Consider the following 115343-nt stretch of genomic DNA (forward strand, 5'->3'; position numbering starts at 1 on the left):
CGGGCTGCGGCGAGCACCGACGGGGAGAGCTGGTGGTAGATGTTGTGCAGGTGCAGCACGTCCGGCCGAAAGTCGTCGATCACCCGGGCCAGCCCGCGGCGGCTCGTCGGTGACCACAGCATCCGGCCGACGGCCACCGCGCGGGGCCGTAGCCCGCTCGGCGCCGGCTCCAACTCCACTTCGGATGGGAACCGCGCGGCGTACGGCAGCGGTGACTCGTTCTCCGGGTGGCTCATGCCGAAGTAGGCGACAGTGTCACCCGCGGCCCTTTGCAGGTCGGCGAGATCGAGCAGATACCCCTCGGCGCCGCCACGGCGGTAGAGGAACTTGTTCACATGCAGCACGCGCATCGACTCGGCCTGCTCACGTCGATCGGGCGAACCGGGCCCGGAGGTGGTGACCGGGGTCTGCCCGCCCCGGCCAGGGCCCACGGTATGCAGGGCGGGTCGGCGAGTCCAGCTCACGTTTGGCATGTGGCTGAACGGGTGATCTTCGTCTGCCCGTGCGGTCCGCAGCCTGGCCTCCCGCCATGATCTCCCGATAGCCTGGCTGCCGCCGGTCGCACCCGCTGTGGTGTCGGGCCGGGCCGGTGCCCGACGAGGAGGACCCGTGGCAGCCGACGACGAGGTCTCCGCGCTCGCGTACACCGCCCGGCGGGTCCGGCGGCATCTGCGCTGGGCGCGTACCGAGGGGATCGGACGGCTGATCGAGGAGGACCGCCTCAACCCGGTCGACCGGATCGGCACGGCAGTGGCGAAGCGACGCTGGCGACGACGGGCCGGGCGCCCACCCGGCTCGGCGATGCCCGTCTACCTTGTCGGCCTGCAACGCTCCGGCACGAACATGCTGGTCCGGGGCCTGGACGCCGCCCCCGAGGTCGAGGTCCGCAACGAGAACGACAGCACCCTCTTCCACCGCTTCCAACTCCGCCCGGACCCGGTGCTGACCGCCACCCTGCACCGCAGCCGACACGCGTACGTCCTGGTCAAGCCGCTCTGCGAGAGCCACCGCGTGGACCAGTTGCTGGCCCTGCCGGGGCCGACACCCGGGCGCGCGCTCTGGGTCTACCGCGACGTCGACGACCGGGCCCGTTCCGAGGTCGCCAAGTTCGGTGACGCCAACCTGCGGGCCCTGCGGGCGATCGCCGACGGCAGCATCGGCCGCCGGTGGCAGGGGCAGCGGCTCGACGCCGACACCGTCGAGCTGATCCGGGCCCACGACCCGCAACGGTTGGACCCGCACAGCGGCGCGGCGCTGTTCTGGTACGTCCGCAACTCGCTCGTCTTCCAGCTCGGCCTCGACCAGCGGGCCGACGTACTGCTCTGCCGCTACGACAGCCTGGTCGCGGAGCCCGCCGCGCAGGTGCGGCGGCTCTGCGCGTTCCTCGACTTCCCCTACCACCCCCGGCTGCACGCGCACATCGCCCCGCGCGGGTCGCACGGCGCGACGGGTGAGCGACGGCTACCTGTCGACCCGCGCGTCCGGGCCCTCTGCGACGAGCTGACCGACCGGCTCGACCGCGCCGCGGCCGACGCCCGATCCGAGACGACGAAGGCGGTCGACAGTGGCTGACACCGGAACCCGTACCGCGCCGATCTTCCTGGTCGGGTGCCAACGGTCGGGCACCACGATGGTGCGCCTCGTCCTCGACTCGCACTCGCGGATCAGCTGCGGCCCGGAGACCCGGTTCCTGCCGGACCTACGACGGATCGTCGGCCGGGACTGGGAACGACTGGCCCGCTTCGGTTTTCCGCGCGAGGACTGGCTGCGCCGGATCCGGGACTTCTTCGGCGGCGTGCACGCCGACTACGCCGCCGCGCGGGGCAAGACCCGGTGGGCCGACAAGACCCCGCTGTACGCGATGTCGCTCGATTTCGTCACCGAGGTCTTCCCGGACGCCCAGATCGTGCACCTCATCCGGGACGGACGCGACGTGGTGGTCTCGCACCGCAAACGCTTCGGCTACTGGTCCGCTGTGAAGTGCGTGGTGAAGTGGCCGCGCTACATCCGCACCGCGCGGGCGGTCGGTGCCACCCTGCCGGCGGACCGCTACTACGAGCTGCGGTACGAGCAGGCGGTCAGCGAACCGGAGAAGACGATGCGGGGCCTCTTCGAGTTCCTCGGCGAGCCCTGGGAGGACGGCATCCTCGACTACGACAGCAAGCAGCACGACGTGGCCCAGAAGTACACCACCGAGGCGGAGCGGCGGCGGGCGGCGGCGAGCGTCACCGCGCCGATCTACGGCTCCCGGGTGGGCAGCTACCGTCGCGAGCTCGACCCGTTCCTCCGCCTGCTGGTCTGGGTCTTCTCCGGTCCGACCCTGCGCGCTCTGGGCTACCGATGACCCGCCCGGGCCGGCTGCGTGCGATCGCCGCCGCCGTCGCCGCCACGCTCCTGTTCACCGCCGGCTGCACCGCTGGCGACGACGATCCGCCACCGGCCGCCACCCCCTCCGCGACGGCGGCACCCGAGGCCACCAGCACCGTCGGCGGGGTGAGCAACCCGTTCGGCGCGCACTGGGACTGGTCGCGGTACCAGCAGTTCGGGCCGTACCTGCGCCGGCTTGCCGGTTCCGCCACGTACGAGGAGATCTCCTGGTGCGAGATCGAACGAACCTCGGGGCAGGTGGACTGGGCCGGGCTGGACGAGATCGCCTCGCGCAGCAGGGAGCTGGGCATCACAGTGCACCTGAAGATCCGCACCGGCGTGTGCTGGGCGACCGGTGGCACCGCCCGCTTCACCCGGGGCGCGGCGAACAAGACCGAGTCGGCGATGCCCACCGACCTCGGGGCGTACCAGCGGTTCGTCCGCTCGGTGGTGCAGCGCTACGGTCCGTACGGGGTGCGGGAGTACGCCATCGAGAACGAGGTAAACGCGCCGAGCTACTGGGCCGGCAGCCCCGAGGATTACGCGCGGCTGGTCCGGGCCGCCGCCGAGACGATCCGCGCGACCGACCCGAAGGCGCGGGTGGTCGACTCCGGCATCAGCAGCGTGGCGTACGGCATGGGTGTCGCCGACCGGCTGCTACGCGCCGGTCGGGTGCCCGATGCCGTCGCCGCCTACCAGGCGTACTTCCAACGCCGCGTCGGCACCCGTGGGCAGCAGATCCCGGCGGTGACCGGGGAGGCGCAGCTGCGCCGGGCGCTCGGCACCGAAACCAACAGCCGCAGCCTACGTTTCCTGGCGGTGACCGAGTCGCTGCTGACCGATCGCACAGTCGACGTCCGGCAGGTGCACTTCTACGAGCACTTCAGCGGGGTGGCCCCACTGCTGGACTACCTGCGCGCCACCACACCGCCGGGTACCCCGATCCAGGCGTGGGAGGTCGGGCAGTTCTGGCGCGACGGCGACGGTGACCCGGCCAGCCGGGCGGCCGAGATGGTCAAGACGGTCACCCTGCTGGCCGCCGGTGGGATCGGCGAGATCAGTTGGTTGCCGTTGGCGTACAACCCGAACAACGCGGCCGGCAGTGAGGTCCGCTACGGCCTGCTCGACCCGGACGGCACCGAACGGGAGGCCGGCCGGATGTTGGCGGCACTGGCCGACGCGGCCCGGGGCGCCACAGTCACGCCGCTGCCCGCATCGGTGGCCGGCCGGCTGAACGGGGTCGCGTTCGTCAGGGGTGGATCGAGCACGCTGGTGCTCTGGTCGGCGGTGGACACGCCGGTGACCGTGCCCGCGGCGCCGGGCGGGCGGACCGGGGCGGTGGGTTCCCCGCTGGGCGCGGCCGGTGGCGGCACCACAGTGACCGACGTCCCCGTCCTGCTCCGCGCCGACCAACCGGTGGAGCGGATCCTCGCCGCCGTCCGGTAGGGCCTGACCGCCCACGCGACCACCAGCGTGCGCTAGCCGGGCCAGGGTTCGGGCCAGTCGAGCAGGGCGGCCAGGCGCTCGTTGTGCGGCGCGAAGTGCTCGCCCAGCCGGTCGCGCAGGGCCGGGGTCAGCTCGGAGACGCCCGGGTCGACGCGACGGGTGTGCCGGGTGAACACCTCCGGGGTGAAGGCCGGCAGGCCGAGGAAGCGCAGAATGCCGCCGTACGTGCCCGCCGGGTCGGCGTGCAGGTCCTCGGTCCGTGCGACGTGGATCCGCTCACGCGGGACCGCCGCGAACCACAGGTGCAGCTGCTCGGCGTAGCGGCCCCGGGCCGCGTACGAATAGTTGCGCAACGCCCGGTGCGCGCCGGGGTTGTCCGGGCCGCCCCGCGTCGCCCGCGCCAGCCGCTCCTCCTCGGCATCGAGCGCGTCGGCGAAGGACAGCGGCTCGACGCCGTACGAGCGGGTGTGCAGGTAGTGCGAGTAGGCCCGCTGCACCGGATCGCGCAGCAGTGCGACGAAGCGGCCCTCCGGCAGGGTCGCCGCGACCCGGGCCGGCACGCTCGGGTGGAACAGGTAGTAGGGGCTCGCCTCGAACGTGCGCTCGCCCGGGGCGAGGTGCGGGAAGTGTCCCCGGTACCACCGCTCCCCCCGACCGTGGTGGACGCTGAAGTACTGCAACTCCTTGCCGCTGGCCACCCGGACCCGGGGATGCGCAGCGAGGTGGTGGTACAGCGACGTGGTGCCGCAGCGCTGCCCCCCGATCACCAGGAAGTCGGGCAACGGACCGGGCTCTCCCGGTCGCGCCGCGCGCCCCCAGGCCCGCGCCGCGCGTACCCCCCGGCGCAGCCGGTCGGTGACCTGACGCCGCGCGCCGCCGGTCACGAGCGGACCTCGGCGGGGGTGGGGTTGGCGGCGCGACGTCGACCGCCTCGGCGGGTCACCGAGCGCAACACCATGACGTCCTCCCGACTGAGCCCGAGGGCGAGCACCGCGGCGAGGTACGCCACCCCGATCGCGGCCAGGCCGACCGCGAGCTGCGCGGTCCAGCCCTCGACCAGCCAGCGCACACCGAACCCGACGCCCATCGCGACCAGCGCGGCGACCAGGCCCTTGACCATGCCCGCCGTCACCGGCACGGTGTGCACCTGCGCGCGCACCTGCCAGACCCGGGCGATGTTCACCGCCGCCAGCGAGACCGCCCAGGCCACCGCCGCGCCGAGGATGCCGTACGCCGGGATGAGCCAGAGGTTGAGCAGGACGTTGAGCAGCAGGGCGGCGAGGTTGTCCACCATGTTCACCGAGACCCGGCCGGACATGTTCAGCAGCGTTCCGCAGGGCCCGGTGGCGGCGTTGACGAGCTGGCCGAGCGCCAGCACGACAGTCACCGCCGCGCCGCCGGCCAGACCCGGCCCGCCGACCAGCCGCAACAGCTGCTCCGGGAAGACCAGCAACGCCACGAAGGCCGGCAGCGACAGTCGGAGCACCCAGCCGGTGGCGACCCGGTAGATCCGGCGTACCTCGTCCAGTCGGCCCTGGTGGTAGAGGTGCGCCAGGTGCGGACCGAACGAGGCGTTGACCGGTGCCAGCACGAACACGGCGATCGTGACCAGCCGGGTCGCCACGTGGTAGACGCCGATCGCGTCGGGACCGTAGTCGAAGAAGCCGAGCAGCAACGCGTCCACCCAGATCAGCCCGGTGGACGACAACGAGGAGACCCAACTGACCGTGGAGAACCGGAACAGCTCGCCGGGCCGGTACGCGGGCCGGGCGGCGGGCACCTGGCGCACCATCCGGGCGAGCGCCACGAGGGCGAGCCCGGCCGCGCTCCAACTCGCCACCACCAGCGCCCAGAACGCGCCGGTCAGGCCCGCCCCGAGGGCGAGCGCCAGCGCGGTGAGCACCAGCCGGGCGGCCGGCTCGTAGACCTGGCCGATGAGCGCGTAGGCCCGTTGCGTGCGCCATCCCCGGGTGGCCGCGAGCGCTGCCTCGCAGACGGTCGAGGCGGGCAGGCAGAGCGCCACCAGCCGCAGGCCGGTGGTGAGCTGCCTGTCGTGCAGGGCGTCGGCGAGCCACGGCGCGCCGACCGCCAGACCGAGGGCGATCACAGTGGACGCCACTGCCGAGATGCCGATCCCGAGCCGGATCGCGCCCCGGAGGGCGGCCGGCTCGTCGTCGGCGAGATGCACCGCCACGAACCGGGTCAGCCCGGCCCGGAAGCCGGAGAGCGAGAGCAGTCCCAGCAGCGACAGCACGGCGTACACCTGGGCGTACCGGCCGAGTTCGCGTACCCCCAGGGTCCGGGCCAGCAACAGCATGACCAGGAAGAGCGCCACCTGGCTGAGCACGGCGCTGCCCAGGTTCAGCACACCACCGCGGGCCATGCCGCGTACCTGCTGGTCGCCGGCCTCCGGCGTGGCCGGCGGTCGGCCGGTCACCGCACCCATCCGGCGGCCCGTTCTCCGACGGTCACGGTCGTGCCGCGGTCACGGTCTCCGCCGGCACCGAGGGGGCCGCGGTGGTCGCCGCCGCCGGGCGGGCCGCGGCACGACCCCGGGAGAGCAGTTCGAGTACGCCCACCAGCAGCACGCCGAGCAGCAGACCGGCGCCGCCCACCGGCAGGGCGGTGCGCACCAGCTCCGTCATCCGGCTCACCTCGTGCGCCTCGCCGATGCTTGTCACCTGCTTCGGGTCGGCGGCCTGGGCCTGCGCCCGCGCCGCCTGCAACCCCTCCCGCGCCTGGGACAGGGCGTTTGTCGCCGCGTCCCGTTGGGCGAGCAGGGCCTGGTAGTCGGGGAGCTTCGGCCCCAACTGGTCGAGCTTTCTCTGCGCGGCGGTGATCGCGGCGGTCGCCGCGTCGACACCTCGGCTGTTGCCGACCGCCTGCATGGAGAGCTGCTGCTGGCGCAGGCTGGTCAACTCGCCCAGCGTCGCCTGGTAGATCCGGTCCGGCTGGGAAACCTTGTTGGTCTTCTCCCACTCGCCGATCGCCCTGGTCGCCGCTGTGACGTCGGCGTTTGCCGCCTCGACCTCGCCGGTGGCGATGCCGACCTGGGAGGAGAAGAGGAAGGCCAGCGCCCGGGTGGTGGTCGCGGTCAGCACCGGTGCGACGGTCGCCCGGTCACCGGCGGTGTACGTCACCTCCAGCTGGCTGCTCGCGCCGACCTGGGTGACGGCGAGCCCGTCGCGCAGCCGCTCCGGCGGCACCCCGGTGTCATCTGCCACGTCGGCGAGGACGCGGGGTGAGGTCACCGCCGCGCCGAACGCCGCGACGAACTGGTTCGCTGCCTGCGTACCGGTGTACTGCGTTCCGGCCGCACCGCCCACCAGCGCCGGCGCCGCCACGTACGCGGTCCCGCTGAACTGCTGTGGCGCGGACAGGACGATGGCTGCCGCGGCGCCGGTGGCGAGCACCGGCACGCCCACGAGTACCCAGAGGCGCCGCCGGGCGACCCGCAGGTAGTCGACGATCTCCACTTTTTCCCCAATGCTGTCGTTCAGTCAAACCGGGACGGACGTGCCTCGTGGCTGCTCGCCGGTCAGGTTCGGAGCCGGTTGGCGGGCGATCACGCTGGCCGCCGCGGCGAACGCGACGAAGTACCAGAGGGTGACCACGTTGGAAATGACGTTGGAGGCGGCGCTGACGGCCACGAACGCGGCGGCGCAGCCGGTGAACCCGACGGCGACGCCACGCTCGAAGCTGCCCGGAGGCGCGCGCCGCAGCGCGTTCCGCGCGGTGTGTAGGAAGGCGAACAGCATCAGCAGGTACGCCCCGAGGCCGAGCAGCCCGGTCTCCACGTACGCCCGCAGAAAGTCGTTGTGCGGCTTCTTCGCCTCGTCGGTCTCGCGCTGGGTCATGTTCGGTCCGATGCCGGTCACCGGGTTCCGGTCGGCGAGCGTGACGATCTCGGTCCAGTAGCCGACCCGCCATGCCAGGGTGTTTCCGGTCGGGTCTCCGCCGACCGCGCGCGACGTGCCGAGTTGGGCGAAGCGTTCGCCGACGGCGGGCACCAGTGCCACCCCGGCGACCGCCACCACGCAGAGGGTGACCAGCATCCGCTTGCTGCGGTGCAGCGCCGCTACCACCACCAGGCCGATGGCCGCGCCGAGCAGGGCGCTGCGGGTGTTGGTGAGCAGCAGGAACAGCAGCGAGAGTGCGAGCAGCACCCCGAGGGACACCCGCAGGCGACGATCCAGGAAGCGGTACACCGCGAACCCGAAGATCACCATGAACATCAGGTAGCGGCCGAACGTGGTGGACTGGCTGAACGTGCCGCTGATGCGGGTGAAGTCGCCCTTCACCTCGGCCGGCGGGTTGCCGAGCAGCGACAGGACGACGGTGTAGCCCAGCGCCAGCACCAGCGAGGCGTAGCAGGCGAGCAGGACCCGACGGATCGCCGCGGTGTCCGGCATGAGCTGTTCGAGCACCACGAACATCACCACCACGGTGAGGATCCGTAATGCCTCCAACAGGCTGTTCGCCGGCCGACTGGCACCGAGGGCGCTGACCACGCTGCTGGCCCCGACGAGCAGCATGGCCCAGCTGAGCGGGGAACCGCGCAGCCGCCCGTGCCGGCGCAGCTGTGCGGCCAGCCAGAGCCCGGCGGCGAGGAGGAACAGCACCGCGAGCAGTGTGGAGGGGTCCACCGCCCGGGCCGTTCCGGCGGAGTCGGCCTGGCCGGCGCTCGGGCCGGTCAGCTTGAACAGGTCGACGCAGGAACGCACCGCGAGCATCAGCAGCACGTACCCGGCGAACCGGGTCAGCGCGAGGACGGCCACCGCGATCCCCGCGACCGCCGCGAGCGGCAGCACCATGCCGCGACGGTCACCGGCCGCCATGGAGACACCGGCGATCACCGCCACGACCGCGGCGGCCAGCGCCGCGCCGCCGGTGAGGAGGCGGGTCGGGTCGAGCCGCCTGGTCAGGAGCGGAGTGACCTGCTGCGTGTGTTGTTCCACTGATCCCACTGAACTGAATCGGCGCTGCTCGGCCGCTGCCGGGCGCGGCCCACCGATGTCTTCCCGGCACAAGATCGGTTCAATCTAGCCCTGTCACCCCGACGGCAGAAGGGGCCGTTGCACCGACGGCTCCGTCCTCCTGAGGGCTGATCCGGGGTCTTCCCGGCGAACGTCGCCCGGTCAGTGGGCGGCTCCCACGGGTCGTGCCCTGGCCCGCCTGCCCGGCTCCGGGGCCAGCCGGAGATAGAGCCGCTCCAACTCGCGGGCGGCCGTGTCCCAGCTGTACCTGCCGGTGATCCGCTCGCCCAGCGCCACGGCGCCGGCCCGTTCAGCCGGCAGGTCGGCGAGCAGCGATGTCAGCACCCGGACCAGGTCGTCCTCGTCGCCGTCGCGGAACAGCCGCCCTCCGGCGGCGTCGGACTTCAGCACCTCGACGTGCGGCGCAATGTCGCTCGCGACCACCGGCAGCCCGTACGCGGACGCCTCCAGCAACGTCAACGGCAGACCCTCCAACCGGGACGGTTGCACGAAGCCGGCGGCCCCGCCGTACAACTCGGCGAGCAGGTCGCCGTACGCGAACCCGGTGAAGACGATCCGGTCGTCAGTCCCGGCTTCCCGGCGCAACCGGTCCACGAAGTCGTCGGTGAACGACGACCCGCCGACGATCGCCAGGCGCATCGGGGTCTCGGTACGGCGGAAGGCCCGGATCAGCAGGTCGGCCGCCTTTTCCGGGACCAACCGACCGACCAGCAGCAGGTAGCCGCCGGGGGTCAGCCCGAACCGGTCCTGGATCTGACGGGTCCGCGTCGGTCGGGCCGGGTTCACGCCGTTGGGAATGTAGGTCGTCGGACGGCCGAACCGGGCGCCGTAGTGGGCGGCGAGCCCCTGGGAGACCGCCACCCGCTGGTGCGGGACGTACCCGCTGAACCAGTGGGCGCTGCCCAGCACCGCCCGCGCGGCGAGCCCCCACTTGCCTCGCTGGTTGTCCAGCCCGTGCACGGTCAGCACCACGCGCGCCCGGGACAGGGCACGGGGAAGCGGGGCGACCAGGGCCGGCCCGAGCCCGTGGTAGTGCACGATGTCGGGCCGCGCGGTCATGGCCGCCACAGTCGAGGTCGCCGCGTGCACGATGGCGTCGAGGTGCTTGCTCGCGATCGTGTGGGTCTGGCGCAGTCGTACGCCCCGGTAGCCGTCGGCGGGTGTCTCGCCGTAGCTCCGGCGGCAGTAGACGGTGACCTCGTGCCCGTAGCTGGCGAGCCGGCTGGCCATCTCCTCCACGTGCCGTTCGATCCCGCCGTAGGTCGCCGGCATCCCCTTCTGGCCGATCATTGCGATCCGCAGCGGACGCCAGGCGATGCCGGTGTCGGCGGCGCTCGCTCCGGGCGCCCGGGTGGGGGCCGCCCGCTGCCGGGGAATCGCAGGGCTTCCGGCGTGCTGGTCGACATCCTCGGCCTGCAGGTTGGGATGGCCCACGTTGACTCCCGCGTGACTAGGTCCGCGCCCGCCGCCCGGGCAGATCAACACCTTGCCATGAACGGGCCCGTTCGCCAGCTGATCAACTGGATAAAAAATTCATCCATGGGATTCGTTGGACAGGAAATGTCATCCCGATGACATCGGGGTGGACCGTGATGGCACCGGGCGAGACCTCAGCGGGAGGCCTGCTCACCCTGCGTCCGCACCTTGCTCCGGCCCCTCAGCACGGTCAGCGCGACGGAGATCGCTGCGGCGACACCGATGCCGGTCCACAACAGCGGGTCGGTCCGCAGTTCCGTGGGCAGTTGCTGGACGAGGACGAGGACGCCCATCACCACGACGAACCAGCCGAACGACTTGCGCAGGACGTCTGCGGGGATCCGACCGGCGAGCCGCCCGCCGGCAACGCTGCCAGCGACGGCGGCGAGGGTGACCGCTGCCGCGAGGTTCCAGTCGATGTTTACGCTGGACAGGTAGCCGGCGAGGCCGGCGAACGACTTCATCGCGATGACCACCAGCGAGGTTCCGACCGCGACCGGCATCGGCAGTCCACCGAGCAGGGCCAGGGCGGGCACCACCAGGAAGCCGCCGCCGGCACCGACCAGGCCGGTCACCAGTCCGACCACCAGACCGTCGAGGATCACCCGCAGCATCGGCAGTTCGTGCGGCACTGCCCTGCCCTTGGTGTCGCGCCGACCGCGAATCATCGTGACCGCGGTGGCCAGCATCATCACGGCGAACCCGCTGAGCAGGAACGCCGCCGGGATGAACCCGGCCAGGCGTCCGCCGATGTAGGCACCGACCATGCCGGCGAAACCGAAGATCAGGCCGGTACGCCAGCGCACCCGGTTGGCCCGAGCGTGCGGCAGGACGCCCACCACGCTGGTGGCGCCGACAACGAGCAGCGAGGTCGCGATGGCCTCTTTCGTGGGTAGGTCGGCGACGTAGACCAGCAACGGCACGGCGAGGATCGATCCGCCGCCGCCGAGCAGCCCGAGGCTGACGCCGATCAGCACGGCCAGCCCGATGGTCAGCGCCAGGGTCGGTGTCATGCGCGTTCACCGGTGCTGTCACGCAACTGGCCGACGATGGTGTCCAGGTCACAGGTGGCGCCCCGGTTGTACGGCAGTTTGCCGAGCACCATGCCCATGGCGCAGGTGTTGGTGACAGCGGCGACGGTGAGGCCGGCGCCGATGAGTCCGGCCACCCACTTCAGCTGCGGCACGAACACCGAGCCGAGGATGCTGACCAGCACGATCGAGCCGGCGACGAGGCGGACCTGGCGTTCCAGGTCCCACCGGGGGGTGCCCTGCCTGATCGGCGCGTTGGCCGCCTGCCAGGCGAGGATGCCGCCGTCGAGGACCTTCAGTTTCGGCAGACCGACGCCGGCCAGGGTCTGCTCGGCCTGGGTGGCGCGGGCACCGGAGCGACAGATCAGCACGACGTCCTCGTCCAGGTGGCGGCGCAGCTCTTCGCGGTGCTCCTTGAGCAGGTCGAGCGGCACGTTGTAGGAGCCGGGGATGTGCGATGTCTCGAACTCCGCCGGGGTACGCACGTCCAGCAGGCGCGGCGCGTGGCCGGAGTCGATCAGCTCCCGCAGCCCGGTGGCATCGACGGTGGCGGGGCGGTCGGTCTCGGAAGGGCTCATTTCTCCTCTTTCACGGGCAAGTCGCAACACACATGGCAGGGGGTATCCGACCGACACCTGCGCGGCGCCGGCCGGGGTCCGTCCTGTTCGGCTCAGGCGTCGGTGGCCATCGCCACGCCGGCGCGCTCGGCCCGGTCGAACGTGTCGTCGATGACGACCACCTCGCGGCCGGCGTTCGCCAGCAGCGACGCCGCCGCAGTGGCCCGGTAGCCGGAGCCGCAGTGCACCCAGACGGCGCCGACCGGCACCTCGGCCAGCCGCATGGGCAGTTCAGGCAGCGGGATGTGCAGGGCGCCTTCGATGTGGCTGGCCCGCCACTCGTTGGTCATTCGCACGTCGAGGACCACGTCCGCGGCAGGGAGGCCGGCCGGGACATGCCCGGCGCGGGCCGCCGCGAGAGCCACGAAGTCGGACATCCGTAGCTCCCGTAGCTGACCGGGCTCGGCCGCCCAACGCTCCACCTCGCCGGTGACCTGCGCGGCCGGGCGGTCGATGCCGATCCGGACCAGCTCACGCTGGGCCTCGGCGACCTGTCCCGGAGTCTCCGCGAGCAGGGTGATCGGCACCCCCCAGTCGATCAGCCAACCGAGCCAGGTGGCCATCGGGCCGTCCAGGCCGAGGCTGACCGTGCCGGCCAGGTGCAGGGCGGCGTACGCCTTGCGGTGCCGCAGGTCCACCACCCACTGCCCGTCAGCCATCCGCTCGCGCAGCTCGGCGGCGTCGGCGCGGCTCACCGGGGTGAGGTCGACAGGGGCCGGTCCGGCCAGGTTCTCCACGCCCATGTGGGCGTAGTACGCCGGGTAGGCGTCCAGACCGGCGAGGGTCTCCGTGACGAAGTCGTCCGCGGCAACCCGCAGGACCTGGTTCTTCGCCTTCTCCCGGCCGATCGTCGACTCCGGGGCATCCGATTGACTGGCTGAGCAGAAGCTGCCGAAACCGTGCGTCGGCCACACCTCGGCCCCGTCGGGCAGTAGATCCGCCAGCCGCCTCGCCGAGGCGTGCTGGTGGTGGGCCAACTCGTGGGCGTACTGCTTGCCGAGCAGGTCGGTGCGGCCCGTCGTGCCGAACAGCAGTGATCCGCCGGTGAAGACACCGGCCGGCCGCCAATCGCCGTCGATGGCCTCATCCAGCACGTACGACAGGTGGTGGAAGGTGTGACCGGGCGTACCGATCACCCGCAGTCGGAGCGAGTCGGAGATGGCCACCTGGTCGCCGTCGGAGACGCGCGTCCGCTCGAAGCCGACCTCGTCGGCTGCGGCCACCAGATACTGGGCGCCGGTGATCCGAGCGAGTTCCAGCCCTCCGGAGACGTAGTCGTTGTGGATGTGCGTTTCCACGACATGGGTGATGCGGACGCCCAAGGTCCCGGCGAGGTACATCACGCGGTCGATGTCCCGCTGGGGGTCGACCACGATCGCCACCTGACCGTCGGAGGCGAGGTAGCTGCGATCGCCGAGGGAAGACGTCCCGACGACGGAAACCTCAACTGTCATGTCCACTCCTTCAAGTTCGACAAAGCACTCATACCCCGGGGGGTATGCAAATGGCACACTGCTGCCGCGTTTTCACTTGCACGCCGCCACCCACCCGGGCCGGGGCTACGGCGTGGGTGGGTGGCAGCCTCAGGCGAGGGCCAGGAAGAGCTTCTCCAGCTCCTCTTCGGTCATCTCCGGCTCCTCGCCACGCTCGCGCGCGGCCCCACAGTGCCGCATTCCCGAAGCAATGATCTTGAAGCCTGCTCGGTCGATCGCCTTGGACACTGCGGCGAGCTGGGTCAGCGCCTCCCGGCAGTCCTGACCGCTCTCCATCATTTCGATAACCGCGTTGAGCTGCCCACGGGCCCGCTTGAGCCTGGTCAGCGCATCCGACGTCATCTCCGGTCGAAGCTTCATCGGCACCTCCTACAACCGACGATACCCCCAGGGGTATCAGTTCGCCAACCATACCCCGATCGGCCAGCGTGCAACGGGACACAGCCGTGCAAGGCCGACGAGCCCCGGCCAATCCCTCAAAGGATCAGCCGGGGCTCGTCGGTGGTGCCTGTCAGACGAGATCGAACCGGTCGAGCTCCATGACCTTGGTCCAGGCGGCCACGAAGTCGGTCACGAACTTGTCGCGGGCGTCCTGGCTGGCGTAGACCTCCGCGAGGGCGCGCAGCTGCGAGTTGGACCCGAAGATGAGGTCGACCGCGGTGGCGGTCCACTTCACCTCGTCGGTGGCCAGGTCGCGGATCTCGTACACGTGCTCGTCGGACTTCGACGCGCTCCACCGGGTGCCCGGGGAGAGCAGGTTGGCGAAGAAGTCGTTGGTGAGCACGCCCGGCCGGTCGGTGAGGACACCGTGCTGGCTGCCACCGACGTTGGCGCCGAGGGAGCGCAGACCGCCGATGAGGACGGTCATCTCGGGCGCGGTCAGGTTGAGCATGTAGGCACGGTCGACGAGCAGCACCTCCGGCTGGGTCTTCTCGCCGGCACGCAGGTAGTTGCGGAACCCGTCGGCGCGCGGCTCCATGACCCGGAAGGAGTCGGTGTCGGTCTGCTCCTGGGTCGCGTCGGTGCGGCCCGGCCGGAACGGCACTGTCACCTCGACGCCGGCGTCCCGCGCCGCCTTCTCCACGGCGGCCGAACCGGCCAGCACGATCAGGTCGGCGAGCGAGATGGTCGCCCCGCCAGCGGAGTTGAACTCCTGCTGGATGCCCTCAAGGGTGGTCAGCACGGTTGCCAGCTGCTCGGGCTGGTTGACCTCCCAGTTGCGCTGCGGCTCAAGGCGAATGCGCGCCCCGTTGGCGCCGCCGCGCTTGTCGGTGTGCCGGAAGCTCGCGGCAGAGGCCCAGGCAGTGGAGACCAGCTGGTCGATCGTGAGACCGGACTCCAGGACCTTCGCCTGGAGGGCGGCGATGTCGGCGTCGCCCACCAGCTCGTGGTCGACGGCCGGCACCGGGTCCTGCCACAGCTGCGGCTCGGCGACCCACGGCCCGAGGAAGCGCTCGACCGGGCCCATGTCGCGGTGCAGCAGCTTGTACCACGCCTTGGCGAAGGCCAGCGCGAACTGGTCGGGGTTCTCCAGGAAGCGGCGGGAGATCTTCTCGTACGCCGGGTCGACGCGCAGCGACAGGTCGGTCGTGAGCATCGTCGGCCGGTGCTTCTTCGCCGGATCGAACGGGTCCGGGATGATCGCCTCGGCGTCCTTGGCGACCCACTGCTTCGCGCCGCCGGGGCTGGTGGTGAGCTCCCACTCGTAGCCGAAAAGGATCTCGAAGAAGCGGTTGCTCCACTGCGTCGGTACGTCGGTCCACGTCACCTCGAGACCACTGGTGATCGTGTCGGCGCCCTTGCCGCTGCCGTGGGTGCTCAGCCAGCCCAGGCCCTGCGCCTCCAGCGGGGCGCCCTCGGGCTCCGGACCCACGTGGTTGTCGGCGACGCCGGCACCGTGGGTCTTACCGAAGGTGTGACCACCGGCGATGAGGGCGACGGTCTCCTCGTCGTTCATCGCCATCCGGCCGAAGGTCTCGCGGATGAAGTGCGCCGCCGCGGCCGGGTCCGCGTTACCGCGCGGGCCCTCCGGGTTGACGTAGATGAGCCCCATCTCGGTCGAGCCGACGCCGGCCGCCATCTCCTTCTCGGAGGCGTAGCGCTCGTCGCCCAGCCAGGTGTCCTCCGGACCCCAGAAGATCTCCTCGGGCTCCCAGACGTCCTCGCGACCGAAGCCGAAGCCGAAGGTCTTGAAGCCCATCGACTCCAGGGCGACGTTGCCGGCGAGCACGAGCAGGTCGGCCCAGGAGATCTTCTGGCCGTACTTCTGCTTCACCGGCCAGAGCAGCCGGCGAGCCTTGTCCAGGTTGGCGTTGTCCGGCCAGCTGTTCAGCGGCGCGAACCGCTGCCCACCGTCGCCGGCGCCGCCCCGACCGTCCTCGATGCGGTACGTGCCGGCGGCGTGCCAGCTCATCCGGATCATCAGGCCGCCGTAGTGGCCGAAGTCGGCCGGCCACCAGTCCTGCGAGGTGGTGAGTACCTCGACGATGTCGCGCTTGAGGGCCTCGACGTCGAGCTTCGCGAACTCCTTGGCGTAGCTGAAGTTCTCGCCCAGCGGGTTGCCCTTGGACGAGTGGGCGTGCAGCACCGAGAGGTCGAGCTGGTTCGGCCACCAGTCCCGGTTGGTGCGCGGACGACCGCCGGTCTTCGGGGTCGGCGAGTCGATCGCCGGGTTCTCACTCTCGCTGCCGTGCGCGGTGACCGAGTCGTGCGCGACCGGGCAGCCGGCCGCTGCCTTCTGGTCCACGCCCTGCGCACTGGTGGGGCCGTTGTCCTGGGTGTCGCTCATGTGCTTCCTTCCGAGCTTGCGGATCTCTGGGGCGTGCGTTCGGTCGCACAGTCGGGGCAGGTGCCCCAGTAGACGACCTCCGCCTCGTCGACCGTGAAACCGTGGTCGCCGGAGGCGGTGAGACAGGGGGCGTGACCGACGGCGCAGTCGACGTCGGCGATGGCGCCGCAGGAACGGCACACGACATGGTGGTGGTTGTCCGCGATCCGGGACTCGTAGCGGGCGGTCGCCCCGGCCGGCTGGATGCGCCGCACCAGACCGGCGTCGGTGAGCACGCGCAGCACGTCGTACACCGCCTGGTGGGAGACCGTGGGATGGTCCGCCCGGACCAGCTCGATCACCGCGTCGGTGCCGACGTGCGGGTGGTCGCGCAGCGCCGCGAGCACCGCCAATCGGGGCCGGGTCACGCGCAACGAGGCAGCCCGCAGTTGCGCCTCGAAGTCGGACATCACGGGTACGAACACTAGCTCACTTTTTTGGAACGAATCAAGTTTTGCGCCGCTCGTGATGCCCCAACGGCGGACGATTCACCCGAGGTTAACCTGCGGGAGGAAAAAAATCGGACAGCCATGTCGAGAAGTGCCGACCGGCTTCGTCCCCGGAGTGAACGTGACCACGATGGGTCACCACCAGCACCCGAGGAGCATCACGATGGCGAAGTACCTACTGCTCAAGCACTACCGGGGCGGCCCGGCCGCCGCGGTGAACGACGTGCCGATGGACCAGTGGACCCCGGCGGAGATCTCGGCCCACATGCAGTACATGCGCGACTTCGCGGCCCGACTCGAGGGCACCGGCGAGTTCGTCGACGGTCAGGCACTCGCCCCCGAAGGGACATTCGTCCGGTACGACGGCGAGGGCCGCCCGCCGGTCACCGACGGCCCCTTCGCCGAGACCAAGGACCTCATCGCCGGCTGGATGGTGATCGACGTCGACAGCTACGACCGGGCCGTCGAGCTGGCCGGTGAGCTGTCAGCCGCTCCCGGGGCAGGCGGGAAGCCGATCCACGAGTGGCTGGAGCTGCGCCCGTTCCTGAGCGAGCCGCCCACCATCACGGAGTGACGGCTCCGATGGACGAGACGCTGCTGCGGAGCCTCACGCCGAGCGTCCTCGGGATCCTCGTCCGCCGCGGAATCGACTTCGCGGCGGCCGAGGACGCCGTGCAGGACGCCCTGGTCGAGGCGGTCCGCGTCTGGCCGAGCGACCCGCCGCGCGACCCGAAGGGCTGGCTGACCACTGTGGCGTGGCGACGGTTCCTCGACGCGGCCCGCGCCGACGCCGCTCGCCGTCGGCGCGAGGACCTGGTCGACGAGGAGCCGGCGCCCGGGCCGGCCCGCACGGTGGACGACACGCTTCAGCTCTACTTCCTGTGCGCCCACCCGTCGCTGACGCCGTCGTCAGCTGTCGCTCTCACGCTGCGCGCTGTCGGCGGGCTGACCACCCGGCAGATCGCCCACGCCTACCTGGTGCCCGAGGCGACAATGGCGCAGCGCATCAGCCGGGCGAAGCGCACCGTCTCCGGGCTGCGCTTCGACCGACCCGGTGACGTCGCCACCGTGCTGCGCGTCCTCTACCTGGTCTTCAACGAGGGCTACTCCGGTGACGTGGACCTCGCCGCCGAGGCCATCCGGCTCACCCGGCAGCTCGCGGCCGCGATCGACCACCCCGAGGTGGCGGGGCTGCTCGCCCTCATGCTGTTGCACCACGCCCGGCGCGCCGCCCGGACCGCGCCCGATGGCAGCCTGGTGCCGCTCGCCGAGCAGGACCGCAGCCGCTGGGACACCCGCTCCATCGCCGAGGGCGTCGAGATCCTGCAGGCGGCCCTGGCCCGCGACCAACTGGGTGAGTTCCAGGCCCAGGCCGCCATCGCGGCGCTGCACGCGGACGCGCCGACCGCCGAGGAGACCGACTGGGTGCAGATCGTGGAGTGGTACGACGAACTCGCGCGCCTGACCGACAACCCGGTCGTCCGACTCAACCGCGCGGTGGCGGTCGGGGCGGCCGACGGTCCCCGGGCCGGCCTGGCGGCGCTCGCGGCGGTGGACGACGCGCTGCCCCGGTACACGGCGGTGGCGGCGTACCTGCACGAGCGCGACGGCGATCTGGCAAGGGCGGCGCGGCTGTACACCGAGGCCGCCCAGCAGGCCCCCAACCTCGCCGAACGCGACCACCTGACCCGCCAGGCCGCCCGGCTCAACGCCCGCGGGCGTCGCTGACCGGCATGCGGTCCGGAAAGTCTCCGGAAGTTTCGGCGGCCTCCACTCGGACCGGCGCTCCGCCATCACGACTCCGTGACGACGGCCCTGAGCTCTGATCGACTACTGACCTGGATGGATGCCGCTCGGCGACGACAGCGGTGTTGCCACCCTGTTTCCGAAAATTGTTGACAAGTAGACGGCTGGGTTAATACGGTCGCCATCGACGGCGCTCGATTGTCGTCAGCACCAGCCACCACGACCCACTTTCTCCGGTCGTCGTGCAGGACGACCGGCCCACCACCACCGAGCGGTACGACGCCGTGGCCGTCACCCGACCACCGGCAGCCTGCCGAGGCGTACCGCGCCGCTGGCCCCCGCCAGCCGTCAGAGGAGGCAACAGTTCCATGACCGACACCAGCCACACCAAACCGAGAGGCCGCGGCCGCATGCGGTTGCTCCTGGGCGCTGCGTGCGCCGCCGTCGTGGCCGTCGCCGGCACGATGACGGCCACCAACGCGTACGCCGAGGCCGACCGGACCCTCACCTCGAACCTCACCGGCACGCACAACGGGTACTACTTCTCGTTCTGGAAGGACAGCGGCAACGCCAGCATGACGCTGCGCGCGGACGGCCGATACACCAGCAGTTGGGACCGGAGCACCAACAACTGGGTCGGCGGCAAGGGTTGGGCCACCGGTAACCGACGGACGGTCACCTACTCGGGCAGCTACAACCCGGGCAACAACAACACCTACCTGGCCCTGTACGGGTGGACGCGCAACCCGCTCATCGAGTACTACGTGGTGGAGAACTTCGGCACCTACAACCCGAGCAGCGGCGCGCAGCGGATGGGCACGGTCACCACCGACGGCGGCACGTACGACATCCTCCGCAGCCAGCGGGTCAACGCCCCGTCGATCGACGGCAACCAGACGTTCTACCAGTTCTGGAGCGTCCGCCAGCAGAAGCGCTCGAGTGGCACCATCACCACCGCCAACCACTTCGACGCCTGGGCCCGCGCCGGCCTGAACCTCGGCACCAACCACAGTTACCAGGTGATGGCCACCGAGGGTTACCAGAGCAGCGGAAGCTCCGACATCACCGTCCGGGAGGGCAGCGGCGGCGGCAACCCGACCACCCCGCCCACCACCGGCAACCCGGGGACCGGAAACTGCACCGCGACGCTCTCCGCCGGCCAGCAGTGGGGTGACCGGTTCAACCTCAATGTCGCGGTCAGCGGCACCAACAACTGGGTCGTCAGCCTCGGCCTCGGTGGCGGCCAGAGCATCCAGAACAGCTGGAACGCCGCCGTCAACGGCAACAGTGGCACCGTCACCGCGACGCCGAACGGCAACGGCAACAACTTCGGCGTAACAATCATGGCCAACGGCAACTGGAACTGGCCCACGGTCACCTGTCGCACCAGTTGATCTCGACCGGTTCCTGACATCGCACCACTGGCGTGGCGGCCTCGGCCGCCACGCCAGACTGCGTTCGGCAGGCAATCCCCCGTCCGCCTCGGCGTCCAGGGACGGCCTTGGGCCGACCCCGCTCGACGTGCCCCTTTGCTCTGCACCCGCCGAGGCACCACCGGCCTGCCGCTGAATGGCGCCTCCGCGGGTGCAGAGCAAAGGGCGGAGTCTGCGGGCACGGTCCCGTCGCGAGACGTGGTCGTCGCCACCGTCGGTCACACCTGCGGCACCGCGGTCCCTCCTCCGGCCGTCGATTCGTCCGCCGACGGTGCCGAGGTCGGGTCCGTCGCCGGGTTCTCCGTCGTTTCCGCGGTCGGTGCCGCCGTCGTTCCGCCCGTCGGGGCTGCCGTCGGGCCTTCCGTCGGCTCCGCAGGCGCGCTCTCGGACGCGGTGGGACTCGGCGCGTCCGCAGTGCTACCACCGGACGGCGTCGACGGGTCCACCGTCCCCTCGCCCCCGGTCCGGGTGGGCGTCGGGGTCGGGGTCGCGGAGCCGGGCGCTCGGACCGGCATGCCCGCGGAACTGCGGGTGGCTGGTTCACCACCGCCGACGCCGGGGCCTGGGTCCCGCTGCGGCGGCACCGTTGGCGACACCGTGGGCGGCACCACGGGAGGCGTCGACGGTCGCCCGGTCGGGCCGGGCATGAACCCGACGGGATCGGCGAGCACCAGGACGGCAGCCGCGGCGGCCAACGATCCGAGAAGCACCGCGAGCGCTCGCGGCCCACGAGTGGCCGCCCCGCTCACCGAGCCGCCGAGGGCCGACCGGCGGGCAGCCGTGACCTCGGTCCGCACCCCGATCCCGGTCGCCCCGGTCGCAGTGGACAGCGCGTGGTCGGACGGGCCCGCGAGTGTCTGCGCCGCACTGGCCATGGCCGCTGCCGTCGGAAATCGCTGGGAGGGATCCTTGGCCATCGCGGTGGCGACGAGACGTCGCACCTCCGCCGGAACGTCTCCGGGCAGCGGCGACGGTTCCTCCTCGAGATGCCGCAGCGCCACCGCGACGGCATTCTCGCCCTGGTGCGGCGGCCGACCGGCCAGGCAGTGGTAGACGACAGCCCCCAGCGCGTAGATGTCGATCGCCGGCGTGATCTCGTTCTTCGCCACCTGCTCCGGTGCCATGTACAGGGCGGTGCCGACGATCTGGTTCGCTCCGGTCAGGCTCACCGCTTCCTGCGTCACCGCAACACCGAAATCGACGAGTACGACGTGCCCGTCCGGCTCGATGATCAGGTTGCTGGGTTTGACGTCACGGTGGACGACACCGGCGTCATGCGCGGCCTGCAGGGCACTGGCGGTCTGCGCGGCGATCGACATCGTCTCGGCCACGTCCAGCGGGCCGACCTCGGCGATCCGCTCCGACAAGGGCTGCCCCTGCACGCATTCCATCACGATGTAGGCGAGGACGGGCGCTCCGGACCGGGACACCTCACCGTAGTCGTAGACCTGGGCGACACCTGGGTGACGCAGGGCTGCCATGGCCCGCGCCTCGCGCCGGAACCGCTCACCGAAGCCGCCGTCGGTGACCAACCGAGGTTGCAGCATCTTGACCGCCACGCAGCGGTCGAGGGTTTCGTCGACCGCCCGCCACACGTCACCCATTCCGCCGCTGGCGATGCTTTCGACCAGGCGGTAACGGTCTCCGATGACTTGCCCCACGTTCGGCATATCTTTCGGTACCCCGGACTCCTCGATCTCAAGCACACCGGCACCTCTCGGTCCGGGTGACCGGTGATCGTGTGCCGAGAGGTGCCGGGCACCGCAGGGGGTGACCCGCCCCGCCGCTGGGCGGCGGGGCGGGCTCGGCCGTTTACGGCCTGATCAGCTGTTCAGGCGGGCCAGCAGGGCGGTGGCCATGCCCTGCTCACCTCGGGCGTTGGGGTGGAACGGCGCGGCCGAGTTCTGCGGCACCAGACCCTCGACCCAGCGGGTGCCGCTGCCCTTGCACGCGTCGCGGCCGATGGACGGGGTGTAGACATCGGCGTAGGTGGCACCGTTGGCGCTCGCGGCGCTGGCCAGCATCGCGTTGAGCGACTTCTCGATGCCACGCAGGTACGGCACGTCCTGGTAGGCGATCGGGACGACCGGCCAGCAGCCGTAACCGCTGTCCGGCAGGATCGCCGGGTATCCGAGCACCACGACCCGCGCGCCCGGTGCGGCCTGCCGGACCGCCTGGAGCACGGCGGTGACCTTCGGCGTGGCGGCGACGATCCGCGCCTGCAACTGGTCGACACCTCCGGCGGTGTACCGGTTCTTGCACGGAGATCCGAGCGGGCTGCTGACGCTCGCCTCCGCGCAGTCTCCGATGATCCCGGAGAAGCCGATGTCGTTGCCGCCGATCTGCACCGTCACCAGCGAGGTGTTCGACGTGACCGCGTTGAGCTGCGGCGGCAGCGTGATGCCCAGTTGGCCGCTACCGCCGTAGAGGATGTCGTCCGTGGTGGCGCCGGAGCAGCTCACGTCGGCGAACGACGACGAGCCGGCGGACGCCGCCACCAGCGACGGGTAGTTGCGGTTGGACCGGAGGCAGTTGAGGTCGACCTGAGTGGGGATGAGCGGGCCGGCGGTGTACGAGTCGCCCAGCGCGACGTAGCGGCCGGTGGGCACGGCGGCGCTGGCGGGGGTGGCGACGGTGAGCAGCACGCCGGCGGTGGCGAGGGCGAGTGCGGCCAACCGGCTGGCTGCCCGCAGGCGGGGCAGGCGGGGACGGGTCATGGCGCCTCCCAGGAGGGATCACGGGGGTGGTGGTGCCCGAGATCCTGTCGCCACCGACGTCACCCGTCAATATCGATGACCCTCACTAAATACCGGTCCAAAGTGTGGGACGCATCGGTGGCGGTCACTCCGGCGGCGTATCACCACCGCCCTCAAGGCAGCGCACTAACCCGCATTTCGGTAGCCGTCCGGCGCCGGCGCCTGGCTCGGCGCGTAGATCACGCGAAGGACGCCCGTCGGGAACGCCTCCGACGTCACCAGCCGCAGGTGGTACGCCGCGTCGCCCTCGTCGAACAGCTTGCGGCCCTTACGGGCGGCCACCGGGTGCACCAGCAGGCGCAGCTCGTCGACCAGGCCTGCGGCGAGCAGTTGCTGGACCACGGAGATCGACCCGGGGATGAGGATTCCCCGGACGCCGGCGTCGGCCTTGAGCGCGGCGACGGCGTCGAGGAGGCCACCGTTGATCAGCTCCGAGTTGCGCCAGGAGAACTCCAGCGGCTGGCGCGAGACGACGACCTTGCGCATGTCGCCGAGTTGCGTGGCGAACGGTGCGTCCTCGCCACCCGCGGCCTCCCGGCCGGGCCAGGCCCCGGCGAAGCTGTCGTACGTCTCGCGGCCGATGAGCAGCACGTCGGCGGTGTCATAGTCCTCGGTGACGGCGCGGCCCATGTTTTCGTCGAAGTACGGGAAGTGCCAGTCCGGGTCGATCTCGGCCACACCGTCGGCCGAGATGAACAGCGTGGAGATGACCTTTGCCATCGCGGGGGATCCCTTCGAGTGGGGTGACGTCGGTAGGTCGACCGGCGCATCGTCCCAAACTCGTCAGTCACCGGCCGCCCCCGATGACGCGTGTCGTATCCCCTCTTTGTCAGCCGGACGTCACGGGAGCGATCCAATGCCACGTTTCGAGCGGCTTCAACTGCCCCAACCCATTCGTCCTCTCGATGACCTCATCGTCGCTTCGGACGTATCCGGCGGACTCAGCGACCCGCTGCGAGGGCACATTGCCCTGCACGATGCTCAGCCGCACTCGGGTGAAGCCGAGTTCTTCGTGGCAGAACCTCGTCATCAACCGCAGAGAACGCGACGCCATACCGCGGCGGCGGTGCGTCGGGCCGATGGCGTACCCCAGCACCCCGATCGCCGCGTGGAGTGCGACGAGGCCAAGCGGCTCCCTGCCGTCGCGCGTCACGGCCAGATCGACAATGCCCTGGGCACGGCGCCGCCGGATTCTGACCAGAAAGGCGTCCGCGTCGAATGGGAAAGGGATATCGGTGTTCGCAGCCATGTCTGGCGCGTCGAAGAGGCCCGGCATGTGCGGCAGATCGGTGTCGAGCCAGTCTCGCAGCACGATCCCCTCAGCTTTCAGTACGAGAGGGGAGGCGGTTGGATCGACCGCTGGCGAAATTGTTGATTCACAACTCACACAACATCCTTACACGGACGTCGCCGCCGGCCTGAGCGCCGGAACCGACCGGCCCTTGGTCGCGAGACGAGGGGCACCGGAGGGGTGGGCTCAACGCGGACTCGACGGAGGCCGATCCGCGCTTTTGTCCAGTTTCGGGACCGCTGATGCGATCGGCCGTTGATTGATCGACTCGCCTTCAAGGAAGTCGCGGCGTCAGACCGACCGAGATACCGCGACTTCCATGAACCCGAGTGGATCAAGCGCCGGACCGGGCGAGGCCGGCCCAACCGCGCGCCGGGGGCCGGGGCCGGTGTGGTGCGGGCGGGCTCGGCGTGACGCCGAGCCCGCCCGTTTTGGGACCGTCGTGCTGATCGAATCGGGTCAGCGCTGCAGGGTCAGCAGACCCGGCCGGTACGGCAGGAGGCCGTAGTCGCCGCCGGAGCTGGGGGAACGGCCCTGGTAGAGCAGTTGCAGGTTGCAGGGGTCGACGGTCATGGTCTGGTCGGCGTTGGTGCGCAGCAGCTCACCGTGGCTGATGTCGTTGGTCCAGGTGGCGCCGCTGTTGGCCTTGCCGGCGAACGGGTTGCTCTCGCTGGTGGCCTGCGGCGTCCAGGAACCACCCAGGCTGGTGGCGGTGAACGAGCGGAAGTAGCGGCCCTGCGAGCCGATTGCCTCGACGATCATCAGGTAGCGACTCTGGCCCTGGAGTTTGTAGACCTGAACGGCCTCGAAGAGGTTGTTCGTGGTGTCGCTCATGATGGTCGTGTAGTTGGAGCCGAAGCTGCCCGGGAAGTTCCCGATCGGCATGCTGGCCCGGTAGATCTTGCCGTTGTCACCGGCGAAGAACAGGTACATGTTCTGGTCGTCACCGATGACCGCCTGGTCGATCGGGCCGGTGCCCGAACCGGTGATGCTTCCGCTGAACAGGGTCTGTGCGGCCGACCAGCCGTTCGGGTTGGTGGGGTTGGTCGAGGTCCGGTAGGAGAACGCCGGCCCACCCCACTGGTAGGCGAGCACCCAGATGTTCTTCGGCGCGAAGTAGAACAGCGACGGCGCGACTGTCGCGTTGTTCATCGCGTTCTGGCTGGCCGAGGCCATCTGCGAGTAGTTCGTGAAGAGGCCGAAGTTCATCGAGCCCCACCTGGTCCCGGTGTCGTGGGTGGTGGCGTAGACGAGTTGCTGGCCGTTGTAGGGGGCGACGGTGAAGTCCTTGAGCGACACCCAGCCCGACCTCGGGGTCGCCAGCTGGCCCGTCGACGACCAGCGGTACGTGGACGGGAGGTTGCACGTGGTCGGCGGCGGGGTGGTCGGCGGCGGATCGGTCGGCGGTGGGGTCGTCGGCGGGGTCGTCGTGCCGCCGGTGCAGGCGACACCGTTCAGGGCGAAGCTCGTCGGGTCGGGGTTGCTGCCCGTCCAGGACCCGTTGAACCCGAACGACACAGTGCCGTTGGTCGGGACCGCCCCGTTGTAGCCCACGTTCTTCGCCGTCACCGCCGACCCGCTCTGTGTCAGCGACGTGTTCCAGGACTGCGTCACCGTCTGTCCGGCGCCGTAGGACCAGGTCAACGTCCAGCTGCTCAAGGGATCACCGAGGTTCGTGATCGCCACGTTGGCGCCGAAGCCGCCCTGCCACTGCGACGACACGGCGTAGTTCACCGAACAACCCTCGGCCGCGGCGACAGCCGGCAGCGCCGCGACGACTGTCGACGACACCAGTAGACCGACGCCGGCAGCAACCAGACCGACATTGGTGGCTCTGGATCTGGCCATATAGCACCCTCCTCGCGGGACGGCGGCCTATACATTGGTGGCGGTCGCTGTGCGGTGACCGATTGTGAGCGTTAACAGGCCGCGTCACGCATGTTACGGGAGCGCTCCCATACCCTCAAGCTCATCTATCCCTCATTTTTCACGTCGACTTTTCCGGTGCGGCTGGCCCGGTGACGACGCTCCTCAGACGACCGTCACTGTGAGCACGCCAAACTGATCTCCCCGTTGCACGTAGTGCGGCAGGTAGAACTTCCACGTCACCGTCAGCTCGCGCCCGGCCCGCATCGAGGCCGGCACCTCGGCGACCATTTCGAACACGGCGCTGCCGCCGGCGGGGATCTGCGGGAGCGGGCCGCAGTTCAGCCGGTACAGCTGGGCCGAGTTCACCGCGTCGTTCGTCGCGTCGCCGAGCGAGAACCGTTCGACGAGGTAGCCCGGGCAGGGGTCCAGCGCGAGAGGGCCGTCGGTCGGGTTGCCGAGCGTCACCCGGAAGGTGAGCCGCGACCCGGCCGCAGCGGTCGCCGGCCCCTGGACAGCGACGGTGAGCCGGTCCAGCGGCGAGGACGGGGGCCTCGACACCGCCACCGGCTCGGTGAACCCACTCGCGGACAGCGTCGCTCGCGCCCGGGGGTTCACCCCCTCCCCCTGCGGACAACCCGGACGCTCGTCGGCGGTGACCGGCGCGCGCACCGTGCCGCCGTCGTGCGGTAGCTCGATCGCGAGCTCCACCGGCACGACGGTCGGCTGACAGAACGGCCCGGACCAGTCCAGACGTAGGCTGGCGTGGCCACCGGCCGGCACGGCGACCACCCGGGTGCGGCCCTCCTCGTTGATGCCGTGGGTGTAGAGCATCGGGATCTCGCGGCCGCCGGCGAGCATGGTCGTGGGCACCTCGCCCTGCAATGTGCACTCGACAGTCGACGAGTTCCGCACGTCCACTTCGCCGATGAGCTTGCCGATGGCCGCGTCGAAGCCCCGGGGGGTCTCACCGCCGGTGCCGGGCCGCGTCCAGCTGGTGAGCCGGCCGGTCAGCTGCTCCGCCCGGCACGGCTCGCTGCCGGCGGCCGGCGTCCTCGGGGCGGCGGGCCGCCCGTTGAGGTCCTCGTCGGTGATCTTCAGGTCGGCCCACGGGACGCTGCCGTCGGCGAGCAGTGCGGTGGGCGCCGGCGCCGCGGCCGTCGGGTCCGAGCGACCCGGCTGGGCGTTCGGCTCGGCGCACGCCGCCACCGCGGCGAGGACGATCAGCAGTGGCACCAGTAGTCGACGCATGCCGTCATCCTCACCCGAACGGACCGCACGAACCTGAGTAGCCGGGCTCAGCGACGATCAGTCTCCGCTGGGCCCGGGTGCCTCGGCGATCACCACGGGAGTGCCGAGCTCGACGGTACGGGAGACCGTGCACAACCGGTCGTGCGACTGCTGCAGCGACCGGGGCAGCGCCGTACGGGCCGCGTCGCCGTCCGCGCCGTCGGGGAACGTCACTGTGAACTCGACCCGCAGGTTCCGCATCCGGTTTCCGCCGGCCTCGTCCCGGATCTTGTCACCGGTGACGGCGACGGTGAACTCGGTCGGCTCGGCGCGACGGCTGGTGATGTGGTCCACGTCCACGGCGGTGCAACCGCCGATGGCGGCCAGCAGCAACTCCACAGGGGTGAAACTGCCGTCCTCGCCCGTGCCCAACGACACCGACCCGCCACGGGAGTTCCGCACGACGTAGTTGCCCAGGCTGGTGCGCTCGATCGCCACCGAACGGAAGGTGTCCTCAGTCATGACAGAAAACTACCGGTAACCGCGATCACGAGTACATGAGATGCAAGGTCATCCCGGCATCGGCATGGGCCAGGTTGTGACAGTGGTTGGCCCACACCCCCGGGTTGTCGGCCCGGAACGCCACCTTCCACACCTCGCCCGGACGGACGTCGAACGAGTCGAGCCACAACGGGCTTCCGGCCGCCGGCTCGCCATCGCGGGCCAGCACCAGGACGTGGTGGCCGTGCAGGTGCCACGGGTGCACGATCTGCGACCGGTTGACGATCGTGAACAGGACGACGTCGCCCCGGCGTACGACCTGCGGTGGGATGTCCGGGTCGGCCGCGCCGTTGACGGTGTGGGCGTACCGCGGCAGCAGTTTGCGCAGGTCGAGGCCGCGATCGAGGACCAGGGTGAACGTCTTGTCGAACCGGGACCAGGGCGCCGCGGCGGTCGCGCCGTAGCCGAGCGGGTCGAGCACCGGCCAGGCGCTGGTCGCCGTCGACACCGGTCCGGTCGAGTAGACCGCGCGTCCGTCGACGAACAGCGCCACAGGGGTCGCCGGCGCGGTGAAGACCAGGTCGTAGCGGCCCCCGGCCGGGATCAGCACTGCGGTGTCCTCCAGCGGCGTCGAACCCCGCAGGTCGACGCCGTCGATCGCGGCCACCCGGAACGCGGTACCGGCCACTGCGTAGCGGTGCGTCGTGCTGTCGGTGTTGATCAGTCGCAACCGCACCGGCACGCCGGCCTCGACCTGCTCCACTCTCGGCGCGGGCAACGGACGGCCTGCCAGGGTGTGTACCGGCACTGTGACGTCGAGGCCGGTCACCGGCCCTGGTCGCACCACCAGCACACCGTAGAGACCCATCCGCACGCCGACGTCGGAGGCAGAGTGCGTGTGGTACCAGTACGTTCCGGCCTGATCGGCGCGGAACCGGTAGACGAACTCCTGCCCGGGCCGCACCGCCGCCTGCGTCACCCCGGGCACACCGTCCTGATCGTTCGGCACGTCGTACCCGTGCCAGTGCACTGTGACGCCGCGGCCGATGTCCCGGTTGCGCAGCGTCACTTCCACCACGTCGCCGACGGTGGCGGTCAGCTCCGGCCCGGGTACCTGCCCGTTGAACGCCCAGGCCGCGACGTTCCGGCCGTCCGCGTCCACGGTGGCGGTCCCGGCGGTCAGGGTGAACCGCCGGGTAGGTTCGTCGGCGATCCGGGTCGCCGGATGGGCGTGGTCGTGCGGGACGGCGGGCGCGGCGCCCGGGGCGACGGTGAGCCCCACTCCGGTCAGCAGCGCCGCGACGGCCACCGCGAGGGCCACCCGGGACACCGTCCGGGATGGGCGCGCGCCGAGGGCACGTCCCGAGACCACTGTCGCCGCGACGACCCCGGCGACCGCGAGCAGCCCCGCCCCGGCCGGCGGCGGATAGCCGTGCAGGACTGTCACGAGCAGGGCGCTGCTCGTGGCGTACCCGGCGAAGAGCAGCGGAAGCGCGACGGCCCGGATGTCGCCCGGGGCCTGCAGCAACCGCGGACCGGCGACGCCCACCGCCGCGAGCGACAGCGGGCCCGCGATCAAGATCTTCTCCGCGGCGAACCACCAGCCGGCGCGCGCGAGGGCGGTGATCGTGATCGCGCGGGCGAGCGTGGCGAGCAGCGCGACGGCAGCCAGTCCCAGTGCGAGCGGGCGGCGGCGGGCGGCGGACGCGGCGCCACCCCCCAGCCAGCCGGCGGTCGCGATGACCGCGATCACGAGGTCGGCCACGAGCAGCGACCCGGTGCTCATGCCGGCTCCGCTTCCCGGGCGGGCACCCGAGTGGTGTCGGCCCGTTCCATGCCGGCCAGCTTGCGCGCCGCCCGGTGCACGCCGACCACGACGTGCACCGCGATGATTCCGTTGAGCGCGTGCAACCCGCCGATGGTCAGGCCGAGTGGAGTGCTGACACCCGACGCGTCAGTGGACGCCTCGGCCAGCATGGCGATGAGCGGCTGAAGGAGGACGAGGCCGATCGGCAGGATCGCCAGTCCGATGAGCTTTCCCGGCGCCTTCGCCAGCGCGGCGAACACTGCGGTGAGCACTGTGAGAATCGGGATGACCGCCATGCCGTTGACGCTGTGCAGCGCGTACGCGTCCTCACCGGCGGGTCTGGTGAAGCCGCCCACGGCGGCGAGAACGAACTGCACCGCGAACGCGACGAGCAACAGCAAGCTGATGACGACGAGTGCCTTGCGCATGGGTTACCTCCTAGAGGTGCGCCGAGGCGAGGGCCTGGGCGACGTGATCGGTGGCCGTGATCGCCCCGTACGCGACCAACCGCACGAGGTCGGCGTCGGCGGGGTGGGAGAGCCGCCACAGCGCGACGTCCCCTGGGCTGATCGCGCTGGGCGCGAACGCCGCCAGCAACGCGATCCGCGTCCCGATGCGGTCCGTGCCCGGCACATCCCGGACCAGGTCGACGGCCCAGTCCGCGGGCCGGGCCGGGAACCGCCCGTCCTCCCAGCGCACTGTCGCGGTGACGGTCTCGCGCGCCACGTCGCCCAGCAGATCTCCGCCCCGGGTGGCGGCGTTGCGCAACGACGCGTAGGCGACGCCCACCGGGCTGTCCCCCGCCCAGGCTGGCGCTGCCGTCGCATCGGCGTCGAGGAGCTGGAGGCTCCGGCCGGGCTCCTTCGACTCCCGGGCCGCCTTGGCGTAGAGCCGACCCCCGACCGAACGCACCAGTGGGGACCGTTGCAGGCCACCGGGGAGCAGATCGGGGTCGAGCAACGCCGAGACGACCCGGTTGATGAAGTGGAAGGCGAGCAGGGTGCCGGTGATCTCCGGGCGGTACGGGCTGGTCCAGTCGGCGGCCCTGGGGCTGCGGCTCGCCTGCGCCCAGCGGACGAGTTGGGCGTGCCCCGGCTCGGATGGCGTCTCGCCCCGGGCGACGGCCTCGGCCAGCCTCGGTTCACCCAGCGCGTGCAGCAGCAGCACGTGGGCGTCGACGCAGAATTGACAGCGGTTGGCCCTGGACACCGCAGCCGCGACGAGTTCGCGGTCGACCCGGGGGGCGTTCCCGGCGAGTAGCGCCTCCCGCATCAGTGCCCAGGTCGCGGCCAGCACCTTCGGCACGGCCGAGAGCGCCTGGAAGGTCGGCAACGGCCCGAGGAAGTCGTCGCGCGACTGTTGGTAGACCGCTGCGGTGAGGCCGGTGGCCGCCCGTGTCGGGGTGGGAGTGAAGAAGCGGTATGTCATGGGCTCGATGCTTGTGCCGGCGGACCGGGAAAGCGTCGTTCCGCCGCAGACACTTGCCGCGCCGTGGATACCGCGCCCGTGGTACGCCGCAGGTACCACGCGCGCGGGATGCTGCACCGACGATTGCCGTTCTACAGTGCGACCATGCGCCGCGACCTCCCGTACGCCCTCGGCGGTCTCGCCCTCGGCGTCCTCCTGCTCGGCAACGCCGTGCTCACCCCGGACGCCGCGCCGGTCGAGGTGCTCGACGTCGCCCTGGTCCTGGCCATGGCGGTGGGCCTGGCGGCGTGCCGGCGCTACCCGGTGGTGGCGCTGGGCGTGGTCACCGTCGCCATGCTGGCCGTTCACGTCCGCGTGCACCCGGGGGTGTCCGCCGCGTTTCCCGTGCTCGGCGCGGTCTACGTCACCGCCTGGCAGGGGCATCGGTGGGCCGCCGCCGTGGCCAGCCTCGCCTTCCTCGGTGGCTTCCTGGCCCGCGACATCTCGATGGCGCCGGCCGGCCGCCCCGGCCAACTCGTCGCCGAGCGGACGGCCCTGCTGCTGGGCTGGTTCGTGGCGGCCAACGTCGCCGGACTCGTCGCACGGCAGCGCCAGGCCTACCTGGAGCAGGTCGAGCAGCGGGCGATCGAGGCCGAACGCACCCGCGAGGAGATGGCGTTGCGGCGCGCCGGGGAGGAGCGCCTGCGCATCGCCCGCGACCTGCACGACTCGCTGACCCACAGCATCTCGGTGATCAAGGTGCAGGCCGGCATCGCCGTGCACCTGGCCCGCAAGCACGGCGAGACACCGTCGCCCACGCTGCTGGCGATCCAGGAGGCCAGCGGCGCCGCGATGCGGGAGCTGCGCACGACCCTCGACGTCCTGCGCGCACCCACCGACGGCGATCGCGTCGGGCTGGCCCGGGTGGACGAGCTGGCCGAGCGGACCCGCGCGGTCGGCGTACCGGTGCAGGTGACCGTCACCGGTCAGCGCGGAAACCTGCCCGACGAGGTCGACCAGGCCGGGTACCGGGTCATCCAGGAGGCCCTCACCAACGTGGCCCGCCACGCCGGCCCCGCGACCGCGCACATCCAGGTGGCGTACGCCCCGGCGCAGCTGACCGTCGCGGTCATCGACGACGGCCAGGCGTCGCCGGCCGAGCCCCCGACGCCCGGCGTGGGCCTGCGCGGCATGCGGGAGCGGGTCAGCGCACTGGGCGGCACGCTGCGGGCCGCCGCGCACGACGACCACGGGTTCACCGTGCGGGCCACCTTCCCGCTCGACGGTGCGCGGTGACCGCCCGCCGCGGGGAGGAGCCGGGATGATCCGGGTGCTGCTCGCCGACGACCAGGCGCTGATGCGCGCCGGCTTCCGGGCACTGCTCGACGCCGAGGACCATCTGGAGGTCGTCGGCGAGGCGACCGACGGCACCTCTGCCGTCCACCTGTCGCGATGTCTGCGCCCCGACGTCGTCCTGATGGACGTGCAGATGCCGGGCCTCGACGGCATCGAGGCCACCCGGCGCATCGCCGCCGATCCCGACCTCGCCGCGGTCCGCGTTCTCATCCTCACCAACTACGGGCTCGACTCCTACGTGTTCGCCGCCCTCCGCGCGGGCGCCAGCGGCTTCCTCCTCAAGGACGCCGACCCCACCGACCTGCTGCACGCCGTCACCGTCGTCGCGCGCGGCGACGCGTTGCTCGCGCCGACCGTCACCCGCACGCTGATCAGTGAGTTCGTGGCCGGCCCACCGCCGGCGGTGCCGACGGCCGGACGCGACGTGCTGACCGCCCGGGAGCAGGAGGTCGTCGAGCTGGTCGCCCGCGGGCTGACCAACGACGAGATCGCCGCGCGCATGGTGATCAGTCCGCTGACCGCCAAGACACACGTCAACCGGGCCATGACGAAGCTGCACTGCCGCGACCGGGCCCAGCTTGTCGTGTGGGCGTACGAATCGGGGCTGATCACGCCACGTCGACGGTGATCGCCGTCTCCGCGAGCGGAGCCGATCAGCCCCCCTTGGGAACATGAGGGACGGTCGACGCACTAGCATTGCCGCCGTCCGCGACGGCTCTGCTGAATCGAGGCGACATGCGTTGGCTCCGTCGACTGCTGGGCGGTAGGAAGGTCCAGCTCGACCCGGGACGCCAGCAGGCGCTGCTGCACGACGTCCAGTCCCGGTACGGCTCCCACGCGCGGATCCGGTTCACCGAGCAGGTCGACGCGCTCACCGGTTCGCTCGACAGCGACGACGGCCTGGTGGTGGCGACCCGGATCGTGAGTCAGGTCGCCGACGAGGCCCATGTGGACCTTCAGGCCCAGGCCCAGGAGATCCACCGGCGGACGGGCCGACGGCTGCTGGTGCACCGCCGTAACTACCGGCCGCTGTGGAAGGAGGCCGGCCCGGCCCTGCGCTGGCCGCTGTTCGCGTTGCCGTGCGGCTTCCACCCGTACGCGCAGGTGGCCGCCGCCGTCACTGTGGTCGGCAACCGGGCGCCCCGGCTCGACCGGGTGACCGACCCGAACCCGCTGGTGACCCGCGTGTTCGAGGTGCTCGACCTCACCACGTCGGGCTGGGAGTACGGCCGGGTGCGGGTGGACACCGACGCCGCCACCCTGGCCGATCGACTGATCGTCAGTGCTGGGCGGGTCCTCGCGGCCATGGACGATCCGCCGCGACTGCCGCCCGCGGTCCGGGAGCTGATGCGTCGTAACAACACCGTCGCCGTGCACGACCCGGCCGGCCCCCGGGCCGTGGGCGGGATCAACCTGGGCGCGCGGATGCGGGAGGAGTTCCTGGTCTGAGCGCCGGCGGACCTACGGTGACGACAACTGCGCGCAACCGCTTGCCGCCCCAGTGAGCACCGCTCGACCATGTGCGGATGGGGCCGGAGCGTCGGGTGATCGTCGGGGTCGACGTGGGCACCAGGGCCGTGCGGGCTGTCGCGTTCGCACTGGACGGCACCGCACGACACGTCGCCACGCGGGAGTACCCGCTGCTGGAGCCGATGCCCGGCTGGCGGGTGCAGGAGCCGGACGTGCTCATGGCGGCCACAGTGGCGGCGCTGTCCGCGTGTGTGGCCGGCACCGCCGGGGCGGAGGTGGTCGCCCTCGCGCTGAGTTCCGCCAGGTACGGCCTGATCGGGCTGGACGCGGCCATGACGCCGGTGACGCCGCTGCTGACCCGGCGTGACATGCGGTCGTCGGAGGCGGCCCGTGAGTTGCGGTTGTCCGGCCAGAGCCGGGAGCTGCACCGGTTGACGGGCACACCTGTGCACCCGATGAACCCGTTCTGCAAGCTCCTGTGGTTCGCCCGGCACGAGCCGTACCTGTGCACGGCGACCCGGTGGTGGATCGGCCTCAAGGACTATGTGGTCCATCGACTCACCGGAATGTTGGTGACCGAGTTGTCCTCGGCGTCCGGCACCGGGATGTTCGACGTGCACCGTCGGGGCTGGAGTACCGCCGTCCTCGATCTCGCCGGGTTGTCCGAGAGTCAGCTGCCCCCGGTCCTGCCCACGACGGCGGTGCTGCGGTTGTCGCCGACGGCCGGGCGCGCGGTGGGCCTGCCCTCCGGCACACCGGTCGTCGTCGGCGCGGGAGACGGTCCCTTGCGGAGCCTGGGCGCGGCGGCGATCGACAACACCGTCGGTGGGCTGACGCTCGGGGCTACCGGGGCTCTGCGGACGGTCGTCGAGGGTCCCCTCTCCGAGCCGGTCGAGACGTTCTCCTGCGCTGCGTTGACCGACGACGCGTGGGTTGTCGGCGGCGCGGTCAGCAACGGCGGCAACGTCGTGCGGTGGGCGGGGCGTGTCCTCGGTGACGACAGTGCCGTGCCTGCGCTCCTGGATCTCGCCGGGCGGATCGCGCCGGGCAGCGACGGTCTCGTGATGTTGCCCTACCTGCTGGCCGACGAGGCCCCGCTGCAGGGCTACGCAGCGCCGGGCGCGTTCCTGGGGCTGCGCAGCGAGCACTCGCGCGGCCACCTGGTCCGGGCCGCCGTCGAGGGCGTCTGCCTGCAACTCGGTGGTGTCCGTGACCGGCTGGCCGAGCTGACGCCGATCGGCAGCATCCGCCTGACCGGTGGGGCCTTCCGGTCTCCGCTGTGGCGCGAGGTGATGGCTGCGGTCCTGGACTGCCCGGTCCGCGTCGCAGGTGTGGCCGACCACGTCCCCCTCGGCGCGGCGGCGCTCGGGCTCTTCGCGATCGGCCACACCTGCGATCTTCGGGAGGCGGTCACGCAGCTCGATCCCGCTGTCGCGGGCGGCGAGCCAGTCGCTGTCGACCCGGCTCTCGCCGCGACCTATCGCGGGCTACGGACGAGGCTGCCCGCGCTCATCACGGTCGCGGGTCGCCTGGGTGAGATCCTCGACGCAAGCGTCGGCCTCAATGCTCCGGCTCGTCCTTGACCTGCGCCACCAGCTGGGTCGGGTTGACGTAGCGCAGTGCGACGACGAGCAGGACCAGCATCATCGAGGTGTAGATGACCGCCATGGCGTCGACAGACTGCTGGGCCCTGATCCCGGACGCGGACATCGAGTAGTAGAGCGCCACCACCAGGGTCTGCGAGTCGGGTCCCGCGGTCAGGAAGGTGAGCTCGAACATGCCCACGGTCCGCACGAGCACGAGGATCGCGGAGGCGAGGATGCCCGGCACGAGCAGCGGCGTGAGGACCCGCAGGAACACCGTCCGCAGGCCGGCGCCGCACATGCGCGCCGCGCTCTCGATCCGAGGGTCGATCTGCTCGATGAACGGGGTCATGGTCAGGATGACGAAGGGCACCGACGGTACGAGGTTGGCGAGCACCACCCCGGACATGTGCCCGGCCAGGCCGAACTTGTACAGGACGGTCGCCAGCGGAATGCCGTACGTGATCGGGGGCATCAGGATGGGCAGCAGGAACACGAGGAAGATCAGTCGTTTGCCGGGGAACGAGCGCCGTGCGAGGGCGTAGGCGGCCGGCACGCCGATCACCAGCGAGAGCCCCACCACGAGTACGGAGACCTCCAGCGTCACGACGATGACCTGGAGGAGCGCGAACTCGTCCCAGGCCCGGGCGTACCAGCTGGTGGTGTAGCCGTCCGGGAGCCAGGTGTCGAACCACCGCTGGCCGAACGAGCTGACCAGCACGGACGCCACGACGCCGAGCAGGTTGAGGAAGAAGAAGATGACGGCGCCCCACACGATCCAGGCGGCCGGCCGGGCGGCGATGCGCCGCCGCCGGTCGGTGCTGGTGGCGGGGGGCCGCGTTGGTGGGGCCTGGGTGGTCGTTGCCATCAGCCCTTGCCTCCGGTGGAGCCGGTGTAGAAGCGGCCGCGAGCGGCCAGCACCACCGCGATGATGACCAGCTCGACGAAGCCCATGATCATGGCAATCGCCGACGCGTACGGGTAGTCGTACTGCTCGTACGCCGCCTGGTAGGCGGCGAGGGAGATGACCCGGGTCTCACCGGCGGGGTTGCCGACCAGGACCGCCGACGGGAACACGCTGAACGCCAGGACGAACGTCAGGCAGAAGGTCGTGGCGAGGCCGGGCATCAGCAGCGGCAGGGTGATCCGGGTGAACCGGCGACGCCAGTCCGCGCCCAGGGTCGCGGCCGCCCGTTCCAGGGTCGGGTCGATGCCGGACAGGTACGAGAGCACCAGCAGGAACGCGAACGGAAAGCCGGTGATCACCAGGGAGAAGAACACCCCCCAGTAGTTGTGGGTCAGCCGCACCGGTTCGTCGACGAGGTGGGTGGCCAGCAGGATCCGGTTGAACCAGCCGGTCGGGCCGAGGAAGTTCAGCAACCCCTGCGCGGTGAGGACCGTGCCGAGCGTGATCGGCACGACCAGCAGCGTGGTGACCAGCCGCTTGCCCCGGAACCGGCCGCGCATCCGGTAGGCGATCGGCACCGCGGCGAGGACGTTCAGGAGCGCGGCGGGCAACGCGATCCGCAGCGTGATCCAGATCGTGCCCCGCTCGTAGGAGTCGGAGAAGAACCGGGCGTAGTCGCTGAACGGCCCGCCAGTGGTCGGCTGGAACGAGAGCGTCAGCCCGTAGAAGAACGGATAGAGGAACAGGGCGACGACGAAGACCAGGGCCGGGACCAGCAACCACAGCTGACGGTCGACGCCCCGCTCGGCGAGGCGGTGCTGCCAGTGCGCCAACGGCCTCCCGGGCCCGGCGCCGCTCACCGCGTCGCCCCCGGCGCGTCAGTGAGGCGGTCGGTCGCCGCCGATTCGTCGGCGGGATAGACGAGCAGCCGCTGCGGGTCGACGGCGAGTTTGATCTGGTCTCCCGGCGCGATCCGTTGCTCGGTCCGCAGGTGCAGCAGCAGCCCGGTGTCGGTGCGGGCCTCGGCCGCCAACTCGCGGCCCTGGTACTCCACCACCTCCACGGTCGCCGACATGGCGTTGCGGGTCTCGCCGGGCCCGTCGACGCGGATGTCCTCGGGGCGTACCGCGACCACCGCCTCCACCCCGGTCCGCAGGGTCCCCACCACCTCACCGAGCAGGCGGTGGCCGGACGATTCGACTGTGGCCCTGCCGCCGTCGGACTGCTCCACCCGCCCCCGCCACAGGTTGCGGTAGCCCATGAAGTCGGCGACGTGCCAGTTCGCCGGCCGGGTGTGCAGTTCGCGCGGCGAGCCGATCTGCTGCACCCGTCCCTCCCGCAGCACCACCAGCCGGTCGGCCAGGGACAGCGCCTCCTCCTGGTCGTGGGTCACGTAGACGGTGGTGAGCCCCAGTGACTGGTGCAGCCGGCGGATCTCGGTCCGCATCTCCAGGCGCAGCTTGGCGTCGAGGTTGCTCAACGGTTCGTCCATCAACACCAGGGACGGCTCGAACACGACGGCGCGGGCGATGGCCACGCGTTGCTGCTGGCCACCAGAGAGCTGACCGGGCAGCTTGTCGACGTGGTCCTCCAGTCGCACCAGCCGCACCGCCTCCTCCGTACGCCGGCGCGTCTCCTCCTTGGGTAGTCGCCGCATGCGCAGCCCGAAGGCGATGTTCGCCCGGACCGTCAGGTGCGGGAAGAGGGCGTAGCTCTGGAACACCATGCCGAAGCCGCGCCGCTCCGGTGGCAGCGTGTCGATGCGGCGCTCGTCCTGCCAGATGCTCCCCGCCGTCAACGGCAGCAGCCCGGCCAGGCAGTTCAACGCCGTCGACTTGCCGCAGCCGGACGGGCCGAGCAGGGCGATGAACTCACCCGCCTCGATCGTCAGGTCCAGCTCGGTGAGCGCGGCCTGGCCACCGAACCGGCGGGACACCCCGTCCAGCCGCAGCTGGGTGAAGGCGCTCATCCCTGCTTGACCTTGCCGCCGCCGATCTCGCGGTCCCAGCGGCTGAACGCGGCCACCAGGCTCTTCGCGTCGAGCGGGACCTCGGTCGGGTTCCCGGCGATCAGCGCGTCGTACTCGGGGCGACCGAACTCCCGGATCGCGTCCTGGCTCTTCTGCGGCGCCGACGAGAGCTGGACCTCCTTGATCGCCGGGCCCGGGTAGAAGTAGCCCTCGTCGTACGCCTTCGCCTGCTGTTCGGGGGTGAGCATGAACGCCAGCAGGGCCAGCACCGCGGCCTGGGTGTCGGTCGATACGCCCTTGGGCATGACGGCGTAGTGCGCGTCGGTGACCCAGTGGAAGCCGTCGATTGGGGTGATCCTGGCCTCCTTGGGCACCGTGCCGAGCACCCGCGGGTTGATGTCCCAACCGGTCGTGCTGACGATCAGGTGCGCGGTGCCGTTGGCGAGGTTCTTCATCGTCTCGGTGGTGCCGGACGGGTAGTAGTCGACGTACTGGCCCAGCTCCTTGAGGAAGGCCCACGTCTTGTCCCATCCCGCGGTGGGGTCCTTGGGGTTCGAGTCGCCCAGGATGTAGGGCAGACCCATCAGGAACGTCCGACCCGGGCCGGAGTTGGCCGGGCGGGCGTACTGGAATTTCCTGGGGTTGGCCCTGGCCCAGGCGAGCAGGGCCTCCGCGCTGGTGGGTGGCGAGGCGAGGCGCGCCGGCAGATATTCGAGCAGGGGCCCTGACGGGTAGTAGGTGACGGTGACGCCCGCGTTGCCGGCGAGCTTCTGCATCGCGGCCGCCGGCTCCAGGTAGTTGCTCATCCCGCCGAGGCGGTCCTGGAAGGTCGGCAACACGTCGATCCAGAGCCCCTGCTCGATTCCGGCGGCCAGGCCGTCGACGCCGGTCAGCACGAGACCGATGTCCACCCGGTCCGCCCCCTGCTGGGCCTTGATCTTCCCGGCCAGCTCGGGCGCCGGTGCCTTCGAATAGGTCACCCGGGAGATCACGTCGGGGTTCTTCGAGACGAACTCGTCGATCATCCCCTGGGTCAGCTGGAGGTTGCCCGCCACGTCGAGGACGTTGAGTGTGACGGCCTTGCCGGGCCGCTGTGGCACCTCGCCGGTGGTGTCGCCCTTTGTGTCGCCGGGAGCCTCGGGTGCCCCACACCCGACGGCGCCCACCAGGAGTGACGATGCCGTGACCAGGAGAGCGCCGCGCCGCGAGATACCCATGAGCCGTTCCCTCCGCCAGGTGTCATCCCCGCTGATTGAGGCAGCCGGCGCGCCGCGGCGGCAACGGGTTGCCATGTATTGCCTCGCGCGAATGCGATCGGGCAGCCGGATTGTTGCCGGGGCATTGCCGAGTATTCACCGCGGCCATAGCATGATCACGGCGCGTAGCCGGGAGGAGCATGAAGATGCCCGACCACACCAGGCCGCCGGGAACGAGAGTCACGATCTACGACGTCGCCTCCGAGGCCGACGTCTCACCGTCCACCGTGTCCCGCGCCTTCTCCCGACCGAGTCGGGTCAACTCCGAGACCGCCGAACGGATCCGGCAGGTCGCCGAGCGGTTGGGCTACCGGACCAACCCCCTCGCCCGCGCCCTCACCACCTCCCGTACCCAGATGATTGCGCTGGTCATCGCCGACATCACCAACCCGGTGTACGCCGAGATCGTGCGCGGCGCGCAGGAGGTCGCGGCCGATGGCGAGTACACCACGGTGCTGATCGACGCCCAGGAGTCCGACCGGCTGGAACGGGCGGCGGTCGAACGCACCATGTCGACAGTCGACGGCATCGTGCTGGCCAGCAGCCGGATGTCCGACTCGGCCATCCGGATGGTCGCCAAGCAGCGGCCGGTGGTGGTCCTCAACCGCGCTCTCGCCGACGTGCCGTGCGTCGTCACGGACGACCCGCGTGGGGTGCGGCGGGCCGCCGAGCACCTCGGTGAGCTGGGGCACGACCACATCACCTACGTCGCCGGACCGCAGGCGTCCTGGCCCAACGGCGTGCGCTGGCGCTCGCTGCTCGAGGCGGGCATGGAGCTGGAGATCAAGGTTCGCCAGATCGGGCCGTTCAGCCCCACCATGGCAGGCGGTGAGCGGGCCGCGCAGGAGCTATGCGCCCGTCCCGCGACGGCCGTCCTGGCCTTCAACGACCAGATGGCCATCGGGATCATCCGCGGCCTCACCCGGATGGGCGTCGACGTTCCGGGCGACGTCAGCGTCGTGGGCTTCGACAACATCCTCGCCGGAGACATCGTCACGCCCGGGCTCACCACCGTCGCGGCACCGCTCTTCGCGGAGGGCTCGGCCGCTACCCGGCACCTGCTCACGATGATCGAGGGGGCACCCGGGCACACCGGCCGGCCGATGGTCCTGCCGGTCCGCCTCGTGGTCCGCGACTCGACGGCAGTGCGCAACCCGAGCCCCGGTCGGGCCCGACCACAGTGGGTGCGGCAGCGGCCCGTTCCCGGCCCGGCGGCCCACCTGCCGTGAGGGCCGCACGGCCCCGCGACAAGAAACGACAACTCGTTGCCGAGGCGGAGCCACGCCGGGAAGGATCGACGCACATCCATCCAGCAACGTCGTTGCGCTCGCCGGACGGGCCGAACGGCGTCCCAGCGGACGAACGAGGAGATGGCGATGAACCGAGCTTCGGTGCCCCGGCTACGGCGAACCCTCATCGTGCTGGGCACGGCACTCGCCACCGTCGCGGCCACCCTCACCGTCGCCACCACCACGCCGGTCGCCGCGGCCCCGTCGCCGGACGACTACAACGGCTCCGACCTGTGGCTGCGGTACGTGCCGGTCGACGACGCGAAACTGCTGCGCGACTACCGCCGGGCGGCCACGGCGATCGTGGTCGAGAACGCCGACACCACGAAGGTCCACCGGCACACGACGGACCTCGCCATGGCTCCCGGTTCCACCGAGAAGCTCGTCGAGACCACGCTGGGCGCCGCCCGGGACGAACTGGTCCGCGGCCTGGGTGGGCTGCTCGGTCAGCCGACACCCGTGGTGACTGCCGACGGCGGCTCGGTCCCGGACGGCGCGGTCGTGGTGGGCACTCCGGCGAGTTCGCCGCTGGTGGGCCGCACCATCTCGACCCGCGACCTGACCACCGTGGGCGACGAGGGCTACCTCGTCCGCTCGGTGTCGACGGGCAGGGCCCGGTTCACCGTCATCGCCGGCAACACCGACCTCGGCGCGCTGTACGGCACCTTCGCCTTCCTCCGGCTGCTACAGACCCAGAAACCCATCGACCACCTCCGCGTCGCGGAGTCACCCAAGATCAAGCATCGGTTGCTGAACAACTGGGAGACCGAGCGTCTCTACGCGGGCAACAACGCCTCCGGAATCGGAGGGCTGAACGGGGAGAGCGGGGCGATCTTCAACTTCGCCGCGACCGGGGCCAGCGCCGGCCGGAACCTGCCCGTCATCCTCGACCGCTACCTCGTCATGGCCCGCGCGCTGGCGTCCCTGGGCATCAACGGCATCACCATCAACAACGTCAACGCCGACAACGCGTACCTGACCAGCGCCCGCATCGCGCAGGAGGCTGCCCTCGCCGACGCGCTGCGCCCGTACGGGATCAGGCTGGGCCTGTCGATCCGCTACACCGCGCCCACCGACAGCCGGTTCGCACCGGACACGCTGACCAACAGTCAACTCGACCCGTACGGCGCGGATTTCCGGGGCTGGTGGCACCGCCGGGCCCAGCAGATCCAGGCCGCGATCCCGGACTTCATGGGCCTCACCGTCAAGGCCAACTCCGAGGGCCAGCCGGGGCCACAGGACTTCGGGTACGACCACGGTGACGGCGCCAACGCCATCGCCGCAGCAGTGGCGCCGCTCGGGATGACAGTGCACTGGCGGACGTTCGTCTACAACGCCGAGGTCGACAACGACCGGCTCAAGCGGGCCTACCTGGAGTTCGGGCCGATCGACGACGAGGTCCAGCCGGACGGCAGCCGGGGACGTTTCGCCGACAACGTGTTCCTCCAGACCAAGAACGGGCCACTGGACTTCCAGGCCCGGGAGCCCATCCACCCGATGTTCGGCCGGATGGAGAACACCAACCAGGCCCTGGAACTCCAGATCACGCAGGAGTACACCGGCCAGAACTGGATGCTGGCGTACCTCGGCCCGATGTACGAGGAGATCCTCAAGACCGACACGTACGCGACCGACGCGAACGGGAAGCTGCTGAAGAAGCGCCTGGTCGGCAACATCGTCGACGGCACCGCCCAGCACCACCCGGACACCGCCATCGTGGGTGTCGCCAACCTCGGCAACGCCGACAACCTGACCGGGCACCACTTCGCCCAGGCGAACCTGTTCGCCTTCGGACGCCAGGCGTGGGACTGGACGCTCGACTCGGCGGACATCGCGACCGACTGGACGCGGATGACCTGGAGCAACGACCGGCGCGTCGTCGACACCATCCGCGCGATGATGATGGGGTCGTGGGAGTCGCTGGTCAGCTACCAGACGCCGCTGGGCATCGGCCACCAGTTCGCCGAGGGCGTCCACTACCGTCCCGACCCCGCCGACTGGGCGGGCCGCGACGACTGGAGCCCGATCTACTACAACAAGGCCGACAGCGTCGGTCTGGGCTTCGACCGCTCCCCCACCGGCAGCAACCTGGCCGCCCAGTACTTTCCCCGCTTGCAGCGGCGCTACGGGAACATCGACTCGGTTCCGGAGAACCTGCTGATGTGGTTCCACCACGTGCCGTGGGGCCATCGGATGGACAGCGGCCGGACGTTCTGGGACGAACTGGTCTACCGCTACCAGATGGGCGTGCAGTACGTGACCTGGATGCGGGAGACCTGGGACGCGCTCCGGCCCGACATCGACGCACGCCGGTTCGCTGAGGTACGCGCCAAGCTGGCGGTCCACGAGGCGGACGCCGCCGACTGGCGGGACACGTCGGTGAACTACTGGAAGGAGTTCAGCGGGCGAGACATCCCGGTCGACGACGCACCGCTGTCGGCGACGATCGTCGTGAACGGGAAGACGTTCGGCGGCTTCAACCTGTCGGACGCCTCGTACACCATCCCGGTGCCGGCCGGGGCGTCGCCGACCATCACGAAGGTGCGGACGGCCGACCGGAAAGCCCGCTACGAGATCGTCTCCCAGGCGTCCGCCGTACCCGGTCAGGCGGTCGTCAAGGTCACGACGGAGGGCTTCTTCGGCCCCCTGGTGAAGAACTACGTCTTCAATCTGGTGCCCGACACGACGCTGACGACCCTGCGGGTCGGCGGCAAGCGCCTGACGTCCTTCGCGCCGACGGTGCTGCGCTACAACGCCCTCGTGCCGGCCGGCACCACCACAGTGCCGACGGTCACCGCCACCACCGCCGACCCCGCCGCCTCGGTCACTGTCGAGCAGGCGACCGGCCCCACCGGTCAGGCTCGGGTCACCGTCACGAACGGCGGAGCGTCGTCGGTCTACACGGTGGACCTGAACACCACCCTCACCGGCAGCGACGAGTTCGACTCGACCCAGCTCGGCCCGCAGTGGCAGTGGGTCCGTCCGGACGAGAGCAGCCGGCGTCTGACCGACGGGTCCCTGGTCGTCACCGCGCAGCAGGGCGACCTCCAGGGCAACGCCAACACCGCGCGGAACCTGGCCCTGCAGGACGTCGACGGCGACTGGACGGCCGAGTCCCGGGTCGTCTTCTCCCGCCCACTCGCCGCCAACAACGAGCAGGGCGGTGTGCTCGGGTACGCGGACGACGACAACTACGTGAAGCTCGCCTGGGAGATGGGCAACGCGACAGCGGCCGTCAACAAGACCCGGATCGTCTTCCTGCGCGAACAGAACGGCACGGCGTCCACCCTGGAGATCACCGGTGCCGACGCCCAGCGGATCGTCGGGGCCGACGGCGCCATCTGGCTGCGACTGACCAAGATCGGCGACAGCTACCGCGCCTACTACTCCACCGACGGAAGCGTCTACCGCTACATCGGCTCCCAGACGCTGAACGTGGAGCCGACGAAGGCTGGGCTGCTGGCCTTCAACCGGGCCGGCACGTCCACCGACCTCGCCGTCGCCTTCGACTACTTCCGGATCGAGAGCCGAGGCGAGCGCATCCGCTGAGCATGCGCGATGGTTGGCCCGGCATGTCGATGTGCTGGTGAGCGGCACCGGAAGCCGTGACCGGGCCCGTCCCCAAGTTGGGACGGGCCCGGTCACGCTCCCCCGAGCAGGATCCGTTGCCGTCAGCCCCCGATCGCGATGGCGAAGACGTGCATGGTCGGCACGTTCGTCGCGGGTCGGGCGCTGATGTTCGGCAACACCACCGAGGCCACCGCCTTGCTCTGCAACGCGACGCCCACGTAGTAGATGCAGGCCGCGGTGGCCTGGCGGGTGTTGTTGGGCCGGTTCTGGTAGGCGGACACGATGGCTGCGGTCCCCCCGGAGTGCGGCCCGCCGTACCAGTCGGGCGTGCTCAGCGTGAACGTCTGGCGGGTGCCGTCGGCGTAGACGACCGTGCCGGTCCCGGACACCGCGCCGTAGGTGCCGGTCAGCAGGAAACCGAGCGTGCTGCCAGTGCCGGTCACGCCGATGGTCTGGCCCGAGGCGATGGCGTTGTCGGCGGCCCCGGAGCTGACGTTGGGCCAGCGGAAGTTGACCCCGTTGCGGCTGATCGTGCCGCCCGGGCTGGCGCCGGCCTGCGCCAGGGCCTGCGCGGAGAGCGACGCCCCGCCGCCGTCGAAGTTGCCGACGTTGGTGTTGCTGTCGCTGGTGATGCCGACGTTGCTGAAGCTCTGCTCCAGCGTCGGTGTGGCGACCCCGGAACTGGTGACCCGGTAGGTGCGTCCGCCCGACACTGTGACGTCGATCAGGTCGGACTCGATCCGGGTGGTCCGGGCCGCCGTACCGTCGGCGGTGTCGACCACAGTCACGGTGCCGGTCAGGATCCGGGAGCGCAGGCGGACAGTGCCGGACCGGTCCGGTCGGATGAGGATCTCGGTGGCCACACCGCTCGCCCAGGTGACGCCGACCGTGTGCCCACCCCGACCGCGCAGGCCGGTCACCCGCCCGCTCGGCCAGGCCGGCGGCAGCGCGGGCAGGACGTGCAGCTCGCCGGTGTGACTCTGCAACAGCATCTCGGCGATGCCGGCGGTGGCGCCGAAGTTGCCGTCGATCTGGAACGGTGGGTGCAGGTCGAACATGTTGGGCGCGAGTCGCGCGGTGGTGGCGAGGTAGCGGATCAGGTCGTGCGCCCGCTTGCCCTCCTCCATCCGAGCCCAGAAGTTGATTTTCCAGGCCAGCGACCAGCCGGTTCCGTCGTCGCCGCGCAGCGCCAGGGTCCGCCTGGCCGCCTCGAACAGCTGCGGTGTGCCGCGCTTGGTGATCTGGTTGCTGGGTGCCAGCCCGTACAGGTGCGAGATGTGCCGGTGGTTGGGCTCGGTCTCCACCCAGTCGTAGAGCCACTCCATGATGTTGCCGCGCGAGCCGACCTTCATGGGTGGGAGCCGGTCCCGGGTGGCGCGGACCTGCGCCCGGAAGGTGCTGTCCACGTCGAGGATCTCGCTCGCCCGGGCGCATGCGTCGAACAGGTCCCGCAGGATCTGGTTGTCCATGGTGGGGCCGGCGCAGATGCTGGCGTTCGAATGGTGGCTCAGCTCCGGCGAGTTCGACGGGTTGGTCACCAGGTAACCGAGGGTCGGCTCGGTCACCAGGGTGTTGAGGAAGAACTGCGCCGCGCCCTTCATGGCCGGGTAGTTCGTCCGCAGGAACTCGATGTCGCCGTTGAACAGGTAGTGGTCCCAGATCAACGTGGACAGCCAGGCGCCACCGGTCTGCCACATGCCCCAGAACGCGCCGTCCACCACCGCGGTCGCCCGCCACGCGTCGGTGTTGTGGTGGGTGACCCAGCCACTGGCGGCGCCGTACTGCACCTGGGCGGTCCGCGCTCCGGTGACGGCGAGGTCTCTGACCATGTCGAAGACCGGGTTGTGACACTCGGCCAGGTTGGTGGTGTTGGCCGGCCAGTAGTTCATCGGCAGGTTGGCGTTGATCGTGTACTTCGAGTCCCAGGAGGGGGCCAGCGAGTCGTTCCAGATGCCCTGGAGGTTGGCCGGCTGGGTGCCGGGCCGCGAGGACGAGATCAGCAGGTACCGCCCGAACTGGAACAGCAGCGCCGAGAACTGCGGGTCGTTGACGCTGTTGTGCTGGGCGATCCGGACATCCGTCGTCTGGTCGGCCGCGGAAGTGCGGCCCAGATCGAGAGTGACCCGCCCGAACAACGCCTGGTAGTCGGCCACGTGCCGGCTGCGCAGCTGGTCGTAGCTGCTGGCCCGCGCGGCGGTGAGGCGCTGCCGGGCGATGCCCTGGTAGTCGCCGCCGACGTTGCGGTAGTTGACGTAACTGGAGCCGATGGAGACCAGCAGGGTCACGCTGTTGGCGTTTGTCACCCGCAGGGTGCCGCCGGAGCTGGACACGCTGCCGCCGCTGACTGTCGCGTTGGCCAGGGCGAGGAAGCGGACCGCGCCGGTGACGCCCTCCATGTTTCCGGAGACACCGTCGAGACCGATCGTGGTGCCGTCCGGGCTGGACACCGTGGTGCGCTGCGGGCTGTCGAAGGTGGCGGTGAAACTGATCGAGCCGGTCCGGTCGGCGGTCAAGCGGATCGCGATGACCTGGTCCGGCGCGCTGGCGAACACCTCCCGCTGGTGACGGACGCCGTTCAGCACGTACGTCGTCGTGGCGGTGGCGGTGGTGAGGTCGAGCGTCCGGTTGTGCTGCGAGGCTCCGCTGGCGGATCCGAAGGCGAGGCGGAGGTTGCCGACCGTCTGGTAGGCCAACTGGCCGCCGGGGTTACCCATCATGGTCTGGTTGACCAGATCCTGGGCCTGGGTCCACTGGTTCGCGTTGACCAGCCGGCGAATCTCCGCGAGGGCTCCCGCGCCCCTGGGGTTGCTGGGGTCGTGCGGACCGCCGGCCCAGACGGTGTCCTCGTTGAGCTGAAGTCGCTCGGTGTCGACGTTGCCGAAGACCATGGCGCCGAGCCGGCCGTTGCCAATGGGCAGCGCCCGCAGCCAGTCGGTGCCGGCCCCTTCGTCGTACCACAGGGCCATGTCCCCGGCGGCCAACACCTGCGGCGGCGCCACCGAGTCAGCTCGTGCCACGGCGGTCCACGGCACCGGCAGGAGAGCGCCGCCCGCGCCGGCCGCGCCGATCTTGAGGGCTTGCCGTCGGGTCAGGTCTGACATCGATCCTCCAAACGGTGACCAGTCCGGCCACCCCGAAGCGTGACAACTATGGGACTCGACATGGGGATCCGCTTGGTGGCGCCAACCGGGACCCTGCCTGAGCAGGCCGACGCCGGGCCTTGGCGAGCCAGACATCTGATGTGTTTCGGGAAGGTTACTCCGAGGCCACAGAATAGGCAACGGTCGATCGATAGGTGGACGCGCGGCCCCTCTGGCCGGTCAGCGAGACGAACGGGCGGGTGAACAGCGGCAGACCGAGGCGGCACGGCACTGTGATTCGCCAGATCGACGCCCACGGCCACCCACCCCGATGGCCATACATCAGATGTACGGAGACGAGCGGCCGAATGCCGCTGGCACCAGCTCCGACGTACACCCTCGAAACGGCAGCGCAACCCCGCCGGGCCCACGGACGTGTAGTGGGAAATCCCGATCGATGCGTCACTCGGAGGAGCCATGACACTGACCGCGCTCCGCGCCCTCCTGCCCGTCGCCGCGCTGGCCGGCCTGGCCGCCTGCACCGCCACCGCCCCCACTCCCGCCGCCGAGGCGAGCAACACGCCACCGGCCAGCGCCGCACCCACCTCGCCCGCGACCCCGTCCACCGCCGTCAGCGCGTCACCGACCCGCAGCGCGTCACCCGACACCGCCCGGGCCGTCTGTCCGGTGAGCGCGACGACCCTCCAGCGCGCCTCCGGGTTGGACAGCAGCACCCACCGGATCGACAGGGATCAGATCAGGTGCGCCAGGCAGTGGGCCACTGCCGGTGTGATCGCCGTCGACCCCGGGATGCAGGGCGACGGTGTGCTGTTGTTCAAGCACTCGAACGGTGGGTGGCAGAAGGTGGGCGAGGGCAGCGCACTCGAATGCACCCCGTTCGGCATACCGCCAGAGATCGGCGACGAGGTCGGCTGTAGCGACCACTGAACGGTCGGGTGGCGTCGACGCGGCACGCAGCCTCCCGACCGAGGAGCCCGGACCGGCTGTTGCACCGGTCCGGGCTCCTCTGTCGGTGGAGACGATCAGTCGCAACCCAGTGTCTGCGTCGTGCGGGGCCAGGCCTCTACCCGCTCGGAACCCGGGTAGACCACGTACGCCAGGTTGTCGGAGTCGCTTGCCGCCAACCACAGTTGCTGCCCGTCCGGGCCGGTGTAGTCGGTGGTGCGGGCATCAGCCGGCAACTCGGCGCCCGGGGCGTAGCTGGCGCGGACCTGCGCAGCGAGCCGTCCCGAGGGGTCCCGGACGTACTGCCGGTTCGCCGCCGGGCCGGTCTGACCCGGCAGCGGCCAGGTGATGTGCAGGAAGGTCAGATCCTGCCAACCACAGTGCTCGGACCCCGCGTACGACTCGACGGCCTTGTCCTGACCCGCGCCGTTGCTCCAGTAGGCAACCTCGGCGTCACCCGATCCGCAGGCCGCGACGACGAGAGTGCCGACGATCAACGCCCAGCGGACCGGCCAGCTGGAGCGGAAGCCGGACACCACTGACCCCCTTCGCCGGTGAGCTGCCAGGTGCTGACCCTCGTACCCGCTACTTGTGGGCCAACCTATCAAGCTGCTTGGCGGAGGTGGTGATCTCTGGAGACCGTGACCGTACGAACGGTGACGACCGTGGATCCGCCATGACACCGTGCGTTGGCCGCCGCCCGGCGCGTCGCGTCCGCAATCGGGTTGTCCTCCGCCGGCAGGCGGGTGACCATGGGCGGCATGGCGGGAGGACGGCGGTGAGATCGCCTCTTCAGGGCGGACTACCGCCGGGCGGCGCGGTGGTGGTCGGCGCCGTCGTGGAGATCGCCTGCGACGAGTCGGGTTTCTCGGGTACGAACCTGCTGCACTCGACCGCCCCGGTGATCACGCACGCGAGCGTCGACCTGGTCGTCGACGAGGCGGTCGCGCTCATCACCGCCCTGCGGTCCGGGTTCCGGTTCTCGCCGCACGAACTCAAGTCCGGCCGGTTTCTGCGCGGCTCGGGTGCGCAGGAGGCACTGGAGTGGTTCCTGGCGGCGCTGGCCGGCCGCGCGCACGTCCACCTCATCGACAAGGAGTTCTTCCTCGTCACCCGGATCGTGGACTTCCTGCTGACCGAGCCGTCGTACGCGGCGGGCACCCGCCTGGCTCGCGAGCACCATCCGGCCGCTCTCGCCCTGCACGAGGCCGGACGACCGACCGGAGGCGACTGGGATGCCTTCCTGTCGGCGTTCGTCGACCTGGTCCGGATGAAGCGGAGACTTCCGGTCGTCCAGACGGTGCGGCGGTTCTTCCAGGCCCGGGACGCGCTGCGGCGACACGGCCTCGGCACGGTGGCCGACGCCGTCCTCGACGGGCTCCGCCCGAACCATGTGCGGGCCATGGTGGCCCGGCTCGACGTCGACGATCGCACGGTCCCTCCCCCGCTGGAACCGCTGCTGCCGGCGCTGGCCGAAACGGTCCTGTCCTGGAGCGGCGGCCAACGGCAGGTGCTGGTGACCCACGACGAGCAGAGCGCCCTGACGGCCGACCGGCTGACCCGCCTTCAGCGGGTGCTGGCCGCCAACGGCGACGCGTCGGCGGCCGGCGTCGACCGGGCTGAGGCGTTGCCGGACGGCGTGTCACCCCTGGCGGGGCTGGTGATGGTCGACTCCCGCGACGATCCGCGCGTCCAGGTCGCGGATCTCCTCGCGGGAGTGGCCCGGCGGATGCCCGGCATCATCGACGACGCGCTCCGTCAGCCGCCGCCCGTTCCCACCGGGTGACGACAGCAGCCCTGGTCACGACGCGGCACGGGCTCGGAGGGCTTGCGTGGTCGCCGAGTCAGCGGGAAAGAACGCCTCGACGGCCAGCCCGGCGACTGTGACATCCCGCGGCGTACCGAAGAGGGTCGTGGTGCTGACGAAGGACAGCTCCTGGTCACCGTGCCGGTATCGGAGCGGGATGAGAACACGTGAGAGCACATCGCTGGCCGGTGTCGTGTCGACGTCGCCACCGGGATAGCCGCGCAGCTCCTCATGCAGGTCGTACAGGGTCGGGTCGTTGGTTGACGTCGCCTGCTGGTGCAGCCGTTTCAGCAGGTGGGCACGCCATTCGGGCAGATTGACGATGCGCGGTGCCAGGCCGTCGGGGTGCAGGCTGAGGCGCAGCACGTTGATCGGTGGGGTGAGCAGGTGCGGCTGCGCGTCCATGGTGAACAGGGCGACGGCAGGGTTGGCGTCGACGAGGTGCCAGTGCTGGTCCACGAGCAGCGCGGGGTACGGGCTGTGACCGTCGAGGATCTGCCGTACGGCGGCCCGTACCGGCGCCAACTCGGGGTCCCCCAGTTCGTGGCGGGGGTAGGCCGGCGCGTAACCGCCGGCCAGCAGCATCGTGTTGCGCTCGGCCAGCGGCATCTCCAGGTGCTCGGCCAGCCGCAGGATGAGGTCCGGGCTCGGCCGCGACCGGCCGGTCTCGACGAAGCTCAGATGCCGGGCCGACACTCCCGCCTCGATCGACAGGTCGAGCTGGCTCATCCCGCGAGTCCGCCGCCAGTCGCGCAGCAGCTCCCCCACCGGTCGCTTCGGCCGAGTTGAGATCGTCACTCACCGACCCTAGTTCCGCGCCGGCACCCCGGCCATTACCTGCCAGGTAATCGACAGCCCACCACGACACCGGAAAAATCTGTCCCGGCACGACCGATCCGGTACGGCGGCGACCCACGCCGATCGCCGGCCCCTGCCACCCAGGTCACCGCACCAGACGCAAAGGACGGACCATCATGACCGCGTACGCGCTCGCGCACCTCCGCAAGGCACCCATCCACGACGAGGTGCTGACGTACCTGGAGCGAATCGACGCCACCCTCGCACCCTTCGCTGGCCGGTTCCTCGTCCACGGCGGTGCCGTCGACGTGCTGGAGGGCGACTGGCCCGGCGACGTGATCGTCATCGAGTTTCCGGACCTGAACCAGGCCCGCTCCTGGTACCGGTCCAGCGCCTATCAGGAGATCAAGCCCTTGCGGACGAGGCACCTCACCGGCGACGTGATCCTCGTTGACGGGGTCGAGTCCGGCCACGACTCGTCGCAGATGGCCGCGACCATCCGCCGCGCCACCGGTCGGTAGCGCCCGACGCACGAGCGCCGTCCCGAAGAACCGGATGGCTCGCCGTCCTCAAGGCACCCTGACACCGGCCAGCCGGCCGTAGTCTCATCGGATGCAGGACATCCAGACGCACACCCTGGTCATTCCCGGCGTCGACCTGGTCTACGACGTCCGCGGCCCGCTCCCTCCCACTGGCGCCCATCGTGCGCTGCTCATGATCGGCCAGCCGATGACGGCGGAGGGCTTCACCGCCCTCGCCCCGCACTTCACGGACCGCACGGTCCTCACCTACGACCCGCGTGGCCTGGGCCGCAGCGTCCGCAAGGACGGTCGGTCCGACCACACGCCGCAGCAGCAGGCGGCCGACCTGCACGCGCTCGTCGAGGCGCTCGACGTCGGGCCGGTCGACCTGTTCGCGAGCAGCGGCGGCGCGGTGACCGCACTCGAACTGGTCGCCACCCACCCCGGTGACGTCGCCACCCTGGTGGCGCACGAACCGCCGATCAACGCCGTGCTCCCCGACGCCACGGCCGCCGAGCGCGCCCGAGCCGGCTTCTACGAGGCGTACCAGGCGAAGGGCTCGGGCGCGGGGATGGCCGCGTTCATCGCGATGACCTCCTGGCAGGGCGAGTTCACCGATGCCTACTTCGCCCAGCCCACCCCCGACCCGGCGATGTTCGGCATGACCGCCGACGACGACGGCAGCCGCGATGACCCGCTGCTGTCGCAGAACTCGTGGGCTATCACCGACTACCGCCCCGACGCGGGGCTGCTCACCGCCGCTCCCACCCGGATCGTGGTCGCTGTCGGCGAGGAGTCGGCCGGCACGTACACCGCCCGCACCGCTCTGGGCCTCGCGGCGCTGCTCGGCCAGGAGGCCGTGGTGTTCCCGAGCCACCACGGCGGGTTCCTCGGCGGCGAGTTCGGCTACGCGGGCAAGCCCGAGGAGTTCGCCGCGCGGCTGCGGGAGGTGCTGGACGCGGGCTGACCCCTGCTCAACGGGTTGCGTCGGAGTAGACCTCGACGTCGTAGAGCAACTGCACATCACGGCGGCCGTTGGTGATGCCGACGAAGACCGGGTCACCGGCCGGGGTGCGGCCCTGACGCCACGCCTACTCCCGGGCGGCCTCCCGCGACTCGTGATGGATTCTGCCCTCGTGATGCAGTTGCAGCACCCGACGGGCGGTGGCGCGGTCACTGTCGAGGTGGACTCGCAGGAGAGGCACGTCGGAACCTCCTTGCGCAACCGTCACTCCAACTTTCCTACGAACAACCACCTTACCGCCGTTAAATTGCCTGTCCATCTGTTTAGGATGCCTCCATGCCCCCCGTCGACCCCGGCATGTCCACCTCGCCCTCGACGGCGCGACCGGACAATCACGCCGCGCCGCCGGTATGGCTGCGCGCAGCGCCGTTGCGGGCGCGGAGGAAGCCACCCCTGACCCTCGATCGCATCGTGGACGCGGCAGTGATCGTGCTGGACGAGCTTGGCGCCGAGGGCCTGACGATGCGCTGCCTCGCGCAGCGGCTCGACGTGACGGCGACCGCGTTGTACTGGCACGTGAGGACGAAGGACGACGTCCTGGACCTGGCCGTCGACCGGATCTTCGGCGATGTGCCCGTTCCGGACGCGAGCGACAGCTGGCTGGAGGACATCCGCGTCCTCGTTCGCGCCTGGCGCGGCGCCATTCTGGACCATCCCTGGGCAGCAGGGCTCGTCGGCCGCCCCATGCTCGGTCCGAACGTGCTGGCCCGCACCGAGTTTCTGCAATCGGCGCTGGTACGCGGCGGCCGTAGCGGGCTGCACCTCGCGGTGGCGACGCGCCTGCTGGCCAACTACGTCATCGGCGCCTCGCTCACCGAAGCCACCTGGCGACGAACCACGGAGCCGGAAACCAGGGCCGCGGCCCGCGCCCACGTCGTGGCGAGCGCCAACGCCTATCCGACCCTCGACGCCTCGGGCCACCTCGACGACACGCGATGGGACGACGACCTGCTGTTCGAGGAGGGCCTCGACGCCATTCTCCGCACGGCGGCCCGGCGGTAGCGAGCGAGCCCACCGGCACCGGTGCCAGCCCCGCACCGCCCGGAACGATCAGGAGGCCGGAGCTCGTGCAGTTGGCCCGACCGGCCGTATCGTGGGACGAGGAGGCGACGATCCGCCGCCTTCGATGAAGGGCCTCCCGCGACGGCCGAGGAGTACGAGATGATTGGTCTGGCGACCGTCGGCGCGATCGTGGGCGTCCTGCTAGTCGGTCTCGTGGTCCTGGTCGGCAAGCCGGCCGACGCTCGGTCGGTGCTCAGATGGTCGGCCCTGGCGATCACCGTGCTGGTGGCCGCCGTGCTGACTCCCTTCACTGTGGACGACTCGGGCGCCGCGGCCGGCTATCTGCTCGGCGTTCCCGTCGTCGCGGCGATACTGCCCGTTCTCGCCCAGCGGGTCGGTCGGCTGACCCTGGTCGCCGATCTGGTGGCCGCGCTCGTGATCACCGGCTGGGGCCTGCTGCTCGGGCTGGGCATCGGTGGTGCGTTCCTACCAGCGGTGATACTCCTGGTCGCCAGCGCCGCGGGCACCTGGGCGCCGCGGCCGTCCACCACCGGTTGACCCGGTGACGCGCGGTCAGCCGTCCGGGGTGAACAGCCCCTGGACGCCGACGACGATCGCGATGAGGCCGAAGATCGCGAGCAACAGCCGGACCCCGGTGGCGCCGTCCGACCGATCGTCGCGCGGCGTCGACCGCCCGGTCAGTCGGCCCCACAGCAGGGCGAGCCCCACCCCGATCCCCACCACCTCGAAGTGGAACACCCGGGGCCCGGACACCAGGTGGACGATCAGGTAGTAGCCGCCGGTCACCAGTGCCACGAGGCCGACCACCCACGCGATCGGGGCGGCCCGACCGGCGAGGCGGCCCAGGTCGTCGCCGACTCGTGGCAGCAGCCGCAGCACCGCCACGGCGAGCAGGAAGCCACCGACGATGTTGGCGAGGTCGAGCAGCAGAGCCATAATCACGAGGAGTCTCCGTTGATCGGGTGATCAGCCGGTGGGAGCGTACCCACGGACCCGGTCGGCTGAAACGAGCCGGACGGCACGCCCCCACGGTGGACTCACCACGTCAGCGCGTGCACCGCCACACCAGCGGCCGATACGCCTGCTTCTCGTAGACCGCCCCGACCACCGTCAGACCGTCGTCGCTGATTCCCTCGGCCGTGTACGTGCCGGCCTCGGTCGCCCGGACCTCGGGGTGGCCCGGCAACCGGCGGGAGGTGCCATCCGGGGCGACGACCAGCGGCGCACCGTCGCTGACCAGCAGCTCACCATTACCAGCAACGCCGTTCGCCCCGGGGTAGGGCAACAGGTTCACCGCCCCGGTAGCGAGGTTCCACCGGACCGGCAGCATCTGCACGGCGCCGCTGCGCTTGCCGCCGGGAACCATGCCGATCGCCCATTCGCCCCGCGCCGAGTCGACCGACGCCCGCGGGTAGCCGTCGGGCACCGCCAGCGCCGACCCGACGCCCTGCGGAGTCCACCGGTAGGGCTGATCGCCCATGGTGCCGACCACCGTGCCGTCCTCGGTGATCCCGGTCGCGGACGACCCCCGCTGGCCGACCAGCCGGTACTTCTGGGGTTGGTCCATCGACCACAGCACAGCCTGGTGCGAGTCGTCGGACCTGCGGGCGGTGCCGACGATGTCGCCCCGACCGTTGACGGCGTGCACGAGCACCGCGTCGTAGCCGGGTGGAGTGGCCAGAAAACGCAGCTTCCCGTCCCGGTACAGCCAGCCGGTACCGTCGCCGTCGGTGCCGACCACATCGCCACGGGTGCTGACCGCGGCCGCGTGCCGCGCGGCCGCCGGCAGGACGACCGGCCGGCCGTCGGTCCACAGCACGACCCGTCCGTCCTCCTGCCCGGTGCCGATGTCGCCGACGATGTGCCGCCCGCTGGGGTCGACCCTGTTGGCCACCGCGACCGGACCCCCGATCGGCTGCGACAACCACGACGCCTGGCAGGTGAGTGGCGGGCGCGGGACGGCCGACCCGCTTGCGCCGGGTGACACAGCGAGCGCCGGCGGGGTGGGAACCGGCGGGCCGGCGGTCCCGCCGACCTGGACAGCGCCGACGACGCCGACCCCGGCCAGCACCGTCAGTGCCGCGATCCCGCCGACGCGGCGACGCTGGCGGCGCCGCCGGCCGTCGCGGACCGCCCGGCCCAGGTCGACCCGGGGCTCGGGCACCGGCACCGAGCGCAGCAGCTCGGCGATCCGCTGATCGTCCACCGTGGTCATCTCGGACTCCTCACTGACATCTCGGTGACGTCGAGCACCTGGCGGACGGCCGCCAGCGCCCGAGCCGTCTGCGACTTCACGTTGCCCTCGGAACAGCCCATCGCGGCGGCCGTGTCGGCCAGCGACAGGTCGCACAGGAACCGCAGGACCAGCACGGTGCGCTGCCCGCGCGGGAGGCGAGCGAGCGCGGCGAGCAGGCTGTCCCGCTCGGCCAGATCGTCCTGTGGCGTCACCGGCGAGCGCTCCGGCTCCGGCATCGACCCCAGCAGCCGGACCTTCGCCCAGCTCAACCGCTTCTCGTCGACGAGCTTGTGCACCAGCATCCGATGGACGTACGCGTCGACGTTGTCGGCCCGGCTGACCCGGCGCCAGTTCACGTAGAGCGCGGTAATCGTCTGCTGCACCACGTCGTCGGCCAGATGGGCGTCGCCGCACATCAGGAACGCGGTCCGATGCAGGCTCGGCAGTCGCGCGGAGACGTACTCCACGAACTCACCCTCGGCATCCACCATCGAGGCTCCCTCCTCCGCAAGCTCGACGGGACCGGACGACCATCAGGTTGCGTCCCCGTCAAAGTACGGTCGGAAGCCAGACCATTCGACCGACGCGGCCGGGCCGGTGGTGTCCCGGCCCGGCCGCGGTGCGGGCGGAGCAGCTTTCAGGCGGTCAGTGCGGTGGCGAGTCGGCGAGCCTCGGTCACCAACCGACTCGTGCCGCCGCGCGCCACCACGTCCGCCAGCCCCGGCACCTCGATGAGCACGCCGGTGGACCTGGCCGTCTCGGCCGCCAGGGCCAGCAGGTCGGGCGTGCCGCGAGGCGGGGCCGGCGCCGCCAGCATCGGTGGCAACGCGGCGGCGAGCAACCGCCAGACGCTCAGCCGGGCACCGGCGGCGATCGCGTCGCGCAGCGGTGTGACCACCCTGGTCAGCGTCACCTGGCCGTCGGCCGCCAGTGCGCCCAACTGGCCGCCGACACCCGGAGCATCGAGGTCACCAGCGGCCGCCAGCATCAGCAGGGCGTCGAGGGTCGCCACCCGGTCCACCTCGTGCCGGGCGCACAGCCCGTAGGCCAGCGCCAGGTCGAGCGCCGGACCACCCGCGCCGGCACACTCGGCGAGTACCGGCAGGATCGTGGCGGCATCCTGGGCGTCCTGCTGCGCCGCGCTGGCGAACTCGGGCAGCAGGTGGGCGGCGACCAGCCCCCGGTGCCCTGGTAGCAGCGCCGGCCACAGGTTGCTCGAGTCGCCCGGCCCTCGTCCGATCGGCCGTGCCCGGACGGTGAGCAGCCCGAGCGGATCCGCGACCTCCTCGGGTGGGGCAGTCGTGACGAGGGTGCGCCGCACGGGTAGCCCGTCGTAGCCGAAGTCGTAGGTGTGCCTGCGCTCGCGTCGGTCGACCGTCACCAACTGCTGGACCGTTGCCGGCAGGGCGTCACCGCGCAGCCACCCGGCCAGCTCGTCGCCGGCCGCAGTGCCGAGCGCGGCGGCCCGGCTCGCCAGCGACTCGTCCACGCCGGCGGGCAGTCGCAGCAGGGCCTGGGTGAGATCCCACCGCCACACCGGGCGGTCGCCGAGGGCGGCCACCCGTTCGTAGAGCGCGGTCGGGTCGAGGGCACCGGTGACGCAGGTCGGGGCGGCCAGCAGGCCGGGGTCGTCCCGCCCGTCCAGGCGCTGTCCGATCTCCGCGAGCCGGGCGCAGTAGACAAGCGTGAGCGCGGACTGGAGCGGCGGGTCGGCGGCCGACCGGCGGCGGAACGGGCGCAACGTCCGGGGCAGTAACTGGCTGAGGATGCTGGACCACTGGTCGCGGCGGCTGGTCGCCTCGGACGGCGCGGCGGCGGCCAGCAGGACGCCGTTGAGCTGGACCGACACGTTGAACTGCGACCACATGTTGTCCCAGGCACCCACCTGGCCCCGCCGCAGCACCGGCAGCAGGGCGGTGGACAGCCGGTCCCGGTCGGTGGTGGTCAACCGAACCAGCCCGTCCAGGACCCGTTCCACTGTCAACGCGGACCGGCGTGGGGTGAGCAGCCCGGAGACCTCCTCGACGAGCTCGTCCACCTCGGTGATCGGCGGTGCGGCGAGCGCGGGCGACACCGGCGGGGGGAGCTCGTCGCCGGCCACCCTCACGGTGACAGTGGCGACCGGCCGGTGGCCGTACCGCTGGGCCAACGCCGTCGCGCGGTCGCGCAGGTCGGCGGCCGGGTGTTCGCTGCCCGAGGCGAGGACCTCGGCGATGTCGGCCGCCCGATCGGGGTTGTGCCGGGCCAGTCGGTCCAGCCAGGACAGCTGTGCCCGCACCAAGGTCTTCTCCGGCCGGCCCAGCACGACCCGCGAGGTGTCCAGCAACGACTCGAACTCCACCGGCCCGTCCGCGTCGCGCAGCGCTCGCTGCGCGAGGCTGGCCACCGGCCCGGGCCCGTCGGCGAGCAACCGCAGGTATCCGCTCGCCCGCACGGCCACCTCGTCCGGGCTGGGTCGAAGCTCTTCGTGCAGGGCGAGGAACGGACGCAGCGCGCCCGGCCGGTCACCGCGCAGCAGCCGACCCAGCACCCCGTCCAGGAGCACGGCCCGGTCGAGCCGCCCCTCCGCCGCGAGTGCCGCCAGCGTCGCGGGCACCGCCCGCCCGCCGCCGCCGAACCCCAGGTCGGTGCCGATCCCGTCGACATCGAACAGGCGCGGCAGCAGCACGTCCAGGAACGGGTCGGCGCGCAGCCGGTCGAGCAGCGGTGCCCGCCGTTGCTCGTCGGACGACCGTTGCCACCACATCGACTGCGCCCAGCCGACGACGAACGCGTCGCCGGTCGGCGGCGGCACCTTCTCCGCCAGCAACAGCCCGGCGACGAAGCGCCAACCGTCCCACGCTCGGCTGCGGGGCAGCCGCTCGGCCAGCCGGTACGCCAGGTCGGCCAGCCAGGGCACTCCTCGCTGTCGGGCCGCGGCAACCACCGGCTCGGGGTCGGCATCCGTCAACATGATCGACTGCCTGCCGAGCAGGGCGGCGGCCTTCGTCGCGGTGCTCAGCGTGCCCACCGCGGCGACCGCCAGCGCGGTCGCCTCACTCCCCCACGCCCAGTGGTCGCGCCGTTGTCGGACATGGGCGATCAGTTCGTCACCGAGCGCCCGCCGAGCCGGATCGTCCAGGGTGTGCAGCATCGACCCGACGGTCGTCACATCGCCGCGGCTCAGTGCCCTGAAGAAGTCCGTCACACCGCCACCTCCGCCAGCATGGACACCGCGAGGGCGTGCTTGCACGGGCCGCGCTGTCCCCGGTACTTCCCCCACCACCGGCAGGTGCAGGTGAGGTTCCCGTCGGGAAGTCGGCGGACGCGGTAGTCGTCGTCGCCGCTGCGTACCGTGGCATGATCGCCGTCGCGGCGGACCGCGCCCCGCTCGACAAGCGTGCGCGCGCCGACCAGCCGGGGATTGTCCCGCTCGGCTCGGCCAGCGTCGTGCGGCATGACCCGGTGGAAGTACCCGGCGTCGGCGACGTCGTAGCCGACCCGGCCGGCGGTGCCGAGCTGGGCCAGGGCCGCGCGGACCCGGTCGTCGGACAGGCCGGTCGCCTCAGCCAGCGCGGCGACGTCGATCGTCGGATCCCAGGAGAGCAGGGCACCGACCAGCTCCGCGTCGTCGATCACCTCGTCGCCGGCGAGCGCGAGCAACGCGGCCCCCTCGCCGGAGAAGCCCCGGTACGGCTCGGGCGAGAGGGTCAGCGACAGCCGCAGGGACCCGGTGTCCAGTTCCCACGTGCTCGGCACCGCCGGTGAGCCAGCACGCACCGCTGGCCCGTACACCCGCAGGGTGCGGGCGTGCCGGAGCAGCCCGCGTAGCGCCGCGAGCCGCCCCGCGCCGGCCAGACAGACCGCCCCCGGCGTCGGGCGTGAGGTCAGGCGGAGGGTACGCCCGGCCGGCACCGCCCACAGCACCGAACGGTCGCTGCTCCCGGGCAACCGGCGCAGGAACGCCGTGGCCTCGGCGGCGGGGATCTCCGCGCGCGGCTCGAACCCGGCGGTGAGCACGTGCACCTCGGCGAAACCGCGCATCCAACGCCCCGGCAGCGGGACCTTCCGCTCCACCACCGCACCCTCCATGGTGGAGACGGTGAGGTCGTCCGGGCCGACGGCCAGGTGCAACGGCTCGATGCCACCCACCCGGGCGAGGGCCTCCCGCAGCGGCGGGTTGACGTCCACGTTTGTGGTGCCGTGCCCGGCGATCTCACCGTCGAAGCCGGCCGGGAGCACGTCCATCCGGGCGTACACCCCGCAACAGCCGGAGAAGGACTCGAATCGCAGCCGCTCCCGGCTGCCCGTCACCACCGGGTCGAGGCTCGCCGGGCTGACCGGCTGGTGGTAACGGGTGCGGGCCACCTCGGCCACGGCGAGCAGCCCGCCCGCCGCCGCTGCCGGGGTGGTGAGAAACCCGGAGAAGAAGCGCGGATTGGCCGCCGGGCCGCCGCTGGTCTGAAGGTCGAGGCCAGCGGTACGCAGAGCGGACGGCTGGAGATATCGGTACGTCTGGACGGCGTTCACGGGCACACCGTAGAGCCACCGACCGACACCTGGCCGGTCTCAGCCGACGGCGCTGGTCATCCGGCGTACCGCTTCGGTGATGAGCTCCGGTGCGGTGGCCAGGTTCAGTCGCACGTGCCCCCCACCGCCGGTCCCGAAGGCCGATCCAGGGTTGAGCGCCACCCGGCCACGGTCGAGGAACACGGTGGCCGGGTCGTCGCCGAGGCCCAGGGCGCGGCAGTCGAGCCAGGCCAGGTAGGTGGCCTGACCGGGTTGGTACCGGACGGCCGGCAGGTGCTCGGCGAGCAGCGCGGAGAGCAGCCGACGGTTGTCGTCCAGGCCGGTCAACAGGGTGTCGAGCCACTCGCCGCCGTCGCGGAAGGCAGCGGTGTGGGCGATCACGCCGAGGTGGCTGGTGCTGACGCTGACCCCGAACGGGACGCGGGCGAGGTCTTCGGCCGCGGCCGGACCGGCGACGAGGAGCCCACCGCGCAGGCCGGCCAGGTTCCACCCCTTGGAGGCCGACATCAGCGACAGGCCGTTCTCCGCGCCGGGCACCGAGAGGTACGGCACGAACCGCGCTCCCCCAGCCACCACCGGCGCGTGGATCTCGTCGGCGACCACCCGCACCCCGTGCCGCTGGGCCAGACCGGCGACGGCTGTCAGCTCGGCCGCGCTGTGCACGACGCCGGTCGGGTTGTGCGGGCTGCAGAGCAGGTACGCCGCCGGCCGTCCACCGGCGCGGGCCCGCCGGAACGCGTCCTCCAGCGTGCCGAGGTCGATCCGCAGGTCCTCGCCGAGCGGCGCCTCCACGATCCGGCGGTCGGCGTGCGCCACGGACTCGTAGAACGGCGGGTAGACCGGGCAGTTGACGACCACTACGTCCCCCGGCTCGGTGACCAGCCGCAGTGCCTCGACGACGCCGTGCATGACGTCGGGCACCAGCGCGGTGCGCTCCACGGCCAGCCCGTCCCAACCCCACCGCCGCGCGGCGAACTCGGCCAACGCCTGCGGGTACGCCGTGCCGGCGGTGTAGCCGGTGTCACCGCGCGCGACGGCGTCGGTGATCGCCCGGGCGACCGGCTCGGCCAGGGGCACGTCCATCTCCGCCACCCAGAGGGGCAGCACGTCGTCGGGGTACTCCCTCCACTTGAGGCTCGTCCGTTGCCGGAGCTGGTCGATCGTGAGCTGGCGGAGGGGGTTGACGGCGGTTGGGGCACCACTGAGCAGGCCAGTCATGACCCGAGCCTATTTCCCCGCGTCCGGCCCGACGACCCGGGCCACCGCTGATTTGTCCACTGTGGTCGTACCGGAAGGATTCTCCGGCGCTCTTTGGCATTGACCTGCGTCTTTGTGTGTGGGCCCCGATCCGTTTCGGAGACGACGGCGAAAGATTGCTGCGGGTCGCTGGTCAATGACCTAGGCTCCCGAATATCCACGTCGACGGCCCGCCCTCACGCCGTGCCAGCCACCGACCTCGCACGCCGGCCATCGCAACCCTCGACGCCGATTGGAGTAATCGATGACCTGGCGTCCAACCATTGCCGCACTGGCCGGCCTGTGCCTCGCGGTCAGCGCCACCACACTGCCCGCCGGTGCTGCCGCCAACGCCGAGCAGGTCAGCGCTCACGCCGCGCTCGCTGGTCCGCCCGGCGCACCGCCCGGGGTCTGCCCGACGGGGGCCAGTTACGGCCCACCGCTGCCGGCCAGCACCCTGACGGCCCCACGGATCCGGGGCGGATTCACGTTCCTCGAAGGGCCGGTCTGGGTCGCCGACGGTGGCTACCTGCTGATGTCCGACATGGCCGGCGGCACCGGGCCGTACAACGTCCAGCCGTCGACGATCCGCCGGTTCACCCCGCCGGCGGCCTTCGACACGTTCATCGCCAACGCCGGCAGCAACGGCCTGGCGCTCAGCGCCGACGCCCAGCAGCTCGTCGCGGCCACCCACGACCAGCGGAGCGTGTCCGCGTACCGCCTGAGCGACCGGGCCCGCAGCACCGTCGCGGCCAACTACCAGGGCCGGGCGTTCAATTCGCCGAACGATGTCGCGGTCCGCTCCGACGGCGTCGTCTACTTCACCGACCCCAACTTCCAGCGCGGCAACCGCCCGGACCAGATGAGCGGGCGTACCAGCGTCTTCCGCGTCTCCAACGGTCAGGTGTCGCTTGTCGACGACCGGTTGCGCCAACCCAACGGCATCTCTCTCTCCCCGGACGGGTCCGCGCTGTACGTGGGCGCCTACTCCGAGAACAAGATCTACAAGTACGTGGTCCAGCCCGACGGCAGCATCGGCGCCCGCAGCGTCTTCGTGAACTACATCGGCGGTCCGGACGGCGGCACGATCGACTGCGCCGGCAACGTGTACTGGACCTCGGGCGGGGACTCCCTGGTCCACGTCTACTCCCCCACGGGCACCCAGCTCGGCACGATCCGGCCCGGCAACTCCGGCACCACGAACGTGGCGTTCGGCGGCCCGGACCGGCAGACCCTCTACATCACGTCGGGTCCGTGGGGCGACTCCGGGCTGTACAGCGTGCGGCTCAACATCCCCGGATACCCGTACTGAGCGCGGCTGGCTGGCGCGCCGCTGCCGTCGTAGCCCGACGTGGCGGCGCGCCAGCCAGCGGTGGCGGCGATGAACACCACCGCCCCGACCACCATCAGCGCGGCGGCCAGGAAGGTCTGCCGCCGCGCCTCCGACGTCGCCTGACACGTCCCGGCCACCCGTACACTCGGCCCATGGTGAACCGCCCACGGCACCGGGGAGCCCGGGCGCATCATCGGGGCCGGTCTGCGGATGATCCGTACCCACCTCGCCGCAGGCGACCGGGTCATCGTGGTGACGGCGTGTGAGCACACCCTGGCGCGTACGGTGCTCGACGCGACAGGTCTCGCCGGGGTCGAGCTCGTGGCCTCGCGCATTCACGGGCCGAGGCTGATCGTGCACAACCACGGGGCGACCAAGATGGTTCAGCTCGCCGCCCAGGGGGTGACTCCGCCGTGGCGGGTGGCCTACAGCGACTCGTTGTCGGATCTGCCCATCCTCCGCGCTGCCGAGCAGCCCGTGCTGGTAAACGCGAACCCGCGGCAGGCCGCCAGGGCGCGACGGTTACTCGGCGCCCGGCTGACCACCGTCACCTGGACGGGTGGGCACGGCCCGGCGGAGGAACCTGACACGTGAGCCGGCTCCCGGGTGACGTCCGGCGCCACTGTCGCTGCGCCGCCGGCAGAAGAACGTTCCTCCGCCGGAGCGGCCCAGCGACCCCCACCAACAAGCGGCGACCCGAGAACCCGCCGCTCCGGGCACCCCACATCCCACAGTTGGAGACCCCCGCCGATGAGAGGCCGCTACGACAACCTGGCCCGTACCCGCGCGCTCGACCCGGAGCGCGACTACCTGGACATCTACCAGACGATGCTGCGCTACGAGTTTCCGTGGGACCTGAAGCTCGGGCTCAACCTCGCCTTCAACAGGTCCTTCTCCATCCCCGCCATCGCCGCCGTGCACACCGCCACGGGCGAGCTGACCGAACGCACCCAGCAGCGGATCGACGACACCGGCCTGCTGATGTACGAGATGGTGCTCAACGGCTTCGACCAGCCTCGGGGCCGCGACGCGTTGCGGCGCGTCAACCAGCTCCACCGCCCGTACGACATCAGCAACGACGACTTCCGCTACGTCCTCGGCTGCCTGGTCGTGATCCCCACCCGGTGGTTGCAGGAGTACGGCTGGCGCCCACCCTGCTGCCACGAACGTCACGCCACGTACCTGTTCTACCGGGAACTCGGCCGACGGATGGGCATCACCGACATTCCCGGGTCGTACGACGAGTTCGAGACCTGGTTCGACGCGCACGACGCGGTTCACCTTCAGCCCAACGATGACGCGGCGGCCATCGAACGCGCCACGCGTACGCTGATGCTCACCCGGATCCCGCGGATGCTCGCGCCCCTGGGAAACGCTCTGGTCAGCGCCATGTACGACGCGCCGCTGCGGCGCGCGACGCGGGTCGACAGGCCGGCCTGGCCGGTCCGAGCCGGGTTGCACGTGGCCTTGAAGACGCGCTCGCGGTGGCAACGGTGGTTCGGAGCGCCACGGGCGACCGCGTTGTTCGTCGACGGGATCAAGACCAAGAGCTACCCCGACGGGTACGAGATCAGCCAGCTCGGCCCACGCCACGAGTAACACGTCGGCGCTGCTGGCGTCCATCGCCTCGACGGCGCGGGGGCGCCAGCAGCCGCCTAGCAGGACGACCGGACGTCGAGGACGACCGGGGTGCTCTGGGTGACGGTGCCGTCGCTGACCCGGAGTTGGGGGACGTACCGACCGGGCGCCGACAGACGCGTTTCGGAGGTTTCTGAAACGCGCTTGACATTGATGTCGACCTTTGGCTGCCTGCGGAGAGTCGGCCGGCCGGATTGAGGCCAGGGCGGGCAGTGCGCCGTGCCCCTGAGAATTTCCTCCCTGCTTGTAACGTGGAATCAGCTTCGACGTATGGATGACGCAAGCAGCCACGGAGGCGACATGACCGATGATCGCCAGGGTCGGCCAGAGGACAGCCGCGATCACCGGATCATGTGGGCCGTCACGCTGGTCACCGCCGCCGCCGGGGTTCCCGCTGCACTGCTGGCCGGGAGGCCCGTCTCCACCACGCTGCTCGGCGTGCTGCTCCTGGTGGCACTGCCGGCCCTGACCCTGTGGCACACCATCCGCGGCGGCCTGGCGGGGCACCCCCGTCACCTCGTACTGTCGCTGAGGGTCATCTCCGTAGCTGTTTTGCTGGGCACCGTGATGGCCGTCGCGGTGCCCGCCGGGCGAAATTTCGTCCTGCACAAGGCGTTCGGCTGGCCCGATGACGACTCGGGGATCGAACAGGTCCTCGCGGTGGCGCCGCCACCCACCTCGCCCACCACGCCGGTTGAGCGGAGCTACCGGCGGGCCCGGATCGTGATCGAGAACCCGTCTGCCCGGCCCAGATTGGTAACCCACCTGGAAGTGACGTCACAACGGAGAGTGCGGATTGACTGCCATGGCCAGGGAAAAGAGGGCCGGCACACCTACACCATCACAGGCGCGGTGGATCTGAAGTCGGGCCGGGATCAGCGGTTCATCGGCTCGGCGCAGGAAGAGGTCTCGGCCGAGGAGGTAACCGACGAGGAGGCCGGCGCAGCGAAATCCGCTCGCAGCGGAGGGGCCGCCAGCCTGCCGGTGGATGGCAGGATCCGAGTACCAGGCTGCGGCCCGACGGAAGTCGCGTCGATCTCGGTCTCCTTCGACGTGACAGTCGCGCTCGCTCCCCAGTCCTTCACCACGATCGAGGTGGACTTCGCACCGGAACTCCTGCGCGCCGCCAGACTGAGCGGACTGAACCCACGCGACATGTCCGTGACGGCCACTCTTGGAAAGGGTGGCGAAATCAGGCTGCGGAACTGCACGGAAGACTACTGCTGAGAAGGTCGGCAGTAACGCGCCCGGCGCGGCTGGGACCGGCCCGCCGACTGTCCACTGGGGACAGTCGGCGAACCGGCTCTCAGCGAACGTCGGTGGTGGTCCAGCGTGGGGAGGCGTTGGTGACCGGGACGGTGTCACCGACAAGTGTGGTCACCGCCTGGGTGTCCCGCCGCACGCTGGTGCCGACCCAGAGTTCGACGTCACCGGGTTCCACGACGCGGGTGAACGTGCGGTCGGAGAAGGCCAGGCGGGTGGTGGGCACCGTCAACTCGACAGTGACGGACTGGCCCGGTTCCAGGTGGACCCGCCGGTAGCCGAGCAGCTGCGCGACCGGCCGGGTCACCGAGGCGACCAGGTCGCGACCGTAGAGCTGGACCACGTCGTCGCCGGCGACCGTACCGGTGTTCGTCACCCGCACGGTCACCCCTACCGACCCGTCGGTAGGCACCGTGCTGGGCACGGTGAGATCGCCGTACGCGAACGTCGTGTAGGACAGGCCGTGGCCGAACGGCGCCACGGGCGTCGCCAGCAGGTTCGTCCCCGCGTTCCCCGCGCCGAGGGTGGGGTGCAGGTAGGAGTACGGCTGCGCGCCGGCCGACCCGGGCAGGGTGACCGGCAGCCGGCCCGACGGGTTGACCCGCCCGGAGAGCACTCCCGCGATCGCCCCGGCGCCCTCCTCACCCGGGAAGAACGCCTGCACCACCGCCGCGCAGCGTGAGAGCGCCCAACCAAGGGCGTACGGCCGGCCGGTGAGCAACACGAGGACGACAGGTGTGCCGGTCGCCAGCACCGACTCGACCAGTTCGCGCTGGACGCCGGGCAGTTCCAGGTCGTCCCGGTCGCAGCCTTCGCCGACGGTGCCACGCCCGAAGAGGCCGGCGTGGTCGCCGACGACCAGGACGGCGACGTCCGCATCGGAGGCCGTGGTGACGGCCTCGTCGAAGCCGGACCGGTCGTCGGTGTCCACGTCGCAGCCGCGTGCCCAGGTGACGAGATCGCCGCCGAACTCGGCCCGCACGGCGTCGAGCACTGTCGACACCTCGATGCCGGTCTCCACGCCGGGATGCTGGACGAGGACGTGGTTGAGGAACGAGTAGCACCCGAAGAGCGCACTCTGCCGGTCGGCGTTCGGGCCGATGAGGGCCACCCGTCGCCCCGCCGGCAGCGGCAGCACATCCCGGTTGGCGACCAGCACGACCGATTCCTCGGCGAGCCGGCGGGCGATCGACCGGTGCTCCGGCGAGTCGAGGTCGATCGCCGGGGGCGGCTCGTCGCTGAAGGTCGCGTCGAGCAGACCCAGGTCCAGCTTCTGGCGCAGTACCCGCAGCACCGCGCGGTCGATGAGCGCCTCGTCGAGCGTGCCCGCCCGCACCGACTCCCCCAGGGTCAGATAGGCGTCGCCGGTCGGCAGTTCGACGTCGAGGCCGGCAGTCAGCGCCTGCCCGGCCGCCTCCGCGTGATCGCTCGCCACGTGGTGCAACAGGTTCAGGAACGCGACCCCGTAGTAGTCGGCCACCACAGTGCCGTCGAAGCCCCACTGGTCCCGCAGGACGCCGGTCAGCATGGTCGGGTCGGCGGCGACGGGCATCCCGTCGATCTCGGCGTACGAGTGCATGACACTGCGGGCGTCACCGTCGATGATCGCCATCTCGAACGGGGGGAGCAGTACGTCGGCCAGTTCCCGGCGACCGATGTGCACAGGGCCGAAGTTACGCCCGGCGCGCGAGGCGGAGTAACCGGCGAAGTGCTTGAGGGTGGCGTGCACCCCCTGCGACTGGAGGCCGCGCACGTACGACGTGCCGATGGTGCCGACCAGGTACGGGTCTTCGGCGATGCACTCGTCCACCCGGCCCCAGCGGGGGTCACGGATCACGTCGAGCACCGGAGAGAGCCCCTGGTGGATGCCCAGGGCCCGCATCGAGGCGCCGATCGCCGCGGCCATCTCGGTGACCAGTTCGGGGTCGAACGCGGCGCCCCAGGCCAGCGGGGTGGGGAAGGTGGCGGCCTTCCACGCCGAGAGCCCGGTGAGGCACTCCTCGTGGACGATCGCCGGGATGCCGAGCCGCGTCCCGGTGACCAGGTCGCGCTGGAACTTCCACAACCAGGCCGCGTGTTCGGCCGCGTCCACGGGGCGGGTGCCGTAGGTGCGGGTGAGGTGACCGAGCCCGTGCCGGGAGAACTCCTCGAGCTTGGCGTTCCCGCCGAACTCTCCCTGCATCGGTGCCACCGCCTCGCCGTCTTCCTTCTCCCAGAAGCCGACGAGCTGGGCGATCTTCTCCTCGATCGTCATTCGGCCGAGGAGATCGCGCAGGCGGGCCTCGCCGTCGTGCCCGTCCGGTCGGCCGTGCTCCGGACCTGACTGAGCCGGCGCCGGCCCGCCCACTACCGTGTGGACCTGAGTCATGCTGTGCCTTCCTCTGGTGTGCTCGTACCGCTGCCGCTCAGCCCTTTACCGCGCCCTGCAGACCACCGACGATCTGCTTCTCCGCGAGTGTGAAGAAGAGCAGTGCTGGCAGCATCGCCAGCGAGGTGAAGGCGAGTACGCCTGCCGTGTCGGTCGTGTACTGGCTGGAGAAGTTCTGCACGCCCAGCGGCAGGGTGTGCAGGTTGACATCGCTGAGCACGAGCAGCGGCAGCAGGAACGAGTTCCAGCTCGCCACGAATGCCAGGACGCCAACGGTGACGAGCGCGGGCCGCGACAGTGGCATCGCGATGCGCCAGAGGAAACCGAGCCGACTCGCACCGTCGATCGAGGCGGCGTCCTCCAACTCTCTCGGGATCGCCGAGAGGAAGGGACGCAGGATCACGATCGTCAGTGGCAGTGAGAAGGCGACCTGCGGCAGGATCACCGCGTAGTAGGAGTTGACCAGGTTCAGGTCACGCAGCATGAGGTAGAGCGGCAGGATCGCCGCACCGGCCGGAAACAGCAGGCCGAGGGTGAAGAAGGTGTAGAGCCCTTCCCGCCCGCGGAAGCTGTAGCGGGCGAGCACGAACGCGGCGGCCATCCCGAGGACGACCACTGCCAGCGTGGTGCCCAGGGCGATGACCGCGCTGTTGAACGCCTGTTGCCAGAAGTTGCTCTGGGTCAGCACCCTGGCGTAGTTGTCCCAGACGAACGGGTCGGGTAGGCCGGCCGGGTCCGCGACGATCTGCGGGGTGGTGCGGAAACCGCCGATGACCACGTAGATGACCGGGGCGATCGACACTGCCGCGATCGCGAGGGCGAGCGCGTAGGTGAGCGGCGTGCCCCAGGAGACCTGGCGGCGTCCGGTGGACGGGGGGAGAACCGAGTTCACGGCCATCGTCACTTCGCCCTTCCGGTGATGGCGCCCTCGATGTCGCGGCGGAGCAGGAACCGCTGGAACAGCAGCGCCGCCACGAACGAGATGACGAACAGGATTACCGCCACGGCGTTGCCGTAGCCCCAGAGCCGGGCGAAGAACCCGTTGTCCACCATGTACGTCGCCATGGTGGCCGATGCGCCGAGGGACCGCACCGCGGGCACCGAGGTCACCCAGATCATGTCGAAGATCTGCAGTGAGCCGATCATGGACAGGAACATCCAGATCCGGATCGTCGGGCCGAGCAGCGGGATCGTGACGTGCCGCTGGATCTGCCACCAGCTCGCGCCGTCGATGGCGGCGGCCTCGGTCAGCTCGTCGGGCACATTGGACAGTCCGGCGAGGAGCAGGATGATGGCGAAGCCGACATACTTCCAGGTGAGGACGGCAAGCAGGGTCCAGATGACCACATCCAGGTCCGCCAGCCAGGCCTGCACAAGGCCGCCCATTCCCAGGGACCGCAGCAGCGCGTCGACGGTGCCGTCGCCGGTCAGCAGCAGCTTCCACATGATGCCGACGGTGACCTCGGCCAGCACGTACGGCACGAACACCAGCAGGCGGAACACGGCCCGCCCACGGAAGCGACGGTTGAGCAGCAGGGCGACGCCCAGGGCGATCGGGCCCTGGATCAGCAGCGACCCGAACACGATGATGGCGTTGTTGCGCAACGCGTCGAGGAAGATCGGATCCTGGAAGGCGAGGGTGTAGTTGCGCAGGCCCACGAACTCGGTGGGAGGCCCGACACCGCGCCACCGGAACAGGCTGTAGTAGACCGCGAAGCCCATTGGCACCAGCACGAACATCACGTAGATGACGACGGCCGGCGTGGTGAGCCCGATGATCTCGTACCACTTGCGGCGGTTGTCGGCACGGCGGGCGGAGTCGCGCCCGGCCTCGCGGGGGCCCGCCGGCGACGCGGAAGCGCCGCCGGCGGGCATACGGATCTGGTTGGCGGAGGTCACTTGCTTGCGGCCGCCTTCATCGCCGAGACGACCTTCTCAGGCGTCCCGTTGCCGGCGAAGATGGCGACGATCGCGTCGTTCATCGCGGTGCCGACGGTGCTGCCGTAGGCCGTGTCCAGCCAGAGCTGGACGTAGCTCGCCCCGGAGGTGGCCTCCAGGATGGACTTCAGCGCGGGGTCCTTCACGGCGTCCGCCGCACCCTTGACGACGGGAAGACCGGTGCCGGTATCGGCGTAGCCCTTCTGCACCTCGGGGCTCACGATGTACTTGAGGAACTCGACGCACTCGGCCGGGGCGTTCTTGGCACAGGAGAACCCGTCGCCACCGCCGAGGGCCGCCTTCGGGTCACCCGGGGAACCGGAGATCGCCGGCACCGGGAACCAGCCGAGGAACGAGGCGAGCTTCGTCTTGTCCGTAGCCACGGTGTCCAGCGTGCCGCGGTTCCAGTCACCCATGAGCTCCATCGCGGCCTTGCCGTTGGCGAGCATGCCGTTGGCGCTGGTCGGATCGTTCTGGCCCGGGGTGGCGATGAAGTTCGGCTGGAACGGCTTGGTGTCGATGAAGGCCTTCAGGTCCTGGCCGGCCTTCACGAAGCACGGGTCGTCGAAGTTCTTCTCCGCCGATGCCTTCTTGAGGGTGTCGACAGAGCAGGCGCGCAGCGCCATGTTGTACCACCAGTGCGCGGCCGGCCACTTGTCACCGGCACCCACGGCGATCGGAATGACGTTGATCGCCTTGAGCTTGGTGACCGCGGCGTTGAGCTCCTCGAAGGTGGTCGGCGGCGCCGCGATGCCCGCCCTGGCGAACATCTCCTTGTTGTACCAGACGCCCTCGATGCCCATCCGGAACGGTAGGCCGTACTGCTTGCCCTTGACCTGCCAGATCTCCGCGGCGCTGCCGATGTTGCCGACCTCGGTCTTGGCCTGGTCGGTGATGTCCTTGAGGTAGTCGGCCTCGACCTGCTCGGTCATCTCGCCGCCGCCCCAGGCCTGGAAGATGTCCGGCGGGTCGCTGCTCAGCAGCGCGGCAGGGAGCCGGGTGCGCTGGAGTTGGTTCGTCTCGATCGCCTCGATCTCGATCTTGACGGTGGGGTGGAGTGCGGAGAAGTCCTTGGCGACCTTCTCCCAGTAGGTCTTGCCGGGCCCGTCCTGTGAGGCGTTGTGCCACCAGGTCAGGGTCACCGGGTCCTTGTACAGCTCGCCTTGAGGGGCCGCCTCTTCGCCGCCGCCGCTACACCCGGCGACCACGAGAACACTTGTCATTAACAGTGCCAGGACGGCACTCGCACGCCGCTTAATTGCCATCGATGTCTCCTCGACTAGTCAGTCGCGGTACTCGGCCTGCGGCGAAGTTTTACAGTCATGTAACTTGATGTCAATCGGTATCGATAACGTTTTCGAGTCGCTGACGACGCACCCCCGACGGGGCCCTATCATCATCGACGTGGTGTTTCAGCAGCGCGTCAAGATGTCGGATGTGGCACGTACTGCCGGCGTCTCGGTCGCGACCGTGTCCAAGGTTGTCAACGGCCGCTACGGCGTGGCCCAGGCGACCGTGGAGCGCGTCCAGCAGGTCATCCACGAGCTCGGCTACGAGGCGAGCCTGGGGGCGCAGAGCCTGCGCAGCCACCGCACCAACGTGCTCGGCATCCTGGTCGCCGAGTTCGAGCCGTTCTCGACCGAGCTGCTCAAGGGGGCGTCGCAGGAGGTCGCCGGCAGTGGTTACCAGCTGTTGGCCTACTCCAGCGGTGACGGCGAAGGTGCCGCCGTGGGGTGGGAGCGGCGCTCACTCGCCCGGCTCTCCGGCACTCTCATCGACGGTGCCGTGATCGTCACGCCGACAGTGGTCGAGACCGAACACAGCTTCCACGTGGTGGCCGTGGACCCGCACACCGGGCCGTCCGACCTGCCCACTGTCGATTCGGACAACTTCGCCGGCGCCGTGCTGGCGACAAACTACCTACTGTCCCTCGGCCACACGCGGATCGGGCACATCAGTGGACGCACCGATCTGAAGTCGGCGCAGCTGCGCGAGGCCGGCTTCCGCAGTGCGATGGCCGAAGCCGGCGTGCCGGTGGACGAGCGGCTCGTCCGCGTCGGCGGTTTCCGGATCGAGAGCGCCGCCGGCACGGCCGCGGAGCTTCTCGCCCTCACCGACCGGCCGAGCGCGATCTTCGCGGGTAACGACCTCTCCGCGATCTCCACGATGAACGTGGCCCGCGACATGGGCCTCTCGGTGCCCGACGACCTGTCGGTGATCGGCTTCGACAACGTACCGGAGTCGGCGCTGGTCAACCCGCCGCTGACGACCATCATGCAGCCGCTACAGCGGATGGGCGCCGAGGCGTTGCGCCTGCTGGTCGACCTGATCGCCGGCGTCGAACGCGACACCCACATCCGGCTCCCCACCGAGCTGGTCATCCGTTCCTCCTGCCGCCCGCTGCACTGACGCCCGGGGCCGGGCCCTAGACCGGGTAGGAGTCGTCGATCACCATCTCCCGGATCTCGATGATGCCGGGCCAGTGCCGGGAGACCGGGTCGGTACCGCGGCGCAGCCAGAGGGTCGTGCCGTCGGCGGCCGTCGCGGTCTCGATGACGTGGTCGGCATCCGCCTCGATGCGGCCGGTCTCGACCGGGCCCAGGCCGAGCGTCTCCGACTCGGTCCGCAGGTCGGCGCGGGCGAGGAACAACAGGGCCGCGCGACCCGGGTCGACGCCGACCGCAGCGGGCTCGACGCGGGCCAGCCACGGCTCCAGCGCCTCCACCGTCCCGGCGATCGTGGTCGCCGGGACGGTGACGAAGAGCCGGGCGACGAACTCGGCCTCGGTCGGTCCGATGTCCAAGGTGCGGTCGGGGGTTCGCCCGGTGCCGTGGGTCGCGCCCTCCCAGCCCAGCTCCTGGTCGGCCCGGTTGATCACCAGGTGGGTGGCCGGCGGGTCGGACGGGGCTTCGAGGGTTTCGGCGTAGCGGACGTTCTTCGAGAAGACGAAGTCCTGCTCGCGCCACCCGAAGCGGTGCAGCAGCGGGCGTGCCATGGCGTGCATGGCGCGTTCCTCACTGACCGCGACGAGGCGGCCCGACAGCAGCACGTCAGCGCGTTCGACGTCGACGTCCACCCCGTCGGCGCCGAGCTCGTCGGCGAGCGGGGCGTATCGGCGCAGAGTGGCGGCGGCGTTCCCGGTGCCGCGTTCCAGCCTGAGCATCGCCTTCATCGCGAACGGCGGCTTGTTCCTGGCCACAACTGCCCCCTCATGCCGGTGCGAGCGGTTACCCGACGAGCAGGAACGGGTGACCTGCTCCGATGATCTTCGCGCAGGGACCGTCAGCCCGCACTCCTCGTGCCCGGTCGGATCAGGTAGGTGAGGTGACCCGCCGGCGGTCGAGGTGGGTTGGGCACGCGACAGGGTGGCGAAACGTGAATCTCACCTAAGTCGACAATTCTTCCCCCTAGGTTCGATGCGCAGGACGCCGCCGAACCGGGGAGAGACGTGGACAGCTATCCGGCGATCGAGGATCACGGCCTCATCGGCGACCTGCAGACCGCCGCGCTGGTCACGTGCGACGGGACTGTCGACTGGTTCTGCGCGCCGCGGTTCGACTCGCCGAGCATCTTCGCCGCGCTGCTGGACAAGGAGAAGGGCGGCTACTTCCAGATCGCTCCGCACGACGTGCGGTACGTGACGAAGCAGCTCTACCTTCCCGGCACCCCCATCCTGATCACCCGGTTCATCAGCGCCGACGGGGTGGCCGAGGTGATGGACTTCATGCCGGTCACCGGCGAGCGGGCCACCGACGCGCACCGGCTGGTCCGCATCGTCACCATGGTCCGAGGCAGCATGCGCTTCCGGGTGGAGTGCCGGCCCCGGTTCGACTACGCCCGCGAAGAGCATCGGCTGGAACGCCACCACAACGGTTACGTCTTCCGCAGCCGGTCGGCGACGCTGACGTTCAACCCGGTCGACCCGGTGCGGCGGTTGATCTCCGAACAGGGTGACGTCCACCTTGAGGGCGGCGACCTGGTCGCGTACGGCACGCTGAACGAGGGCGACACCGGCGGGGTGGTCCTGGAGACCGCCGGTGCGGAGCCGCGCGTCATCCCGCCGGAAGAGATCCAGGCCATGTTCGAGTGGACCCGGGACTACTGGCGGCGCTGGCTTGAACGCTCCCGCTACACCGGTCGCTGGCGGGAGATGGTCGAGCGCTCCGCCATCACGCTGAAACTCATGACGTACGCGCCCACCGGCGCGATGATCGCCGCTCCCACCGCCGCGCTGCCGGAGCTGGTCGGCGGGACGCGCAACTGGGACTACCGCTACACCTGGGTCCGCGACACGTCGTTCTCGGTGCACGCGCTGCTCGGCCTCGGCTTCACCGAGGAGGTCAGCCGGTACATGAACTGGCTGGACGAGCGGATCCGCGAGGCCGGCGACCACCAGGATCCACTCAAGATCATGTACCGGGTGGACGGCTCCTCCGACCTGCACGAGGAGGTGCTGGACCACCTGGAGGGCTATCGCGGCTCCCGGCCGGTGCGGATCGGCAACGGCGCCGCCGACCAACTGCAGCTCGACATCCACGGCGAGGCGCTCTACGCCATGCACCTCGCCGACGAGCAGGGCATCCGCGTCTCGCACCAGGTGTGGAAGAGCACCGTCCGGCTGGTCGACTGGCTCTGCCACAACTGGGACCAGCCCGACGCCGGCATCTGGGAGAGCCGCCACCACCCCCGCAACTACACCTTCGGTCGGGTGATGTCCTGGGTCGCGCTGGACCGGGCCATCAGGCTGGCCACCCGCACCGGCCGGCCCGGGGACATGACCTGCTGGACCGAGCAGCGCAACCGCATCTACAACCAGGTCATGGAGCGCGGATACAACCGGGGCCGCGGCACCTTCGTGCAGGCGTACGACGAGACAGTGCTGGACGCGGCGCTGCTCGCCATGCCGGCGGTCGGCTTCGTCACGCCGAGCGACCCACTGTGGCAGTCCACCCTGCAGGCGATCGAGCGCGAACTGGTCTCCGACAGCCTGGTCCACCGGTACGACCCGGTCCACTCCCCCGACGGTCTCCCCGGCCACGAGGGCACCTTCAACATGTGCACCTTCTGGTACGTCGAGGCGCTGGCCCGTTCCGGTCGCCTCGACGACGCCCGACTCACGTTCGAGAAGATGTTCACCTTCAGCAACCACCTCGGCCTCTACGCCGAGGAGATCGCCGCGACCGGGGAGCAGATCGGCAACTATCCCCAGGCGTTCAGCCACCTCTCTCTGATCAACTCCGCGCTGACGCTCAACGACCTGCTCGACACCGAGGCCGACGCCCGCCGCCGCCGGTAGCGCCAGCAGGTTCGGTCAGCCCGCCGCCGGCACGGAGCCGACGGCGGGAAGAGCTTGACGCGCCCACGTCCATCCCGCATCGTCGACATGCATCGACCATCTCGAATGTATGGACACGGGGGAACCGATGAAGGCCTTCGTCACCACCGTCTCGGCCGCGGCCCTGCTGCTCCTGGCCACGGGCAGCGCATCCCATGGCCAGCCAGCCGCCGACCCGCCCTGCACCGGGCAGATCCACCCGAACCCGGGGTTCGAGCGTGGCACCACCGGCTGGACGGCCGGCCCCCGCATCGTCGTGTTCGGCGACGCGGCCCGGCCCGCGCACACCGGCCGCGCGTACGCCACCTTCGCCGGGTTGGACGTGACCCGTGCCGACCTGCTGCGCACCACCGTCACTGTGCCGGCCAACTGCGACCTGACGGTCCGCTTCTGGGTGCGGACCACCACCACGGAGACCAGCCGCGGCGACTACCTGAACGTCGGACTGGCGGTCACCGGGATACCACCGAAGACGAGGTTCTCGCTGGCCTTCGACGGCGGGGCGCAGTGGCGGCAGTACGTCATGTCGAGCGGCACCGCGACGGCCGAGCGCACCGCGACGGTCAGCTTCCTCGCCAGCGAGACGGCCGGCAACGGTGCGACCGCCTTCGACGTCGACGACGCGTCCTTCACGTTGAGCTGACCTGCGCGAGACAGCCCTCCGACTAGGTAATCGCTTTCGGGCCGCGCGATCTCGGCCCAACATCAGCCGCAGGTCAACTCAGCGTGGTTGCGTGGACCAGTCCACCGTCTCGAGAGCGGGGTGGCTCTTGACCGCCTCGACCAGGGGCCCGGCCCCGCTGACCTTGGTGGCCAGTAGGTCGTAGTCCGTCCAGACGAACCAGGACCGATCCGTGGGCCACAGATTCGTCGCTGAGAACGCATAGGGCCCTCCGCGTTCTTCGAGCAGTTCGGGGACTGCTGACAACGGCCCCCGCCACACGTGAGGGTTGTCGAAGTCACCGGCCGGCAAGGACGCGTAGAAGGCGACGCAGTCGGTCCCGGGGCCGTCGATCGAACAACGACTTAGGGTGTCCAACAGGGCATCAAGGCTCTCCTCGCCTCCGATGCTGGAATTCTCGTACATCGCATGAAGAATCCAGGTCGACGATTGCCAACCAGCGGCGTCATATCCGGTGGTTGCCTCCCAAGCAGGACGGTCCGCAAGCCAGGTCAACAGCGGGGCCGGAGCCTCAACGCGTTCCATCGACACGCCGCCATCGTGCCGCACCAGCCAGACCGACGCGGTACCGCCTCTGACCCGACGACGACTTCGGCCCGGAGCCCGCCTGCCAACACCCTCGGAACGCACCCGCAGAACAGATGAAGACCGAACTGTCAATATGCGAATCGAGGTTGGTGAGGCCACAGGCAACCTCGGAACTGCAAGGCATTGAGATACCGATCTCTGCCGGCGAATCTCCTGGCCGGTGAGGGAAAGCAACTCTATGCTTGCCGCCGAATGCGCTGCGGCTCATCCGGGCCGAGGGTTACCCCGATACAAGGATTTGCGAATGCACCGGAAGTCTGCTCTGAGCAACGGCACTGCTGGCGTCGGCGAAGGAGCACCTGACGGCCAACCGCCGACCTCTACCGCAGAGGGTGCCGCGCGCCGATCCGCGGTCGCCGAGGAACAGGCATTTCTGGATGTGGCCACGGCCCGGCGCGACAGGCTGGCCGATCACCTACAGGTCGAGCTGTCGTCAGAGGCCCAGGACGCGTTGGAGCGGGCTCGGCAGCGCATGCTCCGGCAGCAGTACGACGAGCTACGGCGAGCAGAGGAAGGGCTGGTCTTCGGCCGCCTCGACGGCCTTGATGGCACAGTGCGCCACGTGGGCCGTGTCGGTCTCCGCAACGACGGCGAGGGCGGTGAGCCACTGCTGGTGGACTGGCGGGCTCCCGCAGCTCGGCCGTTCTACACCGCTACGGCCGTCGACCCACAGGGTCAGGCGCGGCGCCGGCACATCCGTACGACGGGATCGGCCGTCGTCGGCGTGGACGACGAGCCCCTGGACGGGACCACAACGGCGGAACTCGTCGGCGAAGGCGCCCTACTTGCCGCCCTCGGCCAGCGGCGCACCGGTCACATGTCGACGGCGATCTCCACCCTGCAACGCGAACAGGACGACATCATCCGGGCGGAGGCGACCGGCCCGCTGGTCGTCCAGGGCGGTCCCGGCACGGGCAAGACCGTGGTGGCCCTGCATCGCGTCGCGTACCTGCTGTTCACCTACCGCAAGCTGGCCGACCAGGCGGTCCTGGTCCTGGGCCCGTCGCCGCGGTTCCTCCAGTACATCGCCCAGGTGCTGCCCGCGCTCGGTGAGACCGCCGTCGTCTCGGCGACCTGCGACACGCTGCTGGCCGACGTCCAGGTGGGCCGCGACGAGAGTCGGCTTCTCGCCGAGATCAAGGGCCGCGCCCTCTGGCAGCCCGCGCTCGAAAGCTACGTCGCGTCGCTGCTCCCCCGGCCGCGCGAGCTGAAGCTGCGCTGGGAGGGCGACTTCTACGTCATCCCGCCCGCAACGGTGGCGCAGGCGCTCGCCTCGGCGGTGCAGGGACGCCCGTACCACCGCGCCCGCGCGGTGTTCGCCGAGCAGTTGCACCACCTCCTTGCCGATGTCGTCGCCGAGCAGCGCGAGGCGCTGATGGAAGAGATGGAGGAGGGCTTCGAGGACATCCTCGCCCGCGTCGACAGGAGCATGGAGCAGGACCACCAGCCCACCCGGACGTCCACCGGCAGTGACGTCGACGGACTACTTTCCGAGGAGGAGGTCGAGCAGCTCCGTTGTCGTATCGCCGAGAACGCCACCATCGCCCGGTTCATCGAGGCATGGTGGCCCACCCTCGACCCCGAGACCCTGCTGGGTGATTTCCTGACCGACCGCGCCCTGCTGGCCCGGTTCACCCCGCAGCTGTCCCCCGAGGAGATCACCGCCGTCGCCGCCGAGCCCGCCCCCTGGGCATCAAGCGACATCCCGCTGCTCGACGCCCTCGCCGACCTGCTCGGCGAGGTCGACACCCCTCAACCACAGGGCGAGTTCCTCGCCGAACGGGCTCGCCGCCAGCGCGGCTGGGTGTACGGCCACGTCGTCATCGACGAGGCGCAGGAGCTGTCCGAGATGCAGTGGCAGATGGTTCTCCGGCGTTGTCCCAGTCGCTCCATCACCGCCGTCGGCGACATCGACCAGGCCGAGGCAGCCCACCGGCACACCACGTGGGCACAAGCGGTGCAGGCTGCCTTCGGAGACCGCTGGACCGGCGCGGAACTCACCATCTGCTACCGGACCCCGCGCGAGGTCATGGACCTCACCGAACCGGTCTTGAAGAGGGCTGGCAGCCACAACACGCCGCCACGAGCGGTCCGTTCCTCCGGCATCGCCCCCTGGGAGCTCGCCATCACCCCCGCTGAGCTTGCCGGCGCCGCCGTCGAAGCGGTGCGGCAGTTGCGGCTCCGGTGGCACGGCGGCACGGTCGGCGTCATCGCCCCCGCGACCCGCATCGCCGAACTCTCAGCCGTGCTCAGTGATGTGCCGGTGCTCACCGCGACCCAGTCCAAGGGATTGGAATGGGACACGACGCTGCTCATCGACCCTCAGGGCATCGCCGCCGAACCGCGCGGCTGGAACGGCCTCTACGTCGCGCTCACCCGATGCACCCAGGAACTCGGCCAACTGACACTCACGCAGCAATCGGCACACCCATGACGTCTGTTGGACGCTGTTCGAGATGCGCGCTGTTCTGCTGAACCAGGAACGGTCGCCCACGTCCTGACGAGCGTTCGAACAAGTCCGAACAAGCCGGTGAGCAGCCCGGACAGGCGCGCTTGTGTTCGGGACAGCAATCGGCGGTAGCTGCCCCCAATTCGTCGCCCATACGCTGACCCCAATCACCCGTGACGCCGGCGAATCGAAGCTGGGAAACGAGTTCGCCCACACGGGTCCGGACGTCGGACATGTTCGGCAATGCGTCACCGCTGCCGGCTCATTCGAACGGCAGCCATGCAGAAAGTGAGGCGAGATCTTGAGGAGATCACTGCTAGCGCTGGCAACGGCGATCGTACTTCCGCTGAGCACACTGGCTGTGCCGACTCCCGCGCTTGCTGCGGGTTGTACGACTACCGGGTACATACAAATGCGGTTCGCGTCGGCCCCATGGCGCTACGGCTACAGCAGCTCATCCAAAATCGCAGGCTACGCCTCTCCCGACTACACCTACACGATGGACGGGCGCTGCACCAGCCCAGCCGGCCTCCTGTGGTACCGAAGGGCAGCGGATCCGGTCGTGGTGTACATCTACAGCGCGCACCGGATCAACTAGTCACGCGCCTTCGGTGATGTGGGCATAGCGCCAAAAGCGCCCTCCGTGCTGGGATTATCGCGCCTCTCGCGGGCCGCATCGTTTCGGCACGAGGGGCGCTTTCCCGATACACCGATCGCACGCGTCTCGGCGTCGTCGAGATCATCGGGGTCGTCAGGGTGAGGACGCACCGCCGCACTGAAGCACGGCTTCCACGATGATCTCACCCTGCTCGCCCCTCCCCCGTTCCCGCCAGCCAGCGGCGTCGCAGGTGCCCGCCGAGCGTCAGTGATCATTGAGCGGTGATGACCCCTGCGGCGCCGCCGGCCGACTCCGGTGTGTTCTCGTTGGCCGTTCCGCCACTGTTCGCCGCGTTGGCCCCGGCGCGGAGCATCCTCATCGCCGGAGCAGGCGGGGGTTTCGACGTGTACGCGGGCCTGCCCTTGGCCTTCGCGTTGTGGCGTGCCGGGGCGCAGGTGCACCTGGCCAGCCTCTCCTTCTCCGAACTTGAGCTGATCGACCGAGACGCGTGGGTGGCGGAGCACGTCGCGGCGGTTCAGCCGGATACCACCAGCCCCGACTGGTACTTCCCGGAGCGAACGCTCGCCCGATGGCTGGCGGCTCAGCAACTGCCGTCGACGGTGTACGCCTTCCCGCCGCTCGGCGTCCAGCCGCTACGGACGGCGTACCGGCACCTGGTGGAACGCCTCGACATCGACGCGGTGGTACTGGTCGACGGCGGCACCGACGTACTGCTGCGGGGCGACGAAAGCAATCTCGGCACTCCGGTGGAGGACATGACCAGTCTGGCCGCGGTGGCCGCGCTGGACGTACCGGTCAAGCTGGTGACCAGTCTCGGCTTTGGCATCGACGCCTACGACGGCGTCAACCACGTCGAGGTGCTGGAGAACCTCGCCGCGCTCGACCGCGACGGCGGCTACCTCGGCGCCCTGTCCATCCCCGGTTCCAGCCGGGAGGCGGAGCTCTACCGCGCTGCCGTCGCTGACGCCCAGAACGCCACCCCGCAGCGGCCGAGCATCGTTCAGGGACAGATCGCCGCCGCCACCAGCGGCGCGTTCGGGGACGTCCGATTCAGCCGGCGCACCGGCGGCGGCGACCTGTTCGTCAACCCGCTGATGGCGGTCTACTTCACCGTCGATCTCGACAAGCTCGCGGCCCGATGCCTGTACCTCGACCGCATCGAGAACACCATCGGCAGACGGCAGGTCATCACACGCATCCAGGCGTTCCGCGACGAGCTTGTCGGCGCCCGCATCCCCCGCGCCTTCCCGCACTGATCGCCCGGACGGGCTTCACCACCGTGTTCTGGGGCGGCGTCCCAGCCGATCGAACGGACAGCCCTGCCCAGGGATATCTCCTCGCCCAGAAACCTGTGGCCCAGACACCGCTTTGACGACGGCACGTCAACAGCAGAGCCGCTCGGTGTCACCTGGTTGGTCACTCAACTAGATCGCGCCGTCCTCCACCATGCTGAGCATCACGTCGAGGTCACCAGATCGGATCATCTCTCCCAGGGCCGCCACCATCGCCTCGACACCTGGCCTTGGAATGATGACCAGGTCGGAGCACCAGAAGTATCGGCCACCACCAACCTCCCCGGTCCCAGCCCACCGTTGCAGGAGACGGTCGATCTCATCTGTCGTCATGAACGTGGCGTAACGACGGGTGCCATCAGCGAGGCACAGGTGCGCATCTATGTTGTCGGCGGTCGCCGGCTTGGGCACCCTTCTGTTCGGCACCGTCGGTGGTGGAATGAACCAGACGCCGCGTCGGCAAGCCTGGTTAACCCTGGCGGCTCTTGGACATCTGCATCGAGCGTGCGGTGGCGCGGGCGGCGGTGTCGATGAGGTCTGCGACCGGGCCGGGTTGCGAGACTGCCACAGCGTGGGAGGCGGCGATCTCAACTGCCGTGGACCCCGCCCTGTCGGCCAGAAAGCGCTGCAGGTCCGGTGGAATCCCCAGGTCCTGGGTGGTGATCAGGGTCCAGGAGGGGATCGTCTTCCAGGCGGCCTTCGTCACGCCCTCCTCCTGGGCGCTCGCCGAGGCGGGCCGCTGCGTCGCCGCCATGATCTCGGCGGTGCCGCGATCGACGTCGGCGGCGAACACCTCGGGGAACTTGTCCTGCAGGATGTACTGGTCCATGGTCGTGCCGCCGTCGTCGGAGGGGATCGGCACCATATTGATGCTGGTGGCGAGCTGACTGCCGGGGTACTTACCGAGCAACCCGATCACGCTTTCGCCTACGTCCGGGCTCACGCTGGCGACGTACACCAGGGCCTTGACGTTGGAGGCACCATCCGCGGCCTCGGTCATGACCAGCCCGCCGTAGGAGTGGGCGGCCATCACGACCGGTCCGGGCAGGCTGTCCAGGAGGGCCCGCACGTAAGCGGCGTCCTTTTGCACACCGCGCAGCGGGTTGGCGACGGCAATGACCGGGTAACCCCGACGTTTGAGGTCAGCGATCACCCCGTTCCAACTCGACGAGCCGGCGAATGCCCCGTGGATCAGCACAACTGTCGGCATCCCAGCGTCCTGCGTAGACGTGTCAGAAGCAGCGCTCATCTGGAGTCCTTTCGAGAGGTCTTCGCCACCCACTGCCTGCGGTAATGAGACCGGACCGACGAGGACGGTGAACGGCGCGTTTCCCCGGCAGCACGCATCAGCCGGCGATCCGTTGCGATGGGTTGCCGCATTTAGAATCCGGCACGGGTCGGGCCGCTGTCAGCGAGATCGAAGAACGGAGTGCCTCCCGCACGTACAGATCAGACCGAACGTTCTGTCGCTAAGATGGGTGGATGGCGAGCGACGAACCCACTGCCCGACCCTCTGAGGCACGTTCCAAGCTTCTTCGCACGGCGACCAGGATCTTCTACGCGGAGGGCATCCACTCCGTCGGCGTCGACCGGATCATCGCCGAGGCGAAGGTGACCAGGGCTACTTTCTACCGGCACTTCCCCAGTAAGGACGACCTCATCCTGGCCTACTTGCGGGAGGTGCATCAGCTGGAGCGCGGCATGGTCGACGAGGCCCTCGCCGCCAACCGATCGCCTGTCGATCCGCTCCTGACCATCGCCGGTTCCATCGCTCAGAACATCCAGTCCCCCGGGTTCCGTGGGTGCGCGTTCCTGAACGCCGCGGCGGAATACCCCGACACGAACCATCCCGTGCACCAGGAACTCATGGCCCACCGGCAATGGTTCCTGGACACCATCACCATGCTCATGGCACGGGTCCACGAAGAAACGGCGGATCCCGCAGCGCGCCACTTCGTCATGCTCCGGGACGGCGCCATGGCGGCCGGCTGCCTTTCCGACGCCACGTTGGTGTCCGAGACCTTCCTGCGCGGCGTCGAAGGACTTCTCAGGATCAACTCGGAGCGCCAGTCGGCGGAGTCAGCCGGTTAGCCCCAGCGCGACCACCCCGCACGACTAGAACTGGGCCACCCCGGGTGAGGGGTGACCCAGCTCATCGGCGATGGCGCCGGCGGCCGCACGGCTCAGGTCAGCGGCCGTACGCCTCCAGCAGGCGCAGCCAGACCTCGCTGACTGTCGGGTACGCGGGCACGGCGTGCCACAGGCGCTCCAGTGGGACCTCACCGACGATGGCGATCGTCGCGGCGTGGATCAGCTCCGCGACGTCCGGGCCGACGAGGGTGAGGCCGACGATCACCCTCCGGTCCTCGTCCACCACCATCCGGGCATGCCCCTGGTAGCCGTCGGCGTGCAGCGCGGCCCCGGCGACCGCGGCCAGGTCGTAGTCGACGACCCGGATCCGCAGTCCGGCAGCCTCGGCGGCGGCTGCGGTCAGCCCCACCGACGCGACCTCCGGGTCGGTGAAGACGACCTGCGGCACGGAGCGCTCGTCGGCGGTGGCGACGTGCCGACCCCACGGGCGGTCGTCCGTCATTTCGCCAGTGGCCCGTGCCACGATCACGTCGCCCACCGCGCGACCCTGGTACTTGCCCTGGTGGGTCAGGAGCACACGCCGGTTGACGTCCCCGGCCGCGTACAGCCATCCGTCGCCGATCAACGCGCCGGCACCGTCGACCACCCGCAGGGTGTCGTCGACGGTGAGCCAGGCACCCGGCTTCAGGCCGATCCGGTCGAGGCCGACGTCGTGCGTGTTCGGCGTACGGCCGATCGCGACGAGGATTTCGTCGGCCTCGACCTGCTCGCCGTCGGTGAGCGTGATGTGCACAGTGCCGTCACCGTCGCGGCTCACCGACGTGGCCTCGACACTGAGACGAACCGACACGCCAGCTTCCCGCAGGGACTGCGTGACCCGCTCGCCGACGAACGGCTCCGCCAGAGTGAGCACTCCGTCCCGCGCGAGCACCGTCACCGCCGATCCGAGGCCGGTGTACGCGGTCGCCATCTCCGAGGCCACCACGCCACCACCGATGATGGCGAGCCGGCCGGGAACCTCGCTCGCGGCGGCTGCCTCACGGCTGGTCCACGGTGCCGCCTCGCGCAGACCGGCGATGTCCGGCACCAGGGCGCTACTTCCGGTGGCGACGACGACAGCGTGTCGGGCGGTGAGCGAGGTGGTGGTGCCGTCCGCGCCGGCCACCTCGACGATCCGGTCGGAGCCGATCCGCCCGTGACCCCGGTACAGCGCGATCCCGGCCGAGTCCAGCCAGGACACCTGCCCGTCGTCCTTCCAGTGCGAGGCGAAGGAGTCCCGGCGGCGCAGCACGGCCGCCGCGTCCAGCTCGCCGGTCACCGCCTCGCGCGCACCGGGCAGTTGGCGTGCCGCCCGGAGCGCCGTCTGGCTGCGCAGCAACGCCTTGGTCGGCATGCAGGCCCAGTAGGAGCACTCACCCCCCACCAGTTCCCGCTCGACGATCGCGGCGGTCAGGCCGCCCCGCACGACGCGGTCGGCGACGTTCTCCCCCACCGGCCCCGCGCCGATGACAATGACGTCGTACGTGGCGTTCTGCACGTCAGTTCTCCTTCGCGGCGCGGCCGAGGCGGATGGCCGCGATGAGGAAGAAGATGGCGCCGGGGATGGCGTAGCCGATGGCGTTGGTCAGCGCCGGGTTGTCCGCGGAGGCGGCCGCGAAGAACGACCCACCGGCGATGACGGAGATGCCGCCGCTGATGATCATCGGCCACTGGCCGCCCATCCTGCGGCGGGTGACGCCCACGATCAGCTGAACCAGCCCGGCCACGACCGCCCAGGCGCCCCAGACGCGCAGGACCGCCGGGATGCCGGACGCGCCGGCGATGCCCAGGCCCACCGCGGCGAGCAGGCTGATCGCGACGTTCACGTACAGCAGGGTGGGCGATCCGGTGGCCCGCGACGCGCGGACATCGACGATGGCGGCGGCCACGTCGAACAGCGGGTAGATCACGAGCAGCGCGGCGGTGAGGGGGTTGAGGTGCTTGGCGAGCGGGAGCGTCACGGCAGCCCAGACGATTGCGAAGGCGAAGCGACCGAAGTACAGCCGCCGCAGAGCAGCGGCCGTCGTCGAGATGCCGGGAACGGCAACGGTGGTCATGGTCATCCTCTCGGTGGTTCAGGGGTGAAGGGACGCCCAGCGGGGGTGCGGGCTACCGCCGGGACGGGACGGCGTGCTACTCGATGTCTGAGAACAGCCCCGTGATCTCCACCTGAGCACCCTGGAGTCCACCGAAGACGGCACCGGCAGCGGGCGTCGCGACTGCGGCGGAGGCGTCCTCGTAGCTGGCGAAGTACAGGTCGAGCGTCCGGTACGCGGGAGTGGGCGTGCCGTCCTCCTTCGGCCACACCTTGGCCGACTCGACCCGCTGAAGCTTCGGGAACGTCTCGGCGGCCCGGCGTACGTCGGCGTAGAGCTTCTCGAACTCGTCGGGGTCGGCGGGGTTGCCGATGACGAGGGTGATCTTGGTAGGCATGGCGGTCTCCTTCAGGCACAGCCGCACACCCGGCTGACACCAGGTAGAACGAACGTTCTGTCCCTGAGAACCGTACTGCCGGAAACCCCTGCCGTCAATACCGACCGTTCTATCTCGTCGTGATGCGCGTGGAAGCAGTGCCGGTACGACCTGAACGGGCGGTACGCGCCTCTCCGGAGCATTTACGCCCAACAGGGGCGCACGACCGCCGCGTCACGCCTCGGAGTCCCGATCTCCGGAAGTGTCCCGTCCGATCGGCGAGGCGGGAACCTCCAGCGGCTGGCCTCGCCTTCCCAGCGCACCGAGGAACGCGACCAGGGCCAGCACTCCGACCACCACGCTCAGCCCGACCATCGGCGCCCAGTGGATCAACACCGGCGTGGACAGCAACAGGGCGGCCAAACCGACGATCTGGGATCGGGAGACCTGGCCGAGAATCTCGTGCTCCATCCGCATCCGGGCGACGAGGAAGAGCATCGGACCACCCACCACGAACAGCAGCCAACTGGGCCGCGGCTCCCCGAACGGATGGTCGATCACCAACTCGTAGCCGACCGCCGTGACGAGCACGCTGAGCACGATCAACAGATGGGTCCGTTCCGACACCGCGCCCAGCCGGCCGGGCATACCCGCCCGGCCGAACGCCTCCGTCAACAGCAGACCGGCACGGTAGAAGTAGATCCGCCAGAGCAGCGCGCTGGTGGCGAACGCGACAGCGAAGGCGGCGGCCCGCCCCGCGGAGTAGTCCGCGCCGCTGAAGACCACGCCGATGACCAGAATCGACTCACCCAGCGCGATGAGGAACATCTGCTGATAACGGTCGGCGAGATGAGTCCCTGCGATTCGCCACCGACCTATCTTCGAGACCCCGAACCACGGCAGCGGCCAGCCCAGTGTCCAGGCGAGGTAGTCGACAGCGAGGGCGACAGCCCACAGCGGCAGCCGGAGGTGATCCGGGCCCAACGCGCCGGCCAGCCACAGCGGGGCGCTCGCCAACGCCCACACGACAAGCCGGAACGGCACCAGGCGTCGCGGATGGCCACGCAGCGCGACGGCCACCACGAGCGGCCGCACCACCATCACCATCAGATACGCGACCGCGAACGGCAGCGCTCGCTCCTCCATGGCGCGCGGCAGCGTCACCGCCATGATCAGGCCGGCGAACATGGTGCCAACCACGACGGCCTGAATGACCGGCTGCTCCGGTTCGTACCGACTGGTGATCCACGCGGTGTGCGACCAGATCAACCAGAGCGCCAAAAAGAGCAGCAGGGTACGCCCGAACCCGTTGACGAGCGCCCAGCCGGTGTCATCGCTGAGACCGGCGAATCGTTGCGAGACCCGGGTGAGGGCCACAACAAAGGCCAGATCGAAGAACAGCTCCAGGAAGGTCGCCCGACCCGAACTCATCGGAGGGCGCAGCAGTTCGGCACCCCGCCCCGCCGCCATCGTCAGCCTCCGTCCGCCCCGTGCTACCAACGAGCCGGCGGCCAGTGGAGTTGCGTCAGCCGCCCTTGACCTCGAAGCGGCCCGCATAACAAGGTCATACTGGCGCTATGGGCGAGGAATCTGAGCTGGCGATCGCCGCGGTTCGACGCTATGCCGTCGCTTTGCGGCACATCCAGTCGCGCTTGTTCGATGCCTATCCAGACGTCAGCGGCATCAAGGACCTGATGACGGCGGTGAGGCACAAGCGAACGTTGCCGCGAGCGGGCACGTCGAGCACGGGCGTCGAGTACGCGATCCACGGCGCGGGCTGTCAGATGACTGATGAGGTGGGCCGGGTGGTCGACGTCGATCTGGTCGGTGATGTTGAGGCGTTCGACGCCTGGCGGATCCGATGGTTCCTCGACGAACAGTCGGACGCCGAACCCTCGGTCGAGGAGCTACGCACAGCGTGCTCTCACCTCGCCAGCACTGGTGAACTGTTGGAAGTGCAGGCAGGCAGCTGGTACGCCCTGCCCGATCGTCGGGGAAAGGGCCACTGACCCCGCTTCACCCATGTCGCCGGAAGACCTTCGCCCCGCACGTCATCCGACCCCTCGACGAGGGTCGCTGCTTCGTCTGGCGTGGCCGTGAGGACGGTTATTGACGGCTCATGGCACGAACGCGGAGGGCAGGCCGAGTTCGGCCCGGGCCACCTCGATGAATCGGCGCTCGGCCTCCCAGAGGGCGTCGAACCGATCGGCGGGCAACGCCTCGGCGTCGCTGTCCGCTCGCGCGGCCGCCAGAAGCCGGGCCTGGCGCACCAGCTCCGACGAACCGCTCACCACCTCGACGTGACCGGCCACCAGCCGAAGCGCGGTCTTGGTGCTCTCCAGTCACTCCCGGTAGCGACTGCCTCGTCGTCGAAGAACGGCATGAGATCACCCGGATCACGCGGGCGCGGCACTGCTGTGATGCGGGCGGCCGGGTTGAGGACGTGGGCCACGTACTCCCGGACCGCACCGATGAAGTCGGTGTACGCGTTCAGCCGGATGTCCCGCCACTGTCGATCCTGGTCGCGCCGCCACAGCCGATCCTGAGCCCGGACGGTGAGCCACCCACCGATCAGGACGGCCAGCATTGTCGTCGTCGCGGTGACACCCGCCTGGATCAGACTCACCGGCACCACCGTTCGTATTGATCGCTAACTCACCCTAACGCCCGCTGTCACCCGCGAAATGAAGCGGAAGTTGACAGGACGTCGTTGGACATCGACTCGAGCCAATGTATCGTGGGAACGCTCCCAGACCGCGTCCACCACCCACCTGCTCGAGGAGCTGAACATGTCACGACGACGTCGTCGCCCGGCCGCCATGCTGGCCGGGTTGCTCGTTCTGGCCCTGGCTGCGTCTCTGTCGCCACCGACGCCGGTGGCCGGCACCGCTGCGGCCGGACCATCCAAACGTGCTGTGCCACTTGCTGAGCTGACCGTGGTTTCCGAACGGGTGGCTTTCGGTCTGCAGCGTCCGATCGCGATCACCGGGCTGCCGGACGGCCGGATGTTGATCGCGGAGAAGAACGGCACCGTCCGCTCCTACCACCCCGACACCGGCCTGGCACCCGACCCGGTGATCGACCTGACCGCCCGGATCGACGCGTCGGACAACGAGCGCGGCCTGCTCGGCATCACGCCTGCGCCGAACTTCGCGCGGACCGGGATGCTCTACGTGGCGTACACGAGCCTGCCGGCCGGCGCGCTGACCCTGGCGCGGGTGCCCATCAACGCTCCCGACCGGGTGCAGGTGCTGCTCACCCAGGAGCACGCCGAGTACGGCAACCACAACGGCGGCCAGGTAGCGTTCGGCCGCGACGGCTACCTCTACTGGTCCCTTGGCGACGGTGGCTACGCGAACGACCCGTTCAAGTCCGGTCAGAACCTGGGCACCCTGCTCGGCAAGATTCTGCGAATCGACGTCAACCGCTCCTGCGGGGGGAAGCCCTACTGCGTGCCCTACGACAACCCGTTCGTCCGCACGCCGGGCGCGCGTCCGGAAATCTGGGTCTACGGGCTGCGCAACCCGTGGAAGTTCTCCATCGACCCGGCCGACAACTCGCTGTGGATCGGGGACGTCGGCCAGGGTCTGATCGAGGAGATCAACCACGTCCGCCCGTCGCAACGAGGCGCGAACCTCGGCTGGTCCTGTCGAGAGGGCACACCGGTCTTCGACGAGACGCAGTGCCGGCCGGGCGTGCGGCTCACCGACCCGATCGTCGAGTACGACCACTACATGACGGAGAACTGCTCCATCATCGGCGGCCTGGTGTACCGGGGGTCCGTCACCCCGGAGGCGCGGGGCACCTACATCGCCAGCGACTACTGCTCGACCCGCGCTTTCGCCGTGCGTCCCAAGTCCACGGGTGGCTACGAGTCCGCTGAGATCGGCACCTTCCCCACCCAGCCGACGGCGTTCGGCGCCGATGTGAACGGCGAGCTGTACGTGCTCAGTGACCTCCCGGGATGGCTGAGCAAGGTGCGGTTCGAGCGGGTCCAGCCGACCCCCACCGGCGGGGCGACGATCCGCTGAACCTCGGGACGGACTCCTGACATCCGCGCTACCCCCGGGGGGCGGCCGCATCCGGCGGCCGTCCCCCGGCCCGTTCCGATCCGGCGGCGCGCTGCCGCCCGATGACGAGCCGGCTCAGCACCGCCGCCACCGCCCCGGCCACCACCCCGGTGAGGATTCCGGTGACGAGGCTGGAGAACACCGCCGCCACCCGAAAGACCGCTTCCTGCGCCCGCGGGTCGATGTCCCCGAGCCTCGGGCCGGTCGCACCGAACGCCTCGTCCCACAGAAGCTGGTGACCAACCGCGAGAAGGACACCGTGGATCGCCCCGATGACCACCACGGTCAGGAACGGACGCGGCGGACGCCGCCACAGCACGGCGGCCACCCAACAGATCAGCGGTACGACAGCGAGCAGCACGGCGGCGGGCCGCCCTTCCTCCACGACGTGCAGGTCGTGCAGGACCACCCGCGGTGCGGCCAACGCGGCGAGCGCGACCAGGGCCGGCCACGAGAACCCGAGCGTACGACCCTTGGCGCTCATCGCTCGACCCGTACCGGCGCGGTATCCCGGGCGAAGCGCAGCAGGGCGGTGAATGCCAGCGCGGATGTCACCGCTCCGCCGGCGAGGCGCACCCAGTGGCCGGCGACGAACTCCTCAGCGACCTGGCGAAGATACTCCGGGGAGTGCGTGCCGACCGGGTCGACGAACATGATCTCGTTTCGCGGCCAGAAGAACACCACCGAGAACAGGAACTCGCAGGCGATGAAGACCACCGCGGCGGCAGCGACGTACCACCGCAGTCGCCGATTGCGCCACGTGAGGGCGGTCGCGGCGAGGCTCGTCAACACGACCGAGGCGCCCAGCGGTGGGAAGTAGTCGCTGGGGCCTCCGGCGACCAGGAACTCACGGGCCCGGTCCAGCGAGGCGGGTGCGTCCCCGAAGATGTTCGGGTAGAGCATCACGGTCTCGGCGGCGACCCCGCCAAACGACATCATCGCCGCCCAGACGAGCACGATGAGCACGATCCACGTCAGCCTGATACGGGACACGACAGTACTTCTCCCTGGTTTTCGAGCCCATGCGGGCACGTTCTGTGATGTCGCCGTCGACGCTAGGTCGCCAACTCGGGGACGTCTGCCGCGCAGCCGCGCGAGCTGCCATCGCTTCTCGACGTACGTGCGGGGGCGGGGGTGATGCCTGCGGACGGCAGCGGCGCGGGCCCGCACCGACTTAGGCTCACGGACGTGCAGGCCACCTCACCCACCCGAACCGAGGCGCTGCTCGCTGTGGCCATCCTGGGCCTGGTCGCGGCGGCGGTCGTGACCGAGGACGCCCCGATCTCCCAGGCGGCGCTGGCCGGCGGATTCGGGGCCGGTTGGGCCGTACTGCTGCTGGTGGCCCGGCGTTGGACCGTTCCCGCGCTGCTGGCGACGGCCGCCGGCATCCTCGGCTACTACGCGCTGGAGTTGCCGCCGGTCGGCGTGGCCGCCCCGGCCGCCGCCATCCTCTACGTAGCCGCCCAGCGGGGGCGGGTGGTCCCGGCCGCCGCCGTCGGCGGGAGCCTGCTGGCCGTCTCGGTGGTCGCCCGGCTCGTCGAGGGAGACGACATCTCAGTCGTCATCGGTGCGGGTCTCGGCTCCGAGGCGGCCCTGATCCTCGCCGTCATCGCTCTCGGTGACGCCGTCCGCAACCGGCGTTCGCTACGGGTCACGCTGGCCCGGCAGGCCGCCTCGGCGGCCGAGGAGCGCCGCCGGGAGGCCGCCCGGCAGGTCGAGGCCGAGCGGCTGCGCATCGCCCGGGAGGTGCACGACACACTGGGACACACGATGTCGGTGATCACGCTGCAATCGGCTGTGGCGCGGGAGGCACTTGCCGATGCCGAGCCCGGCCAGGCCGAGGCCGCCCTGGCCGCGATCCACTCGGTGAGCGGCAGCGCCATGGCCGAGCTGCGTGCCACGTTGGGCACGCTGCGTCGCGAACCCGGGCCGCGCGAGCCGGCCCCCGGTCTCCCCCAGCTGCGTACGCTCGTCGAGGGCGTCCGCCGCGGTGGGCTGCCGGTCGAGCTGCGTCTCGACGGCCCGGTCGACGCCCTGCCGACCGTGGTCGGCAGCACCGTCTACCGGATCGTGCAGGAGGCACTGACCAATGTGCTGCGCCACGCCCACGCCACCCGCGCCACGGTGACGATCCGGGCGACCCCGGCCCGACTGTCGGTGGTGGTCGTCGACGACGGCCGGGGATCCGCCGGCGGCACCGCAGCCGAGACGGGTCAGGGGCTACGCGGTATGTCGGAGCGGGTTGCCCTGCTCGGCGGAACCCTCGATGCCGGCGAGGCCGCCGGCGGCGGCTTCCGGGTCTCGGTCCACCTACCGCTGGCGGCGGTCGCCGCATGAGCGACGTACGCGTCGTCCTCGTCGATGACCAGCACCTGGTGCGCACCGGCCTCCGCGCGTTGCTGGAACGCGCCCCGGACATCACGGTGGTCGGCGAAGCCGGCGACGGCCGCGCCGGCGTGGCGGTCACCCGCGAGCAACGGCCCGACGTCGTCCTGATGGATGTCCGGATGCCCGGCGGCGACGGTATCGAGGCCACCCGCCGCATCCTCACCGACCCGACGCTGGCCGACGTCCGGGTGGTCATGCTGACCACCTTCGACGACGACGAGTACCTCTTCGACGCCATCCGCGCCGGCGCCGCCGGCTTCCTCCTCAAGGACACCCCGCCCGACGCCCTGCGGGACGCCGTCCGCGTGGTGGCCGGCGGAGACGCGCTGCTGTCACCGGCGGTGACCCGGCGGGTGATCGCCGCGGCCGCCCGCTCCCCCGTCGCGGACCCGGCCCGGCTGACCGGGCTCACCGGGCGGGAACGCGACGTCCTGGCCCAGGTCGGCACCGGGCGGTCGAATGTGGAGATCGGGGCGGCCCTGCACCTCAGCCCGGACACCGCCCGCACGTACGTGAGTCGCCTGCTGCACAAGCTCAACGCCCGCGACCGCGCTCAGCTCGTGGTCATCGCGTACGAGAGCGGGCTGGTCCGCCCCGGCGACAGCTGAACCTCTCGGCGGCGGCGGGGCCATCCGGCGTACCGAATCGGTGGGCGGCGCCGGCGCGATGGCCCGGCCTTCGACGGCGGGCGACCACCCACGCGATCGGCCCGGCCTCGGCTCAGAAGAGGGTCGCCTGTGCCCGATCGTCGAACCCGTGATCAGGCTGCCGGCGTCCCCGCTCCGAGCTGGTCGCAAGTGGACGCCATAATCCGGCGGCCTGGCCCAGCACAACCAGCGTGCGCGCGAGGTTGTTCAGCTGTAGCGCCACTGCGGGTGCCCCCAGCCACGGCGGTCTCGGCGCTAACTTACTCCGGTGAGCTACGACATGTTCGTTCAACGGTTCGAGCAGGGCGATGCCGCCCCACTGTCGGCTGATGCCTTTCGGGCCGTCTTTGTGCCCTGGGCCGAAAGGCAGGAACCTCAGCACGGCTACTGGCACATCAGCGCCGACGACGGCGGCACCGCAGACATCTACGCCACCCTTACCGACGACACGCTCTGCAGCCTCATGCTCAGCCGGTTTTCCGTCGGCGCCATTCTCGACATGCTCGTCACGTTCGTCGGACTCGCCGATTCTGTTGTGCTTCCACCTGGCTGCCCCACCTTGCTCGCGCACGAAGGTCAGCGGTGCCACCTGCCCGCGGACCTTCGCGCCGACGCCGTGGTCGTTCAGGCGGGCGCGGACTTAGAGCGCATCCTTCAGAGCTGCTAGCGACGAGTGTTCGTGGCGAGGGACGTGATGGAACCCCGTGGGCCCCGCCGTGGCGGTGCTGTCCAGCACCAGCTCAAGCAGGCGGCGTGACCGGGGACCGCAGGCCGAGCCACTGCTCGGCGTCCCAGGCGTGGAACCGCTCTACTTCAGTGAACCCCAGCCTCGCCGCGAGGCGCATCGAGCCGACGTTGGCGGTTTGGGTGGCGAGGGCCACCGGCTCGCCGGGAAGGACGCCGTCGCACCAGTCGAGTGCCGCCGCGCAGGCCTCGGCGGCGTACCCGAATCCCCATGCCTGCGGCAGAAACAGGTAACCGAGCTCGGCCTTCCCCATGGCAGCCGGGCGGCGGTGCCCCGTTGCTCTCCTGAGCAGGATCTGGCCGATCATCGCCCCGTCGAGATCAACGACGAAGCTACCGGGCCACCGCTCGGGCACCCTGGGCATCTCGTGCTCTAGCTCTTCACGCAGGCGGGGACCGCCGAGGTAGGCGTTCACCTCTGGCGACGCCAGCAGCTCGATGAACGCCGCACGATCCCGGGTCTCGGGCTCACGGAGCACGAGCCTCTCGGTCGTGATCGGGGCAGGCGGCCAAGCGACGTCTCCCAGGTCTGCCATCCGCGCAGGCTAATTGCCTCCTGAGCAGCTATCCAGCCCGGACGTGTCACCCGCGTCCCGGGTGTTGTCGGTCTCTGATGCGAGGATGCTGCGAATCGACGGCGGGAGGCCAAGTGGGGACCTGGGACAGCGGACCATTCGACAACGACACCGCCGCTGACTGGTGTGGCGACCTGGACGACGCCGACGTGTCCAAGCGACCGAACCTGGTCCGGGAAGCGTTGACCAGAGCCGCCGGCGAGGCGGGTTACCTCGACGCCGACGTCGCCTGCGAGGCGATCGCTGCGGTCGCGATCGTGGCGGCACAGCGGCCCAGCGGCCAGCCGATCGCATCTCCGTACGCTCCGGAGTTTCTGCACGACGGCGGCCGGGTGGACGTGCCCGACGACGTGGCGGCGTTGGCGGTGAGGGCGATCGACCGGATCCTGGCCGCGGACTCCGAATGGCGCGAGCTGTGGGAGGACGCCGGCGTCGAGGGCGCGAGCGAGGCCGTTGGCGCTGTCCGCGATCTGCGCAAGGTGTTGGCGGCGTAGTGGCTGGGCGTGGTGCGGCGCTGGGTCACCACCAGTCGAAGTAGCGGCCCGCGTGGAAGACCCCCACGCCGATGGCGGCGACGATGCCGACCGCGAGCACGACCGGGGCGATCACCACGCTGCCGGCCGCGATGCCGATGGCACCCGCGGCGATGGCCAGTCCCGCCCCGATGCCGACGCCACCGGCCACCACCCCTGGCGTGTCGCCGACCTCGGCGGCCCGGTTCATGCTGACGTACGAGACGGCGGCCAGACCGATGCCACCGATCACCAGTCCGGCGGTCATCGCGCTGACGGTGGCGACAGTGGCACCGGGCACGGCGATGGCGTACAGTTCCAGGCCACCGCCGACCGCGCCGAGTGCGTCACCGACGCCCATCTCCCAGTCGCCGTGCTGGTAGTCGCCCCACAGGGCGAACGCCGACAGACCGAACCCGACGACACCGAGCCCCTTGCCGAGCATGCCGGTCCGGCCCGGCAGTCCGCGCACGTGCTCCGGCGCCGTGGCACTGGCCGGGATCTTCCGCCCGCGTCCCGGGTTGGTGGCCGTGCGGATCGCGTTTCCCGCGCTGGCCGGCGCGTCGGTCTCGGTGATGATGACGGCCTGGGATTGCTTGCCGGCCATGGTCGGGTTGGCCTGGATCGCCCGGTTGGCGTCCCGGGTCGCCGACCGGGCGATGTTACCGACCTTGTCGTACACGTCGGTCGACTTGATCTGCTTGACCGTGGTGCTGGTCTCCAGGTCGAAGTTCGGCGTGTTGTCGCGCCACGGCATGCCGTACAGCCATTCGAGGATGTTGCCGCGGAACGTCCCCCGGCCGCCTTTGAACTTGAAGTTCCAGATGAACTTCTCGGCGGCGGGCGCGGTGTGCGCGGCGGCCCCGCCGACGGCGCCGGGTGCGGCCGGAGCCTTGCCGGCGGAGTCGGCCGGCGGCGCGGCCGGCGGCGGTTCGGGTGGCGGGGCCGGCGCGGGTGGCGGCGGCTCGGCAGGTGGCGGCTCCGGTGGCGGCGGAGGCGGCGCCGGCTTCGGCTTCGGCGGTGCCGGCGGCGGCAGTACGGCGTGCAGCACCCAGGTGCCGCCCGGGTGCTCGGACCAGTTGCCGCCCTCCAGGTTGAGGGTGACGTTGGGCTGGTAGTAGATGACCGAGTTCTTGTTGTTGATTCGCGGGTCGAGGGTCGCGCCGTGGCTGCTGAGGTAGCGGCGGAAGTCCTCCACTGTGGGGTTTTCGGACCCGGTGAAGTGGGACTCCGTGATGGAGATGTCGTGGGTTTCCGGCCCTTTGACCGTGGTGGGCTTGAACCCGGACGGGTCGACCATTCCCACCGGGTTGTTGCGGCAGTACCGGAACAGGTTGCCCCCGTCGGCGAAGCCGCCCGGGTCGCTGCTCGCCCACCGTCCCAGCCACGGCACGTAGTACCGGGCCCCGGCGTAGCAGAAGCCGGTCTCGTCGTCCACCTCGTGCCCGCCGAAGCGGTACCGCTTCAGGCTGAGGTCGGCGCCCGGGCGGCCGTAGCGGTACGCGGTCGTGCCGTACGGGTGGTACTCCTCGTAGGAGATGAGCACCCCGGCCGCGTCGGTCTCCAGCGCGGCCGAGCCGAGGTGGTTGGTGAGCTGGTAACGGATCAGCGGAACGCCGAGCGGGTTGGCCGGGTCGAAGCCGCCGACGTCGACGGTCTTGACGTCCACCTGGGCGACCGGGCCGGTGTCGTCGGCGATCGTGGTGGTCCACCGTTCGTGCTGGAGGACACCGGTGACCCTGTTGCGTCGGCGGAACACGGTGACCGCACCCAGGAAGATCCATTCGAGTTGGACGCTGCCCGGCCGGTCCACGACCTTGCGCAGCCGCTGCCCGCTCGCGGCGTAGACGAACCGGGCCTCGCCACCGCCGCCGAGGTCGACCCGGCGGAGCTGGTCGTGGACGTTCCACTCGAGGGCCGGCAGGTGCGGCATGACGGTCAGGTTGCCGACGGCGTCGTGCGCGTACAGGGCCGAGTAGGGGCCGCCGTCGGCGTCGCCGGGGAGGCTCGTGGCGGTCAGTCGGTTCGTGGCGTCGGCCGGGTCGTCCTGGTACGCGTACCGGTAGTGCCGGGTCCAGCCGGCGCCCACCCCGGCCTGCGTCCGGAACCGGTGCCGGAGCACTGTGAGGTTGCCCAGCGGGTCGTACTCGTACTCCTCGGTGTAGGCACGTACCGCGCCGGCATCGGTGAGGCTTCCGGCCGGCGGCACGTCGGTGTGGTCGCGGATCGCGTCGTTGGGCGCCCCGGCCAGCTCCCGCCCGCTCGCACGGACCAACTGGTAGAGCGGGTCGTACGCGTAGTCGCTGGCGGCCGGCACCGCCGCGTTGCCGAAGAAGGTGGGGGCGCCCGGTTCGGCCACCCGGGTCAGGTTGCCCACCGGGTCGTACGTGTAGTGCAGGTCGCGCACTCCGGCGGTGAGCAGACGCTCCAACCGGAACGTCATCGGGTCGTAGAAGTATTCGGTGACCAGCCCGTTGCCGTGCCGGGCGAACCGCCGCCGACCCAGCGCGTCGTAGTCCTGCTCGGAGAGGAACTCCACCTCCGCGCCTTGGCCGCGCAGCCGGGCGGTGAGCCGGCCCAGCATGCCGCCCTCGAGGTAGGTCGGTCGTAGCTCGGTGGCGTCGGGCAGGGTGACCACTGTCGGACGGTTCACCGCGTCGTACTCGGCGGCGGTGCCGAAGACCTCACTCTCCAGCAGCGGCGCCGCGGCGGCCAGCAGCGCGGCATGGTCGGGCGCGGCGGCCACCGGCGACCAGTCCGGGCCGTCGACGTGGTCGGTGGCGAGTCTCCGTTCGGCGCGACGCGGATTGCCCTTGAAGTCCACCTCGGGCACCCGCACCTGGCCCGCCGGATCGAACACCAGGTACGGCACGCCGTGCAGGCCCAGCGTCGCCGCGTCCGGATGCCGGTCGCCGAAGACCACGTACTGCACGCAGCGCTCCGCGCCGGCGGACTCGCTGACGTACACGCCGACGGGCCGGTGCAGGGCGTCGTACGTCGTGCGGAAGGTCCGGCCGTGTTGGTCCCAGATCCGGCGCACCCCGCCGAGCACATCCTGGAACACCCACCGCTCGCCCTTCTCCGCACTCCACGACCGCACTCCCGCGCCGTGCATGGCGGTGGCCGCGTTGGCGATGTGCCGGCCCAGCGCGTCGTACCCGTCCGAGGACCGGCCAGTGAGGTCTCCCCTGGTGCGGACGCCGAAGCGCTGGCCGGCGCCCCGGTCGGCCTCCGTGTAAACGGCCCGGCCCAGGCTGTCGAAGTGGATCACGGAGGGCGTGTCGGCGTGCCCGGCGGCGAGCCACGCGGCGCGGGTGGCCGGGTCGGCCGGTTCCGGATCGGACACGGCGGGGCTGCCCCGCTCGGCGTACCACTGGCTGTCGAGCACCGTGTCGTTGGCGTCGAACAACCGGTGCGACCAGGCCGTCGACTCGACCCGGCTCAGGGTGCCGTCCGGATACCGGGTCAGCACGGCACGGCCCAGCGGGTCGTAGTAGCGGATCGCTGTGGCGCCGATCTCGCGCAGCGCCGCCGCGTCCTCGTACTCGTGGGTGGTGCTGAAGTAGGGCTGGTACCGCTTCACCGGGTTGCCCTTGTTGTTGACCACCGTGCGGCCGGTGCCGACCCAGCGCGGGTCGGCGTCCACCTCGACGGCCACCCCGTCCTCACCCACCTCCAGGGCCCTGCCCGGATGCACCCGCGACTTGGTGATCGCCACACCACCGGTGCCGGTGCTGTACTCGTAGCTCTCCAGCCAGCGCGAGTTGGTCGGGCCGTGCCGTTCCCGGTGCCGGCCCCGGCTGTACGCGGGCTGGCCGTTGGCCACCCAGTTGAACGGGTCGTAGGTGAATGTCAACGTCGGATCATCGAGCGTGTCGCCGTCCCCGGCGCCGAGCCGGCCGAGCAGCGCCGAGGCCACCACCCGGCCCAACTCGTCGTAGCGCACCGCGCGGCGCTGCCCGTTCGGGTCGGTGACGAGGCTCGGGCCGAGCACCCGGTAGTCGTTGACGGCGGTGGTGACCGACCAGGCGGCCTGGTCGATGGTCACCCGCTCGCTGAGCAGGTGGTAGTCGTCGAAGGTGACCGCCGTCGCCATGCCCAGCGCGTCCCGGGCCCCGTTGGACAGGTAGAAGTGCGCGGCCGGGTCGGCGGGATAGCGCATCTCGCCGGACGGGATCCACCAGTCCGGGCCGCCGTCGAGGTGCACGTAGCCGGCGGCGGCCAGGTCCGCGTCGGTCACCGCCGTGCCGTAGCCGGCGGCCAGCGCGGCCGGGGTGAAGGCGAGCTGGTACGTCTGGTGCCCCAACCCCAGGCTGTCCCACTGCCCGGCCGGCAGCGGCGTCAGCGCGTTGTCCCGGAACCGCACCTGTGACCGGGACAGCAACCTCCGCTGCGCGCTGACCTCGTCGGCCACCACCTCGTACCCGATCGGGGTGGCAGCGGCGAACCCGGCGAGCAGTTCGGCGCGGGTGAACAGCGGGCCGGCCGGGGCCAGCCCGGTCAGCTCGTGCCCGACCGCCTCATACGCGGCGCGGATCCGGTACGCCGGCACCGGCAGCGTCTCGTCGATGTCCGGGGTGTACAGCTGCTCGCCGTACGTGACGTGACGGCGTCGCTGTTCGGCGGTCACCTCGGTGGGCAGCTCCGGGTCGGGCGTGGTGCGGCCGTAGACCACAGCGGCGGCCTGGACGACGGTGCCGTACGGGCCGAGGACCAGGTTGAGCCGGTGGCTGATCCGGGGCTCGTCCGGCTGCCGGTCGTAGGAGAGGCTGACCGCCTCCCGCTCGACGGCGACGAACACCCGCGCGTCCAGCCGCTGCACCTGGTACGTCTGCTCGACCACCCCGTACGGGTGCTCCTGCGCGGCACTGCCGTCGTACGAGTACACCTCCTGCCGAAGGGGCAGGCCGCGCAACGCCCGCCGGCTCTCCCGCAGCTCCACGGCGGAGACTCCGGTCGGCAGCTCCGCGGTGGGCAGGTGCCGGCCGGCGTACCACTCGGCGGACAGGTCGACCGGGGCGCCGGTGTGGTACCAGGTCTTCGTGGTGACCGGTGGCTGGTACAGCTCGGGTGAGGTGTCCTGGTTGCCGTCGACCGCCTCGACGCCCAACACGTGGTCCACGAACGACTCGCCGTCGATCTGCTCGACCATGCCGAAGCCGGCGAACTCCCGCTCGACGCCGTCGTAGTGCCCGTGGTGGTAGCGGTAGCCGGTGACCAGCCGGGTCCCGGCGATCCGGTCCACCTGTTCCACCCGCTCGACGACCTGCACCGGGAACGGCAGCCCGGTCACCCAGGGCTGGCCGGCTCGCCTGTCGGCCAGTTGGAAGGCGGTGGAGGCGGCGTACCGGATGGTGGTCTCGCCGCCCAGGTTGTTCACCACCCGGGTGAGCAGGTGCGGCTTGCCGTCGGCGGCCAGGTCCAGGTAGCGCACCGGGCCGACGGCGTCGCCGGGCAGCGGCGACGACCACACCAGGCAGCCGGTGCCGGTACCCAGCAGGTCGGTCACTGTCACAGTCGAATCGGGCGTGACATGCGGCAGGTCGGGCAGCTCGGCGGGGGCCGACCAGCCGTTGCCGGACTGGTTGTACCAGAGCCGGATCTCCCGCCGGCCCAGGTAGCACAGGTCCATCACGCCGGTGCCGTCCACGTCGGTGAGGAGCACCCGGGCCGGGTCGAACTCGTCCGGCCCGGTGAACCACGGCGCGTCGTCCATCTCGACAGTGGCGCCGAATCGCCCGTAGCCGATGTTGGGCCAGTAGCAGACGGATCCGTCGCGGACCCGGACCAGGTCGGTGAGCCCGTCGCCGGACATGTCGGCGAGGAAGATGCTCTGCCGGTCATCGGAGCGCAGCAGCCGCGGCCCACGGTCCTCGTCCGCGGGCCAGAGCGCGGGTCGCGCCGGGCCGTACCCCGCCTCGGCCAGCGACTCGTGCCAGGAAAGCACCGTGTCACCGGCGATCAGCAGGTCGGCCCGGCCGTCTCCGGTGAGGTCCAGCAGCAGCAGGTCGGGGCTGGCCCAGTCGACAGCGGGCAGCTCGCGGAACGGTTGGAAGCCGGACCAGCCGGCGTCGTCGGTGCGGCGGACGAAACCCGCCGGTACGGTGCCGAGCTGGACCAGCTCGATCCGCCCGTCACCGTTCACGTCGACCAGTTGCTGGCGTCCGCCGGCCAGGTCGGTCAGCGACGGCACGGTGGGCAGCGCGGCGACCGGGCCGATCCGGCCGGCGCCGAGGTTCGGCCGGTAGTAGAGGGCACCCTCGTGCCCGGTCAGCACCCCGGCGAGGCCTTCCCCGTCCAGGTCCACCCACAGCTCGGTCCGCCCGTCCACGCCGGCCGGCAGGTTCTCCAGGCTGCCCCGCTCCAGTTCCCGGGTGGTCGGTGCGATGGCGGCCGGTGTGTATTCGAAGGTCACCGGGGGCAGTGCGGCGCTGGTGTGCCCGCCGCCGGCGGCCGGGGCGTAGCCGCGCTGGGTCACCTCGACCAGGGTGGACAGCACCGGCCCGGTGGCGTATTCCAGCTCCACAGCGCGGACCAGGCAGTCCGCGCCCACCTCCGGCTCGTCGGGGAAGTGGTGGAACATCAGGATGCGGTGGCACAGCCGGTAGGTGCGGACCTCGAATCCCGCGCGGTAGGTGGAGAACGGGTCCGGTCGGCAGGTCCAGTCCCCGGTGTCAGCGGGTAGCGGGGTGTCCGGGTCGTGCTCGCCGTAGTCGAGGACCACCTCGAACAGCCAGCCGGCGTCGGCGATCTGGGCCGGCGTCAGGTCCACCGGGCGTCGGCCGTCGGGGTCGAGCAGCGGCACCGTGTTGCCGTAACGCACCGACTTGAGGTAGCGGTTGACGGTCCGGTCGGTGCGGTGCCGTTCGTGCGGCCGGTCCAGGTCCAGGCCGGCGGTGTCCTCGGCCTTGTAGGTGTAGGTGGCCGCGTTGCCCCGATCGTCCCGGGTCTCGCAGAGCAGCCAGGTGTGCACCCGCCCGCCCAGGCCGATGCGGGAGCCGCCGTCGCGGCCGTACACGGCCAGCAGGTTCGACCCGGACAGGGTGCGCCAGTGCACGTCACCGTCGGAGTCCCGGGTCCACCGCTCGATGCGGGCGAACGCCCCCTCGGTCCGTGGCCGGAACCGCTGCACCGTGTGTCCGGCGACCGGAGTGCCGCCGGGTACCGGGATCAGGTCGTCCTCTCCGGACAGCAGGAAGGTGTCGGTGGCGTCGTAGCGGGGCAGGCCGCGGTCGGTGCGCCGGCTGATGGCCGGCACGGGCAGCTGCCAGCCGAGGCCGAACGGGCCGTTCCCGGCGCCCGAGTCGTAGCTGAGCGTCAGGTCGGGTTGGAACCCGGACCGGCCGCCGCTGACCGGGACGGGAACGGACATGCCGCCGGTCCCGGTGACCGGGTGGGCGGCGAACGTCTCGCCGATGGCCCGGATCGCGCCGCCGCCGGTGGGCAGGCTGATCGCCGGTCCGCCGAGTCCCGGCCCGGTCGCGGCCCGACCGGCCGGCGGCGACCCGGCCCCGGTCGCGTCGGTCGGCGGCCCGCCCGGTCCGAATGCCCCACCCGCCCCGCCGGGAGCGCCGGCACCGGTCGGGTCGGCGGAGCCGCGCCACCGGGAGCCGGTCCCCGGCCCCCACGATCCGCCGCCGACCGGGTAGCTGGTCGTCACCGCTCCCCCTCAGCCGTCGAGCCGGTAGTGCAGCAGGACGACCAGGTCGGTCAGGCCGTCCGGGTCGGCCGCCAGCGTGACCGGGGTGCCCAGAACCAGCGGGTCGGACTGGCCCACGCACTGCTGCAGGTCGGCGTCCCGGTTCAACGTCACCGGGTCACCGGCCACCGTGAGGTCGTACGTCCCGGGATCACCGTCCACCCGGGCGTACCAGGTCACCTGGTCCACCACCGGCTGGTGGTCGCGGGCGAGGTACGGCAGGTGCTCCGGCCCGATGGTCAGCTCGGTGCTCTGCTGCTGGGTGAGCTGCCACCACTCGTCCGGGAACTGGTGGCGCAGGCTGTATGCCTGGTACAGCCCGGTCCGGCCGGCGTCGACCAGCATCTCGTTGAGCACCTCCCGCAGGGAGTCCTCGACCAGGCCGCGCAGCGTCGAGCCACCGTCGCGGGCCGTGTACCTCAGGTGCAGGATGATGTCGCTGATGCTGTCGTAGTCGAACTGGCGGACCGCCGTCGGCAGTTCCAGCCGCCAGGTGCCGATCGCGCCCTTGCCCTCGAACGGCAGGTAGCGGTCGTCGGCGAAGTTCAGCTCGAACATGCCGCTGTCGCTGAGGCCGCTGCTGGTAGCGATCGACTCGATCCCGCCCACGTTGTAGGCGAACCGCTCGTCGCCGGGCACCTCGGTGTACTTGTCCTTGGCGCTGGTGGCGCTCTGCCGGGCCGCGGTGGCGGTCCGGTACCGGTTGCCGATCAGGGAGAGCTTCGCGGTGACCGGGGTGTACGGGCCGGCCACGCACGGGATGGACAGACTGACAGTGCGGAGCCGGCGGAAGTAGTGCCCCGGGTGGTCCAGGTCGAACAGCGCCTCCGGCACGTTGACCACGCAACTGCCGGTGGCCCGTAGCTCGATCAACGCCGCCGGGTCGAGCTGTGCCAGCGAGACGTGCCGGGTCAGCTCGCGCTCGCGGCTGTGCCGGTCGAGGTAGGCCACCTCCATCCGCTTCAGGTCGTGGCGCAGCGCGTCCGCCACCGTCAGCCCCTTGCGCAGGCTGTCCCAGTAGCCGGGTTGCAGGAACGTGGCCTCGCTGCCCAGCTCGTGGGCGAAGCACCGCTCGGCCTTCTTCGCCACGTCGAAGGCGAGCTGGTACGCCCCGAAGTAGACGGAGCTGGCCCGGCTCACCATCCACTGGTACAGCTCGGTGTTTGTGTACTTGCCGCGCAGGTACTCCTCGGTGGCCCGGGCGTTGTCGGCTTCCCGGTCGTGCGCCGCCAGCTCGTCGGTGAGCATTGACACGTGCAGCCGCCCGGTGAGGAGCTGCTGGTCGATCTGGGTCAGTTCGAGACCGGCCAGAGCCGCCTGGTGTTCCCAGTCGTCCATCCGGCGGCGGTAGCCGCCCTGGTTGGCGGCCATCCCGGCGGCCTTGTCCAGGGCGCGGGCGATCGCCTCCAGCGTCATCACCGCCGAGTCGGCGGCGGCACCGACCTTGTCCCCGCCGAGGGTGAGGGTCACAGTGGGTGAGCCACCGAAGCCGGCGCCGCCGGCGGTGAAGTTCGGAATCAGCTTCAGCCCGCCGGACAGGATGTAGCCCACCGCGATCGCGGTCTCGCCGAGCAGCGACACCCCCGACAACGCGGTGGCGGTGATCTCCCAGGCGTTCATGTACGGCCGGCCGGCGTAGTAGCGTTGCCGCTCCTCGACCACCTTGCGGCTCAGTTCCAACGCCGCGACGTTGCCCTCGGCCTCCGCGATGGTGGCGAGCTTGACCGCCCGTACCGCGTCGAGCAGGGCGATCTCCTGGCCGGCGCGCAGCCGGGCGAGTTGTTCGCCGTCCCGCTTCTCCATGGCCGCGAGCAGCCCGCCGCCCAGCTCACCGACGTACCCGACGAGTTCGGTGGCCTTCTGGGCCAGCACCCGGAACCGGTAGTTCGGCAGCGGTGCGCCGAGCCCGGCCAGGAACGACGAGACGGACATGCCGGCGGCGGCGGCCCGGACCAGCGCCCCCGGGTCGATCGGCGGTGAGAACAGGGCGAGCATGCTCTCCACCCCGTCGATGTTCTGGCAGTTGCGGATCTTGAACAGCCGGTCGGCGATCAGGTCCCACAGCTGGAGCATCTCCTCGTTGGGCGGGACGCAGAAGTACAACGCCGAGTAGCTCAACGGGCTGGGCAGTTCCGCCCCGCCGTGCGGCAGCAGGTCCAGGTCGGGGATCAGGTTCTCCAGGTCCAGCAACGCGTTGCCGAACAGGTCCACCTTCGCCTGGAGCTGGTTGACGGTGGCCGGAGCCGGGCTGACCAACGGCGGCACCACGCTCGGCTTCGGCCCGAGCAGTTTGTCGGCCAGGATGTAGAGCTGGGTGGCCTGGGTGACGGACTCCCGGGTGAACTGCCGGAACAACTGGTCACCCCAGTCGACCAGGTTCTTGATGTAGCTGACCACCACGGCGAGCTGGTAGGCGACCGGCCGGCTGCGGGCCACCACGTGCGGGTTGAACGGCTTCGCCCGCCACTGCTCCACAGCGAACTTCAGGTCGGTGATGCTGGCCCCCGACGGATCGGCGGCGATCGCCGTCAGAATGTCGCCGATCCGCTGGTCGAGCAGCTCGGGCACTCCGGTCTGGAAGAACGGCTTGGTGACCCAGTATTTCTGCGGGGCGGCGGCGCCGTCGGCGGTGCCGACCGGGTTGAAGATGTGGTGGAACCAGTTGCGCGCCTCGGCGAACCGCTGGTCCCGGTTGAGCCGCAGCGCGATGTCGAACGGGAGGTGGTAGAACAGCTCCCAGTTGTAGCCCGCGTACGCGCCGTCCGCGGCGAAGTCCAGGTCCTCCACCGGGTACGGCGACACGACCACCGGTGCCGGCTGGTAGGTGGCGGCGAAGTCGAACCCGGTGTTGGTCAGCTGGGTGGTCCGACTCAGCAACGCCGGCACGCCCGACCGGTAGACGGTGGCCCGGAGGAAACACAGCAGCGGATGGTAGAAGTTCGCGAACCGCACCCCGTACGACAGGGTGCCGTAGACCTCGAACTCGGCGACCAGCCGGTGGTACTCCGCGTCCTCGGTCATCGCCTGCACGGCGGCCGCGAGGTCGTGCGCCGGGTCCTCGGCGTATCGGCGCAGGTACTCGGTGAGCAGCGCCAGCACGTCGCGGGCGAACTGGTCCACGTCGCTGTACGTCTTCTCGATCCGGTCCGCCGGGTCCTCGGCGCGCCGGTCGTAGAAGCCCGGGATGATCACGTAACCACGGTCGTAGTCGCCGTAGAAGTACGGCATCAGGGTGCCCAGTGGCAGCACCGGCCGGCGGTCGTGGGTGCCTCGGATGCTCTGCGCCAGCCCCAGCAGCATGATGATCCAGTCGAGCAACGACATCTGCATGGGGTACGTCACCCGGAAACGGCCGGGCGTCTGCGCCACCAGGGTCTGGAACGCGCCCATCAGCGGAGTGCTGATCGCCAGGTCGTTCTGCTCCCGGATGATCAGCTCGGTGAACCGTTCGGCCAGCAGCTTGGTGTCCTTGAACACCGGCGACAGCAGCAGGTAGCCGGAACCGCCGCCCGGCATCGGCTCCGGATAGCCCCGGCAGCCGGTCAACGCGAACGAGCCGACGAACTCGGTGCCGGTGAGCACGCTGATCGCCTGGCCGGCCGCTCCGGCCTCGTACGCGAAGCAGGTGAACTCGTTCGCCGCCGGGAGGTCCTCCTGGTAGCCGCTGGTGGGGTAGTACAGCGCGTCCTTGGAGATCTTCTTCGGCTGCCAGCGGTCCTGCGTCCGCTCGCCGATGGCCAGCTGGATCCGCCACCGCCGGCGCGGCCGCTCCGTCTCCGTTCCGCCCGGCGGGATGCCGTCCGGGTCCGGAATCTGGGAGGTCTGCGCCGTGTCCGTCTCCTCGGTGAAGACCGGCCAGGCCAGTGTGAGCCGGCTGTTGCGGTCGAAGGCGAGCAGGTGGTCGCCCGCGATGTCCAGCGGCACCCGCCGCCACGGCGTCCAGTACCGCTCCCGCTCGAACTGCCTGTGGTAGTACACCGTCGGGTCGCCGCCCCGGGTGCGGGCGAACACGTGCATGAGATGCCTGTCGTGCTGGTAGTAGCAGGCCATCACGTCCAGGTGCGCCAGGTCGTCCAGCTTCTCCAGGTACGCGATGGTGGCGTTCTCCACCGCCAGGTCGGTCAGCTCGTCCTGCTGCAACTGGTCGTCCAGCTCGGTGAACAGCTCCGACTTGTCGTCCCGCAACTCCGGCAGGATCCAGTTCTCCGGATACAGGAAGATCTTCCGGTTGGCCTCCCACACCCGGTAGTTGGCCATCCAGCTCCACTGGTCCCAACCGGGATCCTCGGTGACCGCCGCGACGCTGTCCGGCTCCAGGCCCAGCAGGCAGCGCTGCACGAACAACTGAACGGTGGCGTGCGCCTGCACGATGCGCGACGTCGCCATGCAGGCGCCCATCTCGACGTCGATGAGGAAGTGGTCGTACAGGTCGTTGGTGTCGCGCAGCCCCGGGTTCTCGGCCAACAGGTACGCGACCAGCGCGTCCCGCTTGGCCACCCGCAGCCGGTCCTGCACCCCTTGGAGTACCCCGAACCACTCGGCCTCGGCGTACCGCGCCTTCAGTGCCTGCCGCATGGTGGCCGCGCCAGCCGCCGTGGTGACCGGCTGGCCCAGCGGCACCGCCGCCGCCACCGGTAGGCCCAGCCGGCGCAGCAGGGTCAGCGCATCGGCCAGCCGCTGGATCGTCGCCGGCGACCGGTACGCGGTGAGGTCCACCGCCGACAGTTCGAGGTGGGTGTCCAGGTCGGCCAGCACTGTGGCGTCCCAGCCGCCGAGCTGCGCCAGATGGGTGTGGACCTGCGTGGCGGTGGTGCCGGCCGCCAGGACCAGGTCGAACAGCCCGTACACCGTCCACGGCGTGGCGGCGTCCAGTGGGTTCGCCACCGGCGGGTAGGTGCGGGCCAGTTCGACCCCGGCGGCCAACCGGATCCAGTCGGCCAACGGGGCCGGCGGCCGGCCGGTCTGGTAGGGCACCCGGTCCGGGGCCAGCCAGCCGAGCGACCCGGCGTTCGCCAGCAGCCAGCCGAGGTCCGCGTCGGGCACCGTCAGGTGGTCGACGAGCCGGCTCAGCACGTGCAGCAGGCGCAGTGCCCGGTACTGCTCGTCGAACCCGGCCGGGGTGACCGCCGGCGGCGCCGGCGGCTCGTTCACAAGGTCCACCAGCGCGTCGTCGGTGAGCACCGCGAGCAGCGGTCGGGTCAGCTCCGCGCCGGCCAGCACGGTGGCGGCGGCGTCCGTCGAGAACCCGAAGGTGTCGGCCACCGCCGCCACCGCCAGCTCCTGCTTGGTACGGGTGTACGCGTAGCTGGACAGTGCCGTGGTGATGGCCAGCAGCAGGGTGGTCTGCTGCGCCTCGGTGGGGCTGGAAACGATCGCGGCTGTTATCGGTGTGGTGTCCACCAGGGCGGCGAGCTTCGCGTCGACGAACTGCGCCGGGGTGGTCACCGCATCGGTCCAACCACCGTCCACGATCGAGGCGAAGCCGGCCAGGTCCGACTCGGTCATCCCGGGCACGGTGGCGAGCAGGGCACGCATGCCCAGCAGGTTCTCCTCGGGGGGTGCCGCCGGGTCGACAGCGGGTCGGGTCGCCGCGTACCCGCTCTGGTAGCCGGCCTGCAACCCGGTGAGCACCGCGGTCAGCATCTCGTCCGGCAGGTCCCGCGCGGCCAGGTCGTCGGCTTCGTGTCGGAGCAGGTAGCGCAGGTCCGCCGGGCGGATGCCGGTGCCGGCCCGGGCGGCGTCGAACCGCTCGACGAAGGCCAGCGCGGTGGCCGGCGCGGTGAGCGGATCCGAGCCGATCAGATCCATCATGATCAGGTACTCGGTGGCGCTGAGCCCGAGCGCCCGGGCCAGCAGCGTCCCGGCGTACACGGCGTGCAGGCCGGCGTTGCTGACGATCGCCGGCGCCGGAAGGTCCGCCACCAGCAGCCCGGTGTCCGCCGTCGTGGCCCCCAGGCAGGTCGCCAGGTACGCCTCGTGCGCCGACAGCAGGACACCCGAACCGGGTGTGGTCAGCTCCGCCTGCTCGTTGGCGAGCACGTTGGCCGGCGCGAACGCTTCGAGGACCGGGCCGTTCGCCGAGTTGCGGAACACCTCTGCGTACCGCGACTCGTCCAGCGGGGCGAACAGGTCGACCACCTCGGGCAGCGACAGCCCGAGCCGCGCCGCGAGCCGGTGCAGCGCCGCCACAGTGACCAGGAAGTCGTCGTCCAGGGCGCCGCCGCCCAGCGCGTCGGCCCGGATCGCCCGGTCCAGCAACGGCGGGGTCCAACCGGTGCAGGCCGGCGCGCGCAGCAGGCGCAGGAACCGGTGGATCCGGTCCAGGCGCGCGTCGGTGAGCTGCTGGATCCGCTTTGCGCTGAGGTCGGACCCGGTGTCCAGGTGCTTGACGAACATGGCGTTCCCGGGATTGACCCAGGCCAGCGCCAGCAGCTCGGTCATCTCCCGATAGTCCAGGCGAGCCCGAGCGAGGAAGTTGTCCACCCGGGCGATGCCGCCCAGTGCGCCGAGCGGTGCGGTGTTCCAGATGTCGTCCTGAGCGGCCGGGTCGGCGGTGACCACCAACTGCCGCTGTGCGTCGCTGATCCCCAGTTCCTCGGCCGCGATGGCCTCGCCGCTCGGGCCCGCCGACCGGCGCAGTGCCCGCATCACGTCGGCCCGGGCGATGTCGAACTGGGCGAAGTAGCTGCGGGTCTCCTCGTGCGCCAGGTCGAACGGCAGGGCGAACGCGTACCGGCTGCCCGCCAGCAGTGTGTAGGCGGCGGCATTCACGTACTGCGGCGCGGCCGCCAACTCCAGCGCGGTGCCGGTGGTCTGACGCAACCGGCGCACGAACCACCCGCCGGCCCCGTCCGGGGTCGCCTTGGCCACCACGCCGATGTCCCGTACCACGCGGGCCCCGGCCAGGTCCGGCTCGTACACGAGGGAACGGTCGGTGAACGGCCAACCCTGGCCCTGCAACAGGCTCAGCAGCCCGGCCGACGGCGCCTCCACCGGATCGACGCCGCCGCTCAGCGGGCCGCCGAACGCGAGGCCCGCGTCCGGCGCCACCGCCTCCTCCAGCAGCTCGCACACCAGGTCCAGGTAGGGCAGCGGAAGGTCGGTGTTCTCGCAGCTCAGATCAAGGTCGCCGAGGTCCGGCCGGCGACCGTACAGGACGTCCCGGGCGACCTTGGTGGCCGGACCCGGCGTGTCGGCGTCGGTGACCAGCCGGTTACCGAGGAACTGAAGGACGTCCACCAGGTACGCGGCGGCGCTGTGCACGCTGCGGCACGGCTCGCAGTAGCTGGAGTCGGCGAGCTGAAACAGGCTTGCCAGGTTGGGAAAGTCGGCGCTGACCGGGGTGAGGTCCGGGGCCGCCGAGCCGCCCAGGGCCCGGACCGGCAGCGCCCGCGCCGCGCTCTGGAGTTCGCCGGCCAGCAGCCCGCTCGCCACGTGCACGTCCGCGGCCCGGCGATACACCGACCGGGCCTGCTCGTCGGTGAACCGGCCGGTTTCCATGGCGGTGGACACGAACCGCGTCTCGCCGAGGGCGTGGATCCGGGCCGCCGACGGCACTTCGGCCGCCAGCAACGCCGTCGTCTGCCGATAGGTCGGCGCCAGCTTGAAGATCCGCTGCGCGGCCTTGAGCGCCGGCCGCCCGGTCCGCAGCCGCTCCGGGTGGTCCCGCAGCAGCCGCTCCACGTTGCCGGTCGCGAGGTCGAAGTCCGGATTCGCGGTGAGCAGTTCGAGCACCACGTCCCGGTGCCCACCAAAGGCGCGCTCGGCGACGCTGGCCGGCACGTCGTTGCCGACCTGTTCGCCGGGCTCGGGCTGTTGACCGGGGCCGGGCCGATCACCGCTGCCGTCGAGTCGTTCGGCAGCGGCTGCGGGGTCGGCAGCGGCTGCGGTGCCGACCAGGGCACCTGCGTCGCGTTCGAGCTGGGCGGTGAAGGCCGTGGTGGGATAACGCTTCTCCAGCTTGCGGGCCAGCGCGCCGGCGTGCAGGTCGATCAGCTCCGGCCGGACCGGCTGACCGGCGACCCGGACATCAGTGGTGCTGTCGCGCAACACCCGCCGCCAGTCCGCCGGGGCCAGCCGGGCCAGCCGGCGTACGTCGGCCGGCCGCTCGATTCCCTCACGGTCGCGGACCCGGTCGACAATCGTCTCGTCGTAGCCGAGCACGTCGGCCAGCACGCTCGCCGCGCCGGCCGCCTCGGCGGCAGACCGGTCGGGAAACGCCGCCGCGTCGGCCAGCCGGGCGATCAGCCCGGGCAGGTCACCGGCGGCGTCGGCCGCGAGGAGACTCTGGACCCGCTCGTGCGCGCCGTCGGCGAGGAACCGCTCCACCCGCCCGTACAACACCTTCGGCCGTTCCTGCGCAACGTACTCCTTGGCCTCCGGCCGTACCCGGGCCAGCATGTCGAGGATCCGGTCAAGCTCGCCGAGCAGGTCCTCGGGAACGTACCGATGGCGCACGACGTCAGCGACGGCGTTCCGGACGATGTGCTCGTCCAACAGGGCGATGTCGTAGTACAGCGGCCGCAGCTCGGTGTTCAGATCGACGTCGAACCGGGCGAGCGCGGCACCGGTCCGGCTCGTGGTCAACAGCGTCCGCTCCGCGAACAGTGCGTAACCGAACACCGCCGGCAGCTTGTAGGACGCGGCCAGTTTCTGCGCCACACCGAAGTGCGCCAACGCCGTCGCGGGCAGCCCGGTCTCGGCGGCCAGGAACGTCACGTCCTCGGCCTCGTCGTCCTGCCGCAGCTCGTACAGCGGGACCTGGCCAAGCAGCGGGACGATCGTGGCGAGGATCCGCTCGTACTCACTGCGTTCCCGGTCCCCGCCACCGGACAGATCCACTGTGAGCACAGCCAGCTCGGGGGCGTTGAACAACACCGCGCTCAGCGGCGGGTCGGACAGGAGGCGATCACCAGCGGACACCCGGACGAACAGGTCAGCGGACTGCTTCTCGGAGCGGGTGAACCGGTCCCGCGAATAGTCGACGCGATACAACCCGTCGTCCCCGGTGGTCGCCTCGCCGAGCTGCTCGGCGTGCCGCAGGTCCCGGTCGAACGCGCCGACCGTCAGAGCGTTCGCCGGCTGCCCGTCGACCCAACGCACCCGACCCACCACAACGAACCGGGACGGCGGCTCGGCCAGCACCATCTGCACCGCGTCCCGGGTCGCCCCGTCCACAGTGCCGGTCACCGGCAGCTTGTGCGTCCGTTGGAACTCGGCGACCCCACGACGGGTGCTCGGCCCGTACCGGGCGTCGACCAGCTCGTCGGTGGCAATGTCGACGGGCATCCGCAGCAGCGCGGTGTGCAGCCGCCGGACGTCGTCGCTGGGGCGGTGCCGGCGCGAGCCCATCGGGGTGGTCATGAGCATCTCCGATCGTCCGACAGCCGGCGACGGCGGCTGTCTGACGCCGGTGCGACCGAGTGCTACCTGGCATCCTGCGGAGCAGACGGGCCCGCCAGCGTCGCACTGTCCGAGATCCGCCTTCCCGTCTGGCTGAACGGCAGCGGGCACTGCCGGTACGGCCGGTGGCAGAGCCGGCACTTCGCGGTTGTATTCGGAAGGGCGCGGGCGGAGCGAGGCGGACCTGCTGCACGTGCGGTACGAGATCCTCGACGATGCGCTGGTCGCCACTGCCAACGACGAGATCGTCACCGACATGACCAGAAGCGGCCGTGACTTCTTCGATCCGCTACGGGCCCGGGTCGAGGAGCAGGGCGCTGTGTGGGGCTGGCTGGGCACGGCGTACCCAGCAGATGCTCGACATGGTCAAGAGGAGGCTCTCGCACTGCGCTCACTCGGTGGCCAGCGGAACCGGCTGCCCTTGCCTCGCTTCGAGGACCACCCGCTGGCGCAGAGGTTGAGCCAGGTTCAGAGTGGCAGTTCGTGTGTAGCCGGCAAGCGTGCATACCTCGTTGGTGGCATGAGGCTGGGCGATGACGATGACGACGACCGCGTTGGCCGATTCGACCGCCTCAGCGTGGTAGTCGGCACCGCAAGGTCTGGTTGCCGGTCCCCGAGTGCCGGTGAAGGTGACAGTCAACCGGGTACCAGCCCTGGCACCGGTGGCTGATTCGATGGAGATGCCAGGTGGGGAGTTCCATGGCGGCGGTGTCACAGTAACGGTGGCAGAACCACGCGCGTTGCTGACCGCCTGGTCATAGCGGGTCAGGGCCTCGCCCGCTTGCTGGCGCATCTCGCCCAAGCTCTCACCCTTGGGTAGCACACCCTCGTGCGGGTTGTTCACCTCCGAGCTGCAGCCACCCAACACTGCCGCTGCCGCGGCCCAGAACAGCCAGCGGCGTCGGACCACCATTGCGCCACCTCCGCAGCTCATGTCGAAGCTCATCGCTGCGGACCTGCCGCAGCAATCAGTGGCCTCGATCCCAGTTGAGGAAGCATGACAGCAGTTGCCTGAACTCGTGCGGGTGCTCGATCGCCGGCACGTGCCCGCATCGGCCGAACACGTGCAGACGGACATCGGCCAGGTGTTCGAGCAGGGGCTGGGCTGCCGTCCCGAGGGGGGTGACTCGGTCGTCGGCGCCGTGAACGAGCAGCACGGGCGCGCGCACCGCGGCCAGCGTTCGCGCCGAGAGGGTGAGATCGTCGACCCATCGCGCCCTGGGTGGAGGGAACAACGACGCGAATGCGGCCGCCCCCTCTCGCATCGCGGTTGCACGGGCATCGACTGCCGAGTCGGTCACGAGTGCCTGGTCGAGGACGAGGCGACTCAGCATGTCTCGTGCCCCGAGTGGGCCGGCGGGGGCGGCCCAGACCGCGTCGAGTTCGGCGGACAGCGGCGCCCCGGGGGCGCCCATCGTCGCGACCGCCACGACACGGGTGACCTGCTGGGGGCGCGCGGCCGCCAAGGCCAGCGCCACGGCACCGCCCATCGAGTGACCCACCACGGCGTAGTGCTCGATACCGAGGGCGTCCATCAGGCCCGCGGCCTGCTCCGTCCACAGCCGGAGCCCACCCCTGGAGCCTGCCGGGACAGGTGTACGGCCGAACCCCGCCTGGTCAGGAGCCACCAGGTGCAAGGACGTGCCCAGCGCCTGCGCTGTCGCTGCCCAGGCGCCGGACCCGGTCGTGCCGGGTCCGGAGCCGTGCAGCATCAGCACCGCGGGCCCGGTGCCGCTCTCCAGGAGGTGGACGGGAGAGCCGTCGACTGTGACTGTGCGAAGTGCCGTCACCGGGGCAGGCCGGGTGTGCTCATGCCGATGCGGGGTCGACCGACTTCGAGAAGAGCTCCATCATCGCCCTGCCGAACTGCGGCATGTCGGGCCATCCCCGGCAGGAGACGAGGTTGCCGTCCACGACGTCGGGAGCGTCGATGACCGTCGCGCCCGCGTTCTCCATGTCACCGGTGATGGGCGGGAAGCACGCCGTCTTTCGACCCTTCAGCAGCCCGTAGACCGCTGGCACCTGCGCGCCGTGGCACACCAGCGCGATGGGGAGGTTGCGCGCGAAGAAGTGCTCGGTGATGCGCCTGACGTCGGCGTCGACCCGGATCCACTCGGGGGCACGTCCCCCGGGGATGATGAGGGCGTCATAGCGCTCGACGTCGACCTCGGCCCAGGGCACGTCGACCGGCAGCTTCCGGCCGTTCTTCTCCACGTAGGCGTCGGAGTTGGGGTCGAACTCGTGGATGACCAGTTGCACGTCACGCATCGTCCGTGACGAGACGTCGACGTCCCAGCCGCCCTCCTGCACGCGATAGTAGGGATACATGGTGTCGAGCTCCTCGGCGGCGTCGCCGGTCAGGAGCAGCGCTCTGGGCACCTGCTTCTCCTCGCATGTCGGTGGCGGGTGAGGTGGATCCAATCCGATCTGATCGATCGGGGTCAGCATTCCTCGGCCCGGTCCGCCCGTCAAGCCTCTACCGCTATTGCGCCCACGCCCTCGACCTCGTCGAAGAATCGTCGGAAACGCTCGCCGGACCGCAGGATGTGTCGACGCATCGCGTAGGCGGCGGCGTCGGGGTCACGCGCGGCGATCGCGGCCACAACGTCCTCGTGCTCGGCCATGGCCAGGTGAGTGACCTGGGTGTCGTGGTGAAGCCGGAAGAGGTGCACGTGGCTGTGCAGGCGAGCGAGCGCTTCCCGGATGACCTGGTTCTCGGCGCTCAGGGCGACGAGATCGTGAAACGCGGCGTCGCGTAGCCCGAAGGCGCCGTAGGCCATCGGGCCCTTGCCCTCCTCCAACTCCGCCATCTCCTCCAGCATTCGTCGCAGGCCGGCCACCTGCTCGGAGGATGCGCGTTCGGCGGATCTGCGTGCCGCTGCCGGCTCGAGGAGCAGGCGGACCTCGAGCATGTCCTCGAATCGGTGACGGGTGATCTGTGGTGGGATGCGGTAGCCGGCATGGGGAACACGCACGACCAGACCCTCGGCCTCCATGCGGTTCAGAGCGTCTCGGATCGGCGTCTGCGAGACCCCCAGCTCTCGCGCCAGGACGTCGATCGTGACGCGGGAGCCAGGCTCGATCCGTAGCGACATCAGCTGTCCGAGCAGCGTGTCGTACACCTCGTCGGCAAGCCGGCCGCCGGATCTTCCCGGCGGCGTTCCGCCCGTCACGGCCCTACGGCCCCGCGCGTTCATCGCTTCGTCGTCCATCGTGACGTGAGGTCCCTTCTTGCGCCTTCGCGAACCTATTGACACCAGTCACCACACTGCGGCATGCTGACGCCCCCACGCGATCGTATAGGAAAAGCGACGGACGTCCGCCATCTGCACCATCGCGGAACCGCCCGCCACCGCCCTACTTCGGTCACCTGGAGCTCCCACGAGCATGCTCGACGTCCCGCTCGGTTCGTCACCGGGCCGCAGCTGGGCCGAAGGACCTTTCGACGGCATGAAGACCCGGCGCATCGCGGCGCACTCGTGACGCCGGCCCGCGGGTCGGCCCACGCAACAGCCCGGCAACACGCCTGAACCACCCAGCAACTGCTCGGCGAAGCACATAGCGAGGCTCTAGAAGTCCCCACCCCAGAAAGCAGGCCAGAAGATGCGGTATCCACAGCGAACAGGACGAATGTCCATACGCGGTCGAAAGGTGCAGCTGGCGACGGCGGCCATGCTGCTGGTGGCCACGACCGTGGCGGCTTGCGGTGACGGCAAGGACGACGGCGCGAAGGCGAGCGCCCCGAAGGCGCCGGCGACCATCCCGGAGCTCACCACGGACCCGCAGACCCTCAGCTTCATCTGGTTCGACTGGCCCCCCGCCCAGGCACTGGAAGCCTTCGCGAACGCGGAGTACAAGAAGGAACGGCCGAACGCGACCATCAAGGTCAACACCGTGCCGAACGCGAACTGGCACGACG

General features: G+C 70.6%; 93 protein-coding genes (2 of these 93 running past the window's edge). 35 read left to right on the forward strand and 58 right to left on the reverse strand.

All coding sequences use genetic code 11. From position 1 onward, the window contains the following. On the reverse strand, window positions 1-350 hold the 5' portion of the coding sequence (locus tag OH804_RS15015; protein WP_196922531.1) for a glycosyltransferase family 4 protein. Its footprint begins 934 nt before the window's first position; 350 of the gene's 1284 nt are visible here — the first part of the coding sequence; its start codon is at window positions 348-350; its stop codon lies off the left edge, out of view. A gap of 259 nt (window positions 351-609) precedes the next feature. Between OH804_RS15015 and OH804_RS15020 the strand changes: the two genes are divergently transcribed. Genes OH804_RS15020 through OH804_RS15030 form a run of 3 tightly spaced genes read left to right on the forward strand, consistent with a single transcriptional unit; the run spans window position 610 to window position 3813 of the window. Continuing rightward, the gene (locus tag OH804_RS15020) at window positions 610-1572 is read left to right on the forward strand and encodes a hypothetical protein (protein ID WP_406065856.1); all 963 of its coding nucleotides are present in this window, start codon (window positions 610-612) and stop codon (window positions 1570-1572) included. Next, window positions 1565-2344 carry a sulfotransferase family protein gene (locus tag OH804_RS15025; RefSeq protein WP_406065858.1) on the forward strand — a complete coding sequence of 260 codons (780 nt, stop codon included), beginning with the start codon at window positions 1565-1567 and terminating at the stop codon, window positions 2342-2344. Before OH804_RS15020 ends, OH804_RS15025 begins: the two co-directional genes overlap by 8 nt. Then, window positions 2341-3813: a hypothetical protein gene (locus OH804_RS15030; RefSeq protein WP_406065860.1), complete on the forward strand. Its 1473-nt coding sequence runs from the start codon at window positions 2341-2343 to the stop codon at window positions 3811-3813. Before OH804_RS15025 ends, OH804_RS15030 begins: the two co-directional genes overlap by 4 nt. A 32-nt stretch (window positions 3814-3845) precedes the next feature. Here the strand turns inward: OH804_RS15030 and OH804_RS15035 are convergent, their stop codons facing one another. The 11 genes from OH804_RS15035 to OH804_RS15085 form a co-directional block, all read right to left on the reverse strand. Next, complete coding sequence (locus OH804_RS15035; RefSeq protein WP_406065862.1) at window positions 3846-4697, reverse strand: sulfotransferase family protein; 852 nt, start codon at window positions 4695-4697, stop codon at window positions 3846-3848. Beyond that, on the reverse strand, window positions 4694-6259 hold the full coding sequence (locus OH804_RS15040; protein WP_406065864.1) for an oligosaccharide flippase family protein: 1566 nt from the start codon (window positions 6257-6259) through the stop codon (window positions 4694-4696). The genes OH804_RS15035 and OH804_RS15040 overlap by 4 nt, the downstream gene beginning before the upstream one ends. A gap of 22 nt (window positions 6260-6281) precedes the next feature. Then, window positions 6282-7289 carry a Wzz/FepE/Etk N-terminal domain-containing protein gene (locus OH804_RS15045; protein WP_406065866.1) on the reverse strand — a complete coding sequence of 336 codons (1008 nt, stop codon included), beginning with the start codon at window positions 7287-7289 and terminating at the stop codon, window positions 6282-6284. Window positions 7290-7313: 24 nt separating this feature from the next. After that, complete coding sequence (locus tag OH804_RS15050) at window positions 7314-8771, reverse strand: O-antigen ligase family protein (protein WP_406065868.1); 1458 nt, start codon at window positions 8769-8771, stop codon at window positions 7314-7316. Between the two features lie 180 nt (window positions 8772-8951). Beyond that, window positions 8952-10244, reverse strand: a complete 1293-nt coding sequence (locus tag OH804_RS15055) for a glycosyltransferase family 4 protein (protein ID WP_406065870.1) — start codon at window positions 10242-10244, stop codon at window positions 8952-8954. 176 nt (window positions 10245-10420) lie between these two features. Continuing rightward, on the reverse strand, window positions 10421-11299 hold the full coding sequence (locus tag OH804_RS15060; RefSeq protein WP_406065872.1) for a sulfite exporter TauE/SafE family protein: 879 nt from the start codon (window positions 11297-11299) through the stop codon (window positions 10421-10423). Further along, window positions 11296-11895: a rhodanese-like domain-containing protein gene (locus tag OH804_RS15065; RefSeq protein WP_196922521.1), complete on the reverse strand. Its 600-nt coding sequence runs from the start codon at window positions 11893-11895 to the stop codon at window positions 11296-11298. The genes OH804_RS15060 and OH804_RS15065 overlap by 4 nt, the downstream gene beginning before the upstream one ends. A gap of 92 nt (window positions 11896-11987) precedes the next feature. Next, on the reverse strand, window positions 11988-13388 hold the full coding sequence (locus OH804_RS15070) for a rhodanese-like domain-containing protein (RefSeq protein ID WP_406065874.1): 1401 nt from the start codon (window positions 13386-13388) through the stop codon (window positions 11988-11990). A gap of 129 nt (window positions 13389-13517) precedes the next feature. Then, on the reverse strand, window positions 13518-13787 hold the full coding sequence (locus OH804_RS15075) for a metal-sensitive transcriptional regulator (RefSeq protein ID WP_091406954.1): 270 nt from the start codon (window positions 13785-13787) through the stop codon (window positions 13518-13520). Between the two features lie 151 nt (window positions 13788-13938). After that, on the reverse strand, window positions 13939-16215 hold the full coding sequence (gene katG, locus OH804_RS15080) for a catalase/peroxidase HPI (protein ID WP_406065877.1): 2277 nt from the start codon (window positions 16213-16215) through the stop codon (window positions 13939-13941). Next, the gene (locus tag OH804_RS15085) at window positions 16212-16667 is read right to left on the reverse strand and encodes a Fur family transcriptional regulator (RefSeq protein WP_307788836.1); all 456 of its coding nucleotides are present in this window, start codon (window positions 16665-16667) and stop codon (window positions 16212-16214) included. Before OH804_RS15085 ends, katG begins: the two co-directional genes overlap by 4 nt. 199 nt (window positions 16668-16866) lie before the next feature. Here OH804_RS15085 and OH804_RS15090 point away from each other — a divergent pair, with 199 nt between their 5' ends. From OH804_RS15090 to OH804_RS15100, 3 genes are all read left to right on the forward strand, one after another. Further along, window positions 16867-17277 carry a YciI family protein gene (locus OH804_RS15090; protein WP_112641697.1) on the forward strand — a complete coding sequence of 137 codons (411 nt, stop codon included), beginning with the start codon at window positions 16867-16869 and terminating at the stop codon, window positions 17275-17277. 8 nt (window positions 17278-17285) lie between these two features. Continuing rightward, window positions 17286-18431, forward strand: coding sequence for an RNA polymerase sigma factor (locus OH804_RS15095; RefSeq protein WP_406066547.1), 1146 nt, complete (start codon window positions 17286-17288; stop codon window positions 18429-18431). Window positions 18432-18817: 386 nt separating this feature from the next. Then, the gene (locus OH804_RS15100) at window positions 18818-19843 is read left to right on the forward strand and encodes a glycoside hydrolase family 11 protein (protein WP_406065879.1); all 1026 of its coding nucleotides are present in this window, start codon (window positions 18818-18820) and stop codon (window positions 19841-19843) included. Window positions 19844-20100: 257 nt separating this feature from the next. Here OH804_RS15100 and OH804_RS15105 read toward each other — a convergent pair whose 3' ends face one another. The 10 genes from OH804_RS15105 to OH804_RS15150 form a co-directional block, all read right to left on the reverse strand. Beyond that, complete coding sequence (locus OH804_RS15105; protein WP_406065881.1) at window positions 20101-21588, reverse strand: serine/threonine-protein kinase; 1488 nt, start codon at window positions 21586-21588, stop codon at window positions 20101-20103. A 117-nt stretch (window positions 21589-21705) separates the two neighbouring features. After that, complete coding sequence (locus OH804_RS15110; protein ID WP_406065883.1) at window positions 21706-22599, reverse strand: SGNH/GDSL hydrolase family protein; 894 nt, start codon at window positions 22597-22599, stop codon at window positions 21706-21708. A 165-nt stretch (window positions 22600-22764) separates the two neighbouring features. Next, the gene (locus OH804_RS15115) at window positions 22765-23358 is read right to left on the reverse strand and encodes a dihydrofolate reductase family protein (protein ID WP_196922515.1); all 594 of its coding nucleotides are present in this window, start codon (window positions 23356-23358) and stop codon (window positions 22765-22767) included. Window positions 23359-23467: 109 nt separating this feature from the next. Continuing rightward, complete coding sequence (locus OH804_RS15120; RefSeq protein ID WP_406065885.1) at window positions 23468-23950, reverse strand: GNAT family N-acetyltransferase; 483 nt, start codon at window positions 23948-23950, stop codon at window positions 23468-23470. Window positions 23951-24388: 438 nt separating this feature from the next. Then, window positions 24389-25777: a non-reducing end alpha-L-arabinofuranosidase family hydrolase gene (locus OH804_RS15125; RefSeq protein WP_196922513.1), complete on the reverse strand. Its 1389-nt coding sequence runs from the start codon at window positions 25775-25777 to the stop codon at window positions 24389-24391. 183 nt (window positions 25778-25960) lie between these two features. Next, window positions 25961-27046, reverse strand: a complete 1086-nt coding sequence (locus tag OH804_RS15130) for a hypothetical protein (RefSeq protein WP_406065888.1) — start codon at window positions 27044-27046, stop codon at window positions 25961-25963. 57 nt (window positions 27047-27103) lie between these two features. Beyond that, window positions 27104-27547 carry an OsmC family protein gene (locus tag OH804_RS15135; RefSeq protein WP_406065890.1) on the reverse strand — a complete coding sequence of 148 codons (444 nt, stop codon included), beginning with the start codon at window positions 27545-27547 and terminating at the stop codon, window positions 27104-27106. A gap of 25 nt (window positions 27548-27572) precedes the next feature. Beyond that, on the reverse strand, window positions 27573-29312 hold the full coding sequence (locus tag OH804_RS15140) for a multicopper oxidase family protein (RefSeq protein ID WP_406065892.1): 1740 nt from the start codon (window positions 29310-29312) through the stop codon (window positions 27573-27575). Then, window positions 29309-29761 (reverse strand): DUF6220 domain-containing protein, encoded by a 453-nt coding sequence (locus OH804_RS15145; RefSeq protein WP_196922509.1) that lies wholly within the window; start codon window positions 29759-29761, stop codon window positions 29309-29311. Before OH804_RS15145 ends, OH804_RS15140 begins: the two co-directional genes overlap by 4 nt. 10 nt (window positions 29762-29771) lie before the next feature. Next, window positions 29772-30761 carry a carboxymuconolactone decarboxylase family protein gene (locus OH804_RS15150; RefSeq protein ID WP_406065894.1) on the reverse strand — a complete coding sequence of 330 codons (990 nt, stop codon included), beginning with the start codon at window positions 30759-30761 and terminating at the stop codon, window positions 29772-29774. Between the two features lie 144 nt (window positions 30762-30905). Between OH804_RS15150 and OH804_RS15155 the strand changes: the two genes are divergently transcribed. From OH804_RS15155 to OH804_RS15170, 4 genes are all read left to right on the forward strand, one after another. Then, on the forward strand, window positions 30906-32036 hold the full coding sequence (locus OH804_RS15155) for a sensor histidine kinase (protein ID WP_406065896.1): 1131 nt from the start codon (window positions 30906-30908) through the stop codon (window positions 32034-32036). Window positions 32037-32061: 25 nt separating this feature from the next. Continuing rightward, entirely contained in the window at window positions 32062-32724 is a 663-nt protein-coding gene (locus tag OH804_RS15160) for a response regulator transcription factor (protein ID WP_196922506.1), read from the forward strand. Window positions 32725-32831: 107 nt separating this feature from the next. After that, entirely contained in the window at window positions 32832-33545 is a 714-nt protein-coding gene (locus tag OH804_RS15165) for a hypothetical protein (RefSeq protein ID WP_406065899.1), read from the forward strand. A gap of 77 nt (window positions 33546-33622) precedes the next feature. Beyond that, window positions 33623-35149 carry a gluconokinase gene (locus tag OH804_RS15170; RefSeq protein ID WP_406065901.1) on the forward strand — a complete coding sequence of 509 codons (1527 nt, stop codon included), beginning with the start codon at window positions 33623-33625 and terminating at the stop codon, window positions 35147-35149. Here OH804_RS15170 and OH804_RS15175 read toward each other — a convergent pair. The 4 genes from OH804_RS15175 to OH804_RS15190 are packed head-to-tail and all read right to left on the reverse strand — an operon-like array spanning window position 35127 to window position 39242. Next, the gene (locus tag OH804_RS15175; protein ID WP_406065903.1) at window positions 35127-36017 is read right to left on the reverse strand and encodes an ABC transporter permease; all 891 of its coding nucleotides are present in this window, start codon (window positions 36015-36017) and stop codon (window positions 35127-35129) included. The two genes, OH804_RS15170 and OH804_RS15175, sit on opposite strands and share 23 nt — an antisense overlap. Then, the gene (locus OH804_RS15180) at window positions 36017-36889 is read right to left on the reverse strand and encodes an ABC transporter permease (RefSeq protein WP_406065905.1); all 873 of its coding nucleotides are present in this window, start codon (window positions 36887-36889) and stop codon (window positions 36017-36019) included. The genes OH804_RS15175 and OH804_RS15180 overlap by 1 nt, the downstream gene beginning before the upstream one ends. Before the next feature lie 23 nt (window positions 36890-36912). Beyond that, window positions 36913-38025 (reverse strand): ABC transporter ATP-binding protein, encoded by a 1113-nt coding sequence (locus OH804_RS15185; protein WP_406065907.1) that lies wholly within the window; start codon window positions 38023-38025, stop codon window positions 36913-36915. Continuing rightward, window positions 38022-39242: an ABC transporter substrate-binding protein gene (locus OH804_RS15190; RefSeq protein ID WP_406065909.1), complete on the reverse strand. Its 1221-nt coding sequence runs from the start codon at window positions 39240-39242 to the stop codon at window positions 38022-38024. The genes OH804_RS15185 and OH804_RS15190 overlap by 4 nt, the downstream gene beginning before the upstream one ends. Window positions 39243-39427: 185 nt before the next feature. Here OH804_RS15190 and OH804_RS15195 point away from each other — a divergent pair, with 185 nt between their 5' ends. Further along, window positions 39428-40510: a LacI family DNA-binding transcriptional regulator gene (locus OH804_RS15195; RefSeq protein ID WP_406065911.1), complete on the forward strand. Its 1083-nt coding sequence runs from the start codon at window positions 39428-39430 to the stop codon at window positions 40508-40510. Between the two features lie 147 nt (window positions 40511-40657). Beyond that, window positions 40658-44119: an alpha-glucuronidase family glycosyl hydrolase gene (locus OH804_RS15200; RefSeq protein WP_406065913.1), complete on the forward strand. Its 3462-nt coding sequence runs from the start codon at window positions 40658-40660 to the stop codon at window positions 44117-44119. A 122-nt stretch (window positions 44120-44241) separates the two neighbouring features. On the opposite strand, the gene OH804_RS15205 is transcribed toward OH804_RS15200, so the two are convergent. Continuing rightward, a complete protein-coding gene (locus OH804_RS15205) occupies window positions 44242-47241 on the reverse strand; it encodes a glycosyl hydrolase family 95 catalytic domain-containing protein (RefSeq protein ID WP_406065915.1) in 3000 nt (999 codons plus the stop codon). A 456-nt stretch (window positions 47242-47697) separates the two neighbouring features. Here OH804_RS15205 and OH804_RS15210 point away from each other — a divergent pair, with 456 nt between their 5' ends. Then, window positions 47698-48168 (forward strand): hypothetical protein, encoded by a 471-nt coding sequence (locus tag OH804_RS15210; protein WP_406065917.1) that lies wholly within the window; start codon window positions 47698-47700, stop codon window positions 48166-48168. 95 nt (window positions 48169-48263) lie between these two features. Here the strand turns inward: OH804_RS15210 and OH804_RS15215 are convergent, their stop codons facing one another. After that, complete coding sequence (locus tag OH804_RS15215; RefSeq protein WP_406065919.1) at window positions 48264-48722, reverse strand: hypothetical protein; 459 nt, start codon at window positions 48720-48722, stop codon at window positions 48264-48266. A gap of 242 nt (window positions 48723-48964) precedes the next feature. Here OH804_RS15215 and OH804_RS15220 point away from each other — a divergent pair, with 242 nt between their 5' ends. Further along, complete coding sequence (locus OH804_RS15220; protein WP_406065921.1) at window positions 48965-49972, forward strand: hypothetical protein; 1008 nt, start codon at window positions 48965-48967, stop codon at window positions 49970-49972. 15 nt (window positions 49973-49987) lie between these two features. Here OH804_RS15220 and OH804_RS15225 read toward each other — a convergent pair whose 3' ends face one another. Then, window positions 49988-50791 (reverse strand): helix-turn-helix domain-containing protein, encoded by an 804-nt coding sequence (locus OH804_RS15225; protein WP_406065923.1) that lies wholly within the window; start codon window positions 50789-50791, stop codon window positions 49988-49990. Between the two features lie 176 nt (window positions 50792-50967). Between OH804_RS15225 and OH804_RS15230 the strand changes: the two genes are divergently transcribed. The 4 genes from OH804_RS15230 to OH804_RS15245 all read left to right on the forward strand — a co-directional run bounded on the left by OH804_RS15230 (window position 50968) and on the right by OH804_RS15245 (window position 53896). After that, window positions 50968-51312, forward strand: a complete 345-nt coding sequence (locus tag OH804_RS15230; protein ID WP_196922492.1) for a DUF1330 domain-containing protein — start codon at window positions 50968-50970, stop codon at window positions 51310-51312. A 91-nt stretch (window positions 51313-51403) separates the two neighbouring features. Continuing rightward, on the forward strand, window positions 51404-52279 hold the full coding sequence (locus OH804_RS15235) for an alpha/beta fold hydrolase (protein WP_196922491.1): 876 nt from the start codon (window positions 51404-51406) through the stop codon (window positions 52277-52279). 333 nt (window positions 52280-52612) lie between these two features. After that, window positions 52613-53338, forward strand: coding sequence for a TetR/AcrR family transcriptional regulator (locus tag OH804_RS15240; RefSeq protein ID WP_406065926.1), 726 nt, complete (start codon window positions 52613-52615; stop codon window positions 53336-53338). Between the two features lie 159 nt (window positions 53339-53497). Beyond that, window positions 53498-53896, forward strand: coding sequence for a hypothetical protein (locus OH804_RS15245; RefSeq protein ID WP_406065928.1), 399 nt, complete (start codon window positions 53498-53500; stop codon window positions 53894-53896). A gap of 15 nt (window positions 53897-53911) precedes the next feature. Here OH804_RS15245 and OH804_RS15250 read toward each other — a convergent pair whose 3' ends face one another. The 6 genes from OH804_RS15250 to OH804_RS15275 all read right to left on the reverse strand — a co-directional run bounded on the left by OH804_RS15250 (window position 53912) and on the right by OH804_RS15275 (window position 61322). Next, window positions 53912-54295 carry a hypothetical protein gene (locus OH804_RS15250; RefSeq protein ID WP_366339817.1) on the reverse strand — a complete coding sequence of 128 codons (384 nt, stop codon included), beginning with the start codon at window positions 54293-54295 and terminating at the stop codon, window positions 53912-53914. Between the two features lie 109 nt (window positions 54296-54404). Continuing rightward, window positions 54405-55574, reverse strand: a complete 1170-nt coding sequence (locus OH804_RS15255; RefSeq protein WP_406065930.1) for a hypothetical protein — start codon at window positions 55572-55574, stop codon at window positions 54405-54407. Beyond that, a complete protein-coding gene (locus OH804_RS15260) occupies window positions 55571-56086 on the reverse strand; it encodes a SigE family RNA polymerase sigma factor (protein WP_406065932.1) in 516 nt (171 codons plus the stop codon). The genes OH804_RS15255 and OH804_RS15260 overlap by 4 nt, the downstream gene beginning before the upstream one ends. 146 nt (window positions 56087-56232) lie before the next feature. Then, a complete protein-coding gene (locus OH804_RS15265) occupies window positions 56233-58782 on the reverse strand; it encodes a hypothetical protein (protein WP_406065934.1) in 2550 nt (849 codons plus the stop codon). Beyond that, window positions 58779-60104: an SWIM zinc finger family protein gene (locus tag OH804_RS15270; protein ID WP_406065936.1), complete on the reverse strand. Its 1326-nt coding sequence runs from the start codon at window positions 60102-60104 to the stop codon at window positions 58779-58781. Before OH804_RS15270 ends, OH804_RS15265 begins: the two co-directional genes overlap by 4 nt. Window positions 60105-60143: 39 nt before the next feature. Further along, the gene (locus tag OH804_RS15275) at window positions 60144-61322 is read right to left on the reverse strand and encodes a MalY/PatB family protein (protein WP_406065938.1); all 1179 of its coding nucleotides are present in this window, start codon (window positions 61320-61322) and stop codon (window positions 60144-60146) included. 283 nt (window positions 61323-61605) lie between these two features. On the opposite strand from OH804_RS15275, the gene OH804_RS15280 reads away from it, so the two are divergent. From OH804_RS15280 to OH804_RS15295, 4 genes are all read left to right on the forward strand, one after another. Continuing rightward, window positions 61606-62652 carry an SMP-30/gluconolactonase/LRE family protein gene (locus OH804_RS15280; protein WP_406065940.1) on the forward strand — a complete coding sequence of 349 codons (1047 nt, stop codon included), beginning with the start codon at window positions 61606-61608 and terminating at the stop codon, window positions 62650-62652. A 231-nt stretch (window positions 62653-62883) separates the two neighbouring features. Continuing rightward, complete coding sequence (locus OH804_RS15285; RefSeq protein WP_406065942.1) at window positions 62884-63267, forward strand: haloacid dehalogenase-like hydrolase; 384 nt, start codon at window positions 62884-62886, stop codon at window positions 63265-63267. A gap of 156 nt (window positions 63268-63423) precedes the next feature. Then, complete coding sequence (locus OH804_RS15290; protein WP_406065944.1) at window positions 63424-64272, forward strand: oxygenase MpaB family protein; 849 nt, start codon at window positions 63424-63426, stop codon at window positions 64270-64272. Between the two features lie 339 nt (window positions 64273-64611). After that, a complete protein-coding gene (locus OH804_RS15295) occupies window positions 64612-65538 on the forward strand; it encodes a hypothetical protein (protein WP_406065946.1) in 927 nt (308 codons plus the stop codon). Window positions 65539-65617: 79 nt separating this feature from the next. On the opposite strand, the gene OH804_RS15300 is transcribed toward OH804_RS15295, so the two are convergent. Genes OH804_RS15300 through OH804_RS15315 form a run of 4 tightly spaced genes read right to left on the reverse strand, consistent with a single transcriptional unit; the run spans window position 65618 to window position 71022 of the window. Continuing rightward, window positions 65618-67942, reverse strand: a complete 2325-nt coding sequence (locus OH804_RS15300; protein WP_406065948.1) for a glycoside hydrolase family 3 N-terminal domain-containing protein — start codon at window positions 67940-67942, stop codon at window positions 65618-65620. 37 nt (window positions 67943-67979) lie between these two features. After that, complete coding sequence (locus OH804_RS15305) at window positions 67980-68840, reverse strand: carbohydrate ABC transporter permease (RefSeq protein WP_196922477.1); 861 nt, start codon at window positions 68838-68840, stop codon at window positions 67980-67982. Window positions 68841-68842: 2 nt separating this feature from the next. Further along, on the reverse strand, window positions 68843-69841 hold the full coding sequence (locus OH804_RS15310) for a carbohydrate ABC transporter permease (RefSeq protein WP_196922476.1): 999 nt from the start codon (window positions 69839-69841) through the stop codon (window positions 68843-68845). Next, on the reverse strand, window positions 69838-71022 hold the full coding sequence (locus OH804_RS15315) for an extracellular solute-binding protein (protein WP_406065951.1): 1185 nt from the start codon (window positions 71020-71022) through the stop codon (window positions 69838-69840). The genes OH804_RS15310 and OH804_RS15315 overlap by 4 nt, the downstream gene beginning before the upstream one ends. Before the next feature lie 262 nt (window positions 71023-71284). Here OH804_RS15315 and OH804_RS15320 point away from each other — a divergent pair, with 262 nt between their 5' ends. Continuing rightward, complete coding sequence (locus tag OH804_RS15320) at window positions 71285-72289, forward strand: LacI family DNA-binding transcriptional regulator (protein ID WP_196922474.1); 1005 nt, start codon at window positions 71285-71287, stop codon at window positions 72287-72289. 16 nt (window positions 72290-72305) lie between these two features. On the opposite strand, the gene OH804_RS15325 is transcribed toward OH804_RS15320, so the two are convergent. Continuing rightward, the gene (locus tag OH804_RS15325) at window positions 72306-73079 is read right to left on the reverse strand and encodes a hypothetical protein (RefSeq protein ID WP_406065953.1); all 774 of its coding nucleotides are present in this window, start codon (window positions 73077-73079) and stop codon (window positions 72306-72308) included. A 249-nt stretch (window positions 73080-73328) separates the two neighbouring features. On the opposite strand from OH804_RS15325, the gene OH804_RS15330 reads away from it, so the two are divergent. Together OH804_RS15330 and OH804_RS15335 are read left to right on the forward strand one after the other, a co-directional pair. After that, the gene (locus tag OH804_RS15330; protein ID WP_196922472.1) at window positions 73329-75176 is read left to right on the forward strand and encodes a glycoside hydrolase family 15 protein; all 1848 of its coding nucleotides are present in this window, start codon (window positions 73329-73331) and stop codon (window positions 75174-75176) included. A gap of 127 nt (window positions 75177-75303) precedes the next feature. Beyond that, entirely contained in the window at window positions 75304-75858 is a 555-nt protein-coding gene (locus OH804_RS15335; protein WP_406065955.1) for a hypothetical protein, read from the forward strand. A gap of 78 nt (window positions 75859-75936) precedes the next feature. Here OH804_RS15335 and OH804_RS15340 read toward each other — a convergent pair whose 3' ends face one another. After that, complete coding sequence (locus OH804_RS15340) at window positions 75937-76428, reverse strand: hypothetical protein (RefSeq protein ID WP_406065957.1); 492 nt, start codon at window positions 76426-76428, stop codon at window positions 75937-75939. 301 nt (window positions 76429-76729) lie between these two features. Between OH804_RS15340 and OH804_RS15345 the strand changes: the two genes are divergently transcribed. Together OH804_RS15345 and OH804_RS15350 are read left to right on the forward strand one after the other, a co-directional pair. Continuing rightward, the gene (locus OH804_RS15345; RefSeq protein WP_406065959.1) at window positions 76730-78919 is read left to right on the forward strand and encodes a HelD family protein; all 2190 of its coding nucleotides are present in this window, start codon (window positions 76730-76732) and stop codon (window positions 78917-78919) included. Between the two features lie 897 nt (window positions 78920-79816). Next, window positions 79817-80809, forward strand: coding sequence for a DUF1152 domain-containing protein (locus tag OH804_RS15350; protein WP_231393883.1), 993 nt, complete (start codon window positions 79817-79819; stop codon window positions 80807-80809). 168 nt (window positions 80810-80977) lie between these two features. Here OH804_RS15350 and OH804_RS15355 read toward each other — a convergent pair whose 3' ends face one another. Continuing rightward, the gene (locus OH804_RS15355; RefSeq protein ID WP_406065961.1) at window positions 80978-81178 is read right to left on the reverse strand and encodes a hypothetical protein; all 201 of its coding nucleotides are present in this window, start codon (window positions 81176-81178) and stop codon (window positions 80978-80980) included. A gap of 136 nt (window positions 81179-81314) precedes the next feature. Further along, window positions 81315-82055: an alpha/beta fold hydrolase gene (locus OH804_RS15360; protein ID WP_406065963.1), complete on the reverse strand. Its 741-nt coding sequence runs from the start codon at window positions 82053-82055 to the stop codon at window positions 81315-81317. Between the two features lie 272 nt (window positions 82056-82327). On the opposite strand from OH804_RS15360, the gene OH804_RS15365 reads away from it, so the two are divergent. Next, window positions 82328-82936 (forward strand): TetR/AcrR family transcriptional regulator, encoded by a 609-nt coding sequence (locus OH804_RS15365; protein ID WP_406065965.1) that lies wholly within the window; start codon window positions 82328-82330, stop codon window positions 82934-82936. A gap of 97 nt (window positions 82937-83033) precedes the next feature. Here the strand turns inward: OH804_RS15365 and OH804_RS15370 are convergent, their stop codons facing one another. The 4 genes from OH804_RS15370 to OH804_RS15385 form a co-directional block, all read right to left on the reverse strand. After that, complete coding sequence (locus tag OH804_RS15370) at window positions 83034-84473, reverse strand: dihydrolipoyl dehydrogenase family protein (protein WP_406065967.1); 1440 nt, start codon at window positions 84471-84473, stop codon at window positions 83034-83036. Between the two features lies 1 nt (window position 84474). Further along, entirely contained in the window at window positions 84475-85032 is a 558-nt protein-coding gene (locus OH804_RS15375) for a hypothetical protein (RefSeq protein ID WP_406065969.1), read from the reverse strand. A 76-nt stretch (window positions 85033-85108) separates the two neighbouring features. Beyond that, on the reverse strand, window positions 85109-85408 hold the full coding sequence (locus OH804_RS15380; RefSeq protein WP_196922462.1) for a hypothetical protein: 300 nt from the start codon (window positions 85406-85408) through the stop codon (window positions 85109-85111). 213 nt (window positions 85409-85621) lie between these two features. Next, a complete protein-coding gene (locus tag OH804_RS15385) occupies window positions 85622-86857 on the reverse strand; it encodes a low temperature requirement protein A (protein ID WP_406065971.1) in 1236 nt (411 codons plus the stop codon). A gap of 107 nt (window positions 86858-86964) precedes the next feature. Between OH804_RS15385 and OH804_RS15390 the strand changes: the two genes are divergently transcribed. Further along, entirely contained in the window at window positions 86965-87396 is a 432-nt protein-coding gene (locus OH804_RS15390) for a DUF6896 domain-containing protein (RefSeq protein WP_406065973.1), read from the forward strand. 108 nt (window positions 87397-87504) lie between these two features. Here the strand turns inward: OH804_RS15390 and OH804_RS15395 are convergent, their stop codons facing one another. Together OH804_RS15395 and OH804_RS15400 are read right to left on the reverse strand one after the other, a co-directional pair. Beyond that, window positions 87505-87678: a hypothetical protein gene (locus OH804_RS15395; RefSeq protein ID WP_406065975.1), complete on the reverse strand. Its 174-nt coding sequence runs from the start codon at window positions 87676-87678 to the stop codon at window positions 87505-87507. Next, the gene (locus OH804_RS15400) at window positions 87675-88013 is read right to left on the reverse strand and encodes a hypothetical protein (protein WP_406065977.1); all 339 of its coding nucleotides are present in this window, start codon (window positions 88011-88013) and stop codon (window positions 87675-87677) included. The genes OH804_RS15395 and OH804_RS15400 overlap by 4 nt, the downstream gene beginning before the upstream one ends. A 163-nt stretch (window positions 88014-88176) precedes the next feature. Here OH804_RS15400 and OH804_RS15405 point away from each other — a divergent pair, with 163 nt between their 5' ends. Continuing rightward, window positions 88177-89418 (forward strand): PQQ-dependent sugar dehydrogenase, encoded by a 1242-nt coding sequence (locus tag OH804_RS15405; RefSeq protein ID WP_406065979.1) that lies wholly within the window; start codon window positions 88177-88179, stop codon window positions 89416-89418. A 28-nt stretch (window positions 89419-89446) separates the two neighbouring features. Here OH804_RS15405 and OH804_RS15410 read toward each other — a convergent pair whose 3' ends face one another. Both OH804_RS15410 and OH804_RS15415 read right to left on the reverse strand, forming a co-directional pair. Beyond that, window positions 89447-89941, reverse strand: a complete 495-nt coding sequence (locus OH804_RS15410; RefSeq protein ID WP_406065981.1) for a hypothetical protein — start codon at window positions 89939-89941, stop codon at window positions 89447-89449. Continuing rightward, on the reverse strand, window positions 89938-90450 hold the full coding sequence (locus tag OH804_RS15415) for a DUF1772 domain-containing protein (RefSeq protein WP_406065983.1): 513 nt from the start codon (window positions 90448-90450) through the stop codon (window positions 89938-89940). The genes OH804_RS15410 and OH804_RS15415 overlap by 4 nt, the downstream gene beginning before the upstream one ends. A 195-nt stretch (window positions 90451-90645) precedes the next feature. Between OH804_RS15415 and OH804_RS15420 the strand changes: the two genes are divergently transcribed. The 3 genes from OH804_RS15420 to OH804_RS15430 all read left to right on the forward strand — a co-directional run bounded on the left by OH804_RS15420 (window position 90646) and on the right by OH804_RS15430 (window position 93159). Then, on the forward strand, window positions 90646-91794 hold the full coding sequence (locus OH804_RS15420) for a sensor histidine kinase (protein WP_406065985.1): 1149 nt from the start codon (window positions 90646-90648) through the stop codon (window positions 91792-91794). After that, complete coding sequence (locus OH804_RS15425) at window positions 91791-92453, forward strand: response regulator (RefSeq protein ID WP_406065987.1); 663 nt, start codon at window positions 91791-91793, stop codon at window positions 92451-92453. Before OH804_RS15420 ends, OH804_RS15425 begins: the two co-directional genes overlap by 4 nt. A gap of 307 nt (window positions 92454-92760) precedes the next feature. Further along, entirely contained in the window at window positions 92761-93159 is a 399-nt protein-coding gene (locus OH804_RS15430; RefSeq protein ID WP_406065989.1) for a hypothetical protein, read from the forward strand. A 73-nt stretch (window positions 93160-93232) separates the two neighbouring features. On the opposite strand, the gene OH804_RS15435 is transcribed toward OH804_RS15430, so the two are convergent. Beyond that, on the reverse strand, window positions 93233-93772 hold the full coding sequence (locus tag OH804_RS15435; RefSeq protein ID WP_406065991.1) for a GNAT family N-acetyltransferase: 540 nt from the start codon (window positions 93770-93772) through the stop codon (window positions 93233-93235). 113 nt (window positions 93773-93885) lie between these two features. On the opposite strand from OH804_RS15435, the gene OH804_RS15440 reads away from it, so the two are divergent. Next, window positions 93886-94305: a DUF4259 domain-containing protein gene (locus tag OH804_RS15440; protein ID WP_406065993.1), complete on the forward strand. Its 420-nt coding sequence runs from the start codon at window positions 93886-93888 to the stop codon at window positions 94303-94305. A 25-nt stretch (window positions 94306-94330) separates the two neighbouring features. Here OH804_RS15440 and OH804_RS15445 read toward each other — a convergent pair whose 3' ends face one another. From OH804_RS15445 to OH804_RS15470, 6 genes are all read right to left on the reverse strand, one after another. Beyond that, entirely contained in the window at window positions 94331-101983 is a 7653-nt protein-coding gene (locus OH804_RS15445) for a SpvB/TcaC N-terminal domain-containing protein (RefSeq protein WP_406065995.1), read from the reverse strand. A 9-nt stretch (window positions 101984-101992) separates the two neighbouring features. Next, a complete protein-coding gene (locus OH804_RS15450; protein ID WP_406065997.1) occupies window positions 101993-111385 on the reverse strand; it encodes a neuraminidase-like domain-containing protein in 9393 nt (3130 codons plus the stop codon). Between the two features lie 430 nt (window positions 111386-111815). Next, window positions 111816-112370, reverse strand: coding sequence for a hypothetical protein (locus OH804_RS15455; protein ID WP_406065999.1), 555 nt, complete (start codon window positions 112368-112370; stop codon window positions 111816-111818). Window positions 112371-112392: 22 nt separating this feature from the next. After that, window positions 112393-113136 (reverse strand): alpha/beta fold hydrolase, encoded by a 744-nt coding sequence (locus OH804_RS15460; protein ID WP_406066550.1) that lies wholly within the window; start codon window positions 113134-113136, stop codon window positions 112393-112395. A gap of 97 nt (window positions 113137-113233) precedes the next feature. After that, window positions 113234-113872 carry a DJ-1/PfpI family protein gene (locus OH804_RS15465; protein WP_231392606.1) on the reverse strand — a complete coding sequence of 213 codons (639 nt, stop codon included), beginning with the start codon at window positions 113870-113872 and terminating at the stop codon, window positions 113234-113236. A 20-nt stretch (window positions 113873-113892) separates the two neighbouring features. Beyond that, the gene (locus tag OH804_RS15470; RefSeq protein ID WP_196922448.1) at window positions 113893-114636 is read right to left on the reverse strand and encodes a GntR family transcriptional regulator; all 744 of its coding nucleotides are present in this window, start codon (window positions 114634-114636) and stop codon (window positions 113893-113895) included. A gap of 439 nt (window positions 114637-115075) precedes the next feature. Here OH804_RS15470 and OH804_RS15475 point away from each other — a divergent pair, with 439 nt between their 5' ends. Beyond that, on the forward strand, window positions 115076-115343 hold the 5' end (the start) of the coding sequence (locus OH804_RS15475) for an extracellular solute-binding protein (RefSeq protein ID WP_406066002.1). 1118 nt of this gene lie beyond the right edge of the window; only the first 268 of its 1386 coding nucleotides appear in the window; the start codon lies at window positions 115076-115078; the stop codon falls past the right edge of the window.

Source organism: Micromonospora sp. NBC_00860 (assembly GCF_045207375.1).
GTDB lineage: Bacteria > Actinomycetota > Actinomycetes > Mycobacteriales > Micromonosporaceae > Micromonospora > Micromonospora vinacea.

Coding starts and splice junctions, on each gene's coding strand:
- OH804_RS15030 (WP_406065860.1), top strand. CDS start 2,341: ATGACCCGCCCGGGCCGGCTGCGTGCGATCGCCGCCGCCGTCGCCGCC.
- OH804_RS15040 (WP_406065864.1), bottom strand. CDS start 6,259: ATGGGTGCGGTGACCGGCCGACCGCCGGCCACGCCGGAGGCCGGCGAC.
- OH804_RS15060 (WP_406065872.1), bottom strand. CDS start 11,299: ATGACACCGACCCTGGCGCTGACCATCGGGCTGGCCGTGCTGATCGGC.
- OH804_RS15065 (WP_196922521.1), bottom strand. CDS start 11,895: ATGAGCCCTTCCGAGACCGACCGCCCCGCCACCGTCGATGCCACCGGG.
- OH804_RS15070 (WP_406065874.1), bottom strand. CDS start 13,388: ATGACAGTTGAGGTTTCCGTCGTCGGGACGTCTTCCCTCGGCGATCGC.
- OH804_RS15075 (WP_091406954.1), bottom strand. CDS start 13,787: ATGAAGCTTCGACCGGAGATGACGTCGGATGCGCTGACCAGGCTCAAG.
- katG (WP_406065877.1), bottom strand. CDS start 16,215: ATGAGCGACACCCAGGACAACGGCCCCACCAGTGCGCAGGGCGTGGAC.
- OH804_RS15090 (WP_112641697.1), top strand. CDS start 16,867: ATGGCGAAGTACCTACTGCTCAAGCACTACCGGGGCGGCCCGGCCGCC.
- OH804_RS15095 (WP_406066547.1), top strand. CDS start 17,286: ATGGACGAGACGCTGCTGCGGAGCCTCACGCCGAGCGTCCTCGGGATC.
- OH804_RS15100 (WP_406065879.1), top strand. CDS start 18,818: ATGACCGACACCAGCCACACCAAACCGAGAGGCCGCGGCCGCATGCGG.
- OH804_RS15110 (WP_406065883.1), bottom strand. CDS start 22,599: ATGACCCGTCCCCGCCTGCCCCGCCTGCGGGCAGCCAGCCGGTTGGCC.
- OH804_RS15115 (WP_196922515.1), bottom strand. CDS start 23,358: ATGGCAAAGGTCATCTCCACGCTGTTCATCTCGGCCGACGGTGTGGCC.
- OH804_RS15125 (WP_196922513.1), bottom strand. CDS start 25,777: ATGGCCAGATCCAGAGCCACCAATGTCGGTCTGGTTGCTGCCGGCGTC.
- OH804_RS15130 (WP_406065888.1), bottom strand. CDS start 27,046: ATGCGTCGACTACTGGTGCCACTGCTGATCGTCCTCGCCGCGGTGGCG.
- OH804_RS15135 (WP_406065890.1), bottom strand. CDS start 27,547: ATGACTGAGGACACCTTCCGTTCGGTGGCGATCGAGCGCACCAGCCTG.
- OH804_RS15140 (WP_406065892.1), bottom strand. CDS start 29,312: ATGAGCACCGGGTCGCTGCTCGTGGCCGACCTCGTGATCGCGGTCATC.
- OH804_RS15145 (WP_196922509.1), bottom strand. CDS start 29,761: ATGCGCAAGGCACTCGTCGTCATCAGCTTGCTGTTGCTCGTCGCGTTC.
- OH804_RS15150 (WP_406065894.1), bottom strand. CDS start 30,761: ATGACATACCGCTTCTTCACTCCCACCCCGACACGGGCGGCCACCGGC.
- OH804_RS15155 (WP_406065896.1), top strand. CDS start 30,906: ATGCGCCGCGACCTCCCGTACGCCCTCGGCGGTCTCGCCCTCGGCGTC.
- OH804_RS15160 (WP_196922506.1), top strand. CDS start 32,062: ATGATCCGGGTGCTGCTCGCCGACGACCAGGCGCTGATGCGCGCCGGC.
- OH804_RS15165 (WP_406065899.1), top strand. CDS start 32,832: ATGCGTTGGCTCCGTCGACTGCTGGGCGGTAGGAAGGTCCAGCTCGAC.
- OH804_RS15170 (WP_406065901.1), top strand. CDS start 33,623: ATGGGGCCGGAGCGTCGGGTGATCGTCGGGGTCGACGTGGGCACCAGG.
- OH804_RS15175 (WP_406065903.1), bottom strand. CDS start 36,017: ATGGCAACGACCACCCAGGCCCCACCAACGCGGCCCCCCGCCACCAGC.
- OH804_RS15185 (WP_406065907.1), bottom strand. CDS start 38,025: ATGAGCGCCTTCACCCAGCTGCGGCTGGACGGGGTGTCCCGCCGGTTC.
- OH804_RS15190 (WP_406065909.1), bottom strand. CDS start 39,242: ATGGGTATCTCGCGGCGCGGCGCTCTCCTGGTCACGGCATCGTCACTC.
- OH804_RS15195 (WP_406065911.1), top strand. CDS start 39,428: ATGCCCGACCACACCAGGCCGCCGGGAACGAGAGTCACGATCTACGAC.
- OH804_RS15200 (WP_406065913.1), top strand. CDS start 40,658: ATGAACCGAGCTTCGGTGCCCCGGCTACGGCGAACCCTCATCGTGCTG.
- OH804_RS15205 (WP_406065915.1), bottom strand. CDS start 47,241: ATGTCAGACCTGACCCGACGGCAAGCCCTCAAGATCGGCGCGGCCGGC.
- OH804_RS15210 (WP_406065917.1), top strand. CDS start 47,698: ATGACACTGACCGCGCTCCGCGCCCTCCTGCCCGTCGCCGCGCTGGCC.
- OH804_RS15230 (WP_196922492.1), top strand. CDS start 50,968: ATGACCGCGTACGCGCTCGCGCACCTCCGCAAGGCACCCATCCACGAC.
- OH804_RS15235 (WP_196922491.1), top strand. CDS start 51,404: ATGCAGGACATCCAGACGCACACCCTGGTCATTCCCGGCGTCGACCTG.
- OH804_RS15240 (WP_406065926.1), top strand. CDS start 52,613: ATGCCCCCCGTCGACCCCGGCATGTCCACCTCGCCCTCGACGGCGCGA.
- OH804_RS15245 (WP_406065928.1), top strand. CDS start 53,498: ATGATTGGTCTGGCGACCGTCGGCGCGATCGTGGGCGTCCTGCTAGTC.
- OH804_RS15250 (WP_366339817.1), bottom strand. CDS start 54,295: ATGGCTCTGCTGCTCGACCTCGCCAACATCGTCGGTGGCTTCCTGCTC.
- OH804_RS15255 (WP_406065930.1), bottom strand. CDS start 55,574: ATGACCACGGTGGACGATCAGCGGATCGCCGAGCTGCTGCGCTCGGTG.
- OH804_RS15260 (WP_406065932.1), bottom strand. CDS start 56,086: ATGGTGGATGCCGAGGGTGAGTTCGTGGAGTACGTCTCCGCGCGACTG.
- OH804_RS15275 (WP_406065938.1), bottom strand. CDS start 61,322: ATGACTGGCCTGCTCAGTGGTGCCCCAACCGCCGTCAACCCCCTCCGC.
- OH804_RS15280 (WP_406065940.1), top strand. CDS start 61,606: ATGACCTGGCGTCCAACCATTGCCGCACTGGCCGGCCTGTGCCTCGCG.
- OH804_RS15285 (WP_406065942.1), top strand. CDS start 62,884: ATGATCCGTACCCACCTCGCCGCAGGCGACCGGGTCATCGTGGTGACG.
- OH804_RS15290 (WP_406065944.1), top strand. CDS start 63,424: ATGAGAGGCCGCTACGACAACCTGGCCCGTACCCGCGCGCTCGACCCG.
- OH804_RS15295 (WP_406065946.1), top strand. CDS start 64,612: ATGACCGATGATCGCCAGGGTCGGCCAGAGGACAGCCGCGATCACCGG.
- OH804_RS15300 (WP_406065948.1), bottom strand. CDS start 67,942: ATGACTCAGGTCCACACGGTAGTGGGCGGGCCGGCGCCGGCTCAGTCA.
- OH804_RS15305 (WP_196922477.1), bottom strand. CDS start 68,840: ATGGCCGTGAACTCGGTTCTCCCCCCGTCCACCGGACGCCGCCAGGTC.
- OH804_RS15335 (WP_406065955.1), top strand. CDS start 75,304: ATGAAGGCCTTCGTCACCACCGTCTCGGCCGCGGCCCTGCTGCTCCTG.
- OH804_RS15345 (WP_406065959.1), top strand. CDS start 76,730: ATGCACCGGAAGTCTGCTCTGAGCAACGGCACTGCTGGCGTCGGCGAA.
- OH804_RS15350 (WP_231393883.1), top strand. CDS start 79,817: ATGACCCCTGCGGCGCCGCCGGCCGACTCCGGTGTGTTCTCGTTGGCC.
- OH804_RS15355 (WP_406065961.1), bottom strand. CDS start 81,178: ATGACGACAGATGAGATCGACCGTCTCCTGCAACGGTGGGCTGGGACC.
- OH804_RS15360 (WP_406065963.1), bottom strand. CDS start 82,055: ATGCCGACAGTTGTGCTGATCCACGGGGCATTCGCCGGCTCGTCGAGT.
- OH804_RS15365 (WP_406065965.1), top strand. CDS start 82,328: ATGGCGAGCGACGAACCCACTGCCCGACCCTCTGAGGCACGTTCCAAG.
- OH804_RS15375 (WP_406065969.1), bottom strand. CDS start 85,032: ATGACCACCGTTGCCGTTCCCGGCATCTCGACGACGGCCGCTGCTCTG.
- OH804_RS15380 (WP_196922462.1), bottom strand. CDS start 85,408: ATGCCTACCAAGATCACCCTCGTCATCGGCAACCCCGCCGACCCCGAC.
- OH804_RS15385 (WP_406065971.1), bottom strand. CDS start 86,857: ATGGCGGCGGGGCGGGGTGCCGAACTGCTGCGCCCTCCGATGAGTTCG.
- OH804_RS15390 (WP_406065973.1), top strand. CDS start 86,965: ATGGGCGAGGAATCTGAGCTGGCGATCGCCGCGGTTCGACGCTATGCC.
- OH804_RS15405 (WP_406065979.1), top strand. CDS start 88,177: ATGTCACGACGACGTCGTCGCCCGGCCGCCATGCTGGCCGGGTTGCTC.
- OH804_RS15410 (WP_406065981.1), bottom strand. CDS start 89,941: ATGAGCGCCAAGGGTCGTACGCTCGGGTTCTCGTGGCCGGCCCTGGTC.
- OH804_RS15425 (WP_406065987.1), top strand. CDS start 91,791: ATGAGCGACGTACGCGTCGTCCTCGTCGATGACCAGCACCTGGTGCGC.
- OH804_RS15435 (WP_406065991.1), bottom strand. CDS start 93,772: ATGGCAGACCTGGGAGACGTCGCTTGGCCGCCTGCCCCGATCACGACC.
- OH804_RS15450 (WP_406065997.1), bottom strand. CDS start 111,385: ATGACCACCCCGATGGGCTCGCGCCGGCACCGCCCCAGCGACGACGTC.
- OH804_RS15455 (WP_406065999.1), bottom strand. CDS start 112,370: ATGAGCTTCGACATGAGCTGCGGAGGTGGCGCAATGGTGGTCCGACGC.
- OH804_RS15460 (WP_406066550.1), bottom strand. CDS start 113,136: ATGCTGCACGGCTCCGGACCCGGCACGACCGGGTCCGGCGCCTGGGCA.
- OH804_RS15465 (WP_231392606.1), bottom strand. CDS start 113,872: ATGCTGACCCCGATCGATCAGATCGGATTGGATCCACCTCACCCGCCA.
- OH804_RS15470 (WP_196922448.1), bottom strand. CDS start 114,636: ATGGACGACGAAGCGATGAACGCGCGGGGCCGTAGGGCCGTGACGGGC.